At 41.7% G+C, this 115,343-nt stretch carries 84 protein-coding genes, 15 tRNA genes, 16 rRNA genes and 3 pseudogenes (2 of these 118 cut by a window edge); 42 read left to right on the top strand and 76 right to left on the bottom strand.

The window, feature by feature from the left end; genetic code table 11:
* The 5 genes from VSAL_RS00950 to VSAL_RS00930 all read right to left on the bottom strand — a co-directional run.
* A protein-coding gene (locus VSAL_RS00950; RefSeq protein ID WP_012549027.1) for a GNAT family N-acetyltransferase crosses the window boundary here: on the bottom strand, window positions 1-212 show its 5' end (the start). Its footprint begins 2,248 nt before the window's first position; only the first 212 of its 2,460 coding nucleotides appear in the window; its start codon is at window positions 210-212; the stop codon falls past the left edge of the window.
* Window positions 213-222: 10 nt separating this feature from the next.
* Window positions 223-1,551: a lysine N(6)-hydroxylase/L-ornithine N(5)-oxygenase family protein gene (locus VSAL_RS00945; RefSeq protein ID WP_012549026.1), complete on the bottom strand. Its 1,329-nt coding sequence runs from the start codon at window positions 1,549-1,551 to the stop codon at window positions 223-225.
* 16 nt (window positions 1,552-1,567) lie between these two features.
* Window positions 1,568-3,115: a pyridoxal phosphate-dependent decarboxylase family protein gene (locus VSAL_RS00940; RefSeq protein ID WP_012549025.1), complete on the bottom strand. Its 1,548-nt coding sequence runs from the start codon at window positions 3,113-3,115 to the stop codon at window positions 1,568-1,570.
* Between the two features lie 571 nt (window positions 3,116-3,686).
* A complete protein-coding gene (locus tag VSAL_RS00935) occupies window positions 3,687-5,138 on the bottom strand; it encodes a hypothetical protein (RefSeq protein WP_012549024.1) in 1,452 nt (483 codons plus the stop codon).
* A 16-nt stretch (window positions 5,139-5,154) separates the two neighbouring features.
* Window positions 5,155-5,745 carry a hypothetical protein gene (locus VSAL_RS00930; RefSeq protein ID WP_012549023.1) on the bottom strand — a complete coding sequence of 197 codons (591 nt, stop codon included), beginning with the start codon at window positions 5,743-5,745 and terminating at the stop codon, window positions 5,155-5,157.
* A 354-nt stretch (window positions 5,746-6,099) separates the two neighbouring features.
* Here VSAL_RS00930 and VSAL_RS00925 point away from each other — a divergent pair, with 354 nt between their 5' ends.
* The gene (locus VSAL_RS00925) at window positions 6,100-7,290 is read left to right on the top strand and encodes an IS91-like element ISVsa9 family transposase (protein WP_012549022.1); all 1,191 of its coding nucleotides are present in this window, start codon (window positions 6,100-6,102) and stop codon (window positions 7,288-7,290) included.
* An 88-nt stretch (window positions 7,291-7,378) separates the two neighbouring features.
* On the opposite strand, the gene tnpB (VSAL_RS23330) is transcribed toward VSAL_RS00925, so the two are convergent.
* The 7 genes from tnpB (VSAL_RS23330) to lptM all read right to left on the bottom strand — a co-directional run bounded on the left by tnpB (VSAL_RS23330) (window position 7,379) and on the right by lptM (window position 12,096).
* Window positions 7,379-7,654, bottom strand: a complete 276-nt coding sequence (gene tnpB, locus VSAL_RS23330) for an IS66 family insertion sequence element accessory protein TnpB (RefSeq protein ID WP_049940314.1) — start codon at window positions 7,652-7,654, stop codon at window positions 7,379-7,381.
* On the bottom strand, window positions 7,651-7,965 hold the full coding sequence (gene tnpA, locus VSAL_RS00915; protein WP_012548925.1) for an IS66 family insertion sequence element accessory protein TnpA: 315 nt from the start codon (window positions 7,963-7,965) through the stop codon (window positions 7,651-7,653). Before tnpA (VSAL_RS00915) ends, tnpB (VSAL_RS23330) begins: the two co-directional genes overlap by 4 nt.
* A gap of 168 nt (window positions 7,966-8,133) precedes the next feature.
* Entirely contained in the window at window positions 8,134-9,045 is a 912-nt protein-coding gene (gene xerC / locus VSAL_RS00910) for a tyrosine recombinase XerC (protein WP_012549021.1), read from the bottom strand.
* The gene (locus tag VSAL_RS00905) at window positions 9,038-9,739 is read right to left on the bottom strand and encodes a DUF484 family protein (protein ID WP_012549020.1); all 702 of its coding nucleotides are present in this window, start codon (window positions 9,737-9,739) and stop codon (window positions 9,038-9,040) included. Before VSAL_RS00905 ends, xerC begins: the two co-directional genes overlap by 8 nt.
* Window positions 9,736-10,566: a diaminopimelate epimerase gene (gene dapF / locus VSAL_RS00900; protein ID WP_012549019.1), complete on the bottom strand. Its 831-nt coding sequence runs from the start codon at window positions 10,564-10,566 to the stop codon at window positions 9,736-9,738. Before dapF ends, VSAL_RS00905 begins: the two co-directional genes overlap by 4 nt.
* 81 nt (window positions 10,567-10,647) lie before the next feature.
* Window positions 10,648-11,901: a diaminopimelate decarboxylase gene (gene lysA, locus VSAL_RS00895; RefSeq protein ID WP_012549018.1), complete on the bottom strand. Its 1,254-nt coding sequence runs from the start codon at window positions 11,899-11,901 to the stop codon at window positions 10,648-10,650.
* Window positions 11,902-11,976: 75 nt separating this feature from the next.
* Window positions 11,977-12,096, bottom strand: coding sequence for an LPS translocon maturation chaperone LptM (gene lptM, locus VSAL_RS22625; RefSeq protein WP_083199069.1), 120 nt, complete (start codon window positions 12,094-12,096; stop codon window positions 11,977-11,979).
* A gap of 81 nt (window positions 12,097-12,177) precedes the next feature.
* Here lptM and cyaY point away from each other — a divergent pair, with 81 nt between their 5' ends.
* Together cyaY and VSAL_RS00885 are read left to right on the top strand one after the other, a co-directional pair.
* On the top strand, window positions 12,178-12,492 hold the full coding sequence (gene cyaY, locus VSAL_RS00890) for an iron donor protein CyaY (protein WP_012549017.1): 315 nt from the start codon (window positions 12,178-12,180) through the stop codon (window positions 12,490-12,492).
* 127 nt (window positions 12,493-12,619) lie between these two features.
* The gene (locus VSAL_RS00885; protein ID WP_148234216.1) at window positions 12,620-14,053 is read left to right on the top strand and encodes a M48 family metallopeptidase; all 1,434 of its coding nucleotides are present in this window, start codon (window positions 12,620-12,622) and stop codon (window positions 14,051-14,053) included.
* Between the two features lie 73 nt (window positions 14,054-14,126).
* On the opposite strand, the gene prlC is transcribed toward VSAL_RS00885, so the two are convergent.
* Entirely contained in the window at window positions 14,127-16,169 is a 2,043-nt protein-coding gene (gene prlC, locus VSAL_RS00880) for an oligopeptidase A (protein WP_012549015.1), read from the bottom strand.
* Between the two features lie 152 nt (window positions 16,170-16,321).
* On the opposite strand from prlC, the gene VSAL_RS00875 reads away from it, so the two are divergent.
* Together VSAL_RS00875 and gorA are read left to right on the top strand one after the other, a co-directional pair.
* The gene (locus VSAL_RS00875; protein ID WP_012549014.1) at window positions 16,322-17,161 is read left to right on the top strand and encodes a 23S rRNA (adenine(2030)-N(6))-methyltransferase RlmJ; all 840 of its coding nucleotides are present in this window, start codon (window positions 16,322-16,324) and stop codon (window positions 17,159-17,161) included.
* A gap of 212 nt (window positions 17,162-17,373) precedes the next feature.
* Window positions 17,374-18,729 carry a glutathione-disulfide reductase gene (gorA, locus tag VSAL_RS00870; protein ID WP_012549013.1) on the top strand — a complete coding sequence of 452 codons (1,356 nt, stop codon included), beginning with the start codon at window positions 17,374-17,376 and terminating at the stop codon, window positions 18,727-18,729.
* A gap of 86 nt (window positions 18,730-18,815) precedes the next feature.
* Here the strand turns inward: gorA and VSAL_RS00865 are convergent, their stop codons facing one another.
* Window positions 18,816-19,406, bottom strand: coding sequence for a hypothetical protein (locus VSAL_RS00865; RefSeq protein WP_012549012.1), 591 nt, complete (start codon window positions 19,404-19,406; stop codon window positions 18,816-18,818).
* Window positions 19,407-19,714: 308 nt separating this feature from the next.
* Between VSAL_RS00865 and VSAL_RS00860 the strand changes: the two genes are divergently transcribed.
* The 3 genes from VSAL_RS00860 (at window position 19,715) to VSAL_RS00850 (ending at window position 23,703) form a co-directional block, all read left to right on the top strand.
* Window positions 19,715-21,055: a serine/threonine-protein kinase gene (locus VSAL_RS00860; RefSeq protein ID WP_012549011.1), complete on the top strand. Its 1,341-nt coding sequence runs from the start codon at window positions 19,715-19,717 to the stop codon at window positions 21,053-21,055.
* 103 nt (window positions 21,056-21,158) lie between these two features.
* Window positions 21,159-21,728: an ECF-type sigma factor gene (locus VSAL_RS00855; RefSeq protein WP_012549010.1), complete on the top strand. Its 570-nt coding sequence runs from the start codon at window positions 21,159-21,161 to the stop codon at window positions 21,726-21,728.
* A gap of 208 nt (window positions 21,729-21,936) precedes the next feature.
* A complete protein-coding gene (locus tag VSAL_RS00850; protein WP_044583154.1) occupies window positions 21,937-23,703 on the top strand; it encodes a hypothetical protein in 1,767 nt (588 codons plus the stop codon).
* Between the two features lie 190 nt (window positions 23,704-23,893).
* Here VSAL_RS00850 and VSAL_RS00845 read toward each other — a convergent pair whose 3' ends face one another.
* The 4 genes from VSAL_RS00845 to VSAL_RS00830 form a co-directional block, all read right to left on the bottom strand.
* Window positions 23,894-25,381, bottom strand: a complete 1,488-nt coding sequence (locus VSAL_RS00845) for an IS66-like element ISVsa2 family transposase (protein WP_012549008.1) — start codon at window positions 25,379-25,381, stop codon at window positions 23,894-23,896.
* Between the two features lie 71 nt (window positions 25,382-25,452).
* Window positions 25,453-25,800, bottom strand: a complete 348-nt coding sequence (gene tnpB, locus VSAL_RS00840; protein ID WP_012548924.1) for an IS66 family insertion sequence element accessory protein TnpB — start codon at window positions 25,798-25,800, stop codon at window positions 25,453-25,455.
* Window positions 25,797-26,111 carry an IS66 family insertion sequence element accessory protein TnpA gene (tnpA, locus tag VSAL_RS00835; protein WP_012548925.1) on the bottom strand — a complete coding sequence of 105 codons (315 nt, stop codon included), beginning with the start codon at window positions 26,109-26,111 and terminating at the stop codon, window positions 25,797-25,799. Before tnpA (VSAL_RS00835) ends, tnpB (VSAL_RS00840) begins: the two co-directional genes overlap by 4 nt.
* 120 nt (window positions 26,112-26,231) lie before the next feature.
* Window positions 26,232-27,113 (bottom strand): IS982-like element ISVsa6 family transposase, encoded by an 882-nt coding sequence (locus tag VSAL_RS00830; RefSeq protein WP_012549007.1) that lies wholly within the window; start codon window positions 27,111-27,113, stop codon window positions 26,232-26,234.
* A gap of 264 nt (window positions 27,114-27,377) precedes the next feature.
* On the opposite strand from VSAL_RS00830, the gene VSAL_RS00825 reads away from it, so the two are divergent.
* The 9 genes from VSAL_RS00825 to VSAL_RS00785 all read left to right on the top strand — a co-directional run bounded on the left by VSAL_RS00825 (window position 27,378) and on the right by VSAL_RS00785 (window position 35,045).
* Complete coding sequence (locus VSAL_RS00825; RefSeq protein ID WP_012549006.1) at window positions 27,378-27,725, top strand: transcriptional regulator; 348 nt, start codon at window positions 27,378-27,380, stop codon at window positions 27,723-27,725.
* Between the two features lies 1 nt (window position 27,726).
* The gene (locus tag VSAL_RS00820) at window positions 27,727-28,089 is read left to right on the top strand and encodes a glycine-rich SFCGS family protein (protein ID WP_012549005.1); all 363 of its coding nucleotides are present in this window, start codon (window positions 27,727-27,729) and stop codon (window positions 28,087-28,089) included.
* Between the two features lie 2 nt (window positions 28,090-28,091).
* Window positions 28,092-28,388: a DUF4312 family protein gene (locus VSAL_RS00815; RefSeq protein WP_012549004.1), complete on the top strand. Its 297-nt coding sequence runs from the start codon at window positions 28,092-28,094 to the stop codon at window positions 28,386-28,388.
* Window positions 28,389-28,448: 60 nt separating this feature from the next.
* Window positions 28,449-29,228: a DUF4311 domain-containing protein gene (locus VSAL_RS00810; RefSeq protein WP_012549003.1), complete on the top strand. Its 780-nt coding sequence runs from the start codon at window positions 28,449-28,451 to the stop codon at window positions 29,226-29,228.
* A gap of 14 nt (window positions 29,229-29,242) precedes the next feature.
* Entirely contained in the window at window positions 29,243-29,893 is a 651-nt protein-coding gene (locus VSAL_RS00805; RefSeq protein WP_012549002.1) for a DUF4310 family protein, read from the top strand.
* 58 nt (window positions 29,894-29,951) lie between these two features.
* Window positions 29,952-31,088, top strand: coding sequence for an amidohydrolase/deacetylase family metallohydrolase (locus VSAL_RS00800; protein ID WP_012549001.1), 1,137 nt, complete (start codon window positions 29,952-29,954; stop codon window positions 31,086-31,088).
* Window positions 31,072-32,175, top strand: a complete 1,104-nt coding sequence (locus VSAL_RS00795; RefSeq protein WP_044583153.1) for a DgaE family pyridoxal phosphate-dependent ammonia lyase — start codon at window positions 31,072-31,074, stop codon at window positions 32,173-32,175. The genes VSAL_RS00800 and VSAL_RS00795 overlap by 17 nt, the downstream gene beginning before the upstream one ends.
* A 12-nt stretch (window positions 32,176-32,187) precedes the next feature.
* Complete coding sequence (dagF, locus tag VSAL_RS00790) at window positions 32,188-32,928, top strand: 2-dehydro-3-deoxy-phosphogluconate aldolase (protein ID WP_012548999.1); 741 nt, start codon at window positions 32,188-32,190, stop codon at window positions 32,926-32,928.
* A 194-nt stretch (window positions 32,929-33,122) separates the two neighbouring features.
* A complete protein-coding gene (locus tag VSAL_RS00785; RefSeq protein WP_044583152.1) occupies window positions 33,123-35,045 on the top strand; it encodes a BglG family transcription antiterminator in 1,923 nt (640 codons plus the stop codon).
* A 50-nt stretch (window positions 35,046-35,095) separates the two neighbouring features.
* Here VSAL_RS00785 and VSAL_RS00780 read toward each other — a convergent pair whose 3' ends face one another.
* Together VSAL_RS00780 and VSAL_RS00775 are read right to left on the bottom strand one after the other, a co-directional pair.
* Complete coding sequence (locus tag VSAL_RS00780) at window positions 35,096-35,368, bottom strand: hypothetical protein (protein WP_085941776.1); 273 nt, start codon at window positions 35,366-35,368, stop codon at window positions 35,096-35,098.
* Entirely contained in the window at window positions 35,343-36,221 is an 879-nt protein-coding gene (locus tag VSAL_RS00775) for a hypothetical protein (protein WP_012548996.1), read from the bottom strand. Before VSAL_RS00775 ends, VSAL_RS00780 begins: the two co-directional genes overlap by 26 nt.
* A gap of 175 nt (window positions 36,222-36,396) precedes the next feature.
* On the opposite strand from VSAL_RS00775, the gene VSAL_RS00770 reads away from it, so the two are divergent.
* The gene (locus tag VSAL_RS00770) at window positions 36,397-38,277 is read left to right on the top strand and encodes a DUF294 nucleotidyltransferase-like domain-containing protein (protein ID WP_012548995.1); all 1,881 of its coding nucleotides are present in this window, start codon (window positions 36,397-36,399) and stop codon (window positions 38,275-38,277) included.
* 9 nt (window positions 38,278-38,286) lie between these two features.
* Window positions 38,287-39,003, top strand: coding sequence for a 3'-5' exonuclease (locus VSAL_RS00765; RefSeq protein ID WP_012548994.1), 717 nt, complete (start codon window positions 38,287-38,289; stop codon window positions 39,001-39,003).
* 84 nt (window positions 39,004-39,087) lie between these two features.
* Here the strand turns inward: VSAL_RS00765 and VSAL_RS00760 are convergent, their stop codons facing one another.
* The 10 genes and pseudogenes from VSAL_RS00760 to VSAL_RS00715 form a co-directional block, all read right to left on the bottom strand.
* The gene (locus tag VSAL_RS00760) at window positions 39,088-40,668 is read right to left on the bottom strand and encodes a BCCT family transporter (RefSeq protein ID WP_012548993.1); all 1,581 of its coding nucleotides are present in this window, start codon (window positions 40,666-40,668) and stop codon (window positions 39,088-39,090) included.
* A gap of 237 nt (window positions 40,669-40,905) precedes the next feature.
* Entirely contained in the window at window positions 40,906-41,847 is a 942-nt protein-coding gene (locus VSAL_RS00755; RefSeq protein ID WP_012548992.1) for an ABC transporter permease, read from the bottom strand.
* A gap of 2 nt (window positions 41,848-41,849) precedes the next feature.
* Entirely contained in the window at window positions 41,850-42,827 is a 978-nt protein-coding gene (locus VSAL_RS00750) for an ABC transporter permease (RefSeq protein ID WP_012548991.1), read from the bottom strand.
* A 136-nt stretch (window positions 42,828-42,963) separates the two neighbouring features.
* Complete coding sequence (locus VSAL_RS00745) at window positions 42,964-44,517, bottom strand: ABC transporter substrate-binding protein (RefSeq protein WP_012548990.1); 1,554 nt, start codon at window positions 44,515-44,517, stop codon at window positions 42,964-42,966.
* A 74-nt stretch (window positions 44,518-44,591) separates the two neighbouring features.
* Window positions 44,592-46,296, bottom strand: a pseudogene (locus VSAL_RS00740) (dipeptide ABC transporter ATP-binding protein).
* A 558-nt stretch (window positions 46,297-46,854) separates the two neighbouring features.
* A tRNA-Pro gene (locus tag VSAL_RS00735) sits at window positions 46,855-46,931 on the bottom strand.
* Between the two features lie 84 nt (window positions 46,932-47,015).
* Window positions 47,016-47,091, bottom strand: a tRNA-His gene (locus VSAL_RS00730).
* Window positions 47,092-47,133: 42 nt separating this feature from the next.
* Window positions 47,134-47,210 (bottom strand) — tRNA-Pro (locus tag VSAL_RS00725).
* 85 nt (window positions 47,211-47,295) lie between these two features.
* Window positions 47,296-47,371 (bottom strand) — tRNA-His (locus VSAL_RS00720).
* Window positions 47,372-47,415: 44 nt separating this feature from the next.
* Window positions 47,416-47,492: transfer RNA gene (locus VSAL_RS00715), tRNA-Arg, on the bottom strand.
* 282 nt (window positions 47,493-47,774) lie between these two features.
* On the opposite strand from VSAL_RS00715, the gene VSAL_RS00710 reads away from it, so the two are divergent.
* Complete coding sequence (locus tag VSAL_RS00710; RefSeq protein WP_012548989.1) at window positions 47,775-48,182, top strand: c-type cytochrome; 408 nt, start codon at window positions 47,775-47,777, stop codon at window positions 48,180-48,182.
* Between the two features lie 100 nt (window positions 48,183-48,282).
* On the opposite strand, the gene rep is transcribed toward VSAL_RS00710, so the two are convergent.
* Window positions 48,283-50,298: a DNA helicase Rep gene (gene rep / locus VSAL_RS00705; protein ID WP_012548988.1), complete on the bottom strand. Its 2,016-nt coding sequence runs from the start codon at window positions 50,296-50,298 to the stop codon at window positions 48,283-48,285.
* Window positions 50,299-50,485: 187 nt separating this feature from the next.
* Between rep and VSAL_RS00700 the strand changes: the two genes are divergently transcribed.
* The 4 genes from VSAL_RS00700 (at window position 50,486) to ubiK (ending at window position 55,618) form a co-directional block, all read left to right on the top strand.
* Entirely contained in the window at window positions 50,486-51,052 is a 567-nt protein-coding gene (locus VSAL_RS00700; protein ID WP_085941775.1) for a TetR/AcrR family transcriptional regulator, read from the top strand.
* Between the two features lie 18 nt (window positions 51,053-51,070).
* The gene (locus VSAL_RS00695) at window positions 51,071-52,177 is read left to right on the top strand and encodes an efflux RND transporter periplasmic adaptor subunit (protein WP_012548986.1); all 1,107 of its coding nucleotides are present in this window, start codon (window positions 51,071-51,073) and stop codon (window positions 52,175-52,177) included.
* Window positions 52,178-52,188: 11 nt separating this feature from the next.
* Window positions 52,189-55,257: a multidrug efflux RND transporter permease subunit gene (locus VSAL_RS00690; protein ID WP_012548985.1), complete on the top strand. Its 3,069-nt coding sequence runs from the start codon at window positions 52,189-52,191 to the stop codon at window positions 55,255-55,257.
* 109 nt (window positions 55,258-55,366) lie between these two features.
* Complete coding sequence (gene ubiK / locus VSAL_RS00685; protein ID WP_012548984.1) at window positions 55,367-55,618, top strand: ubiquinone biosynthesis accessory factor UbiK; 252 nt, start codon at window positions 55,367-55,369, stop codon at window positions 55,616-55,618.
* 87 nt (window positions 55,619-55,705) lie between these two features.
* On the opposite strand, the gene ilvC is transcribed toward ubiK, so the two are convergent.
* Entirely contained in the window at window positions 55,706-57,190 is a 1,485-nt protein-coding gene (ilvC, locus tag VSAL_RS00680; protein WP_012548983.1) for a ketol-acid reductoisomerase, read from the bottom strand.
* A 128-nt stretch (window positions 57,191-57,318) separates the two neighbouring features.
* Between ilvC and ilvY the strand changes: the two genes are divergently transcribed.
* A complete protein-coding gene (ilvY, locus tag VSAL_RS00675; RefSeq protein WP_012548982.1) occupies window positions 57,319-58,203 on the top strand; it encodes an HTH-type transcriptional activator IlvY in 885 nt (294 codons plus the stop codon).
* A gap of 49 nt (window positions 58,204-58,252) precedes the next feature.
* On the opposite strand, the gene rrf (VSAL_RS00670) is transcribed toward ilvY, so the two are convergent.
* The 26 genes from rrf (VSAL_RS00670) to VSAL_RS00545 form a co-directional block, all read right to left on the bottom strand.
* Window positions 58,253-58,368, bottom strand: a 5S ribosomal RNA gene (gene rrf / locus VSAL_RS00670).
* Window positions 58,369-58,385: 17 nt separating this feature from the next.
* A tRNA-Thr gene (locus VSAL_RS00665) sits at window positions 58,386-58,462 on the bottom strand.
* 60 nt (window positions 58,463-58,522) lie between these two features.
* Window positions 58,523-58,638 (bottom strand): 5S ribosomal RNA (gene rrf, locus VSAL_RS00660).
* Between the two features lie 95 nt (window positions 58,639-58,733).
* Window positions 58,734-61,624, bottom strand: a 23S ribosomal RNA gene (locus VSAL_RS00655).
* 329 nt (window positions 61,625-61,953) lie between these two features.
* Window positions 61,954-63,498 (bottom strand): 16S ribosomal RNA (locus tag VSAL_RS00650).
* Between the two features lie 401 nt (window positions 63,499-63,899).
* A 5S ribosomal RNA gene (gene rrf / locus VSAL_RS00645) occupies window positions 63,900-64,015 on the bottom strand.
* A 95-nt stretch (window positions 64,016-64,110) separates the two neighbouring features.
* Window positions 64,111-67,001: ribosomal RNA gene (locus VSAL_RS00640) — 23S ribosomal RNA — on the bottom strand.
* Between the two features lie 269 nt (window positions 67,002-67,270).
* Window positions 67,271-67,346, bottom strand: a tRNA-Val gene (locus VSAL_RS00635).
* A gap of 31 nt (window positions 67,347-67,377) precedes the next feature.
* Window positions 67,378-67,453 (bottom strand) — tRNA-Ala (locus VSAL_RS00630).
* Window positions 67,454-67,477: 24 nt separating this feature from the next.
* A tRNA-Lys gene (locus tag VSAL_RS00625) sits at window positions 67,478-67,553 on the bottom strand.
* 2 nt (window positions 67,554-67,555) lie between these two features.
* A tRNA-Glu gene (locus tag VSAL_RS00620) sits at window positions 67,556-67,631 on the bottom strand.
* A 95-nt stretch (window positions 67,632-67,726) separates the two neighbouring features.
* A 16S ribosomal RNA gene (locus VSAL_RS00615) occupies window positions 67,727-69,271 on the bottom strand.
* 401 nt (window positions 69,272-69,672) lie between these two features.
* Window positions 69,673-69,788, bottom strand: a 5S ribosomal RNA gene (gene rrf, locus VSAL_RS00610).
* A 95-nt stretch (window positions 69,789-69,883) separates the two neighbouring features.
* Window positions 69,884-72,774: ribosomal RNA gene (locus tag VSAL_RS00605) — 23S ribosomal RNA — on the bottom strand.
* Between the two features lie 269 nt (window positions 72,775-73,043).
* A tRNA-Val gene (locus VSAL_RS00600) sits at window positions 73,044-73,119 on the bottom strand.
* Between the two features lie 31 nt (window positions 73,120-73,150).
* Window positions 73,151-73,226, bottom strand: a tRNA-Lys gene (locus tag VSAL_RS00595).
* A 2-nt stretch (window positions 73,227-73,228) separates the two neighbouring features.
* A tRNA-Glu gene (locus VSAL_RS00590) sits at window positions 73,229-73,304 on the bottom strand.
* A gap of 95 nt (window positions 73,305-73,399) precedes the next feature.
* Window positions 73,400-74,944, bottom strand: a 16S ribosomal RNA gene (locus VSAL_RS00585).
* Window positions 74,945-75,345: 401 nt separating this feature from the next.
* Window positions 75,346-75,461: ribosomal RNA gene (rrf, locus tag VSAL_RS00580) — 5S ribosomal RNA — on the bottom strand.
* A gap of 95 nt (window positions 75,462-75,556) precedes the next feature.
* Window positions 75,557-78,444 (bottom strand): 23S ribosomal RNA (locus VSAL_RS00575).
* A 269-nt stretch (window positions 78,445-78,713) separates the two neighbouring features.
* Window positions 78,714-78,789, bottom strand: a tRNA-Ala gene (locus tag VSAL_RS00570).
* 39 nt (window positions 78,790-78,828) lie between these two features.
* Window positions 78,829-78,905, bottom strand: a tRNA-Ile gene (locus VSAL_RS00565).
* Window positions 78,906-78,975: 70 nt separating this feature from the next.
* A 16S ribosomal RNA gene (locus VSAL_RS00560) occupies window positions 78,976-80,520 on the bottom strand.
* Window positions 80,521-80,921: 401 nt separating this feature from the next.
* Window positions 80,922-81,037 (bottom strand): 5S ribosomal RNA (gene rrf / locus VSAL_RS00555).
* Window positions 81,038-81,132: 95 nt separating this feature from the next.
* Window positions 81,133-84,023, bottom strand: a 23S ribosomal RNA gene (locus VSAL_RS00550).
* A 329-nt stretch (window positions 84,024-84,352) separates the two neighbouring features.
* Window positions 84,353-85,897 (bottom strand): 16S ribosomal RNA (locus tag VSAL_RS00545).
* Together the 16S, 23S and 5S rRNA genes with 10 tRNA genes alongside form the textbook arrangement of a ribosomal RNA operon.
* A 515-nt stretch (window positions 85,898-86,412) precedes the next feature.
* Here VSAL_RS00545 and VSAL_RS00540 point away from each other — a divergent pair.
* The gene (locus tag VSAL_RS00540) at window positions 86,413-86,958 is read left to right on the top strand and encodes a gamma carbonic anhydrase family protein (protein WP_012548981.1); all 546 of its coding nucleotides are present in this window, start codon (window positions 86,413-86,415) and stop codon (window positions 86,956-86,958) included.
* Here the strand turns inward: VSAL_RS00540 and VSAL_RS00535 are convergent.
* From VSAL_RS00535 to VSAL_RS00525, 3 genes are all read right to left on the bottom strand, one after another.
* Complete coding sequence (locus VSAL_RS00535) at window positions 86,951-87,202, bottom strand: DUF1488 family protein (protein WP_049940313.1); 252 nt, start codon at window positions 87,200-87,202, stop codon at window positions 86,951-86,953. The two genes, VSAL_RS00540 and VSAL_RS00535, sit on opposite strands and share 8 nt — an antisense overlap.
* 7 nt (window positions 87,203-87,209) lie before the next feature.
* Entirely contained in the window at window positions 87,210-88,031 is an 822-nt protein-coding gene (gene aroE / locus VSAL_RS00530) for a shikimate dehydrogenase (protein WP_012548979.1), read from the bottom strand.
* Window positions 88,032-88,097: 66 nt separating this feature from the next.
* A complete protein-coding gene (locus tag VSAL_RS00525; RefSeq protein ID WP_012548978.1) occupies window positions 88,098-88,655 on the bottom strand; it encodes a Sua5/YciO/YrdC/YwlC family protein in 558 nt (185 codons plus the stop codon).
* A gap of 201 nt (window positions 88,656-88,856) precedes the next feature.
* Between VSAL_RS00525 and purE the strand changes: the two genes are divergently transcribed.
* The gene (gene purE / locus VSAL_RS00520; RefSeq protein WP_044583150.1) at window positions 88,857-89,342 is read left to right on the top strand and encodes a 5-(carboxyamino)imidazole ribonucleotide mutase; all 486 of its coding nucleotides are present in this window, start codon (window positions 88,857-88,859) and stop codon (window positions 89,340-89,342) included.
* A 2-nt stretch (window positions 89,343-89,344) separates the two neighbouring features.
* Window positions 89,345-90,460, top strand: a complete 1,116-nt coding sequence (locus VSAL_RS00515) for a 5-(carboxyamino)imidazole ribonucleotide synthase (protein ID WP_085941829.1) — start codon at window positions 89,345-89,347, stop codon at window positions 90,458-90,460.
* A gap of 39 nt (window positions 90,461-90,499) precedes the next feature.
* Here VSAL_RS00515 and VSAL_RS00510 read toward each other — a convergent pair whose 3' ends face one another.
* Genes VSAL_RS00510 through VSAL_RS00495 form a run of 4 tightly spaced genes read right to left on the bottom strand, consistent with a single transcriptional unit; the run spans window position 90,500 to window position 93,734 of the window.
* Entirely contained in the window at window positions 90,500-91,069 is a 570-nt protein-coding gene (locus VSAL_RS00510) for a DNA topoisomerase family protein (RefSeq protein WP_012548975.1), read from the bottom strand.
* Window positions 91,070-91,078: 9 nt separating this feature from the next.
* Window positions 91,079-91,552 carry a DUF494 family protein gene (locus tag VSAL_RS00505; protein WP_012548974.1) on the bottom strand — a complete coding sequence of 158 codons (474 nt, stop codon included), beginning with the start codon at window positions 91,550-91,552 and terminating at the stop codon, window positions 91,079-91,081.
* 2 nt (window positions 91,553-91,554) lie between these two features.
* On the bottom strand, window positions 91,555-92,664 hold the full coding sequence (gene dprA / locus VSAL_RS00500) for a DNA-processing protein DprA (RefSeq protein WP_012548973.1): 1,110 nt from the start codon (window positions 92,662-92,664) through the stop codon (window positions 91,555-91,557).
* Window positions 92,665-92,672: 8 nt separating this feature from the next.
* The gene (locus VSAL_RS00495; protein ID WP_012548972.1) at window positions 92,673-93,734 is read right to left on the bottom strand and encodes a LysM peptidoglycan-binding domain-containing protein; all 1,062 of its coding nucleotides are present in this window, start codon (window positions 93,732-93,734) and stop codon (window positions 92,673-92,675) included.
* A 117-nt stretch (window positions 93,735-93,851) separates the two neighbouring features.
* Here VSAL_RS00495 and def point away from each other — a divergent pair, with 117 nt between their 5' ends.
* The 8 genes and pseudogenes from def (at window position 93,852) to VSAL_RS00455 (ending at window position 101,860) form a co-directional block, all read left to right on the top strand.
* A complete protein-coding gene (def, locus tag VSAL_RS00490; RefSeq protein WP_012548971.1) occupies window positions 93,852-94,361 on the top strand; it encodes a peptide deformylase in 510 nt (169 codons plus the stop codon).
* A 20-nt stretch (window positions 94,362-94,381) separates the two neighbouring features.
* On the top strand, window positions 94,382-95,329 hold the full coding sequence (gene fmt / locus VSAL_RS00485; RefSeq protein ID WP_023604459.1) for a methionyl-tRNA formyltransferase: 948 nt from the start codon (window positions 94,382-94,384) through the stop codon (window positions 95,327-95,329).
* A gap of 102 nt (window positions 95,330-95,431) precedes the next feature.
* Entirely contained in the window at window positions 95,432-96,712 is a 1,281-nt protein-coding gene (gene rsmB, locus VSAL_RS23155) for a 16S rRNA (cytosine(967)-C(5))-methyltransferase RsmB (RefSeq protein WP_044583361.1), read from the top strand.
* A gap of 24 nt (window positions 96,713-96,736) precedes the next feature.
* Window positions 96,737-98,113, top strand: a complete 1,377-nt coding sequence (trkA, locus tag VSAL_RS23150) for a Trk system potassium transporter TrkA (RefSeq protein WP_012548968.1) — start codon at window positions 96,737-96,739, stop codon at window positions 98,111-98,113.
* Between the two features lie 2 nt (window positions 98,114-98,115).
* Window positions 98,116-99,585, top strand: a complete 1,470-nt coding sequence (locus tag VSAL_RS00470) for a TrkH family potassium uptake protein (protein ID WP_044583149.1) — start codon at window positions 98,116-98,118, stop codon at window positions 99,583-99,585.
* A 55-nt stretch (window positions 99,586-99,640) separates the two neighbouring features.
* Entirely contained in the window at window positions 99,641-99,955 is a 315-nt protein-coding gene (gene tnpA, locus VSAL_RS00465) for an IS66 family insertion sequence element accessory protein TnpA (RefSeq protein ID WP_012548925.1), read from the top strand.
* Window positions 99,952-100,299 carry an IS66 family insertion sequence element accessory protein TnpB gene (gene tnpB, locus VSAL_RS00460; RefSeq protein WP_012548924.1) on the top strand — a complete coding sequence of 116 codons (348 nt, stop codon included), beginning with the start codon at window positions 99,952-99,954 and terminating at the stop codon, window positions 100,297-100,299. Before tnpA (VSAL_RS00465) ends, tnpB (VSAL_RS00460) begins: the two co-directional genes overlap by 4 nt.
* Window positions 100,300-100,370: 71 nt before the next feature.
* Window positions 100,371-101,860, top strand: a pseudogene (locus tag VSAL_RS00455) (IS66-like element ISVsa2 family transposase).
* Window positions 101,861-101,872: 12 nt separating this feature from the next.
* Here the strand turns inward: VSAL_RS00455 and VSAL_RS00450 are convergent.
* The 4 genes from VSAL_RS00450 to VSAL_RS00435 all read right to left on the bottom strand — a co-directional run bounded on the left by VSAL_RS00450 (window position 101,873) and on the right by VSAL_RS00435 (window position 104,144).
* Complete coding sequence (locus tag VSAL_RS00450) at window positions 101,873-103,210, bottom strand: hypothetical protein (RefSeq protein WP_044583148.1); 1,338 nt, start codon at window positions 103,208-103,210, stop codon at window positions 101,873-101,875.
* Window positions 103,211-103,224: 14 nt separating this feature from the next.
* On the bottom strand, window positions 103,225-103,521 hold the full coding sequence (locus VSAL_RS00445) for a hypothetical protein (protein WP_012548967.1): 297 nt from the start codon (window positions 103,519-103,521) through the stop codon (window positions 103,225-103,227).
* A gap of 75 nt (window positions 103,522-103,596) precedes the next feature.
* Complete coding sequence (gene tnpB / locus VSAL_RS00440; RefSeq protein WP_012548966.1) at window positions 103,597-103,953, bottom strand: IS66 family insertion sequence element accessory protein TnpB; 357 nt, start codon at window positions 103,951-103,953, stop codon at window positions 103,597-103,599.
* Entirely contained in the window at window positions 103,950-104,144 is a 195-nt protein-coding gene (locus tag VSAL_RS00435; protein WP_044583147.1) for a hypothetical protein, read from the bottom strand. Before VSAL_RS00435 ends, tnpB (VSAL_RS00440) begins: the two co-directional genes overlap by 4 nt.
* 358 nt (window positions 104,145-104,502) lie before the next feature.
* Here VSAL_RS00435 and VSAL_RS00430 point away from each other — a divergent pair, with 358 nt between their 5' ends.
* The 3 genes from VSAL_RS00430 to VSAL_RS00425 all read left to right on the top strand — a co-directional run bounded on the left by VSAL_RS00430 (window position 104,503) and on the right by VSAL_RS00425 (window position 107,164).
* Entirely contained in the window at window positions 104,503-105,501 is a 999-nt protein-coding gene (locus VSAL_RS00430) for a DEAD/DEAH box helicase (protein WP_231850864.1), read from the top strand.
* A 16-nt stretch (window positions 105,502-105,517) separates the two neighbouring features.
* The gene (locus VSAL_RS23730) at window positions 105,518-105,877 is read left to right on the top strand and encodes an AAA domain-containing protein (protein ID WP_231850863.1); all 360 of its coding nucleotides are present in this window, start codon (window positions 105,518-105,520) and stop codon (window positions 105,875-105,877) included.
* Window positions 105,878-106,570: 693 nt separating this feature from the next.
* Entirely contained in the window at window positions 106,571-107,164 is a 594-nt protein-coding gene (locus tag VSAL_RS00425; protein WP_012548965.1) for a DUF2913 family protein, read from the top strand.
* Here VSAL_RS00425 and VSAL_RS00420 read toward each other — a convergent pair.
* The 7 genes from VSAL_RS00420 to VSAL_RS00390 form a co-directional block, all read right to left on the bottom strand.
* Window positions 107,161-107,352 carry a hypothetical protein gene (locus VSAL_RS00420; protein ID WP_044583146.1) on the bottom strand — a complete coding sequence of 64 codons (192 nt, stop codon included), beginning with the start codon at window positions 107,350-107,352 and terminating at the stop codon, window positions 107,161-107,163. The two genes, VSAL_RS00425 and VSAL_RS00420, sit on opposite strands and share 4 nt — an antisense overlap.
* A 502-nt stretch (window positions 107,353-107,854) precedes the next feature.
* Window positions 107,855-108,226 (bottom strand): hypothetical protein, encoded by a 372-nt coding sequence (locus tag VSAL_RS00415; RefSeq protein ID WP_012548964.1) that lies wholly within the window; start codon window positions 108,224-108,226, stop codon window positions 107,855-107,857.
* Between the two features lie 184 nt (window positions 108,227-108,410).
* Window positions 108,411-108,815, bottom strand: a complete 405-nt coding sequence (locus VSAL_RS00410) for a hypothetical protein (protein WP_012548963.1) — start codon at window positions 108,813-108,815, stop codon at window positions 108,411-108,413.
* On the bottom strand, window positions 108,805-109,779 hold the full coding sequence (locus tag VSAL_RS00405; protein WP_012548962.1) for a ParB/RepB/Spo0J family partition protein: 975 nt from the start codon (window positions 109,777-109,779) through the stop codon (window positions 108,805-108,807). Before VSAL_RS00405 ends, VSAL_RS00410 begins: the two co-directional genes overlap by 11 nt.
* A complete protein-coding gene (locus tag VSAL_RS00400) occupies window positions 109,776-110,573 on the bottom strand; it encodes a ParA family protein (protein WP_012548961.1) in 798 nt (265 codons plus the stop codon). The genes VSAL_RS00405 and VSAL_RS00400 overlap by 4 nt, the downstream gene beginning before the upstream one ends.
* 282 nt (window positions 110,574-110,855) lie before the next feature.
* Window positions 110,856-111,383, bottom strand: coding sequence for a hypothetical protein (locus VSAL_RS00395; RefSeq protein WP_012548960.1), 528 nt, complete (start codon window positions 111,381-111,383; stop codon window positions 110,856-110,858).
* Between the two features lie 591 nt (window positions 111,384-111,974).
* Window positions 111,975-113,168 carry an IS91-like element ISVsa9 family transposase gene (locus VSAL_RS00390; protein ID WP_012548955.1) on the bottom strand — a complete coding sequence of 398 codons (1,194 nt, stop codon included), beginning with the start codon at window positions 113,166-113,168 and terminating at the stop codon, window positions 111,975-111,977.
* A gap of 80 nt (window positions 113,169-113,248) precedes the next feature.
* Here VSAL_RS00390 and VSAL_RS00385 point away from each other — a divergent pair.
* The 3 genes and pseudogenes from VSAL_RS00385 to VSAL_RS00375 all read left to right on the top strand — a co-directional run.
* Window positions 113,249-114,529 (top strand): annotated as a pseudogene (locus tag VSAL_RS00385) (thiamine pyrophosphate-dependent enzyme); the annotation flags it as partial.
* A gap of 3 nt (window positions 114,530-114,532) precedes the next feature.
* Complete coding sequence (gene ilvM, locus VSAL_RS00380; protein WP_012548959.1) at window positions 114,533-114,781, top strand: acetolactate synthase 2 small subunit; 249 nt, start codon at window positions 114,533-114,535, stop codon at window positions 114,779-114,781.
* Between the two features lie 26 nt (window positions 114,782-114,807).
* On the top strand, window positions 114,808-115,343 hold the beginning of the coding sequence (locus VSAL_RS00375) for a dihydroxy-acid dehydratase domain-containing protein (protein ID WP_012548958.1). 937 nt of this gene lie beyond the right edge of the window; 536 of the gene's 1,473 nt are visible here — the first part of the coding sequence; the start codon lies at window positions 114,808-114,810; its stop codon lies off the right edge, out of view.

Below are 115,343 nucleotides of genomic sequence, written 5' to 3'. Positions count from 1 at the left end.
TTTTTTAGCTCAAGGTTGCGCTGATCTTCGGTAAGTTCATTCATTCCCCAATACGATGAATAACTCTGAGATAACCATTGATTAATAACGCTAAAATCGGTGTCTTCGTTGTAATTTCTGAACTCAAATTCAGAGATATTGATTAATTGGTCTTTTTTTGGCGCGTAACGATCCGTAAAGCTACATTGAGCTTTGGCTGTGAAATCTGTCATCGTTATCTCTTTATTCGAGTGAGTGTTCAGTGGTTGCGTTATATAAATGACTTTCGCAATTTGGAGGAGAGAATTGCTGAAAGGCGATGGATTTTTCTACTTTGTAGTGGGTTCTGCCAAGTACCTGATTCAAAATGGTCGCGTTTCTATAGCACACCATTCCAAGATCTGGGGAAGTCAGCCCATGAGTATGTAAGCCAACGTTTTGTACGAAGATTTTGTTGTTTCTATCAACGCTGTAGTTTCGCTGAACATCAAGTTCTCCATGTGAATCAAAGCGTAAATGCGCGCAAATGCCATCTAGAAATTGAGGTAATTGATATTCATAACCCGTTGCCATCACAATGTGTTGAGTCTGTAGTTCGAAATTATGTTGAGTTTCAGTGTGCAGACAATGAAGCGTTACCTGTGATTGTTCGCTTGATAAAGAGTGAACAGAAACGTTCGTCATCATTTCAACAGTAAAGTCATGTGATAACTGTTTAATGTATAAAAGATCATAAATATCATTAATCAAATCGGCGTTAATGCCTTTATATAGGTGCTTTTGTTTCTGGATTAATACTCGGCGTTGCTCTGGTTCAAGTTGATGGAAATAGTCGATGTATTCTGGTGACGTCATTTCCAATGTGAGTTTTGTATACTCCAATGAGAAGAATCGAGGAGAACGCGTTAGCCAGCGAAGACGGTACTTTTCTACGTCGATGTCGGTTAATAAATCATAGAAAATCTCAGCCGCACTTTGACCACTACCAACAACAGTGATGCAGGTAGACGCTTTTAATTCTGCTTTATTCATTAGGTAGTGAGCAGAGTGGGTCACTTTCGGTTCCTTTTTACTGCAAAAGTCAGGCAGGTAAGGCTGTGTCCCAGTGCCGAGAACTAAATGATGGCAGTAATAGGTTTCTTCACGATCCAGTAACGTGTTTTGTGTTTTTACGCAATATATCGCCTCATTTTCATCATAATCAATATGGGTGACGCAGCTATTAAACGTTAGGTTTGATAGGCGGTTACAAGCCCATTGGCAATAGTGGTTGTATTCTTCTCTGGCTAAAAAGAAGTTTTCTCTTATATAAAAAGGGTACAGACGATCATTTAATTTTGCGTAGTTAAGAAAACTGTATTCATTGGTTGGATCAGCCATTGTGACAAGGTCAGACATAAAAGGTGTCTGTAATCTTGTGCCCTCTAACATCATCCCTGGGTGCCAATCGAAGTGGCTACGAGCATCAAGAAAAATGCTTTTACAGTCAGGAACAGAGGAAGAAAGGGCGGCAAGGCTAAGATTAAATGGACCAATACCGACACCTAAAATATCGTATATATTTTTATTCACTGGATATCCTTTTTTATTAGGCGCTTTGTTTTACATTGGTAAGCAGTTGCTCGGTGATTGAATGACCACACGTATTAATGGCTTCAAATACGGCAACGATGCTGTTCACGGGGGTTTGAGGGTTTAACATCGTTATTTTGAGATATTGACGACCTTTAACCACGGTTGCTGCGATTAACGCTCTTCTTGATTTAGAAAGTGCCTCTCTAATTGCCCTGTTGCAGGTGTCCTGTTCTGTCGGGGTAAGGCGTTGGTCGACGAATCTAAATACCAATGTGGTCAGTTGTGGCTCTTGAACAAACTTAATATCGGTTAGGTGCTGACTGCGTTGATAGACTTCTTGAGTATTAAGGATTAAGTCATCAAATAACTTACCGATGGCTTCTGGCCCGCAAGCTCGTAAAGTAAGCCAAATCTTTAAAGCGTCGAATCGTCGTGATGTTTGAAGACTTTTGTTGGCAAGGTCAGGAATACCATTATCGGCTTGGTGTTTTGGGTTTAGGTAATCGGCATGATAGGTAAGATGAGAAAGAGATTGACCATTACTCACCATAAGGGCTGAGCAGCATAAAGGTTGGAAAAATGATTTATGAAAATCGATGCTAACAGAATCGGCTTGTTCAATACTTTTCAATAAGTGAGGAAATTTATTCGAAATCAGTAATACGCCACCGTATGCCGCGTCTACATGCAACCAACATTGATATTGCTGACAAAGAGAAGCTATCTCTTCGATAGGATCGATAGAACCAAAATCGGTGGTGCCAGCGGTAGCAACCACCGCCATTGGAATTAATCCTTGCTCTACCAGTGATGCCAATGTTGATGAAAGCGCAGTCGGATCCATTTGTCGCTGAGCGTTAGCAGGAACACTAATTACCGCCTCTTGACCTAAGCCTAAAACGAATGCCGCTTTTTGAATACTATAATGGCTGTATTCAGAACAAAGAATACGGAATTTACTGGTATTGGTAGGTAATGATGCTTTCTTGGTGTCATCAAGTTTAGTGCTGCATTGCTCTCTGGCCAGTAACAGTGCCATTAGATTAGATTGTGTACCTCCAGTGGTAAATACACCATCGGCAGACTTTAGATAACCTATACGGTATGCAAGCCAATCTATTACTTTCTGTTCAATGAATGTACCACCGGCACTTTGATCCCAGGTTTCAACCGCGGTATTAATCGCACAGCTAATTTGCTCAGCTAATAATGAGGTTAATAATACAGGGCAATTTAAATGCGCTAAGTAATCTTTATGATGGAAATAGACAGCATGCTTAAGGTAAAGCTCATCCAATTCATCTACAACATCATTAATATCAATTAAAGGAGAATCTAAATCTATATTTTTGAAGGCGTTCTTTAATTCTTCTGGCGAGATCCCAGAATTAGGGTGTGATGTTTCTTTTACTGTTTTAATAAGCGTGTTGAGCCCTAACTCTGTGATTTCTTTATAATGATCTAAAGAACTTGAATCAAAAAAATCCACATTACTTAAGAGACTACTTTGGTTAAAGAGAGTATCGTTATTGGCGTTTTTTTCAAAATATTTAGTATCCATATTTTTCTCTGTGCATTTATCAATGTTGAATGAAATCCCATGTAATTAACTGAGATGTATTATTTATCTTTGTTTTTGAGAGTGTATGGAATCTATCATGATAAAACTCAAATGAAAATGATTATCATTCCCATGGTTGTTTTGTGGTTTTTGTTAATTTTAACTTCTACCTAGTTAGAGTAAGGCTTGAGCGGGAATTGATGAGTGAAATTTAATCTGAAAATATTTTTTTGTATTAAAAAAATGAGGTGAATTTAAGAGTTAATACCTTTTTAAATTTACGATAATAATTACTAACCCTCCGTTAAAAGAGGATGAATTACTTTTATTTTCAAATTAAACGGAAACAAATGGACTATTAATTTTATTTTTTAGTGACGATCAATATACTGTCCTTTATATCAATAAGTTTAATATAAAAACATGTGATTATGATCTAGGTATAACGTAATTTTAAAAATAACAATGAATGTAATTAAATAAGAAGAAAAGTGAATAAATAGGAAAGTTAATTATTGTTACGTAATAACGGCCCACTTAACTAAAGTTGACCATACAAAATGAGGAGAGATTAAGATGAGATAGAAAATAGAATTGAGTCTGAATAAAGTTCGTATTTAGTCTCTAGCTTTTGTTGTTTTATAAATGCTTTTTCTTCTTTTGTGTAAGGGTTAATTGCGTTTAGATCAATAAAAATCCCCTGATAAGTATGTCCTCTAGGACGAAGTTCATTGATAGATACTTCGTCATTTTGTAACTTCACACCATATCTATCTCTGACCGTAACCGATACCTTCGTATTTGGTGGCACCTTATCCCATGCGTATCTTATGGTTTCGTTAGATTGCTCTCCCAATATGAAGGGGTCATTGTTTGGTATGTCAGAGCATTGATCTATGCTTATTACTTGACTCTCTCTGTCCTTCTTATTATGTATGAATGAAAGTGGTTCAAAATCTTTGGCGGGATTCAGCTCATATTTATTTTCGTTTGGATCTGCTCTTTGTAAGTAAGAGATCTCTGAATAAATGTCCGTTCTCTTTACCCAATTGTTATTATTATCAACAAATTCAATTTCTGGTGAAGCATGGCTTTCAGAAAAAGTGGGGGTGTAATTATAATCAATTGAAAACAGTACATCCTCCATGTCTGGTTTGGTGAGTGATGCGAATGCTTTATCCGTAGCGGATTTTATTTTTTGTATCGATTTAGGGTGAGTTAAATAAACCTCAATTAAACCATGTCCTGCAATGTCAGAAGAACTAGGTGCAATTATTGTGTTAAATGGAGGCACTGAGCCCACCCCTGTAAAATTTAATCCGTTAATGACAAGGTCTGAGCTAGATAAAATGTAATCGCTATTAGGACTTAATGTTGGAGAGGCTGGCGCGATATGAACGACATGAATATTACTTGCATCATAACCTAATTGAGACACAACATAGTTGTACGATTTATTTACCCATAAGTTTCCTTGAGAATGGGCAATATAAATCAGCTTTTTCCCTTGCCATGTATTGGAATCATTGATGAGCTTATGCTGCATCTGAGTCTTTGCTGTATCTGGAGAATCAACCGATAGGGTTAATAATTCTAGAAATTCGCGGATGATGATATTGGAACGTTGACTGTTGAAGTCAGTAAAAAACCCCCCAAACCAAGAAAATGCAGCACTGATTTTTTTGATGATAGAGCTATCTTGCTTGCCGTTAACGATATCCCAAAACGCTTCCCATCGGTCAAATTGTTTTTGCTCTAGCTCTTGAGTTCTTTGGTCAAAGGTTTCGGCGAAATCAGCCAGTACGTTAAAGCCATTACTTTCAATGTAAGAATCGTTATAGAAAAGTTGGTACTCCACTTTTTCACCGTTGTATTGAGTGATATCAAGAGTAGATTTGATTTTATCTCGCCCACGTTCAGCATCTTTCTTCGTCGTCGCAACCCCATTAAAAAAGCCGATGGTGTAACCTTCGATTTTGCATGAGTTGGCATTTACATTTAATGGAAGTAAGGCGCCTATCATGAGCGATACGGTTAGTTTATTCACAGTATTGTGCCTCTGCATTCAGAGAGGTACTTACTGCGCCATCTTGTAAATGATTATAAGCAAGGTAGGCCATGGTGCGGGCTTTGGTGTTGTAGGTGAGTGCATCGATAGTTCTTCCTGTGTTTATGTTATCATCAATAAGAATGCCTCTGAATTCTTTACAGGCCAGAACTTTGTTGTATTTAGCCCCCATTGTCATGGCTTTATTGATGTTGGCGTCTGTTTTTTCGGTAAAGTCATAATAGAGGTTTTCTTGAGCATAACGTGCCTCTTGTTTTAATGCGTTGCGGACAGGCTCTTCCACTTCTAATGCCTCTATAAACGCTTCTATATCATCTCTGATGCCATCATTATTGACATCAACCCCTGTCAATGAATCACTGCGATCTAACAAAGGCTCAAATTGTTCATAAAGCACACTAAATTGGTCATTAATGGTCTCTTGTGATTGCAGTAACCCAATGAGTTCTGGCGTTTTTTCTATTACAGACTGAACGTCATCATCCGTATTGTTATTCGCATTGATATCATCGTCATCACAACCTACAAGTAATAACGGAAGAATGAATAGGTACTTTTTCATGACTAGCTCTTATTTTATAAAAAAGGCATGCTCACATGGTATTTTTTGTTAATCAATGGCTTGTGATGCAAAATTTTAATTGTGAGATAACGATGACAAATTACGTGTAGAGTTGGTCACATTTATGGCAATTAAAATTTCACACACACGAATAGCATTGGATAGAGTTATCTAATTAAAAAGACTATTGTGGCTACAGGTCGTTTTAAATTAAGAAAGGGGCTTGAGCAATCATTCAATAATTTACAAATGATGTTACGGGAAAAGGGTGTAATGAACAATAGGCGCCTACGGCGCAAATCAAAAGGACTCAACCTCTTCCATTGTTGCCAATAAATCGTTTATCCTATCGCCATGCACGCATATAAACCCCTGAAACAATTATTTAATAGTCAAAATAACTGGCTTAAATTTCTTCATAATAACAAAGCTAACCTAAGAGCGGTCGTGATTGAAAATGTCACAAAGATGCTGTCCTGTGGGACAGCGGCTTTTGGCTCTCGCGAATATCATTGTTGCAACCCTGACTGTACCCATATCAAATATATTCACCAAACCTGTAAATCTCGAGCGTGCAGTAGCTGTGGCATGAAAGCCACAGAGCGATGGATACAAAAGCAACAACATGTCTTCCCTGAATGCGAATATCAACACATCACCTTTACCCTTCCAAACACGCTATGGCCTATCTTTCGTCATAACCGTTTGTTAAATAAATTATTCAAATGTGCTGCAAACATTCTGCTGGGATGGGCAAAAGATAAAGGAATAGATGTCGGTATCTTTTGTGCTCTTCATACTTACGGTCGAAAACTGAATTGGAATACGCACTTACATTTATCGGTCACTCGTGGGGGAATTTGTGAACGTACCGGTTTATGGAAACCCATTTACTTCCAAATGAAAACGACAGAGCCTTGTTGGAGAGCGGCTATCGTCAGTTTATTGGGTAAGGCTTATGATGAGCTTGATTTATCAAGCGAAGAATGCCCCTATATCCATAATAAAACGGATTGGTCACGCTTTTTAAGCAGTCAATATAATCGTCGTTGGAAGCTTCATTTTGCTAAAAAGACAAATAATGTAAAACCGACGATGAACTATCTTGGTCGGTATTTAAAACGGCCCCCGATTTCAGCGTCACGTTTAAGTCATTACGCCAAAGGCGGAATGATAACGTTTAATTATTTAGACCATCGAACAGGAACAACAGACAGCCTAACATTATCACCAGAAGAGATGATAAGACGGATAGTAGAGCACTATCCTGATAAACATTTCAAGATGATCCGATACTACGGTTTTTTATCAATGCGTCGTCGTGGAGAAGCTCTGCCTAGAGTTTATGCAGCTTTAGGTATGACAATAGAAGCTGAGCCGAAAATGCCAGGGTATGCCGCAATGTTAAAAGGATATGTAAAAGTAGATCCGTACGAATGTATTTTATGTGAAAGTCGTCTGGTGTTTACGAATTTCCGAGTCGGAAATTCGGTCAATGATTTAGTCACCCATGCGATAGTTCAGTCAGAATTGAGGGCAGCATAATAAGGTTTGTAGGATAAGTGTATCTAAAACTCATGAAATAGGGCTAAAACAGTTATAAAATCCCCGATAATTATATTTTCGATACCTTTTAAAAAAACAGCGATGGTGAAATTGGCTTTTTTAGACGGGCCAATGCTAACTCAGCAACATTCAAATTCCTTACCTTTAAAGCGAATCCTGTTTTATCCCAATACAATATTTTGAGTTTATCACGAGGCTTATTGCAAAATATAAATAGAGCATCACTAAACGGTGATAGTTGCATTTCTTGCTCAACAATCACGACAAGGCCATTAATGGCCTTGCGAAAATCGACAAAATCACGATGAAGATAAATGGTGGAAACATCAGTAAATACATTCATGATTGATACCCTTTTAATAAGAGTCCTATCCAGTGAGGTTCAGTATTAGCTGGCAATGTTAATCGCAATTTTCCGATAGAAAGTTGAATATCTGGTAATTGTGGAGTGGCGATGATAGTTGATGTTAACGCTTCTACTTTCAAGAAAGTAGAAGCGTTAATCTTTTGTTTCCATCGTGCTTTACGTGCACTAAATGTCTTTGGCAGAATATTATGGTTACGACAAAATTCAGCGGCACTAAGCTTGCTAGATTGCTGAGATTCAAATAGAGCGTGCCATTGCTCTGGTGTTCTCTTTTTATCTTTTTGCATAATTACGTTCTCGTTAAATGAAAGATCGTAAGATACGCATAATGAATTTTATTTGTTAGGTGTAGTTCCCCGCACGCTTACTATTAAGAAACTAAAAAAGCCAATGGAACAATCATATGCTCTCACTGGCTTTTTATTATCAATAAGTAAAATTACGATACTTTATCTCTATTTTTTCTTCGCTCTTGGATGCGCTTGATCGTACGCTTGAGCAAGATGTTGAAAATCTAAATGGGTATAGATTTGCGTAGTAGAAATATTTTCGTGTCCTAATAATTCTTGTACTGCACGTAAGTTACCGCTCGATTCAAGCATATGCGTAGCAAATGAGTGACGTAGTTTGTGTGGACTAATGTGGCTATTCACCCCTTGCTTCATTCCCCACTCAGCCATACGTTTTTGCACATTTCGATGAGAAATTCGAACGCCTAATTTAGAAACAAACAACCCTTTCTCTTCTGGGTTCGCTAATTGGTTTCGCACTTGCAGCCAGTGTCCTAACCATTCTTTCGCTTTCCCAGAAAAAGGGACTTTACGCTCTTTATCCCCCTTACCAATAACTCGTAATTCACCTTGGCGTAATTGAATGTCTCGAACATCAATTCCGACTAATTCAGCCAAACGTAAACCCGCGCCGTACATTAGCTCCATCATCGCTCGGTCTCGAATCGATAATGGATCATCTTCATTCACTTCCAGTAACTGCCCCATCTCATCCACATCAATATTTTTTGGTAATGGTCGAGATTTACGAGGCGCAGAAACACCTTTCGCGGGGTTTGCTTGCAATACATTACGTAAGACTAAGAAATCAAAAAAACTGCGTAATGAAGACAGTCGAGTCGATAAGCTGCTCGCTTTCAATCCCGAACGCATGCCTTTACTAGTGATTTGTCGAACCCACCCAGCATCAACGTCTTGCCAAGAATCAACACCAAGCTCAATTAACTGCTCAGCAATGGTTGTTAACTGGCGCTTATAGTTACGTTGAGTATAAATACTCAATCCCTTTTCATTACGCAAGAACTCGTAAAATGCAGTTAGGTGTTTTTCATATTGCGGAGGTAATGATTCACTCATTATGTGCTTTAGACCACTGAGTTAGTAAGTAATGGAACACACTCACAAGTTGTTCCAAAAATAACGTATCCATATTCGGTTGAAAATGGCCACCATCACGGCTAGCAAAAGCCATGATCCCCATAGGGGTTGACTGTCCTAATGGTAAAACAGAGAATGACCCCAATTCTGAACTTGAGGTATTTAGCCCACCATAGGCCAATAAGCTATCACGCTCAGTTTGACGCAAGCGCCCTAAGTATGCAGAACGACCATTCAAGAATTTTTTCATGAAATTATCGAGGGCTGTTTTATCTACATTATATTTAGGATGAGCATGATCAATTATTTTTATATAAGCCGTTAAATTCAGCACGACGGCTTTCTGCTCTATAATTTTAGCGGCTTGATCAAATGACTCACACATCAATAATTGTTTTTGAACATCAGCAAAGTCATGAAATAAGCGATCATTTTTTGCCGCGAGTGACATTAACTGAGTAATTTCTTCTTCTAAATCACCAATACGATTACGTAGCTTACTGACTTGTACTTCAACTAAAGAAACCACGCCTCGCTCAGGAGTATCGACTTTAATTCGCCCAAGAAGCTCGGGATGCTGTTGAAAAAAATCAGGGTGATCCATTAAAAATTGAGCCACAACGTCTTCCGTTAATTGAGTCGGCTGTGGCTCTATTGGTGTTACTTCATTCATATTGATAATTGACCGTCATAAACGTGTGTCGCAGGCCCTGTCATGAATAACGGTTTACCCGGGCCTTGCCAAACAATACGTAAATCACCACCAGGCAAAGACACTTTAACGTCTTCTTCTAGGAGTTCTTGCATTATACCTACAGCAACCGCTGCACAAGCACCGCTTCCACACGCTTGAGTTTCACCCGCACCACGTTCATAAACACGTAATTTAATTTCGCTCGGAGAAACTATCTCCATAAAGCCTGCGTTTACTCTCTCAGGGAAGCGTTCATGCCCTTCCACTAATGGGCCGTATTTATCAACATCGTAATTATCGACATCATCCACCACCGTCACGCAGTGTGGATTGCCCATACTCACCGCACCACAAAATAATGTTTTATCTTCCGCACGCAATAAATAGGTTTTTTCAGCTTGAGTCGCTTTAAATGGAATTTTGTTTGGTTCAAATTGAGGTTCACCCATGTTCACCGTAATTTGATCATCATCTTCCACCTTTAAACTCATTTTTCCTTTTTTCGTGCTGACCAAAATAGTCGTTCGATTCGTTAAGCCTTTCATTCGGACAAAACGAGCAAAACAACGAGCGCCATTGCCGCATTGCTCTACTTCTGTGCCATCAGAATTAAAAATTCGGTAATGGAAATCAGTTTCAGGATCATAGGGAGCTTCAACCACCAATAACTGATCGAAACCGATACCACGATTACGGTCAGCCAGACGACGGATCAAATCTGGTGAAAAGAAAATATTTTGAGTTAAGCAATCAACCACCATAAAGTCATTGCCTAGCCCGTGCATTTTAGAAAAATGAAAGTGCATAGTTGTTCTTCTTTTTATTTTATCTTCTAGGTTGAATACCAAAAGAGCAAGCAGCCTAAGCCTCTTGCTCTTTATTCTAAGTTAGTTTGGTAAAATAGATTCCAGCTCCCATAAAGAGCTTAATTCTTCTCGCTTACGAACAAGATGTACTTGATCGCCATCGACCATTATTTCTGCCGCACGAGTACGTGTATTGTAGTTTGATGACATAACAAAGCCATACGCACCTGATGAACGAACAGCCAATAAATCATTCGCTTCAAGAACTAAATCACGATCTTTACCCAAGAAATCACCCGTTTCACAAATAGGGCCAACTAAGTCATAACTTTGAGCTTCGCCTTCACGCGGAACAACAGGCACAATGTCTTGCCATGCTTGATACAGTGCTGGACGCATTAAATCATTCATTGCGGCATCAATGATCGCAAAGTTTTTGTGTTCCGTATGTTTTAGGAACTCAACTTTAGTCACTAATATCCCCGCATTTGCTGCAATCGCACGACCCGGCTCAAAAATAAGCTCTAAGTCCTCACGACCCGTTAAGCGACTTAATAATGCCGTAGCGTATTCTGACGGTTGAGGCGGTAATTCATCACGATAAACCACGCCTAAACCACCACCAACATCAAGGTGGCGAATATTCACACCTTGTGCTTTTAAGTCATCAATCAACGCTAACAAGCGATCCGTTGCATCAATGAATGGCGTAATGTCCGTTAATTGAGAACCGATATGGCAATCAATGCCTTGGATATTTAAGTTCGGTAACGTTTGTGCAAATTTGTACACTTCTGGTGCGCGATCAAACGCGATACCAAATTTATTGTCACGCAAACCAGTAGAAATATACGGGTGTGTTTTTGCATCAACATCAGGATTAATTCGCAATGAAATTGGCGCAATCACACCCATCTCTTCAGCGACCGCATTTAAGCGCTCAAGCTCTGGTTCCGATTCTACGTTGAAACATTTAATGTTTAATTCTAATGCGCGGCGCATTTCTTTTGCTGTTTTACCAACACCAGAAAACACGACTTTCGTAGGATCACCACCAGCAGCAACCACACGCTCAAGTTCACCTTGAGAAACGATATCAAAACCTGAACCTAGACAGGCAAGCGCATTCAATACACCAATGTTTGAGTTTGCTTTAACGGCATAGCACACAAGATGAGGTTGCTCACCGACCGAGCTATCAAATGCATTCCAATGACGCTCTAATGTCGCACGAGAATACACATACAATGGCGTACCATATTGCTCAGCCAATTGTGTAATTGGTCGTTCTTCAGCCCAAAGCTGTCCATCGTCCTTATAATTGAAATAATCCAATGTCATCTTCCTTGTCTAGTTTTCAGTTATTCTATTAATAGATTTCAGTGCATGAATACATTTATTACAAATACACTATTCTGCGGCTTCTGTTTTTGGTGCATCATCCGTTGGCATGTATAACCCACCAGTTTGACCGCAGCCCGCCAATGCTAAGACACTCAGTAGCATTAACGCCATCACTCTTTTTTGCATAAGATTTTACCATTAGTGTTAATATCTGGTTATGCTCTCTATAATCGCACCACAGCCAAGAAAAGCAATAGGATAAACAAGATGAATAATACTGAATTTCACGAATTAGTTGATGCGAAACTGCAATTACTTGAAGATATGATTGATGATTCTGGCGCAGACATTGAGCCAATAATCACAGGAAACGTATTGACCTTAGAATTTGAAAACCGCAGCCAAATCGTGATCAATAAACAAGAACCAATGCACGAGATCTGGTTAGCGTCTAAATCTGGCGGTTTTCACTTTGCTTATACTGATGAAAAATGGACATGCTCTAAAACAGGGGTTGAATTCATTGAAATGGTAAAAGAAGAGTGCCAGAAACACGCAGATGAAGTGATTCAATGGGCTTAATGCCATCTTTATGAATCATCGTAAGCTCTTTTGATCTACTCGGAAGGGCTTAATTTATTATTTTTCCCCACCCCAACTCTGTCACCTTCGAATACAAGTTAACTCAACATAAGGCCAAGGAATGCCTATGAAAAGCATATCGAACATCACAAAAATCACAGGGATGACTCTGATCTCTTTATCTATCTCTGCTTGCTCAATAAGTCCAAACTACGATAAATCCGTCGGAGAAAAAAACTCACTCGTTATTGAGCAACAAATGGGGATATATCAAAATGAATCACTCGATCAATACGTCAAACAAGTGGGTGCTCGCTTAGTCTCTCATCTTGATTCACCACAGTTTGATTTTAAATTTGAAATTGTTGATGACCCAATCCCAAATGCGTTTGCCCTCCCTGGTGGTTATATTTATATTTCTCGGGGTTTGTTAACTCTAATGAACAATGAAGACGAGCTCGCCTGTGTATTGGCTCATGAAATTATTCATGTCACAGAAAGGCATTCAATTCAGCAAATGAAGCGAAGTATTCTGCCTGGCATAACTCAATTACCCGGCAACATTGTTGGCAGCGTAATAAATGAAGACTTAGGTAATCTAATTAATACCCCGTTTACCTTTAGCAACGATTTATTAATGGCAAACTACAGTCGTTCTCATGAAACAGAATCAGATGAACTTGGTGTAAATTTAGCGGCAAAATCTGGCTATAATCCCATGGCGATGGGCGTTATTTTAGCTCGTATAAATGATGCGATTGAATTTAAAACGCAGACGGAAACTGAAAAAAGCTACTTTGATAGCCACCCTTACACACCAGAACGTGTTAAGCATGTCGATCTATCAGCAAGTGCATTAAGAGTGATACCTCAAAAACCAATTAAGCCTAATTTTCTCTATAACCTCAATGAGTTAGTCGTCGGTGACAATCCAGAAAATGGCGTTTTTTCTGAATCGACATTCATTCAGCCTACGATGGGCTTTACCATAATATTCCCTAAAGAGTGGCAAACAGTAAACCAACCTCAAGTTGTTGCGGCGATCAATGAGACACACGATGGCTTTGTCGCTCTCTCCGTTTCCGATCCTCAATACACTGCTGAGCAAACAGCGCATCGCTTTAGTCAGTACCTTGAACTTAAATATCATTACTTAGCGCCAGTAAATACGGTTGAGTTAACATGGGGAGCAACCATGTATAACGTGCAATTAACGGATAAAGAAGGAAAACAAGACACGTTTATCACCCAATATTGGCTCGATTTGAACGACATCACTTATCAAGTACTCACCCTAAGTACCGCGAAAAACAAAAGTGAAGTCAGCATTTCAGCCCTCTCTTTACAACCAATCACAGATGCACAAATTGCAGCAATAACTCAAAAAGAGATCGCGATTACTACGGTAATAAAAGGCGAAAGTGTCAATGAGCTAACCAAGCGTAATCATTCTGATTTATCGGCAGAAGAGACAGCGATATGGAATGGATTAGAAGAAAATACGCCACTACACCAAGGTGATGAGGTAAAAATAGTCGTGACTAAGCCCTATAAGAAATAAACGCTTTAAAACAAAAAACGCCTCAATATAATGATTGAGGCGTTTTATTTATGGCACTTACTTGCTTAGTTTATTACGCACCAATGCCCGCATGACGTAACATGGCATCCACTTGTGGTTCACGACCACGGAAGCGTTTAAACAATTCCATAGGTTCTTCACTGCCGCCCATTTCAAGAATATTATTCAAGAAGCTTTGGCCTGTTTCCGTGTTGAAAATTCCTTCTTCTTCAAAACGCGAGAACGCATCGGCTGATAATACTTCTGCCCATAGATAGCTGTAATAACCCGCACCGTAACCACCCGCGAAAATATGACTAAAGCTGTGAGAAAAACGGTTCCACTCGACACTAGGTAATACCGCTACCTTTGCTTTTACTTCTGCTAGGGTTTCTAATACTTTTGCACCTAGATCTGGATCGTAATTTGTGTGCAGTGTGAAATCGAACATCCCGAATTCTAACTGACGCAAAATAAACATCGCTGATTGGAAGTTTTTCGCCGCCAGCATTTTATCTAACATTTCTTTTGGTAATGGCTCACCCGTTTCATAGTGACCAGAAATAAACGCGAGTGCTTCTTCTTCATAACACCAGTTTTCTAAGAATTGACTTGGTAGCTCAACCGCATCCCAAGGCACACCATTAATACCCGACACTGACGCTACATCAATTTGCGTTAGCATGTGGTGGATACCATGACCAAATTCGTGAAATAACGTCACTACTTCATCATGAGTAAATAATGCAGGCTTACCACCAACAGGCTTACTGAAGTTACACGTTAAATACGCGACAGGCGTTTGCAGTTCACCATTTTCAGTTAAACGACGAACACGACATTCATCCATCCATGCACCACCACGTTTGTGTTCACGCGCGTATAAATCTAAATAGAAGCTGCCACGTAAGGTGTTGGTTGAATCGAAGATATCAAAGAAACGCACTGATTCGTGCCATACATCAACGCCTTCACGCTCTACCACTGTCATACCAAACACACGGTTTAGCACTTCAAATAGGCCAGAGACGGCTTTTGATTCAGGGAAGTAAGGACGTAATTCTTCATCTGAAATCTGATATAGCTTTTGCTTTAATTTTTCAGAGTAATAAGTCACATCCCATAGATCCAACTCATCAATATCAAACTCTTCTTTTACAAACGCTTTTAGCTCTGCAACTTCGCGCTCACCTTGTGGTTTAGCCTTCGCTGCTAAGTCATTTAAAAAACCAAGGACTTGCGTTGGGCTCTCGGCCATTTTTGTTGCTAACGATTTTTCACTGTACGAAGAGAAACCCAATAGGCGCGAGACTTCATGACGAAGATTAAGCTCTTCTGAAATAAGATCGGTGTTATCCCACTTACCGGCATTTGGACCACGATCCGATGCACGAGTCACAAACGCTTCGTAAATTTCACGGCGCAGTGGTTTATTGTCACTGTACGTCATGACTGGAATGTACGATGGCATCTCTAATGTCAGTAACCAACCGTCTAATTCTTTTGCTTCTGCCGCCGCTTTCGCCGCTGACATCGCCGATTCAGGTAACCCTGATAATTCGGCTTCATCCGTAATATGCTTTGACCAACCCATGGTTGCATCAAGCACATTGTTGCTGAAATTTGAGCTTAATTCTGACGTGCGCTTACTGATATCACCGTAACGCTTTTGTTGATCAGCGGGTAAACCAATGCCTGATAATTCAAAATCACGCAATTCATCAATAATGGTTTTTTGTTGAGCTTGAGAAAGTGCAGAAAAATCGGCACTCGCTTTGATTTCTTTATAGGCGTGATAGAGCGCTTTGTTCTGCCCAACCCAAGTTCCGTACTCGGAAAGGATAGGTAAGCACGCTTCATACGCTTCACGCAGGGCTTCACTGTTTTGCACTGAATTCAAATGACTCACTGGTGACCAAATGCGGCTTAGACGATCATCCGTTTCAGCAAGGGGAACAATAATGCTGTTCCAACTTGGTACGGCATCAGACGCCAATACGTCTTCTATTTTAGCTCGGCAATCTGCAATCGCTTGTTCTACTGCAGGTTGAATGTGTTCTGGCTTAATTTGAGAAAAAAGAGGCAAGTCAGTAAAGGTAAGTAACGGATTAGACATATTCATTCCTTTTTATTTCTTATTCGATTTGATGTCGCTATCTACTTAAGATGGTGCTTAATGGATTAAATTTCAATGGGTGATGCAAGAGTGTGCACATTGCGTTATAAACTTGGGTATAATATTCCCATTCAAATAGTGAGAGTTCATTCATGCTAAGTTATCGTCACAGTTTTCATGCTGGCAACCATGCCGACGTAGTTAAACACATTGTTCAAAGCCTTATCCTTAATTCATTAACGCTAAAAGATAAGCCATTTGTTTATCACGACACCCATTCAGGGGTTGGCCGTTACGATTTAACGCATGAATGGTCTGAAAAAACAGGTGAATACAAACAAGGTATTGAACGTATTTGGGATAAAACAGACATCCCAGAAGAAATCACAAGTTACCTTGATGCCGTAAAAGCATTAAATGAAGACGGTGAATTACGTTATTACCCAGGGTCTCCTTGTGTTGGTCGTGCGCATATACGCTGTTATGACCGCATGGTATTAACCGAACTTCACCCTTCTGATTACCCATTGCTTGAACAAGAATTTCACAGTGATCGCCAAGTATCTATCTATAAAGAAGACGGTTTTGCTCGATTAAAAGCAAGCTTGCCGCCACCAGAGCGCAGAGGCTTGGTATTAATCGACCCACCTTATGAGCTTGCAAAAGAATATTACGATGTGGTTAACGCGATTGGCCAAAGCCATAAACGTTGGGCTACAGGTATTTATGCGATTTGGTACCCAGTGGTTAATCGTTGTGATATCGACGACATGATCAATGGCCTTAAAAAACTAAATATCCGTAACATTCTTCAAATTGAATTAGGGGTATCCCCTGATACAAACGAGCGTGGCATGACGGCATCAGGAATGATCGTTATCAATCCACCGTGGAAATTAGAAAGCCAAATGAATACGATTTTGCCTTTCTTAAAAGAAGCAATTGCACCAGCAACAGGTCACTGTAAAGTGGAATGGATTGTTCCTGAATAAAAAATAAGGGTTCAGGCCGGTCGCAAGCTCCCTCAAAGGATTCAGGAAAAGCAGATAGCATTGCTCAGTTTTATCTCTTTCCTGAAACCTGCAAGCGAAGCAACCTGAAACCTAGTAGACCTTGAAGCTCGTACACCTTGAAAAAGAAAAATTTGGTCGCATTTCATACATAGTATGTAAAAAAGAATTAAAAACTTATTGGAGAGAAAGTAATGGCTACTCATTTTGATTATATCTGTATCGGCGGTGGTTCTGGCGGTATCGCATCAGCAAACCGTGCGGCTATGCACGGCGCAAAAGTTGCTCTTATTGAAGCGCAAGAACTTGGCGGTACGTGTGTAAACGTGGGCTGTGTTCCTAAAAAAGTAATGTGGCACGGTGCTCAAGTTGCTGAAGCCATTAATTTATACGCTGAAGATTACGGCTTTGATGTTGAACTGAAAAAATTCAATTGGAGCAAGATGGTTGAAAACCGCCAAGCGTACATTGGTCGTATTCACGAATCTTACGATCGCGTTCTTGGTAACAATAAAATAAACGTAATTAAAGGCTTCGCTAAGTTTGTAGACGCTAATACTGTTGAAGTAAATGGCGAACATTACACAGCGGATCATATCCTTATTGCTGTTGGTGGTCGTCCAACAATCCCTAATATCCCAGGCGCAGAGCACGGTATTGATTCAAATGGTTTCTTTGACATCACAGAACAGCCAAAACGCGTTGCGATTATTGGTGCAGGTTACATTGCGGTAGAAATTGCTGGTGTACTTCATTCTCTAGGCACAGAAACTCATTTATTTGTTCGTAAAGAATCTCCACTTCGTAGCTTTGATCCAATGATCATCGATACGCTAGTTGAAGTGATGAACACAGAAGGCCCAACCCTTCATACTCACTCTGTACCAAAAGAAGTGGTTAAAGAAGCCGATGGCAGCCTAACACTTCATCTAGAAAATGGTGAAACACAAAACGTTGATACTCTAATTTGGGCAATTGGTCGTCACCCTGCGACTGACGCTATCAATCTAGAAAAAACAGGCGTTGCTATTAACGATCGCGGTTACATCAAAGTTGATGAATACCAATCAACAAACGTAAAAGGCATCTACTGTGTTGGCGACATCATGGAAGGCGGCATCGAGCTAACTCCTATCGCAGTTAAAGCCGGTCGTTTACTGTCTGAGCGTTTATTCAACGGTCAAACAAACGCAAAAATGGACTACACACTAGTTCCTACTGTTGTGTTTAGCCACCCACCGATTGGGACGATTGGTCTTACAGAACAAGAAGCTGACGAACAATACGGCAAAGATAACGTAAAAGTGTACACATCAGGCTTCACAGCTATGTACACCGCCGTTACTAAGCACCGTCAACCTTGTAAAATGAAACTGGTTTGTGCTGGCGAAAACGAAAAAGTGGTTGGCCTACACGGTATCGGTTTCACGGTTGATGAAATGATCCAAGGTTTTGCAGTAGCAATGAAGATGGGCGCAACTAAGGCTGATTTCGATGCCGTTGTTGCTATTCATCCAACAGGTTCTGAAGAATTTGTAACGATGAGATAGTCTATTTTTAGACTATTTTAAATAAAAAACGCCGCTAAGGTTAACCCTGGCGGCATTTTTGTTTGTTCTCTAATTCGTATTAAAACTTAATGTGAGTGATCATGATTATGGTGATGACCACAACCACAAGTCGGTGCTGCAACTACACTTTGTAGTGGTTCAAGTGTTATTTTCTCATTTAATTCTTCAGTCGTTAGCGTATTTAACAGCATTTCATTTACGCGATTAACTACGTTCACATCATTAATTTTGCGTTGAATCTGCATAACTTCAACAAACTGACGACTCAATTCTTCTGACAACGTAAATTCGCGAATAGCTTGCAGTGTGTTGGTAGCACTATCAATCGCTAACATAGAAAAAGACAACTTCCCTGATTCTGGTGATTGAAAATACTCTTCAGGAATAACAGCAGCATTAAACTGCATTTCAAACGTCAACTCACCCAATGAAAACACAGTTAAACACGCCCCTTCATTTGTCATTGTCATTCCTAGTTGAGCACTTTCTTGTCCCAACACGGCTTGTTCGTCAGCCGTAATATTACCAAGACCAACATAAAGAATATTAGGTAAGTCATTACGAAACATCTCAAGCATCGCGCCATCACCTTGTCTAAATGGGTGATCTTCAATCGTTTGTCCAACTTGAAAATGAGGGTGATGATGTGCAGTCATAATGGCTTACCTTATGTAATGTTAATATGAGATTAGTTTAATCTGATTAAATTAAATAACAATTACCATAAAAAGCAATTCACTATTACGTATGTGTAAAAGTAACGTTAATCGTGAGTTCTATTTTTATTATCCATATAAATACAAAGTTAAAAAAAAATAAATTAGGGAAATTTACCACGGTTTTTTAACCAATAATTTCGCATTAAATAAATTCACGACTATTTTCTTAAATACGAGAAAAAACATTCTAATTACGCCACTAACCCCATATAGTACGGTTAAACAAATTCATATAAATTAGTCCCTTGCAGTTAATTACCTCACCAACTCAAATTTTCTATGATTTAATGGATCTTGATAACATTCAAAAACAAAAAGTATTGGATGCACTGCAAAACAGTCACCCAAATATCTATCAAGACCTCATTCCATTACTGAATAACACCACATCAGAACCATTCTTCGATTTATTTGGTTTTGGTGCTCAGCAAACTTTTAATACTGAATGGGATTTTAGCCATCACATGGTAGATAAATACCAAATTACAAAAGAGCTGGGTCGCGGTGGGATGGGAGTAGTCTATTCAGCATATCGTGCTAATGGTACTTTCGAACAAGAGCTTGCCATTAAATTTATTCAACCTGATTTAAAGAATTTATTAAACAAACACGCCCTATTTGAAGAGGCGCAATTATTAGCACGTTTAAATCATCCATATATAGCAAAAGTCTTTGATGGTGGAGAGTACGAAGGGGCTGTTTATGTGGTGATGGAGAAAATTATCGGTACAACACTCAATGATTTTTTAAAGCATAATTTGTTGTCTCGACAACAAAAATTACAATTATTTAGTCAGATTTGCCAAGCACTTGAACATGCACACCAACACGATGTACTACATGCAGATCTAAAACCTGAAAACATTTTAATTGATAAACGGAATTGCCCAAAGCTAATCGATTTTAACTTAACTCAACAAGTAAAAAAAAATGGGCATCATAATACTCAAGGGCTTGTCGCCTACAGTGAGCATTTTGCTAGCCCAGAACAAAAAGAAGGCAATTATTTAACTCCTTTGAGTGATGTTTATTCTTTAGGTAAGATTTTATTGCTTCTTTTTCCTAATCTTCATAAGAAGGAAGACATTACTTACATCCAAGAAAAAACGACCCAAGAGACACTATCTAAACGCTACTGTTCTGTTGAGGCTCTACGCAAAGATATCGAGTGTGTGTTGGCATCTAGGCCAATTACATTAAAACAACACACCCCTTTATATACTTTTCGTTGTTTATTAAAACGAAAACCAATTTCCGCATTTATTTTGGTTTTATTAACTTTATCAACATTAATCTTATCTAGTGTATTAATCATTAAAAACAACAATTTAAAACATGATAAAATTGTATCAGAAAAAATAATGTTTGAGATAACACACTTATTGTTTAATTCAAAAGGAAAAGACATATCAAAGGCATCCATTAACTCAATGCTCGAATTAACACGATGTAAAATTTTATCTAACCCTGAACTTCCAGCATACATAAAACAAAAAATGCAACTCGCAATGATGATGCCAATACAAACAAAACAAAAATCATTACCAGAAGAACAAAGAAGGGAAATTAAAATACAGTTCAAGTGAGCCTATTCAATATCCAAGTATGAGAGATTATTTAAAATTCCACCCTATAAAATAAGTACGTTAATGGATTCTACGTTTAGAAAAATATAGCGATATACCAATCATGATAACGATAACTAAATTAACTCGAACTATTCAATACTGGCAATCTGGAGATAAAGTCGCAGAAAATCATGTGTACCAATTTGCATATTTACAACTGCATAATATTGCCCAAAAAGAACGTAAGCGTAATGCAAAAAAATATGGTCCAGATAACGATATGTTCGCAGATAGTGTGAACAACACAACCTCACTCATCCATGATGCTTATATTAAACTATCAAATTCAAAACTAACCGACATAAAAACCAAGCGTGATTTTTTTCTGATGATAACAAGAGTTATGCGCCAAATATTAATTGATAACGCTCGGTCATTACAAGCAAAAAAACGCCAACCACTTGCTCCCATAAACAGAGATATTGATAAATTTGAACAATTAATCACAATGGATAAAGCATTAGATAATTTTGCTATTCGATACCCTCGTCAATCTAACGTCTTAAAATTAAAATACCTAATGGGAATGAAAAACACCGAGATTTGCCAACTATTAGAATGTAGCTCAAGTCTCGTTGAAAAAGATTTAAAATTCTCACGCTGCTGGCTTCACAGTTACATAATGAAATAATTTCATTATGTACATTTAGGTAAAATAAGCCCTTCAAACCAAAAATAGAATCACATTGTTGAAAAATAAATTTTAACTTTACGGTTTTTATCTTATTTCCCGTGCCTTGAATTAGCTTAAAAGGAAGAGTACAAATGGCTCGATTTTATATTTTATAAATAACATATGAAGGTTAGGCTACCCGATATGACAAAGGATTAAAATAAGAATGAAAAAGGTAAGTTTATTAGCAGCGTCAGTAACATTGGCATTAACTTTAGTGGGCTGTGGTAGTTCCGATGATGATTCAAATGATCCATCTACCAATATCGATACAGCAAAAACACAAAAACCAAGTATTGCAATTCCAACGGCAGGGAAATTTATTGATGCAAAAGTAATTGGATTGGATTACATTTCTGGTTCACTAGAAGAGAAAAAAACAGATATAAATGGTACTTACACCATCGATACAAATAACCCTGAAATTTCGTTCTATTTAGGAGGGAAAGACGGCCTATTCATTGGGTCTATTTCTGGTCGTCACATCACTACGCCATTTGAAGCGGCAGGTACATACCAACGTGCTGTAAATTTGGCAAGGCTATTACTGACTGTTGGTGAAGGAACAAGTACACTAATTAAAACAGGACAGGCAGTCCTAATAAAGGAAATCACTTTACCCCAAGATTTATCAGTTGCGGCTACTGAATTAAAAGAAGCCACGCTTGATGATGAAGCATCTTTACTTGCCGTTGCAACAGCACTTAATCCTGCCATAACAGCATTAGTATCACAAGATGATGCAACAACACACATGCAATCATCTTTAGCAAACATTCCACGCGGCTCTGATGTAAATCTATCCCATTGGTCTCGCGGTTCAAATTGGACATTTGTATCAAGGGATTCAACGCAACGTATACGTAATAGTGCAAATCAAGAGTTCGACCTTGTTATCAATGTTGATCGTACTTTAACTGATTCTCAAGGAAATCCACGTAATTTATTTGAAAAAACATCGAGCATGATTTTTACCTTAGCCGATAATAATCTGATTGTCCGTAAAGGCAGTAATGATTCATCAATTAGTGGTCACTATGTTGCTGACTATCTAACTTGTTTAGATAACGATGGTATTTTCAACACAGTAGAAACGGATGATAATGAATATAATACATGCGATGGTAATCGCATTACGGTCACTGACGAAAGATATAATTATTTTTATAACTTGGATAATAAATACCAATATTCATTCATAAGTCCAAACAAAGAACAAATTTCAGACATAAATGAACCATGGATTGAAATTTCTGAAATGGGTGATGCTTTTGAGTGTATGAATGCTAAAAACTGTACAGAACAAGCTCTAAGTAAATTTGAAGTTTTAGAGCGTGATGATTCTGATGAGCAAGATGGTAGCTATATGCTCGAAGAAACCATTTCTGGTACCTATGATCCAATTACGGATGTTTATATTAATACGACAAGTAAAAAATACTTAGATAACAGCCCATATCCCGGTCGTATCAGTGAACGAATTTCTTTCTTATACCCTGTTGAAGCATTAGGGCAAGATCGTTACGTTGACTTCATCGGCACATGGGAAAGTCGTGAATTATGTGCAAATAAAAGTATTGCCGTTGCTAAAATGACATTCACTGAAACCGGTTTAACAATGACAGGTGAAGAGTGTGGTACTTTAGGTTTTATCAATAAAACCCACACATACGCGCAACTATCACCTAAAGACTTATGGTGGTTTGGCACGAATGACGCTGGCGACTCAAAAGCAACACTCGATCAATTAAACAGTACTGTTCGTTGGAATGATAAAAATTCTACCGATGATCCTAATAATATTAAAATCAATCGCTTTACTTACATCCCTGCTGGAAAAAACTGGGATCAAGGCTTATTAATTCGTGATACGTTAAATTTAGATGGTACAAAAAAATCAACGATTACAATGAAGAAAATTAAGTCACTCTAATTTGAATAAAATTTAAAGACCCAACAAAACCCCGGTACTTGTCGGGGTTTATTATATCTGCCTTTTCATTCCTCTTCCGCTTCCAACTAAAATATAAAACGGAACCTAAATCACAAAACTCACCACACCTTTTTTTACTTCCCTTTCTTATTTCCACAACCACTCATTTGTAACGTAAGCGTGCGGGGAACTACACCTTGTCTTTTACATTCCAAGGTAAAAGTGAATCGATATCTGGCGATCCAACACATAAACGATCTAGACAATACCTAATATAATCGTAAGGGATTAATCCGTTTGCCTTTGCTGTTTCTACAATGCTGTAAAGCATTGCACTTGAATCTGCACCAGCCGTTGAACCCGAAAATAACCAGTTTTTCCGGCCGATAACAAACGGTTTAACCGCTCGCTCTGCTCGATTGTTATCAATAGATAACAATCCATCATCAATATAACGAACTAATTTATCCCATTGATTTAATGTATAGCTAATCGCCTCACCTAATTTTGTTTTAGGTGATACTCGACTAACTGCGCTATCAAGCCAATCACGGAGCTCTTTAAGTAAATCGCGGGCTTCTGTCTGCCTAGCAACATACTTGGCTTCAGGGGAAGCCTCTTTTAATAACGATTCGATCCGGTATAGCTTTTGGATTTTACTCAATACCCAATCTGCACTCCCTGTTTTCCCTTTTACTTGAACACGTTGAGCCTCAATAAATCGTCGACGTGCGTGTGCCCAACAGCCAACTAAAATCGCTTCAGTTTGTTCATAACCTTGGTAACCATCGGTATGTAAATACCCGTTATAACCTTTTAAAAAGTTAACTGGATGGTAGCCATGCCTGCTAGATTGATAATCATAAAGTACAATTCCAGGCAAAACACCAGAGCCTGGAGAATCATAGCCAGAGCAGTAGACCCACATATAACATTTTGCTTTTTCAACATCCAACACATTTACCGTTGTTTCATCACAATGCAGAGTGGGTTGTTCAAGCAAAATACGATGTAACTCGTTATTAAGAGGGGTAAATAGTACCGAGCATTTTATTAACCAATCCGCCATCGTTCGCCGTCCAATAATGATACCCCATTGCTGAAATAACGTTTCTTGACGATAAAGTGGAAGACTGTATTGAAATTTAGCCGTAATAATTTGAGCAAGTAAACTTGCGGTCGCAATCCCTTTAGGGATTGGTGACGCTGGCATTGGGGCTTGTTTAATGTCTACTGAAGTATTGTTTTTTTCACAATTTCGGCAAGCATATTTAGGACGAACATGTTGAATAACTTCCACTTTAGCTGGTACAAATTCCAACTTTTCACTGATGTCTTTACCCATCGCATGCATCTCTAGACCGCAACACTTACAAGTTTTATCTTTTATGTCGTGGATAATAACAGTACGCGGTAAGTCTTCAGGTAAGCGTTGGCGTTTTGGCTTTTGACGAGTGTAGGTAATCGTTTGTGTGTCATCATTTTCAATGATGATTTCTTCTTCTGTTTCATTGAATAAATCAAATTGAGTCGAGTCAGATTCACTGCTTTTACCAAAGCGCTGATGTTGAGCCAGCCGAAATTGCTCTAGAAGACGGTTATATTTATTTTCAAGCTGAAGCACAAGTGCTTTCAGCTCGTCAATGGTATCAGGAAGTGGTTTTATTTTATCAGTCATGTAGATGACTATATAACGATAATACAGGTAATCAATCGGTTGCCTCCTATTCTTGACTGAGAATCAACTATTTAAAGGGTTGTTTGATAATGTACCGGTTGATGTCCTAAGATATCAAAACCTTGTAATAGCAGTGTCAGTTGCTGCTCTGATAATGCTAACGTATCGTTATTTATATTTCGTGGCCATTTGAAGCGGTCTTCATCTAATCGCTTGTACCATAAAGCGAATCCTGTTTTATCCCAATACAATATTTTGAGTTTATCACGAGGCTTATTGCAAAATATAAATAGAGCATCACTAAACGGTGATAGTTGCATTTCTTGCTCAACAATCACGACAAGGCCATTAATGGCCTTGCGAAAATCGACAAAATCACGATGAAGATAAATGGTGGAAACATCAGTAAATACATTCATGATTGATACCCTTTTAATAAGAGTCCTATCCAGTGAGGTTCAGTATTAGCTGGCAATGTTAATCGCAATTTTCCGATAGAAAGTTGAATATCTGGTAATTGTGGAGTGGCGATGATAGTTGATGTTAACGCTTCTACTTTCAAGAAAGTAGAAGCGTTAATCTTTTGTTTCCATCGTGCTTTACGTGCACTAAATGTCTTTGGCAGAATATTATGGTTACGACAAAATTCAGCGGCACTAAGCTTGCTAGATTGCTGAGATTCAAATAGAGCGTGCCATTGCTCTGGTGTTCTCTTTTTATCTTTTTGCATAATTACGTTCTCGTTAAATGAAAGATCGTAAGATACGCATAATGAATTTTATTTGTTAGGTGTAGTTCCCCGCACGCTTACTTTGTAACTAATTAACCTGAATTCTGGATAAAACATGCTTTAAGCGAGGATTAGTTCAAATTCACATTCTGATAGCTTAATTCGTGGCTTTTGTTTTTTTAAACAATAAGCCACAACGCCTGAAATTACATTTAGCATGAAACCAGTCACGCTACGATGACGGCTATGTTCAATTTGAGAGATATTCTTCAATTGGTCATTTATCGTTTCGATAATGTATCTCTTTGATAACATAGCCTTATCAAAAGCACTTATCTCTTTTGCTTTCATGTTTTTTCGCGAGGTAGTCACTAAATCGACATCAGAGTTCTTTAAGCTCTCACTCAACTTTTTACCTATGTACCCTTTATCAGCGTACAATTTCCCCGAGAGTTCTTTGCATAAATCAGGTACAGGAGTCCTATCATTTACATTGCCAGCTGTGATTTTCAGCGAAATAATTTCTCCAAGATGGTTAATCAATAAATGAAGTTTGAAGCCGAAAAACCATCCCATGGTACCTTTTCCTCTTTTCGCAACACCATCAAAGACTTTATGGCGAGGAATTCGAATGTTATGGCATACTTTAAGACTCGTGGAGTCAACAAAAGCAATGCCAGTCGGCTTACCTTTGATAGATTGAAAATAGGCACACATTGGGGCGATTAGGCTAGGCATTTTGCTCACAAATCGAGTGTGGCTAAGTAAATTTGGAAAGTATCCTTTCCAATATTGATGAACTAACCCGATATAGAAGTTCTTGAAATCTCTATGATTTGATTGATGAAAAGCGATGACAATAGTCATACATTCACTAGTAGACATTACTGACTGACGTTTTCTTTTTCTCTCACTAGCCTCAACAAGGTATTTTTCCCATTGAGATAAGAATTGATAACAAAAATCATCGACATCACAAAATATATCAACTAATTTATTCATCTTGCCCACCTTTTAAAATACGTTCAAATAATTCTTGGTCGAAAGATCTGATCGTTAGGTGGGCAATTAGTTCAGCCTTATCCAGAATTCAGGTTAATTAATATTTAAGTACATAAAATAAAAAGTTTGACCTGTATCCGCACTCCATTACTCATTTCCTCTTCAAAGTGGAAAATCTCTCCCTGTTCACTTTCCTCTTCCACTTATATTCTTCAATCATCAAGTTTGGATAGCAAAGTTTATTATTTAAAGGAAATATAAAACGTGGATAGTAATACTCTAGACATTAATGAAGAGTTATTCACTGAAGAAGTAGATTCAACGTTCAATAAAGTAATTTCTATTTTAAGAGCTGAGAATATATTTCCAGACAGTGTTCAGAAACAAATGCTTTTTTCTCATTTAAAAGCAATGGTAATTAGATCTCATACTCATGAATCGTTACCCGAAGTTGAAATTGAAATGTTTGATGAAATATCAAAATCATCACATAAATTAGCCGAAGATGTCGTGAGTCTGTTTCCGACATTAGCATACGAAGAATCATATTTATTATCTGTTCACTTTGAAGTGGCAAAAGAAAACGAATTAACTGAAGAATTAGGAGCATAACATGACGAATATAAAAGTAGTGATCGGCGACCGTTTAGGTAAAGGACAAAAAGTAGGTTTAGGCGTAGAAGCCGCAGGTGGTTCTGTTACTGTGATCCCTGGTATGGCTGCCGACATGAAGCTTGGTGATGTTATGAACGAAGAGCAAGCGGACTTCGGTATCTCTTTTTGTGGCAGTGGCGGTGCAGGTGCAATCACGGCGCAAAACAAATACGGCTACAAAGCAAAATATGGTATGCGCTCTGTTGAAGAAGGCGTAACCGCAATCAATGAAGGCTTTAACGTACTTGGTTTTGGCTTCATGGATAAAGAAGAGCTAGGCCAACGATTGGTCGAAGCATTCGTTAAAAAATACAGAAGCTAAATATGAAAGAATCGATTACAACAACCGTTACGGTTAGTGGTAATGGAAATACAAAACAAGCCGCTTTCAGTTCCGCATTAAATAATATTCAAAAAACAATTCTAAAAGATAACGAGCAAGTTATTTTACGTATAGAACCTGTTGATGTGAAATTAATTAATGCGGAGAAAAAAGAAAGAATAGAAAAGTTTATGTTTTTCTTTTTACCTCGAAATAAAACTTCTTATTCAGTTACTTTAGATGTCACCGTTAATGTCACCATAATTAATATTGACCAACTGGATTTTAAATCAATATAAACACCTATTTACTTTAAATAGAAAAACTTATTTAAGTATACAAATGGAAGGTATATATAGATGTTCTTAATTATATTAATGAAGTCTCTAATTATAGGGGCTTTAGTGGGCGTTGGCGTCGGTGTTGGTGCCGCACGTATGTTCCACGCTCCAACGGTTCAAGGTATGGGCGCGTTCCGTACTCTTGGCGAACTTAACTCTTGTGAAGGCGATCCTGCATCTCACTTTTCTTTTGGCCTTGGCTTCTTCTTTAACGCATGGGCGTCTTCTGTTGCAGCGGGTGCTTTCACTCAAGATGTTGACCACCGAATTATTCCTCATTGGGGTGCAGCTGCCCTGATGTTCAAAAACAAAAATGTCGCTGAGACAATGCACGACCCGAAAAAGATGGGCATTGCGTGTGGCATCATCGGCATGGTTGTTGTTGCATTCTTAAACTCGACGGCATCCGCCGTTCCTGAAAGTCTACAAATTACCGCGGTAAAAGTACTCGTTCCTGCGGCGAACTTACTCGTCAATATTGCGATGCCAGTTATCTTCTGGTTAGCCGCTATTGACGCCGGTCGTCGCTCTGGTTTTTGGGCAACTATCTTTGGTGGTTTGGCTCAAATGATCATGGGTAATGCCGTACCTGGCCTTGTTCTTGGTATCTTGATTGGTAAAGGCGTTGAAGATGGTGGTTGGAATAAAGTAACCAAAATCATGCTTGCAGCGGTTATCACTCTATTTGTTATGAGTGCCTTCTTCCGTGGATTTGACCTTGAACTTATCGAGTCTTTCAGGCTCACCGTTCCTACTTGGTTAGAGAGCGTACACACCACCCTTAGCGGTAATCAGTAAGTCAGGAGTTTAAAATGGACGATAAATTAAAGAATAACTTTTGGTACGCAGATTGGTCTTTCCCTTTCTTCGTCGGTCTGCTGTCTTCTGGCGTGTTTGCCGGTACACACATGTACTACTTATACGGCATTGGCGCATTCAATGAAGTCGCGTTTGTATCAATGTTACGTGCAGGAATGGACACGGGTGTTTATGGCGCCGTCGCCGCTTTTGGTGCGAGTTTCTTATTTGCTCGAATCATTGAAGGGTCACTCGTCGGTATTTTAGACATTGGTGGCGCAATTCAAACAGGAGTTGGCTTAGGCGTTCCGGCTCTTTTACTGGGCGCGGGTATTGTTTACCCATTAGAAAACTTTATTGCTTCATTGATTGTTGGTTTTCTATTAGGTGTGGCAATTGGTTACATCATCATTCTAGCTCGTAAATACACCGTTGGGCAAAGTAACTCAACCTACGGCGCTGATGTCATGATGGGCGCAGGTAATTCATCAGGTCGCTTCTTGGGTCCTCTGATTGTTCTGTCTGCGATTGCGGCTTCAATTCCAATTGGTATTGGTTCGTTGATTGGTGCGCTTGCGTTCTACCAATGGAAAAAACCAATCACTGGTGGGGCAATTATTGGTGCGATGGTGTTCGGTTCTCTATTCCCAGTCGCTATTGGTTAATCCATCTCGATAATGCTCTTTCAATTAGAGAGAGCATTACGTCACACAGGTAAGAGTTATGTATGACTTACTGATAAAAAACGGAAAATTAGTGAATGGCGGCCTTGTTGATGTCGCAATTCTAAATGAAAAAATAGCGCGGGTTGAATCTGATATTAACGACGCTGCGATAAGAACCGTTGATTTAAAAGGGTTACATTTCCTTAGCGCGGGTTGGATTGATTCACACACGCATTGTTACCCATCGTCGCCAATTTATAACGATGAACCCGATTTAATCGGTGTCACTCATGGAGTGACTACCGTGGTTGATGCCGGCAGTGTCGGTGCTGATGATGTCGATGATTTTTATCGATTAACTCAACAAAGTGCCACTAACGTATACAGTATTTTAAATATCTCTCGCATTGGTTTATTGCGACAAGATGAACTCGCTGACATGAGTGACATTAGTTTAGACGCTGCAAAAACCGCCATCACTAAACATTCAGACTTTGTCGTTGGCATAAAAGCAAGAATGAGCGGCAGCGTTGTAAAAAATAACGGATTGGCACCACTGATCAGAGCCAAAGAAATGCAGGCTCAAAATAACAACCTACCTTTGATGGTACACGTTGGAAATAATCCACCAAATTTAGATGATATTGCCGAGTTACTAACAAAAGGCGACATCATTACACACTGCTATAACGGAAAGCCAAATCGAATTCTAACCCCTGAGGGTGAATTAAAAGAATCGATGAAAAAAGCCATCAAACGTGGCGTTATTTTGGATGTTGGCCATGGCGGTGCTAGCTTTAGTTTTGATGTTGCAGAGCAAGCAATTAAAAAAGGCATTTATCCAGACACGATCAGTTCTGATATTTATTGTAAAAACCGAATTTCAGGACCGGTACGCAGTCTATCTCATATCATGTCGAAATTTTTAAGTATCGGTTTGCCCATGGATCGGGTGATTGATTGTGTCACTATCAATGCCGCCAATGCACTAAAAATGGAAACCAAAGGCACGTTAGAAATAGGCCAAGACGCCGATATCACGATTTTTAATATCCACCATGAAGCCTGTACTTTTGAAGACTCAGAACAAGGTACTCGCCAAGGTGAAGAATCCTTTTTACCTTTAGCCAGCATTGTTGCAGGCAAACTTATTACGACACAACACGGAGAACAAACCAATGTCTTCAATTCATGATAAATACGGTCTTACGGAAGTAATTAATGCGTCAGGTCGCATGACTGCATTAGGGGTTTCAACGCCAAATGAAGACGTTGTAAATGCAGTTACAGAAGGGCTTGGTCAATATTTTGATATGAAAGACTTAGTGATCAAAACCGGAGAATACATTGCAAATCTTCTTAATGTTGATGCCGCTGTCGTTGTCTCTTGTGCTTCTGCTGGCATCGCTCAATCCGTTGCTGCTGTGATTGTAAAAGACAGCCAATATCGATTAGAAAATTTACACGCCCACGCCCATGATGTGCCTTCTGAAATTGTACTACCAAAAGGCCATAACGTGAACTTTGGTGCGCCAGTTGGCACCATGGTTACTCTGGGTGGCGGTACGATCAAAGAGGCAGGTTATGCCAATGAATGTTCAGCAGAACAGCTAGAAGCGGCAATCACAAAAAACACCGCCGCTATCTTATACATTAAGTCTCATCATTGTGTTCAAAAAAGTATTTTAACGGTTGAACAAGCCGTCGCTGTCGCCCAAAAGCATGACTTACCCTTAATTGTGGATGCGGCTGCCGAAGAAGATCTACAAGGTTATTTTGCAATGGGTGCAGATCTTGTTATCTACAGTGGAACTAAAGCCATTGAAGGCCCAACAAGTGGATTAGTGGTCGGTAAAACACACTATATCAACTGGGTAAGAAAACAATCTCAAGGCATTGGCCGAGCAATGAAAGTCGGTAAAGAAGGCATATTAGGCTTAACTCACGCAATTACCGATTATCTCACGGTAGAAAAAGAATCAGGCCAAGAAATGGTCGCAAAAATGGAAACATTCATTAGCGACATCAATTCGATTAATGGGGTGAAATCTCGCGTGGTTTGGGACAGTGCTGGTCGTGATATTGCGCGAGCAGAAATCGCGTTTGATCATGATGAGCTTCAAACCACCACCACTGACATTGTAAAACAACTTCAAAATGGTAACCCTGCGGTGTATTGCCGTGGTTACAAAGCCAACGAAGGCATTATCGAAATTGATGTTCGCAGCGTTAACTCAACGCAACTGAATACTATTTTCCTAAAAATTAACGCATTATTTTAAGAGAGACACTCCATGACTTTAAAAGCTAATTTCTACAAAAATCGTGTATGCCTGAATGTATTAGCAGGATCGGTTGATAATGCGGGGGAAATTTATAACGCCGCAGAAGGCCATGTTTTGGTTGGTGTTTTATCTAAAAACTACCCAGATGTTGATACTGCCGTTACTGACATGAAAAAATACAGCGAAGTAACCAACAATGCGGTCTCTGTCGGCTTAGGTGCAGGTGACCCAAATCAATCAATGATGGTTTCCCTTATTTCTCAGCATGTACAACCACAACACATCAACCAAGTATTTACGGGTGTCGCAACAAGCCGCGCATTAGTTGGACAAGATAAAAGTATTGTTAACGGCTTAATTTCACCCACCGGTACGGTGGGAATGGTTAAAATCTCAACCGGGCCATTAAGCTCTCGCTCTGAAGATGCCATTGTTCCTGTAGAAACGGCAATTGCGATGCTAAAAGACATGGGCGGAAGCTCTGTTAAATACTTCCCAATGGGTGGCCTAGAAAGTCGTGAAGAATTTGCGTATGTCGCTAAAGCCTGTGCAGAACAAGACTTTTGGTTGGAACCAACGGGTGGCATTGATCTAGAAAACTACGAAGAAATCATGCAAATCGCACTCGATGCGGGCGTAAGTAAAATCATTCCTCACATCTATAGCTCTATTATTGATAAAGCGACAGGGAATTCACGCCCAACAGACGTAACAACCCTATTAGAAATGACTAAAAAACTGCTTAACTAAGTTTGCTCCTCCAAGCCAGATCGCTGCCCCCAGAGATCTGGCTTTTTTATTTTACTCATACACAGACTTATTTTTAGTCGAAAAAAATAACTCAAGATAAGAATCACACATTCAATAAATATTGATATCTAGTTACTTAAAACTGGTTGATATTATTATTAATACGCATCAATTCACTTAACTTCGGTTCTCTTATGATTCAATTGCCTTATCCACGCCTTAATACCATATTCGAAGCACTTAGACATGAACCGCTTCCTCAACAAGAACTGGCACAGCGTTGTGATATTTCGACTCGAACCATACGTACTGATATCTCTGCATTAAACGATATTTTGGCCTCATATGGCGCTCAAATTCAGCATCAACGTGGAACGGGTTATCATTTCGATATTTACGATGAAGCTCGATTTTCTGATATTGAGAAACAGACTCAAAAAATGAAAACCTCTCCTCGTAACGCCAAAGATCGCGTTGTGTATTTAATCATGCGCCTTCTCTCTCAAGAGGAAGAATGTAAGTTAGACGATTTAGCCAATCAGTGGTTTGTTAGTCGTACCTCTTTACAGGCCGACATGACAGAAATCAGAGAGATCTTAGAGCAATACAATTTAGAGATAGTAAGTAAAGCCCATCATGGCCTGAAACTTTTTGGGGAAGAGCAAGCGATACGAGCCTGTATCGCTCATGTTTTATTTCAGTTTAAACCCAGTGATCGCACTTTTATTAATGTCTGTGACCACTTCTTTCCTGAGATTAATTTACCCTCATTAAAAGAAGATTTGCTGACGTTAATTAATCAAAACCACATCCGATTAACCGATGAAGGGTTGCATCATTTATTGGTGTATTGCGGCATCACTCTGCATCGAGTCAAGTTAAATTCAGTGATTCATCACGTACATCAACCAAAAATCAGTAATGAAGCGCAAAACGCTGCCCTTGATCTAAGTAAAACGATTGAAGTATTACTTAGTGCTCCTCTTCCTCAATCTGAAATTGATTACTTGAGTATTCAAATTGCGGCTCGCCGAGTAACGGGGGTCACGATTGTCGATACAGAAAAGCACACCGAACAATTAGAGTTAACACATTTTTTATTAGATTATGTAAACGAACACTACAATTATGATTTACGTAATGATGAGCTATTAAAGCGTGATTTACTGTGCCATATCACCACCATGATATTGCGCGTAAAATACCAAATTACGATACCTAATCCGTTAGTGGATCATATCAAGCGCTATTATCCTTTGGCCTACGATATGACGGTTGCGGCTATTTCTCATTGGGGTAAACATTTGATCCCAGATGGCGAGGTTGGTTATCTCGTGATGCATATCGGCGTTGGCCTAGAGCGTAACTTTGCTTTAGAAGAACAACAGCCGCCAAAAGCACTGTTAGTGTGTGATTCTGGCACTTCGATTATGCGGTTATTAGAATCACAATTACTTCGCTCCCTACCTCAATTAGATATTCAAAAAATTGATTCAGTAAGAGAGTATGAATCGCTAACCAAAGTGGATGCCGATTTTGTTATTTCTACAGAAAAAGTCTCTCAAAAAAACAGACCGACCATTACTATTTCGCCGTTACCAACAAGCTTTCAATTAGAGCAGGTTAATAAACTCATATTAATGAATCGCTCCCACCCTTACATGTTGGATAAATTTTTTGATCAACGTTATTTTTCAGTCCTATCAGAACCAACGACACAAGCTGAGCTGTTAAAAAAATTCACCGCACATTTCACAGAAGACAATATCACCCCTATTGAGTTTTATGACTCGGTGATTGAACGTGAAAACATCACCTCAACCATATTAGGTGAAGGAATTGCCATTCCACACTCATTGGGGCTATTGGCTAATGAGACGAAGGTATACACCATTATTTCTCCTCATGGCATCGATTGGGGAAACGGAAAGATTGCACACGTGATCTTTCTTTTTGCTATCAATAAAGACGATTATGAAGAAGCCATGAGCTTGTATGATTTATTTGTCACCTTCATGAATGGCAAGGCGGTGGATACGATCTTAGAATGTTTATCGTATGAAGAATTTCAATACGTCGCTAAAGAGTGCTGGTTTAATAGAAGAAAAGATTGGTAGAAACAAAAATCCCAGCAACGACTGGGATTTTTTATGTCGGTATAAAAGTATTAGCTCCGAGGTTTAAACTCAAGAACTGGCGCTTTCTCACCGTCATTCACATCACGAGGATTATTAATAACGATTAACTCTAACGCTCGTCCTGTTGGACTTAATAATGCTAACTCTTCTTTGTGCTCATCTTCTAAGCAAATACTCAACGTAATATCTGATAACGCTTTTACGCCAAACTCTTCTTCCAGTGTTTCTAATGCTTCTTGTAGATTTTCCGCCAGAGACTTACTGTCCCAACGACCTTTAAATTGGATTTCCAACAACGTCACCTTCTGTCTTTTTAGTACACACCACATTCAACATGGACGTGTTCTTTAATTTTTTGGTCGAACCGTCTTTAAAGAGGCCTAAATCATTAGCTCCCCAGTAAGGCAATTGCATTGGCCATTTATCTTTTTTCATTATCGTAGAATCAGCCAATATTTTCCATTGCTCTTTAGTAACTAAATTCATATCTATCCGTTGGCAGATCTCTTGGGCGTGCTGTTCCGTTGCTCGTAGCCATGGCATTTTACCTTCCATGTAAAAACCTTCCGTGGTGTCATGACTGAATGGCACAACAAAATGCGTTTGATTGATCATCACAGCTTTGCGAATCGTGATCGGAGCAGGTTCCGGCTCTGCAACCACTTCAGGGATGATCTCCGGTTTTGGTATGGTAGAAAGATCCACTTCTCTCAACGTAGCAAGCTTAAATAAACGATCACGCTGTAAAGCTGCTAATGATTTACTGGCGATGGTGTAATCTAGGTAAGGTCCAATCAAACAGCGATTTAAATCGCCTTCTTTTTTCATATTAATGGGCGCATTCACCGCCTCACTAAGTCGAGAAATAACCGCATCATCGATTGTCTTACGAAAAAGACCGCATTGAATCCAAAATTCACTGTCACCCTCGTCATGCTTTGCTGACTGGTTTCCCCATAACCCTTCACCAATCGGGCAAGATTCCGACAATTCGTTCATTGCCGTAGACGCTTTAGGCACACACACCGACATTAAGGCACTTTTTTTTGTCGTTAAATAATCGGTTAAATTTATATTCGCATACGCGCTTGTCACTACGACGACATTACTTAGCACAATAAATGAGAGTGCTGTTTTGTTTATTAATTTAGTCATCTGACTTCCCCAAGCAGCGTTAACAATATTATCAGCATAGCAAAAGTTGTGTTTCAGATCCGAGATCCTATTTCCAATGCTTTCATATCGCGTAATTTAATAGAATAAAATGGCTATCCATAAGGCGATAAACTAAAATTATAGCCTATCCTCCTTTATTTATGTCGAGTGGCACATGGAAGTTGAACTGTTAGAGATCCAACATTTTTTATCTCAATACCCTCCATTCAGTTTATTACCTGAAGAGGCGATAAAAGAAGCCGCCCAAAGCGTTGAAATTTCTTATTACCGTGCAGAGAGTATGGTAATTGGCTTTGGTGATGAGATCAAAGACCTCTACATGGTTCGCAGTGGGATTATAGAAGTCTATCGTCGTAACGGGGAGCTCTATAACCGACTGGATCAAGGCAGTATTTTTGGTCAAATGGGCTTATTAATGAATAATAAAGTTCGTTTCCCAGCCAAAGCACTTAAAGATTCTCTTCTTTATTGTATACCTGAATCTGTATTTGATGATTATTGTGAACGTTATGATGAATTCTCAGATTTCGTTGAAGTGGAAGATGCCACTCGTCTAAAGCAAGCCGTTGAAAGTAATCATGATGACGCCAATGATTTAACGACATCAAAAGTAAAAACATTGCTGACTCGTGAAGCAGTCATGATCACCAAATATGAAACCATTCAATCTGCCGCAAAAACCATGGCAGAAGAGAATGTCTCAGCGGTTTTAATTACCGATCCAGAAATCAATACCGATGAAGAAGATAACGACTTTGTTGGCATTATTACTGACCGTGATTTATGCACCAAAGTCCTCGCCTGCGGACTAGATTTTGATACTCCGGTTTCAGAAGTCATGTCGACAGAGCTGATTTCACTCGATCACAACGCTTATGTATTTGAAGCGATGTTGATGATGTTGCGCTACAACGTTCATCATCTTCCTGTACTTCGTAATAAGCAGCCTATTGGCGTACTTGAAGTCTCTGATATCGTGCGTTATGAATCTCAAAATAGCCTGTTATTTGTGAGCAGTATCTTCCAACAACAAACCATCGAAGATCTCGTTATTCTTTCTGCTCAACTTAAAGATTGTTTTGTACGAATGGTAAACGAAGATGCCAACTCACACATGGTGGGTAGCGCGATGTCTGAAATTGGTCGCAGCTTCAAACAACGTTTATTAGAGCTCGCTGAAGAAGAATTAGGTCACCCACCTGTGCCTTATTGTTTCTTAGCATTAGGATCAATGGCTCGCGATGAACAACTGATTGTAACTGACCAAGATAACGCAATTATTTTAGACAATGACTACAATGAAGCCGAACACGGTGACTATTTTAAAGCCTTATCGGCTTTTGTTTGTGATGGTTTAGCGGCATGTGGTTATACCTATTGTACTGGCGATATCATGGCAACCAATCCTGAATGGCGTAAAACTCAATCGGAATGGGAAGAATGCTTTGCTGACTGGATTGATAACCCAGATCCTCAGGCATTATTAAACAGCTCTATCTTCTTCGATTTAAATGGCGTTTATGGCCGTACTAAATGGGCTGAGCAGTTAAATGGCTTTATTGTTCGTCGTGCGAAAAAGAACAATCGTTTCCTTGCTTGTCTTGCTCGAAACGGCTTACGCCGAACGCCACCACTGGGGTTCTTTAAAGACTTCGTGATGGAGAAAGATGGTCGCCATAATAACTCGATCAACTTAAAACGTCGCGGAACCGCCCCCCTTGCTGATCTTATTCGTGTTCATGCTTTGGCTATTGGCTCTCAAGCCCAAAACTCCTTTGAACGTTTAGATGACATTATTGAAGCCGGTATTCTGCCAAAATCAAAAGGCGGAGATTTACATCATGCGATGGAATTGATTTCTTTGGTTCGTTTACGTCACCAAGCGTTAGATGTCGAAGCAAACATTGAACCGGATAATAATATTGAGCCTGAAAACATGTCTGATTTTGAACGCCGAAATTTAAAGGATGCGTTCCAAGTACTCAGCAATGCACAAAACTTCCTTAAATTTCGCTATAGCGCCAGCAAATTCTAGGAGTGAATAATGATTTCTAACACTCATCAAGAAATTTTAAACTGGACCGCTTTCTTTACTCATAAATACGAAGCAAGTAAAGATCAGCGCCTTAAAAATTTCTACCAAACAGGGACTTATGAAGAAGAAACACCACTCAAAGAAATTGAGTTTGTTGCTTTAGATTTTGAAACCACAGGGTTAGATGCAAACCAAAACAGCATCATTAGTATCGGATTAGTTCCGTTTACCTTAGAGCGTATTCGTTGTCGTGAATCGCAACATTGGTTTGTTAAAGCACAAGATAGCCTAGAAGAAAACTCGGTCGTTATTCATGGTATCACTCACTCAGATTTACAAGGTGCCCCTGATTTACGCCGTATTTTAGAGAAAGTATTGGATGCATTGGCAGGCAAAGTGGTCGTGGTTCATTATCGTAAAATCGAACGTGACTTCTTTGATATCAACTTACGTAATCTTATTGGCGAAGGCATCGTTTTTCCTATCGTCGATACGATGCAAATTGAAGGGGACTTTCAACAAGAACAAGCGAAAGGATTAATTAATTGGATTAAAGGAAAGCGCCCTGAATCCATTCGGTTAGCCAATAGCCGCTCACGCTATGGTTTACCAGCATATGCCCCGCATCATGCGTTAACCGATGCCATAGCAACCGCTGAACTGTTTCAAGCTCAAATCCGCTACCATTTCTCTGAAAATGACCCGATCAGAAAAATCTGGCAATAATTAAGCAATAGAAACCGCAAGAAATAAAAAAGCCGATGAAGATAATAATCTTCATCGGCTTTTTATTTATCAGTTACTCAAACATTAAGAACGATTATGTTTCTCTGTTCTCATGCCCATAAGCAAACTGACACACATCACTAATAGAATAATGGTAAACGGCAGTGCGGTAGAAATCGCACCTGCTTGAAGCGCTTCAACCGCTTGTGTTCCACCTACCCATAATAGAGCAACGGCAATTGCCCCTTCCATGAACGCCCAAAAAACACGTTGTGGAATTGGCGCATCAACTTTACCACCAGCGGTAATACTATCGATAACCAATGAGCCTGAATCCGATGAGGTAATAAAGAAGACCAACACCAGAACAACAGCAATCATAGATAAAACATTACCCATAGGCAGAGCATCAAACATTTGGAACATCGCCAGAGAGACGTCGGTTAATCCATCAGTCCCCAATGTACCCACATTATTCATCACTTGATCAATCGCAACGCCACCAAAAGTAGACATCCACAGCACAGTAAAGACAGTTGGAACCACTAATACCGCAATCAAGAACTCACGAACCGTACGACCACGAGATACTCGAGCGATAAACATACCAACAAATGGAGACCATGAAATCCACCACGCCCAGTAAGTCACTGTCCAACCGTGCATCCACGCTTCATCATCACGACCACTTGGATTACTCAATGGAATAATATTTTCAATATAACCCATGATCGTTGTTGGGATCGCCCCCATAGAAACCGCAAAGGTAACTAAAGCAACAAAAACAACAAACACTATCGCAATGATCATATTGATATTACTGATAATTTTTACGCCACCATCAATACCGCGCATTACCGACACAACGGCAAGTAACGTAACAATGAAAATAATCGCAACTTGTAAACCTAAGCCACCTTCAATACCAAACACATGCTGGAAGCCACTTGCTGCTTGTTGTGCACCAAGACCTAGAGAAGTCGCAAGACCAAATAAGGTAGCAAGAACGGCAAGAATATCAACAATGTGACCAGGCCACCCCCATGTACGATCCCCTAAAATTGGATAGAAGATTGAACGCATAGAAAGCGGTAAGCCTTTATTGTAAGAAAAGAAGGCCAGTGATAAAGCAACGACACCATAAATAGCCCACGGGTGAATACCCCAGTGGAACATGGTCGCACCAAGCGCGAGTTGCCTTGCTTCTGGAGTATAAGCTTCAACACCTAACGGCGTTCCAAACCAACCGGTAAAGTAAGCAACAGGTTCAGCAACCCCCCAGAACATAAGACCGATGCCCATGCCCGCAGCAAATAACATCGCAATCCAAGAGATCATCGAATAATCGGGTTTCGCTTTATCACCACCAAGGCGGATCTTACCGAATGGAGACACAATTAATGCTAAGCAGAAAACCACAAAGATATTCGCAGACCACATAAACAAACCATCAAATGCATTGATAATTTGTGATTTTAAACCATTTAGAACCGTCTTAGCGGTTTCTGGATCAGTCACTGCAACCGCAATTAAGAAGAGTGCAATTAAACCAGCACTAATGCCGAAGACGGTATTATGAATATCCAATCCCCATTTTTGAACGTTATCCTGTCCAACAGTATAATCCGTGTTATCTATACTGTACTTATCCTTATTTCTACTCATTATTCCTCACTTCGAGCCTTAGCTCTCTGTTTTGGTTTAATTCAAATACTCGCTTTAAAATATTTAAACACACAGGATGATCCTAACAACTAAGCTAACTATTGCCAGTAAAAGCGACAAATTAGTCAATAAAACAACAAAATAAGACGGTAATCTTAGTTTGTAAGACAATATTCACGTTATACACAACAAAAAAAAGCGATGATTCAATCACCGCTTTCTATATGCTTTCTTCTATTAACCCTTATAAATTTTAGGATTAAACACGTCTCTCAGCCAATCGCCCAGTAAATTAATCACAAGAACGAGGGCCACTAATACTAATCCAGGGAAAGCGGTAATCCACCACGACCCAGAGAAGATATAGTTAAAACCAATACTGATTAATGAGCCTAATGAAGGTTGGTCTACCGGTAGGCCTAAACCTAAGAAGGACAGAGCCGCCTCAGACATAATCGCATTTGCAATCTGTACCGTAGAAATAACCAAAATGGGAGACAAACAGTTCGGCAGAATATGACGAAACATGATTCTTGGCGAACGGAACCCCATCACTTTAGCCGCTTCAACGTATTCTTTTTGTTTCTCGGCCAATACAGAGGCGCGAATAGTACGTGCATATTGTGGCCATTCAGCAATACCAATAATCACAACCAACATGATCACCGCGTACTGACTAAAGAATTCGGTTCCAAAACTGGCTTTAAAGATAGCTGAAACGATAATCGCAACCATCATGGTTGAGAATGATAACTGCACATCCGCAAAGCGCATTAAGAAGCTATCAATTCGTCCACCGAAATAGCCCGCAGAAAGACCAATAACGATACCGAGAGTCAGTTGTACTGCTACCGCTAGAAAACCAATCGTCAGTGATAAACGTGAACCATAAAGAATCGTTGAAAGTACATCTCGACCTTGGTCATCGGTTCCGAGAAGAAAACGTTCATCTCCTTCCTCCATCCAAGAAGGTGGCAATTCTGAATCCATGATGTCGATAGAACTTAGATCGTATGGATTACTTGGTGCTAGAACGGGTGAAAGTAGCGCCCCTAATACAAACACAACAAAAACAGCAAAGCTAAACATTGCTACTTTGTCACGTAAGAAATAGTACAAAAAATCCGATGATTTAAATCGTTCCCAACGCGTTGGAACGCGGTTAGTTGTCGTGTTCATGATTACGCTCCTTTCCCTGTAATATCTACCGTTGGGTTAATTAATCCATATAACAAATCGACAATCGTATTGGTTACGACGAAGATCAAACCTACAAAGATAACGTAAGCCGTAATCAATGGAGTATCGACACGGTTAATCGCTTCTAAAAATAAGAAACCAGTACCCGGCCATTGGAATACCGTTTCAGTAAGAATGGTATAAGCCACCATCGTACCGATTTGAACACCACCCACAGTAAGTACCGGTAACATGGTATTTTTAAGCGCATGTTGATAATAAATTTTGTTTGTTGCGATGCCTTTTGCTTTTGCAAACTTGATGTATTCAGAACTCAGTACTTCGATCATTTCTGAGCGAACCAAACGAATAAATAAAGGCAGCATAATTGAGGCAAGAGACACACATGGCAATACTAAATGTGCCAAGCCATCAATAGTAAAGAATCCAGATTCCCAACCGAGTAAATTATAAGTCTCTCCTCGCCCATAAGACGGTAACCAATTTAACTCAATAGAAAACACATACATCAGCATGATTGCCGTTAAGAAGACCGGTATCGAAATACCAATACTACTGAACGCCATGATCGCTTTGGTAAAAAAGCTTTTGGGATGAATCGCAGAATACACACCAAGAGGTATCGATAAACAGATAATGATTAACGCCGATCCCAACACCAATTCAAGAGTGGCAACGAGCTTATCAAGAATGACTTCAACCGCTGGTTTTTTAAAGAAGTAAGACGTGCCCAAGTCACCTTGAACCGCATTAGTAATAAAACGAGTATACTTTGTGACGAATGGGTCATTTAACCCAAGATCATCTCTCAGAGCTTGACGCTCGGATTCTGAAACTGATTGTCCAACCAATTCACGTAACGGGTCACCCAAGTTATCTTGAATGGAAAACGCAACCAGACTGATCACAAACATCACTATCAGAGCCTGAAACAGGCGCTTGACCAGAAACGTAAACATTCCTTGTCCCCTTAATCTATCCTAAGAATGACATGATAAAATTTCATGCCTAACATATTGTTGGTCTTGCTTTTTATTATAAACAAAGGTTGCTTTGACTCATTCAAAGCAACCTAATTGATTATATAGTTAGTACTTACTTAACAACTAAGTCACCAAAGTATGGGTATTCCATCGAGTTAACAATTGGTTGAATATCAATATTTGATTTTGCACCCCACGCAAGATTTTGCCAATGCAGAGGAACAAACGCCGCGTCGTTATACAACGTGTCTTCCACTGTTTTCAGCATCTCACTGCGTTTCGCTGGATCCGTTTCTACGTTTGCCGCTTCAATTAGACGATCAACTTCAGGGTTTGAATAATGGCCACAGTTATACTGACCTTTACCCGTTTCTTCGTTACGAGTCATCGTTAAGAATTCAGTAAGGTTCGCTGAATCTTCTGTATCTGAGTGCCAACCGATCATCATCATGTCCGCAGAACAAACATCAAATTCAGGCCAGTATTGTGCTTTTGGCAACGTTTTAAGATCCACTTTGATTCCGATCTTAGACAGCATTGCTGCCGCAGCTTGAGCGATTTTTGCATCATTCACATAACGGTTATTTGGCGCCATCATGCTAAGTTTGAAGCCATTCTCGTAACCCGCTTCTTTCATCAACTCTTTTGCTTTTTTAAGATCATAACGTGGAACCAAATCAGCATCATAGCCAGAATAACCTGGAGGAGATTGCTGACCGGCCGCTGTCGCAAAGCCTTTCATGATTTTCTTAACGATACCTTCGTTATTGATTGCATGAACGATAGCTTGACGAACACGTACATCTTTTAATGCTTCGTTGCTTGTTTGATTCATTTGGAATGAAATTAGACGAGTACCAGGTAATGTAACTAAATCGATACCCTTCGTATTTTTCACTCGCTTGTGATCATTCGGTGCCACAGGGGCGATAACGTCTACGTCACCAGAAAGAAGCGCAGCAACACGTGTTGCATTTTCTTTAATTGGAACCAAAGTCAGCTCATCGACGTTACCTGGAGAATTTTTATCCCAGTAACCGTCAAAACGATCAAACACGACTTTCACGCCTTGTTCACGAGACTTAACAACAAATGGGCCAGTACCAGAGATGTGCGTTGAAGTAAATGAATTACCGTGTTTTACGATTTCATCTTTATCTTTACCATCTTCAGTTTTTCCTGAGTAGAACTTGCTATCCATAGGGAAAAGGTAAGTCGCGGTTTGAAGAACCAACGGATAAGCGCCTTTAGAAATAAGTTCTACGGTGTAATCATCAATTTTTACTAATTTTTCATACGGTGCGAAAATCGCTTTAAAATCCGCAGAGTCTTTAAGACGATTAAATGTCCATACCACATCATCTGCAGTCATTGTATTGCCAGAATGGAACTTCACACCTTTACGTAACGTAAAACGGAACGTTTTGTCATCGACACGTTCCCATTTTTCAGCCAAACGAGGTTCAAAGTCGAACTCTTGCGTATAACGAACTAGGGGATCAAACACCATGTGAGACAGTTGCAGTGTACCGCCTGATAGTTGCTCATGTGGGTCAAGAGATACTGGATCAGCATCATAAGCTACCGTAATATCTGCCGCAGCAGCACTAAAGCTTAAGCCTGCAGCCATAATCGCGATCGCTAATTTAGTCTTAATGGTTTTCATTGCATAACGCCTTATGCGGGAATCAATCCCTAGTTTGTTGTATTTTATTTATTATTAGACGGTTTTCACCGTTGTTACCCTTCTCTTAACCCTTTAAATTCAGGCATAAGAGAAATTAATTTTTTGCTGTATTCGTGTTGTGGGTTCGTATATAGGTTTTCTGTTGGGGCAACTTCAAGCAATTTCCCCATTTGCATTACACCCACACGATCACACATCTGACGAATAACGGGTAAATCGTGGCTGATAAACAACATGGTTAAATTTAACTCATCTTGTAAATCTTTTAATAAGTTGAGGATTTGTGCCTGAACCGATACATCCAAAGCAGACGTTGGCTCATCACAAATTAATAAACGAGGGCGAGTAGCAAGTGCACGCGCAATAGAAATACGTTGACGCTGACCACCAGAAAACTCATGCGGGTACTTCAATGCAGCCATTCGGCCTAGACCCACATGATCCAAAAGATCATTAACGATCTGTTGCGTTTCTGATTCTGAACGCGTTAATTTATGGAAGCGAATCGGTTCTGCAATGATATCGAAGATTTTCATGCGTGGATTCATTGAGGTATATGGGTTTTGAAATACCATCTGCATTTGACGACGCATTGGGCGACGCTCTTTTTCAGATTTAAGCGCAGTAAGATCAACCCCTTCAAAGGTAACCGATCCTGAATTTGGCGGATATAAACCGGTAATAACCCGAGCAATGGTCGATTTACCAGAGCCTGATTCTCCAACGAGACCGAAGGTTTCACCTTCATGAATTTCAAAACTGACATTATCTGAAGCTTGAACGTATTCTCGACGACTTTCAAACATAGAGTCTTTCGTCACAAAGCGAAGACTGACATTATCCACTTTTAACAATGGGCCAGAACATTCACGTTGATCTTGGCTTTGTCCTAACCAATGTGTTTTTACATCGATACATTCATGCTTAACCGCTTCTTCTATAATAACTTACCAAAGGAAAGCGGTCTAATTTTATATCAGAACGAGGAACCGCAGATATCAAGCTACGTGTGTATGAATGATCAGGATTACCCAATACTTTTTCTGTTTTACCAAACTCAACCAAATCCCCACGAAACATTACAGCGACTTTATCGGTAACGTTAGAAACTACGCCCATATCATGAGTAACCAACATGCAACCTACGTTTTTCTTAACGCAGAGATCTCGGATAAGACTTAGGATTTGATCCTGAATAGAGACATCAAGCGCCGTTGTTGGCTCATCTGCAATAATTAAATCTGGCTCACCAGCTAACGCTATCGCAATCACAACACGCTGACGCATACCACCAGAGAACTGGTGTGGATACTGTTTAAGGCGGTTTTCAGGTTGTGGTATACCAACTTGGTTCATCAGAGACAAAGCACGCTCATAGGCCTCTTCTGATGATACTTTCAAATTAGCATGAATGGTTTCTATAATTTGCTGTTCAACAGTAAATAGAGGATTTAGAGATGTCATCGGATCTTGGAAAATAAATCCTATTTTAGAACCTCTCACTTTTCGCATCTCTTCTGTTGATAGACCAGAGATCTTCTCACCATCTAAAAACACCTCTCCGCTGGCGATAACGCCTGGAGGGCTCAATAAATCAATGACAGCATTACCTACTGTTGATTTCCCCGCACCTGACTCACCAACAACGCCAACAATCTCGCCACGCTCTATTGAAAGCGACAATGATTTTACTGCGGCATGAACACCATGACGAGATGGGTATTCGATACGTAAATTTTTAACTTCTAAAAGTGACATTATCAGACTCCGACTACTCGGCAGCATCCTGCCCTGTCTGTATATTGATTCCATTCATAACTGTGATGAACAGCAGTTACTTGATAAGAACATCAATGTAGTCAATTATTCACAAAAAAGCAACAATCAAAGAGCATAAATCTACTATATGCCTTTTTACTGCATAAATAATCATTACCATTCGCTTTAATCGATATCTATCGCTATTGAGATAAGCACAAAATCAATAATAAACAACCAGTTACTAATAATTAAATAAATAGGAAGTAAAACTGCTTACGTTCTAATTTAGATAACTTTACATAAATAGTCGTAACATTTATAAGCAAACGTTTAATTGGTTTAAGCGGGTTATTTAGGATTTAATATCTAAAAACCCTTTATAACTTAGTGGATATAATCAAAATAAAGGTAAAATCAAGCGATAGAAACTTAGAAAGAGAAGAAGAAAAAGAAGAGTAAAAGCACAACTTAAAATAATGATTTTGTGATGAAGGTTAGAATAATATAACGCAGAAATGAAAAAAGCCTCGTCATTTCTGACGAGGCTTTTAAATGTGGTCGGTGAAGAGGGATTCGAACCCCCGACCCTCTGGTCCCAAACCAGATGCGCTACCAAGCTGCGCTATTCACCGATTTTTTATTTGATTCTTGGGATGTTACTTGAATCAAAATAGGGAACATCATTTACGGAGTAAACTTAGTTACCTTAAAATTAATGGGGTGGCTAACGAGATTCGAACTCGCGACCACCGGAATCACAATCCAGGGCTCTACCAACTGAGCTATAGCCACCACAAATTTTTTATATAACCGCTACTGCGATTATTGAAATAGTGGTCGGTGAAGAGGGATTCGAACCCCCGACCCTCTGGTCCCAAACCAGATGCGCTACCAAGCTGCGCTATTCACCGACAAATTTCGTTTCGATTCTTGGGATGTTACTTGAATCAAAACTGGAAACGTTCATTTACTAAGTAAACTTGGTTACCAAAATAATGGGGTGGCTAACGAGATTCGAACTCGCGACCACCGGAATCACAATCCAGGGCTCTACCAACTGAGCTATAGCCACCACTACTTTGTTACGTTTTCTGTGCCTTTAATTTCTATTCCGGATGGCACGCCCGAAAGGATTCGAACCTTCGACCTTTGGCTCCGGAGGCCAACGCTCTATCCAACTGAGCTACGGGCGTATACCCTATCGGCGGAGAGGAATAATACGGATATGGGTGTCCTTCGTCTAGTGTTTTTTTTGCTTTTTTGTCGTTTGGTCTCTTTTTAAACAATTCCTTTGTATTTATACTCATTTTCTTGGGGTTCAGTGGTTTATTGCAACAATTTAAGCAGATATAATCACTCAATGTTTACACAAGCTTAACGCGGCGATTTTTTCTTATGCTGCTAATTACTTAGTAAATGAAATAAAAAGATGGCGCTAAGCCAATAATAATAACTGGGAGTGTAAAGTGAGCTTAATGGATAAATCAATTCGTAACACCATCGTCGCAATAGTTGCTGCATTAACTTTTTCAACAGCCTCTTTTGCTGCAAACAATGCTGACGATGCAATTGCTGAGCGAATTAAACCAGTAGGCCAAGTCTATTTGGCAAGTGATGTACCCGTTGTTGAAGAACCAACCGGTCCTCGTACGGGTGATCAGGTATACAACACCTTTTGTATTGCATGTCACTCAACTGGCGCAGCTGGCGCACCAAAAACTCAAAATGCAGCAGATTGGGCTCCTCGTATCGCAAAAGGTATGGATGTTCTAAAAGATCATGCGATTAACGGTTTTAATGCAATGCCAGCACGTGGAACCTGTATGAATTGTTCTGATGATGAGCTGGTTGCTGCAATCGACCATTTAATCAAAGGACTGTAAGATACCGCAGATTAGGTACCGCTTATTTAACTGGTACAAAAATGCCCACAATACCAAATCAGGTATGTGGGCATTTTTATTTATTCTTTAAATTAAGAGGCTATTTTTTCAACATAGCACGCAGATGAGCAATATTACTTTTCCCTTTTTCCATTCTCTCTTCTTGAGTCGGCTTAGGTTTTTTCATTTCCCAATCTAAATCATCTTGCGGAAGCTCTTCTAAAAAACGGCTTGGTGTGGGACGAATTAGCTCACCATACTGACGACGCTCTTTACACAATGTAAAAGTCAGCTCTTTTTTTGCTCGCGTAATACCCACATACGCCAAACGACGTTCTTCTTCTACGTTGTCTTCATCAACACTGGTTTGATGCGGTAAAATACCTTCTTCTGCCCCAATCAAATACACATAAGGGAATTCTAAGCCTTTTGATGCATGCAATGTCATTAACTGCACTTGGTCAGCACCATCTTCATCTTCTCCACGCTCCATCATATCTCGCAGTGTTAAGCGCAATACGACTTCTTTTAATGTTTTCTCTTCTTTATCATAATTATCACCTTCTAAATCAGCCACAATCCAAGAATATAAATCAGATACATTTTTCATGCGCATTTCTGCAGCTTTCGCGCTAGGTGATGTTTCGTACAACCAATCTTCGTAGTGAATGTCTTTTACTAGTGATCGCACCGCCTCTACGGTATTACCTCGCTCAGCATTTTCTGATATAGAAACAACCCAATGACCAAATCGACGCAGTGACTCAAGCCCTCGACCAGATAAGGTTTGTTCTAACCCCATTTCAAAACAAGCTTCAAACAAACTTTTTCCACGCATGTTGGCATACGTACCTAGCTTCTCTAAAGTAACAGGGCCAATTTCACGTCGAGGTGTGTTTACGACACGCAAAAACGCATTATCGTCATCAGGGTTAGTCAGAAGACGAAGATAAGCCATGATGTCTTTGATTTCTGAACGAGAGAAAAAGGAAGTCCCCCCAGAAATCTTATAAGGCACGCGGTTTTGCATTAGTGATTTTTCAATAAGTCGAGACTGATGATTCCCACGATAAAGTACTGCGTAATCTTTATAATCGGTTCGATTAAGGAAACGATGAGCAATGATCTCACCGACAACTCGTTCGGCTTCGTGCGCATCATCTTTCGCTGTCAGAATCTTTATCTGCTCACCATCAGGGATTTCAGAAAATAACCGTTTTTCAAATGCATGAGGATTATTAGCAATCAGTATGTTGGCTGCACGTAAAATTCGACTCGTTGAACGATAATTCTGCTCTAATTTAATGACTTTCAAATTAGGGTAGTCTTCACTCAATAAAATAAGGTTTTGAGGTTTTGCTCCACGCCACGAATAAATAGATTGATCATCATCTCCTACTACGGTCAATCGACCTCTTTCACCAACAAGCAATTTTACTAATTCATATTGGCTAGTATTGGTATCTTGATATTCATCCACTAATAAATAGCGAAGTTTCATCTGCCAACGCTCACGTACATCCTGATTATTTCTCAACAATAACACCGGCAATGAGATTAAATCATCAAAATCTAATGCGTTATACGCTTTCATTTGCGTTAAATACATCTCATAACAGAAAGCAAATAATTGCTCCTGCTCTGAGCGAACAATGCCTTTAACTTGATCTGGGGTAAGCATGTCAGTCTTCCACTTAGAAATACAACTAAGCAGTTGACGTAGTAGATCCTTGTCTCCATCAATTTGTTTTTCAGTCAGTTCTTTTAATAAGGCTAATTGGTCTTGATCATCAAAAAGAGAAAAACCTGCCTTTAGGCCTAATATTTTATATTCACGACGAATAATGTCTAATCCAAGAGAATGGAATGTTGATACTAATAACCCTCGTGATTCTTGTTTGTTCAGCGTTTGCCCAACACGCTCTTTCATCTCTCTCGCCGCTTTATTAGTAAAGGTAACCGCAGCAATATTGCGAGCTTTATACCCGCATTGTTGTACTAGATAGGCTATTTTATTCGTAATTACACGAGTTTTACCTGAGCCTGCGCCTGCCAATACTAAACATGGCCCAGAAACAAACTTAACGGCTTCATCTTGCTGTGGGTTAAGTCTCATGAATCACCTATAAAATCGATAATGGAATATTTGCGTCTATAATAAAGCTGTCTATGTATGAATACCATGTAAACCATAGAAGAAAACTCTCGACCTTTACGTTTCTTGACACAAAAACGGATTACTTTATGGACATTCTCACTTAAAATAATAAATGAACGTTCATTCATTTCATAAGGATTCATTTATGAAGGAGAAACGTAGACTCATTCTTGAGTCAGCAGAACAATTACTTGCAACTGACGGGTTCCGTGGTCTATCAATGCAAAAAGTGGCAAATCAAGCTGGCGTTGCTGCTGGTACCATTTATCGCTATTTCGATGATAAAGAAGCCCTGATCCAAGAGATTAAGTTGAATATTCTTCAACGTGTCGCTTGTGCTATTCAAGAAAATGTATGCAATACCGACCCTTTAAAAGTTCGCTTTCGTACAATGTGGTTAAACATTTGGTATTTTGCTATTTCAGAAAAAAACACTTTTTTAAATCGCAATCAATATGAATCATTACCTACAACAGATTTAGTAAAATTTAGGGAACTAGAAAAAGAAATGTTTGCCCAAGTAAATCAACTCTTTGTCGATGGACTTGAGCAAGGCGTTTTTAAACCTTTCAATGTGGAAATACTTACAGGCCTTAGCTTAGAGACAAGTGTTTGCTTAGCTCGCAGATATGCTCAAGGTACTTTTACACTAACAGACGATGATCTCGACTCGGCAATTGAAGCCAGTTGGGATGCAATTATTAAACACTAATTTGGAGTTCTAATTAGAATGAAAAAGTGGACTTTCTTTATGTTGCTTCTTGCACTACTTATTTTTGGTAGTGTTATTGGCTTTAACATGTTTAAACAGCAAAAAATTGCTGAATTTATGGCAAACCGCCCTGAACCTGAATTTCCTGTCACGATAGAAACAGTCAAAGCGTCAACCTGGACTCCAACTATCGAGGCGATTGGTTTTATTGAACCAAACCAAGGTGTAACACTAACCACTGAATCAAACGGTGTGATCGATAAAATTTCATTTGATTCTGGTAGCCAAGTAAAAGATGACCAATTGCTTATTTCTCTTGATTCTAAAGTAGAAAAAGCAAACTTAAGAAGCTCTCAAGCACGCCTACCTGCTGCTGAAGCAAAATATAAACGCTATAAAGGTTTATTTAAAAAAGGGTCTATCTCTAAAGAAGCTTACGATGAAGCAGAAGCAAATTTCTTCTCTCTTGCTGCTGATATTGAAGGCCTAAAAGCGACTATTGAGCGTCGTGAAATCAAAGCACCATTTGCTGGTGTCATTGGTATCCGTAATGTTTATCTTGGTCAATACTTACAACCAGGTACTGATATTGTCCGTCTAGAAGACACTAGCATTATGCGTTTACGCTTTACGGTGCCTCAAACTGATATTTCTCGCATTAATATCGGACAAGACATCGATATATACATCGACTCTTATCCAACTGAGACTTTCAAAGGGTCGATCAGTGCAATTGAACCAGCGGTAAATATTCAAAGTGGGTTAATTCAGGTTCAAGCTGATATTCCAAATAATGGTGGTAAGCTACGTAGTGGTATGTTTGCTCGCGCTGAAATCATTCTCCCAGCATTTGAAAACCAAGTGGTTATTCCTCAAACCTCAATTACATTCACGCTATATGGTGACAATGTCTACATCGTTTCTGATGTTGACGGTGTTAAACGTGTTAAACAAGCGGTTGTAAAAGTAGGTGAACGAACTAAAGCTGTTGCTCATATTCTTGATGGTGTTAAACCTGGAGATATGGTCGTGACATCAGGACAAGTTCGTCTAAGTAACGATGCAAAAGTGCGTGTTGTCGAAAGTGACGCAACAACGCCGCCTGCTGAAACACCAATGTTGTAACCGGAGGAATTATGCGCTTTACTGATGTTTTCATTAAACGTCCAGTTTTAGCGGTATCGATCAGCTTTTTGATTGCTTTGCTTGGTATCCAAGCTATTTTCAAAATGCAGGTTCGTGAATACCCTGAAATGACCAATACCGTTGTAACGGTAACAACAAGCTATTACGGCGCGAGTGCTGACCTTATTCAAGGTTTCATAACTCAACCCTTAGAGCAAGCGGTAGCACAAGCCGATAATATTGATTTCATGACCTCTCAATCAGTAATGGGGCAATCGACCATTACTGTTACTATGAAATTAAATACGGACCCGAATGCTGCCCTCTCCGATATATTAGCCAAGACTAACTCGGTGCGTTCTCAGCTTCCAAAAGAAGCGGAAGATCCAACGGTTACTATGTCGACAGGTTCAACTACCGCGGTGTTATATATCGGCTTTACCAGTGATGAACTTGCCTCAAGTCAAATCACCGATTATTTAGAACGCGTTGTGAACCCGCAACTATTCACCGTTAATGGCGTATCTAAAATCGACCTATACGGCGGTATTAGATATGCATTACGTATCTGGTTAGAACCAGCACGTATGGCTGCAGTAAATATGACAGCAACAGATGTTATGAGCGTATTAAATGCCAATAACTTTCAGTCAGCAGCAGGCCAAGCAACCGGTGAATTCGTTCTTTATAATGGTAGCGCAAATACTCAAGTCTCGAATGTAGAGGAGCTTGAGCGTTTAGTTATTAAAACAGACGATGGTGAAGTGGTTCGCCTAAGTGATATTGCTAAGGTATCTTTAGAAAAGAGTCATGATATATACCGTGCAAGTGCAAACGGCAAAGAAGCCGTAGTTACTGCAATCAATGCCGCACCAAGTGCCAACCCAATTAACATTGCGGCTGATGTATTGAAGCTTTTACCTCAATTAGAGAAAAACCTTCCAACAAACATCAAAATGAACATCATGTACGATTCAACGATTGCGATTAATGAATCTATCCATGAAGTTATTAAGACTATTGTTGAAGCTGCGGTCATCGTACTTATCGTTATTACCTTATTCTTAGGCTCATTCCGAGCGGTTATCATTCCTATTGTCACCATTCCTCTATCACTTGTTGGTGTTGCAATGGTAATGCAAGTCATGGGCTTCTCATGGAACCTAATGACTCTTCTCGCTATGGTATTGGCCATCGGGCTTGTTGTTGATGATGCCATCGTTGTATTAGAAAACGTAGATAGGCACGTTAAGCTTGGAGAAACCCCGTTTAGGGCCGCTATTATTGGTACGCGTGAAATCGCAATTCCGGTAATTGCAATGACTCTAACGCTGGGCGCGGTATATGCTCCTATCGCGATGATGGGTGGTATTACGGGTTCATTGTTTAAAGAGTTTGCTTTAACGCTCGCAGGTTCAGTATTTGTTTCAGGGATAGTCGCGTTAACATTATCTCCAATGATGTGTTCTAAAATGCTGAAAGCAAATGAAGTACCAAGCAAATTTGAAAGCACAGTTCATCATTTCCTTGATGGTATGACGAATAAATATGAACGTATTCTTGGCTCGGTAATGCAGCATCGACCAGTAATCATTGCATTTGCTGTCATCGTTTTTGCAAGCTTGCCATTACTATTTAAGTTCATACCAAGTGAACTTGCTCCTTCAGAAGATAAAGGAGTGGTAATGCTTATGGGTACAGGTACATCTAACGCTAACTTAGATTACTTACAAAACACAATGAATGATGTAAATAAGATTCTTTCAGATCAACCTGAAATAGCCTTTGCTCAAGTATTCACCGGTGTTCCAAACTCGAACCAAGCCTTTGGTATTGCATCAATGGTTCCTTGGAGCCAACGAGAAGCAAGCCAAGCAGAAGTAACAGATCGTGTTGGTAAATTAGTACAAAATGTCCCAGGAATGGCTGTTACAGCATTCCAAATGCCAGAATTGCCTGGCGCAGGTTCAGGTTTACCAATTCAATTCGTAATAACGACACCAAACAGCTTTGAGAGTCTATTCCAAATAGCAACGGAAGTATTAACTGAAGTGAAAGGAAGCCCTCTATTTGTTTATTCTGATATCGATTTGAATTTTGATTCTGCAACAATGAAAATCAATATCGATAAAGATAAAGCGGGTGCTTACGGTGTGACAATGCAAGACATTGGTATTACGCTAAGTACGATGATGGCTGATGGCTATGTAAACCGTATCGATCTCAATGGTCGTTCTTACGAGGTAATTCCACAAGTAGAACGTAAATTCCGCTTAAACCCTGAATCAATGAATAATTATTACGTTCGTTCAGCAAGCGGGGAAGCAGTTCCATTAGGAAGCTTAATTGCGATTGATGTTATTGCAGAGCCGAGATCTCTACCTCACTTCAATCAGCTAAATTCAGCTACCGTAGGTGCTGTACCATCACCAGGTGTGGCAATGGGTGATGCTATTTCTTGGTTCGAAAATATTGCAAATAGCAAATTGCCAAGTGGGTACAACCATGATTATATGGGCGAAGCTCGACAATATGTGACAGAAGGTAGCGCATTATACGCTACATTTGGTTTAGCATTGGCTATCATCTTCCTAGTACTTGCGATTCAATTTGAATCAATTCGAGATCCATTAGTTATCATGGTTTCTGTACCTCTTGCTATTTGTGGTGCTTTGATTGCCCTCGCATGGGGCGCTGCTACAATGAACATCTACTCACAAGTAGGGTTAATCACTCTCGTTGGCTTGATTACCAAACATGGTATTTTGATTTGTGAAGTAGCAAAAGAAGAACAATTGCATAATCTAAAAAATCGCGTTGAAGCGGTAACAGAAGCTGCAAAAGTTCGTCTTCGTCCAATCCTAATGACAACAGCGGCAATGATTGCGGGTTTAATCCCGTTAATGTATGCCACTGGTGCAGGTGCTGCACAGCGCTTTAGTATTGGTATTGTTATTGTTGCAGGTTTAGCTATTGGTACTCTATTTACGTTATTCGTATTACCCGTAATTTATAGTTACCTAGCAAGTGAGCATAAACCTTTACCAGAGTTTGAAGAAGGGAAAGAAATTCAAGAGTAACTTCTTTAAAATAAAGAATAGGCTACTTCGGTAGCCTTTTTTTTATTTGTCTAGCGACAAGTCGTTGCTCTTTGCTTAAAATATAAAAAATATTTAACAAGGGTAGATAATGTTTAATCCAAAAAAATTAGAGCAAGTTGCCAAGCAAATTCATGATTCAATGCCGCAACCAGTAAAAGAATTAGGAACTGATGTTGAACAGAAAGTTCGCCAGGTCATTCAAGGTCAATTAAATAAGCTAGATATCGTAGCACGCGAAGAATTTGATGTTCAAACTCAAGTTCTATTGCGCACTAGGAAAAAGCTAACAGAAATGGAACAAAAATTAGCTTTATTAGAAGAAAAACTATCTGAAAAATAAACATAATTTTGTTCTTAAGATTAGAACAATTCCTTTAGATACAAAAAAGCCCGATATAATATCGGGCTTTTTTATTAATTATGTAAGTTAACCACCAACAGCAATTGTTTTCATATCAGTCATATAACCGCGTAGTTCTTCACCAATATACTCAACTGGGTGATTACGAATAGTCTCATTCACTTCGATCAATTTAGCATTATCCACTTGATTAGATATTGCCCCTAAACCACGACCAATAACATCAGTATCAACTAAAGGCATGAATTTTTCACGCAGCAATGGTGTTGCAACATTTGCGAATAGATAATTACCATATTCAGCCGTATCTGAAATAACGACATTCATTTCATATAAGCGTTTACGTGCAACAGTGTTAGCGATTAATGGTAGCTCATGCAATGATTCGTAATAAGCAGATTCATCTACAATACCTGAAGCAGTCATCGCTTCAAATGCTAATTCAACACCAGCACGAACCATAGCAACCATTAAAATACCATTATCAAAATATTCTTGTTCTGGAATTTCCAGACTAGAATCAGGGTAGTTTTCAAAAGCAGTTTCACCCGTCTCTTCACGCCACCCTAGCAAGTTAACATCATCATTTGCCCAGTCAGCCATCATCGTACTTGAAAAATGTCCCGAGATAATATCATCCATATGCTTATTATAAAGTGGGCGCATTAGATCTTTTAATTCTTCAGATAAATCAAAGGCTTTAATTTTAGCTGGGTTTGATAGACGATCCATCATATGCGTCACACCACCAAACTTCAGTGCTTCTGTAACTGTTTCCCAGCCAAATTGTAGAAGTTTGCCTGCATAGCTAGCATCGATACCATCAGCGATCATTTTTTCATAACAAACAATAGAGCCGGCTTGCAGCATTCCACAAAGAATTGTTTGTTCACCCATTAAGTCAGATTTAACTTCAGCAACGAATGAAGACTCTAAACAACCGGCACGATGACCACCAGTCCCAGCCGCCCATGCTTTCGCTATATCCCAACCTTCGCCTTTAGGATCATTTTCAGGATGAACAGCAATAAGAGTAGGAACACCAAAACCACGCTTATATTCTTCTCGAACTTCTGTACCTGGACATTTAGGAGCAACCATAACAACCGTTAAATCTTTACGGATTTTCATACCTTCTTCAACGATATTAAAGCCATGCGAGTAACCAAGCGTTGCACCTTCCTTCATTAAAGGCATAACAGTTTCAACAACATTCGTATGCTGTTTATCAGGAGTAAGGTTAATAACCAAATCGGCTTGAGGGATCAATTTTTCGTAGCTAGCAACTTCAAAACCATTTTCGCTTGCATTCTTAAATGATTGACGTTGCTCATCAATAGCAGCCTGACGTAAAGCATAAGCAACATTCAAACCTGAATCTCGCATATTTAAACCTTGATTTAGGCCTTGAGCTCCACAGCCAACAATAACCACCCTTTTACCTTTAAGGTAATCCGCTTCTGTAGAAAATTCTTCGCGGTCCATAAAACGACAACGACCTAGTTGATCTAATTGTTCACGTAAATTTAGCGTATCAAAGTAGTTAGACATTGTGAAACTCCATAAATATCATTTAATCCATTAGGATAATTCTGTGCATACAAAGATAATAACCAAAGATTAACATTGTAAGAAGTGATATATTAACAATACATGATTGCAAAATTAACAACTACGATATGAATATAAAACTACTTCAAACTTTCCTTCATTTATGTGAAAGCCATAGCTTTACCAACACGTCAAAAGCTATGCACTTAAGTTTATCTGCATTAAGCCGGCAAATACAAAAATTAGAAGATGAAATTGGTCACCCATTATTTGTCCGTGATAATAGAAGCGTTGAACTAACAAGCTCAGCAAAGAAATTAATGCCTATCGCTTTAAATATTTGTAGTGAATGGAGTAGTTACAAATCTAGCTCCAATACTGTAAATAATAGTTTAAAGGGGGAATTGAAATTATTTTGTTCAGTAACCGCAAGCTATAGTCACTTACCTCAACTCCTAAATAATTTCAAAGTGAATTATCCTCACATTGAAATAAAGCTTTCAACAGGAGATCCAGCTCAAGCAATTAAGAAAGTAGAAAGTTCAGAGGTTGATATTGCAATATCAGCCATACCAGAAAAAAGATCGAATAAATTAGCTTTTGAAATAATAAGTGAAATACCATTATCGATTATTGCTCCCATTGGGAACAACACATTTAGCGGTGATATAAATAAAGAAAATACAAATTGGGATACGCTTCCTTTTATTTTACCAAAGGAAGGCACGGCGAGAGAAAGAGCAAATTTATGGTTCAAGGAACAAAAAATCAAACCAACAATTTATGCTCAAGTCTCTGGACATGAGGCGATAGTAAGTATGGTTGCTTTAGGGTGTGGTATAGGAATAGCACCTGACGTTGTAATCAATAACAGCCCAGTAAAAGATAAAATTCAAAGGTTAAATACAACACCTATTGCACCATTTAAATTAGGCTTGTGCTGTAAACAATCAAAATTAAATGATTCGGTTATACAAGCTCTTTGGCGGGTAGCTGAAAATACATTTATTTAAATCTATAAACGAAAAAAGGCCTCCCATTGGGAAGCCTTTTAAAATTAGAGCCTAGCGATGTCCTACTCTCACATGGGGAGACCCCACACTACCATCGGCGCTATTGCGTTTCACTTCTGAGTTCGGCATGGGATCAGGTGGGTCCACAACGCTATGGTCGCTAAACAAAATCTATCAGTAAATGGTGCTGATACCCAGACTCGAACTGGGGACCTCACCCTTACCAAGGGTGCGCTCTACCGGGCTGAGCTATATCAGCAAACGACTTACTTATTTAATCGAAGAAACCATCCTAAATAAGGATGGTTTTCAAATTTAAGCCTGGCGATGTCCTACTCTCACATGGGGAGACCCCACACTACCATCGGCGCTATTACGTTTCACTTCTGAGTTCGGCATGGGATCAGGTGGGTCCATAACGCTATGGTCGCCAAGCAAATTCTTTAATTCGGAAAGCTGTATTGTGTTCTTAATCACATTCAATCTGTTTCTTGCTATCTTAAATCCGTTCAAAACCCCTTGGGTGTTGTATGGTTAAGCCTCACGGGCAATTAGTACAGGTTAGCTCAATGCCTCGCAGCACTTACACACCCTGCCTATCAACGTCGTAGTCTTCAACAACCCTTTAGGATACTTAAAGTATCAGGGATGACTCATCTCAAGGCTCGCTTCACGCTTAGATGCTTTCAGCGTTTATCGATCCCGAACTTAGCTACCGGGCAATGCTACTGGCGTAACAACCCGAACACCAGAGGTTCGTCCACTCCGGTCCTCTCGTACTAGGAGCAGCCCCTTTCAATCATCCAACGCCCACGGCAGATAGGGACCGAACTGTCTCACGACGTTCTAAACCCAGCTCGCGTACCACTTTAAATGGCGAACAGCCATACCCTTGGGACCGACTTCAGCCCCAGGATGTGATGAGCCGACATCGAGGTGCCAAACACCGCCGTCGATATGAACTCTTGGGCGGTATCAGCCTGTTATCCCCGGAGTACCTTTTATCCGTTGAGCGATGGCCCTTCCATTCAGAACCACCGGATCACTATGACCTGCTTTCGCACCTGCTCGAATTGTCATTCTCGCAGTCAAGCGGGCTTATGCCATTGCACTAACCACACGATGTCCAACCGTGTTTAGCCCACCTTCGTGCTCCTCCGTTACTCTTTGGGAGGAGACCGCCCCAGTCAAACTACCCACCAGGCACTGTCCGCAACCCCGATAAGGGGCCAACGTTAGAACATCAAGCATACAAGGGTGGTATTTCAAGATTGCCTCCACAAATACTAGCGTACTTGCTTCAAAGGCTCCCACCTATCCTACACATGTAGGGTCAATGTTCAGTGCCAAGCTGTAGTAAAGGTTCACGGGGTCTTTCCGTCTAGCCGCGGGTACACTGCATCTTCACAGCGATTTCAATTTCACTGAGTCTCGGGTGGAGACAGCGTGGCCATCATTACGCCATTCGTGCAGGTCGGAACTTACCCGACAAGGAATTTCGCTACCTTAGGACCGTTATAGTTACGGCCGCCGTTTACTTGGGCTTCGATCAAGAGCTTCGACCGAAGTCTAACCCCATCAATTAACCTTCAAGCACCGGGCAGGCGTCACACCGTATACGTCATCTTACGATTTAGCACAGTGCTATGTTTTTAATAAACAGTTGCAGCCACCTGGTATCTGCGACTCCCGGCAGCTTAGAGAGCAAGTCTCATCACCGCTAGGAGCGTACCTTCTCCCGAAGTTACGGTACCATTTTGCCTAGTTCCTTCACCCGAGTTCTCTCAAGCGCCTTAGTATTCTCTACTCGACCACCTGTGTCGGTTTGGGGTACGATTTCTTATAACCTGAAGCTTAGAGGCTTTTCCTGGAAGCATGGCATCAATAGCTTCACACCCGTAGGTGCTCGACATCGTGTCTCAGCCTAACAAGAGTCCGGATTTACCTAAACTCTTAGCCTACGCACTTGAACTTGGACGACCGTCGCCAAGCCTACCTAGCCTTCTCCGTCCCCCCATCGCAATTATAAGAAGTACGGGAATATTAACCCGTTTCCCATCGACTACGCCTTTCGGCCTCGCCTTAGGGGTCGACTTACCCTGCCCCGATTAACGTTGGACAGGAACCCTTGGTCTTCCGGCGAGGGGGTTTTTCACCCCCTTTATCGTTACTCATGTCAGCATTCGCACTTCTGATACCTCCAGCATGCCTTACAGCACACCTTCAACGGCTTACAGAACGCTCCCCTACCCAGCACAATAAATTGCACTGCCGCAGCTTCGGTGTATAGCTTAGCCCCGTTACATCTTCCGCGCAGGCCGACTCGACCAGTGAGCTATTACGCTTTCTTTAAATGATGGCTGCTTCTAAGCCAACATCCTGGCTGTCTGAGCCTTCCCACATCGTTTCCCACTTAGCTATAACTTTGGGACCTTAGCTGGCGGTCTGGGTTGTTTCCCTCTCCACGACGGACGTTAGCACCCGCCGTGTGTCTCCCGGATATTACTTACTGGTATTCGGAGTTTGCAAAGGGTTGGTAAGTCGGGATGACCCCCTAGCCTTAACAGTGCTCTACCCCCAGTAGTATTCGTCCGAGGCTCTACCTAAATAGATTTCGGGGAGAACCAGCTATCTCCAAGTTTGATTGGCCTTTCACCCCTAGCCACAAGTCATCCGCTAATTTTTCAACATTAGTCGGTTCGGTCCTCCAGTTGATGTTACTCAACCTTCAACCTGCCCATGGCTAGATCACTTGGTTTCGGGTCTATATCCAGAGACTGAACGCCCAGTTAAGACTCGGTTTCCCTACGGCTCCCCTAAACGGTTAACCTTGCCACTGAATATAAGTCGCTGACCCATTATACAAAAGGTACGCAGTCACATAACAAGTATGCTCCTACTGCTTGTACGTACACGGTTTCAGGTTCTATTTCACTCCCCTCACAGGGGTTCTTTTCGCCTTTCCCTCACGGTACTGGTTCACTATCGGTCAGTCAGTAGTATTTAGCCTTGGAGGATGGTCCCCCCATATTCAGACAGGATATCACGTGTCCCGCCTTACTCGTTTTCACTGATGATGAGATGTCGGTTACAGGGCTATCACCTTGTATCGCGCCACTTTCCAGAGGCTTCACCTGTCTCATTAACAACTTAAGGGCTAACCCAATTTCGCTCACCGCTACTTTCGGGATCTCGGTTGATTTCTCTTCCTCGGGGTACTTAGATGTTTCAGTTCTCCCGGTTTGCTTCGCTGCGCTATGTATTCACGCAGCGATACTAGCTTATGCTAGTGGGTTTCCCCATTCAGAAATCCCAGACTCAAAAGGTTTTTACTACCTAATCTGGGCTTATCGCAAGTTAATACGTCTTTCATCGCCTCTGACTGCCAAGGCATCCACCGTGTACGCTTAGTCACTTAACCATACAACCCCAAGAGGTTTCGTATGGCATAAACAACCAAGGTTGAACTCTTCATTGAGAGTTCTGGTTTTTCGCCGGATTCAAAATACAAGAACACTTGAATGTGTTTTTAATTTGTTTATCTAAAGATAAACAAAAGATATTAAGAACTTTTAAATTTTGATTTATCTAACTCGTAAGTTAGTTAAATCAGTCAGCTTTCCAAATTGTTAAAGAGCTTAAAGCAAAAAGCTTTAATCAATAATCGAAATCATTAATTAAAGCTCTGTCACTTCAACTTATTAAAACCTAATCAATCTGTGTGAACACTCATAAATCGCAATCTATCGTTAAGGAGGTGATCCAGCCCCAGGTTCCCCTAGGGCTACCTTGTTACGACTTCACCCCAGTCATGAACCACAAAGTGGTGAGCGTCCTCCCCGAAAGGTTAAACTACCCACTTCTTTTGCAGCCCACTCCCATGGTGTGACGGGCGGTGTGTACAAGGCCCGGGAACGTATTCACCGTGACATTCTGATTCACGATTACTAGCGATTCCGACTTCACGGAGTCGAGTTGCAGACTCCGATCCGGACTACGACGCACTTTTTGGGATTCGCTCACTATCGCTAGCTTGCAGCCCTCTGTATGCGCCATTGTAGCACGTGTGTAGCCCTACTCGTAAGGGCCATGATGACTTGACGTCGTCCCCACCTTCCTCCGGTTTATCACCGGCAGTCTCCCTGGAGTTCCCACCATTACGTGCTGGCAAACAAGGATAAGGGTTGCGCTCGTTGCGGGACTTAACCCAACATTTCACAACACGAGCTGACGACAGCCATGCAGCACCTGTCTTACAGTTCCCGAAGGCACTAAGCTATCTCTAGCGAATTCTGTAGATGTCAAGAGTAGGTAAGGTTCTTCGCGTTGCATCGAATTAAACCACATGCTCCACCGCTTGTGCGGGCCCCCGTCAATTCATTTGAGTTTTAATCTTGCGACCGTACTCCCCAGGCGGTCTACTTAACGCGTTAGCTCCGAAAGCCACGGCTCAAGGCCACAACCTCCAAGTAGACATCGTTTACGGCGTGGACTACCAGGGTATCTAATCCTGTTTGCTCCCCACGCTTTCGCATCTGAGTGTCAGTGTCTGTCCAGGGGGCCGCCTTCGCCACTGGTATTCCTTCAGATCTCTACGCATTTCACCGCTACACCTGAAATTCTACCCCCCTCTACAGCACTCTAGTTCACCAGTTTCAAATGCGGTTCCGAGGTTGAGCCCCGGGCTTTCACATCTGACTTAATGAACCACCTGCATGCGCTTTACGCCCAGTAATTCCGATTAACGCTCGCACCCTCCGTATTACCGCGGCTGCTGGCACGGAGTTAGCCGGTGCTTCTTCTGTCGCTAACGTCAAGATGTACAGCTATTAACTGCACACCCTTCCTCACGACTGAAAGTACTTTACAACCCGAAGGCCTTCTTCATACACGCGGCATGGCTGCATCAGGCTTTCGCCCATTGTGCAATATTCCCCACTGCTGCCTCCCGTAGGAGTCTGGACCGTGTCTCAGTTCCAGTGTGGCTGATCATCCTCTCAGACCAGCTAGAGATCGTCGCCTTGGTGAGCTCTTACCCCACCAACTAGCTAATCTCACCTGGGCTAATCTTGACGCGAGAGGTCCGAAGATCCCCCTCTTTGGTCCGAAGACATTATGCGGTATTAGCTATCGTTTCCAATAGTTATCCCCCACATCAAGGCATATTCCCAGGCATTACTCACCCGTCCGCCGCTCGTCAGCGAATTAGCAAGCTAATTCCTGTTACCGCTCGACTTGCATGTGTTAGGCCTGCCGCCAGCGTTCAATCTGAGCCATGATCAAACTCTTCAATTAAAGTTTTTTGGTTTGTTTCAGCAGAAACAAAACCGGCTCAATGATTTATACTGATTTCTTACATAAAAGTAATTTTGTGTAGTCACTCAGTTCATTGATTATTTTTGTTTGAATTCACTTCGAAAAGTAAATGCAAACTAGTGATTATCAACTCACAAGTGCCCACACAGATTGATTTGGTTAAATTGTTAAAGAGCGTTGTCTTTCAACCACTTAGCCTTTCAGCTTCGTCGTTTCAGGCTGCATATATTACGCTTTCTGATTTGAAAGTCAAGGTAATATTCTCAATCTTTTCATTTATTTATGAAAGACTTAAAAATGTTAACTTGACTTGCCTCCAGTGACAAACTGGGAGCGAAATAAAAGCCCGTTCTATTGAACGGGCACTTATTCAAATTCAAGCCTGGCGATGTCCTACTCTCACATGGGGAGACCCCACACTACCATCGGCGCTATTACGTTTCACTTCTGAGTTCGGCATGGGATCAGGTGGGTCCATAACGCTATGGTCGCCAAGCAAATTCTTTAATTCGGAAAGCTGTATTGTGTTCTTAATCACATTCAATCTGTTTCTTGCTATCTTAAATCCGTTCAAAACCCCTTGGGTGTTGTATGGTTAAGCCTCACGGGCAATTAGTACAGGTTAGCTCAATGCCTCGCAGCACTTACACACCCTGCCTATCAACGTCGTAGTCTTCAACAACCCTTTAGGATACTTAAAGTATCAGGGATGACTCATCTCAAGGCTCGCTTCACGCTTAGATGCTTTCAGCGTTTATCGATCCCGAACTTAGCTACCGGGCAATGCTACTGGCGTAACAACCCGAACACCAGAGGTTCGTCCACTCCGGTCCTCTCGTACTAGGAGCAGCCCCTTTCAATCATCCAACGCCCACGGCAGATAGGGACCGAACTGTCTCACGACGTTCTAAACCCAGCTCGCGTACCACTTTAAATGGCGAACAGCCATACCCTTGGGACCGACTTCAGCCCCAGGATGTGATGAGCCGACATCGAGGTGCCAAACACCGCCGTCGATATGAACTCTTGGGCGGTATCAGCCTGTTATCCCCGGAGTACCTTTTATCCGTTGAGCGATGGCCCTTCCATTCAGAACCACCGGATCACTATGACCTGCTTTCGCACCTGCTCGAATTGTCATTCTCGCAGTCAAGCGGGCTTATGCCATTGCACTAACCACACGATGTCCAACCGTGTTTAGCCCACCTTCGTGCTCCTCCGTTACTCTTTGGGAGGAGACCGCCCCAGTCAAACTACCCACCAGGCACTGTCCGCAACCCCGATAAGGGGCCAACGTTAGAACATCAAGCATACAAGGGTGGTATTTCAAGATTGCCTCCACAAATACTAGCGTACTTGCTTCAAAGGCTCCCACCTATCCTACACATGTAGGGTCAATGTTCAGTGCCAAGCTGTAGTAAAGGTTCACGGGGTCTTTCCGTCTAGCCGCGGGTACACTGCATCTTCACAGCGATTTCAATTTCACTGAGTCTCGGGTGGAGACAGCGTGGCCATCATTACGCCATTCGTGCAGGTCGGAACTTACCCGACAAGGAATTTCGCTACCTTAGGACCGTTATAGTTACGGCCGCCGTTTACTTGGGCTTCGATCAAGAGCTTCGACCGAAGTCTAACCCCATCAATTAACCTTCAAGCACCGGGCAGGCGTCACACCGTATACGTCATCTTACGATTTAGCACAGTGCTATGTTTTTAATAAACAGTTGCAGCCACCTGGTATCTGCGACTCCCGGCAGCTTAGAGAGCAAGTCTCATCACCGCTAGGAGCGTACCTTCTCCCGAAGTTACGGTACCATTTTGCCTAGTTCCTTCACCCGAGTTCTCTCAAGCGCCTTAGTATTCTCTACTCGACCACCTGTGTCGGTTTGGGGTACGATTTCTTATAACCTGAAGCTTAGAGGCTTTTCCTGGAAGCATGGCATCAATAGCTTCACACCCGTAGGTGCTCGACATCGTGTCTCAGCCTAACAAGAGTCCGGATTTACCTAAACTCTTAGCCTACGCACTTGAACTTGGACGACCGTCGCCAAGCCTACCTAGCCTTCTCCGTCCCCCCATCGCAATTATAAGAAGTACGGGAATATTAACCCGTTTCCCATCGACTACGCCTTTCGGCCTCGCCTTAGGGGTCGACTTACCCTGCCCCGATTAACGTTGGACAGGAACCCTTGGTCTTCCGGCGAGGGGGTTTTTCACCCCCTTTATCGTTACTCATGTCAGCATTCGCACTTCTGATACCTCCAGCATGCCTTACAGCACACCTTCAACGGCTTACAGAACGCTCCCCTACCCAGCACAATAAATTGCACTGCCGCAGCTTCGGTGTATAGCTTAGCCCCGTTACATCTTCCGCGCAGGCCGACTCGACCAGTGAGCTATTACGCTTTCTTTAAATGATGGCTGCTTCTAAGCCAACATCCTGGCTGTCTGAGCCTTCCCACATCGTTTCCCACTTAGCTATAACTTTGGGACCTTAGCTGGCGGTCTGGGTTGTTTCCCTCTCCACGACGGACGTTAGCACCCGCCGTGTGTCTCCCGGATATTACTTACTGGTATTCGGAGTTTGCAAAGGGTTGGTAAGTCGGGATGACCCCCTAGCCTTAACAGTGCTCTACCCCCAGTAGTATTCGTCCGAGGCTCTACCTAAATAGATTTCGGGGAGAACCAGCTATCTCCAAGTTTGATTGGCCTTTCACCCCTAGCCACAAGTCATCCGCTAATTTTTCAACATTAGTCGGTTCGGTCCTCCAGTTGATGTTACTCAACCTTCAACCTGCCCATGGCTAGATCACTTGGTTTCGGGTCTATATCCAGAGACTGAACGCCCAGTTAAGACTCGGTTTCCCTACGGCTCCCCTAAACGGTTAACCTTGCCACTGAATATAAGTCGCTGACCCATTATACAAAAGGTACGCAGTCACATAACAAGTATGCTCCTACTGCTTGTACGTACACGGTTTCAGGTTCTATTTCACTCCCCTCACAGGGGTTCTTTTCGCCTTTCCCTCACGGTACTGGTTCACTATCGGTCAGTCAGTAGTATTTAGCCTTGGAGGATGGTCCCCCCATATTCAGACAGGATATCACGTGTCCCGCCTTACTCGTTTTCACTGATGATGAGATGTCGGTTACAGGGCTATCACCTTGTATCGCGCCACTTTCCAGAGGCTTCACCTGTCTCATTAACAACTTAAGGGCTAACCCAATTTCGCTCGCCGCTACTTTCGGGATCTCGGTTGATTTCTCTTCCTCGGGGTACTTAGATGTTTCAGTTCTCCCGGTTTGCTTCGCTGCGCTATGTATTCACGCAGCGATACTAGCTTATGCTAGTGGGTTTCCCCATTCAGAAATCCCAGACTCAAAAGGTTTTTACTACCTAATCTGGGCTTATCGCAAGTTAATACGTCTTTCATCGCCTCTGACTGCCAAGGCATCCACCGTGTACGCTTAGTCACTTAACCATACAACCCCAAGAGGTTTCGTATGGCATAAACAACCAAGGTTGAACTCTTCATTGAGAGTTCTGGTTTTTCGCCGGATTCAAAATACAAGAACACTTGAATGTGTTTTTAATTTGTTTATCTAAAGATAAACAAAAGATATTAAGAACTTTTAAATTTTGATTTATCTAACTCGTAAGTTAGTTAAATCAGTCAGCTTTCCAAATTGTTAAAGAGCAATGTTTCTTTCGAAACCATTTTTAAAGACTCTCAAAGAGAATACTTAAAGATGGTGGGCGATACCGGGCTCGAACCAGTGACCCCCTCCTTGTAAGGGAGGTGCTCTCCCAACTGAGCTAATCGCCCACGAAAGTTTTAATTCCTTCGCGAGAAAGAATGGTGGAGCTATGCGGGATCGAACCGCAGACCTCCTGCGTGCAAGGCAGGCGCTCTCCCAGCTGAGCTATAGCCCCAAATTTTATTTCCTTGGGAGGAAATGGTGGGTCGTGCAGGATTCGAACCTGCGACCAATTGATTAAAAGTCAACTGCTCTACCAACTGAGCTAACGACCCAATGGTATCCCGTAGGGGAGTCGAACCCCTGTTACCGCCGTGAAAGGGCGGTGTCCTAGGCCTCTAGACGAACGGGACACTGGATATTTTGAAGGTGTTGGGCACCTTCCATTGCTTTTTACTTTTTTAACCTAATCAATCTGTGTGAACACTCATAAATCGTAATCTATCGTTAAGGAGGTGATCCAGCCCCAGGTTCCCCTAGGGCTACCTTGTTACGACTTCACCCCAGTCATGAACCACAAAGTGGTGAGCGTCCTCCCCGAAAGGTTAAACTACCCACTTCTTTTGCAGCCCACTCCCATGGTGTGACGGGCGGTGTGTACAAGGCCCGGGAACGTATTCACCGTGACATTCTGATTCACGATTACTAGCGATTCCGACTTCACGGAGTCGAGTTGCAGACTCCGATCCGGACTACGACGCACTTTTTGGGATTCGCTCACTATCGCTAGCTTGCAGCCCTCTGTATGCGCCATTGTAGCACGTGTGTAGCCCTACTCGTAAGGGCCATGATGACTTGACGTCGTCCCCACCTTCCTCCGGTTTATCACCGGCAGTCTCCCTGGAGTTCCCACCATTACGTGCTGGCAAACAAGGATAAGGGTTGCGCTCGTTGCGGGACTTAACCCAACATTTCACAACACGAGCTGACGACAGCCATGCAGCACCTGTCTTACAGTTCCCGAAGGCACTAAGCTATCTCTAGCGAATTCTGTAGATGTCAAGAGTAGGTAAGGTTCTTCGCGTTGCATCGAATTAAACCACATGCTCCACCGCTTGTGCGGGCCCCCGTCAATTCATTTGAGTTTTAATCTTGCGACCGTACTCCCCAGGCGGTCTACTTAACGCGTTAGCTCCGAAAGCCACGGCTCAAGGCCACAACCTCCAAGTAGACATCGTTTACGGCGTGGACTACCAGGGTATCTAATCCTGTTTGCTCCCCACGCTTTCGCATCTGAGTGTCAGTGTCTGTCCAGGGGGCCGCCTTCGCCACTGGTATTCCTTCAGATCTCTACGCATTTCACCGCTACACCTGAAATTCTACCCCCCTCTACAGCACTCTAGTTCACCAGTTTCAAATGCGGTTCCGAGGTTGAGCCCCGGGCTTTCACATCTGACTTAATGAACCACCTGCATGCGCTTTACGCCCAGTAATTCCGATTAACGCTCGCACCCTCCGTATTACCGCGGCTGCTGGCACGGAGTTAGCCGGTGCTTCTTCTGTCGCTAACGTCAAGATGTACAGCTATTAACTGCACACCCTTCCTCACGACTGAAAGTACTTTACAACCCGAAGGCCTTCTTCATACACGCGGCATGGCTGCATCAGGCTTTCGCCCATTGTGCAATATTCCCCACTGCTGCCTCCCGTAGGAGTCTGGACCGTGTCTCAGTTCCAGTGTGGCTGATCATCCTCTCAGACCAGCTAGAGATCGTCGCCTTGGTGAGCTCTTACCCCACCAACTAGCTAATCTCACCTGGGCTAATCTTGACGCGAGAGGTCCGAAGATCCCCCTCTTTGGTCCGAAGACATTATGCGGTATTAGCTATCGTTTCCAATAGTTATCCCCCACATCAAGGCATATTCCCAGGCATTACTCACCCGTCCGCCGCTCGTCAGCGAATTAGCAAGCTAATTCCTGTTACCGCTCGACTTGCATGTGTTAGGCCTGCCGCCAGCGTTCAATCTGAGCCATGATCAAACTCTTCAATTAAAGTTTTTTGGTTTGTTTCAGCAGAAACAAAACCGGCTCAATGATTTATACTGATTTCTTACATAAAAGTAATTTTGTGTAGTCACTCAGTTCATTGATTATTTTTGTTTGTATTCACTCCGAAAAGTAAATGCAAACTAGTGATTATCAACTCACAAGTGCCCACACAGATTGATTTGGTTAAATTGTTAAAGAGCGTTATCTTTCAACCACTTAGCCTTTCAGCTTCGTCGTTTCAGGCTGCGTATATTACGCTTTCTGATTTGAAAGTCAAGGTAATATTCTCAATCTTTTCATTTATTTATGAAAGACTTAAAAATGTTAACTTGACTTGCCTCCAGTGACAAACTGGGAGCGAAATAAAAGCCCGTTCTATTGAACGGGCACTTATTCAAATTTAAGCCTGGCGATGTCCTACTCTCACATGGGGAGACCCCACACTACCATCGGCGCTATTACGTTTCACTTCTGAGTTCGGCATGGGATCAGGTGGGTCCATAACGCTATGGTCGCCAAGCAAATTCTTTAATTCGGAAAGCTGTATTGTGTTCTTAATCACATTCAATCTGTTTCTTGCTATCTTAAATCCGTTCAAAACCCCTTGGGTGTTGTATGGTTAAGCCTCACGGGCAATTAGTACAGGTTAGCTCAATGCCTCGCAGCACTTACACACCCTGCCTATCAACGTCGTAGTCTTCAACAACCCTTTAGGATACTTAAAGTATCAGGGATGACTCATCTCAAGGCTCGCTTCACGCTTAGATGCTTTCAGCGTTTATCGATCCCGAACTTAGCTACCGGGCAATGCTACTGGCGTAACAACCCGAACACCAGAGGTTCGTCCACTCCGGTCCTCTCGTACTAGGAGCAGCCCCTTTCAATCATCCAACGCCCACGGCAGATAGGGACCGAACTGTCTCACGACGTTCTAAACCCAGCTCGCGTACCACTTTAAATGGCGAACAGCCATACCCTTGGGACCGACTTCAGCCCCAGGATGTGATGAGCCGACATCGAGGTGCCAAACACCGCCGTCGATATGAACTCTTGGGCGGTATCAGCCTGTTATCCCCGGAGTACCTTTTATCCGTTGAGCGATGGCCCTTCCATTCAGAACCACCGGATCACTATGACCTGCTTTCGCACCTGCTCGAATTGTCATTCTCGCAGTCAAGCGGGCTTATGCCATTGCACTAACCACACGATGTCCAACCGTGTTTAGCCCACCTTCGTGCTCCTCCGTTACTCTTTGGGAGGAGACCGCCCCAGTCAAACTACCCACCAGGCACTGTCCGCAACCCCGATAAGGGGCCAACGTTAGAACATCAAGCATACAAGGGTGGTATTTCAAGATTGCCTCCACAAATACTAGCGTACTTGCTTCAAAGGCTCCCACCTATCCTACACATGTAGGGTCAATGTTCAGTGCCAAGCTGTAGTAAAGGTTCACGGGGTCTTTCCGTCTAGCCGCGGGTACACTGCATCTTCACAGCGATTTCAATTTCACTGAGTCTCGGGTGGAGACAGCGTGGCCATCATTACGCCATTCGTGCAGGTCGGAACTTACCCGACAAGGAATTTCGCTACCTTAGGACCGTTATAGTTACGGCCGCCGTTTACTTGGGCTTCGATCAAGAGCTTCGACCGAAGTCTAACCCCATCAATTAACCTTCAAGCACCGGGCAGGCGTCACACCGTATACGTCATCTTACGATTTAGCACAGTGCTATGTTTTTAATAAACAGTTGCAGCCACCTGGTATCTGCGACTCCCGGCAGCTTAGAGAGCAAGTCTCATCACCGCTAGGAGCGTACCTTCTCCCGAAGTTACGGTACCATTTTGCCTAGTTCCTTCACCCGAGTTCTCTCAAGCGCCTTAGTATTCTCTACTCGACCACCTGTGTCGGTTTGGGGTACGATTTCTTATAACCTGAAGCTTAGAGGCTTTTCCTGGAAGCATGGCATCAATAGCTTCACACCCGTAGGTGCTCGACATCGTGTCTCAGCCTAACAAGAGTCCGGATTTACCTAAACTCTTAGCCTACGCACTTGAACTTGGACGACCGTCGCCAAGCCTACCTAGCCTTCTCCGTCCCCCCATCGCAATTATAAGAAGTACGGGAATATTAACCCGTTTCCCATCGACTACGCCTTTCGGCCTCGCCTTAGGGGTCGACTTACCCTGCCCCGATTAACGTTGGACAGGAACCCTTGGTCTTCCGGCGAGGGGGTTTTTCACCCCCTTTATCGTTACTCATGTCAGCATTCGCACTTCTGATACCTCCAGCATGCCTTACAGCACACCTTCAACGGCTTACAGAACGCTCCCCTACCCAGCACAATAAATTGGACTGCCGCAGCTTCGGTGTATAGCTTAGCCCCGTTACATCTTCCGCGCAGGCCGACTCGACCAGTGAGCTATTACGCTTTCTTTAAATGATGGCTGCTTCTAAGCCAACATCCTGGCTGTCTGAGCCTTCCCACATCGTTTCCCACTTAGCTATAACTTTGGGACCTTAGCTGGCGGTCTGGGTTGTTTCCCTCTCCACGACGGACGTTAGCACCCGCCGTGTGTCTCCCGGATATTACTTACTGGTATTCGGAGTTTGCAAAGGGTTGGTAAGTCGGGATGACCCCCTAGCCTTAACAGTGCTCTACCCCCAGTAGTATTCGTCCGAGGCTCTACCTAAATAGATTTCGGGGAGAACCAGCTATCTCCAAGTTTGATTGGCCTTTCACCCCTAGCCACAAGTCATCCGCTAATTTTTCAACATTAGTCGGTTCGGTCCTCCAGTTGATGTTACTCAACCTTCAACCTGCCCATGGCTAGATCACTTGGTTTCGGGTCTATATCCAGAGACTGAACGCCCAGTTAAGACTCGGTTTCCCTACGGCTCCCCTAAACGGTTAACCTTGCCACTGAATATAAGTCGCTGACCCATTATACAAAAGGTACGCAGTCACATAACAAGTATGCTCCTACTGCTTGTACGTACACGGTTTCAGGTTCTATTTCACTCCCCTCACAGGGGTTCTTTTCGCCTTTCCCTCACGGTACTGGTTCACTATCGGTCAGTCAGTAGTATTTAGCCTTGGAGGATGGTCCCCCCATATTCAGACAGGATATCACGTGTCCCGCCTTACTCGTTTTCACTGATGATGAGATGTCGGTTACAGGGCTATCACCTTGTATCGCGCCACTTTCCAGAGGCTTCACCTGTCTCATTAACAACTTAAGGGCTAACCCAATTTCGCTCGCCGCTACTTTCGGGATCTCGGTTGATTTCTCTTCCTCGGGGTACTTAGATGTTTCAGTTCTCCCGGTTTGCTTCGCTGCGCTATGTATTCACGCAGCGATACTAGCTTATGCTAGTGGGTTTCCCCATTCAGAAATCCCAGACTCAAAAGGTTTTTACTACCTAATCTGGGCTTATCGCAAGTTAATACGTCTTTCATCGCCTCTGACTGCCAAGGCATCCACCGTGTACGCTTAGTCACTTAACCATACAACCCCAAGAGGTTTCGTATGGCATAAACAACCAAGGTTGAACTCTTCATTGAGAGTTCTGGTTTTTCGCCGGATTCAAAATACAAGAACACTTGAATGTGTTTTTAATTTGTTTATCTAAAGATAAACAAAAGATATTAAGAACTTTTAAATTTTGATTTATCTAACTCGTAAGTTAGTTAAATCAGTCAGCTTTCCAAATTGTTAAAGAGCAATGTTTCTTTCGAAACCATTTTTAAAGACTCTCAAAGAGAATACTTAAAGATGGTGGGCGATACCGGGCTCGAACCAGTGACCCCCTCCTTGTAAGGGAGGTGCTCTCCCAACTGAGCTAATCGCCCACGAAAGTTTTAATTCCTTCGTGAAAAAGAATGGTGGGTCGTGCAGGATTCGAACCTGCGACCAATTGATTAAAAGTCAACTGCTCTACCAACTGAGCTAACGACCCAATGGTATCCCGTAGGGGAGTCGAACCCCTGTTACCGCCGTGAAAGGGCGGTGTCCTAGGCCTCTAGACGAACGGGACACTGGATATTTTGAAGGTGTTGGGCACCTTCCATTGCTTTTTACTTTTTTAACCTAATCAATCTGTGTGAACACTCATAAATCGTAATCTATCGTTAAGGAGGTGATCCAGCCCCAGGTTCCCCTAGGGCTACCTTGTTACGACTTCACCCCAGTCATGAACCACAAAGTGGTGAGCGTCCTCCCCGAAAGGTTAAACTACCCACTTCTTTTGCAGCCCACTCCCATGGTGTGACGGGCGGTGTGTACAAGGCCCGGGAACGTATTCACCGTGACATTCTGATTCACGATTACTAGCGATTCCGACTTCACGGAGTCGAGTTGCAGACTCCGATCCGGACTACGACGCACTTTTTGGGATTCGCTCACTATCGCTAGCTTGCAGCCCTCTGTATGCGCCATTGTAGCACGTGTGTAGCCCTACTCGTAAGGGCCATGATGACTTGACGTCGTCCCCACCTTCCTCCGGTTTATCACCGGCAGTCTCCCTGGAGTTCCCACCATTACGTGCTGGCAAACAAGGATAAGGGTTGCGCTCGTTGCGGGACTTAACCCAACATTTCACAACACGAGCTGACGACAGCCATGCAGCACCTGTCTTACAGTTCCCGAAGGTACTAAGCTATCTCTAGCGAATTCTGTAGATGTCAAGAGTAGGTAAGGTTCTTCGCGTTGCATCGAATTAAACCACATGCTCCACCGCTTGTGCGGGCCCCCGTCAATTCATTTGAGTTTTAATCTTGCGACCGTACTCCCCAGGCGGTCTACTTAACGCGTTAGCTCCGAAAGCCACGGCTCAAGGCCACAACCTCCAAGTAGACATCGTTTACGGCGTGGACTACCAGGGTATCTAATCCTGTTTGCTCCCCACGCTTTCGCATCTGAGTGTCAGTGTCTGTCCAGGGGGCCGCCTTCGCCACTGGTATTCCTTCAGATCTCTACGCATTTCACCGCTACACCTGAAATTCTACCCCCCTCTACAGCACTCTAGTTCACCAGTTTCAAATGCGGTTCCGAGGTTGAGCCCCGGGCTTTCACATCTGACTTAATGAACCACCTGCATGCGCTTTACGCCCAGTAATTCCGATTAACGCTCGCACCCTCCGTATTACCGCGGCTGCTGGCACGGAGTTAGCCGGTGCTTCTTCTGTCGCTAACGTCAAGATGTACAGCTATTAACTGCACACCCTTCCTCACGACTGAAAGTACTTTACAACCCGAAGGCCTTCTTCATACACGCGGCATGGCTGCATCAGGCTTTCGCCCATTGTGCAATATTCCCCACTGCTGCCTCCCGTAGGAGTCTGGACCGTGTCTCAGTTCCAGTGTGGCTGATCATCCTCTCAGACCAGCTAGAGATCGTCGCCTTGGTGAGCTCTTACCCCACCAACTAGCTAATCTCACCTGGGCTAATCTTGACGCGAGAGGTCCGAAGATCCCCCTCTTTGGTCCGAAGACATTATGCGGTATTAGCTATCGTTTCCAATAGTTATCCCCCACATCAAGGCATATTCCCAGGCATTACTCACCCGTCCGCCGCTCGTCAGCGAATTAGCAAGCTAATTCCTGTTACCGCTCGACTTGCATGTGTTAGGCCTGCCGCCAGCGTTCAATCTGAGCCATGATCAAACTCTTCAATTAAAGTTTTTTGGTTTGTTTCAGCAGAAACAAAACCGGCTCAATGATTTATACTGATTTCTTACATAAAAGTAATTTTGTGTAGTCACTCAGTTCATTGATTATTTTTGTTTGTATTCACTCCGAAAAGTAAATGCAAACTAGTGATTATCAACTCACAAGTGCCCACACAGATTGATTTGGTTAAATTGTTAAAGAGCGTTATCTTTCAACCACTTAGCCTTTCAGCTTCGTCGTTTCAGGCTGCGTATATTACGCTTTCTGATTTGAAAGTCAAGGTAATATTCTCAATCTTTTCATTTATTTATGAAAGACTTAAAAATGTTAACTTGACTTGCCTCCAGTGACAAACTGGGAGCGAAATAAAAGCCCGTTCTATTGAACGGGTACTTATTCAAATTTAAGCCTGGCGATGTCCTACTCTCACATGGGGAGACCCCACACCACCATCGGCGCTATTACGTTTCACTTCTGAGTTCGGCATGGGATCAGGTGGGTCCATAACGCTATGGTCGCCAAGCAAATTCTTTAATTCGGAAAGCTGTATTGTGTTCTTAATCACATTCAATCTGTTTCTTGCTATCTTAAATCCGTTCAAAACCCCTTGGGTGTTGTATGGTTAAGCCTCACGGGCAATTAGTACAGGTTAGCTCAATGCCTCGCAGCACTTACACACCCTGCCTATCAACGTCGTAGTCTTCAACAACCCTTTAGGATACTTAAAGTATCAGGGATGACTCATCTCAAGGCTCGCTTCACGCTTAGATGCTTTCAGCGTTTATCGATCCCGAACTTAGCTACCGGGCAATGCTACTGGCGTAACAACCCGAACACCAGAGGTTCGTCCACTCCGGTCCTCTCGTACTAGGAGCAGCCCCTTTCAATCATCCAACGCCCACGGCAGATAGGGACCGAACTGTCTCACGACGTTCTAAACCCAGCTCGCGTACCACTTTAAATGGCGAACAGCCATACCCTTGGGACCGACTTCAGCCCCAGGATGTGATGAGCCGACATCGAGGTGCCAAACACCGCCGTCGATATGAACTCTTGGGCGGTATCAGCCTGTTATCCCCGGAGTACCTTTTATCCGTTGAGCGATGGCCCTTCCATTCAGAACCACCGGATCACTATGACCTACTTTCGTACCTGCTCGAATTGTCATTCTCGCAGTCAAGCGGGCTTATGCCATTGCACTAACCACACGATGTCCAACCGTGTTTAGCCCACCTTCGTGCTCCTCCGTTACTCTTTGGGAGGAGACCGCCCCAGTCAAACTACCCACCAGGCACTGTCCGCAACCCCGATAAGGGGCCAACGTTAGAACATCAAGCATACAAGGGTGGTATTTCAAGATTGCCTCCACAAATACTAGCGTACTTGCTTCAAAGGCTCCCACCTATCCTACACATGTAGGGTCAATGTTCAGTGCCAAGCTGTAGTAAAGGTTCACGGGGTCTTTCCGTCTAGCCGCGGGTACACTGCATCTTCACAGCGATTTCAATTTCACTGAGTCTCGGGTGGAGACAGCGTGGCCATCATTACGCCATTCGTGCAGGTCGGAACTTACCCGACAAGGAATTTCGCTACCTTAGGACCGTTATAGTTACGGCCGCCGTTTACTTGGGCTTCGATCAAGAGCTTCGACCGAAGTCTAACCCCATCAATTAACCTTCAAGCACCGGGCAGGCGTCACACCGTATACGTCATCTTACGATTTAGCACAGTGCTATGTTTTTAATAAACAGTTGCAGCCACCTGGTATCTGCGACTCCCGGCAGCTTAGAGAGCAAGTCTCATCACCGCTAGGAGCGTACCTTCTCCCGAAGTTACGGTACCATTTTGCCTAGTTCCTTCACCCGAGTTCTCTCAAGCGCCTTAGTATTCTCTACTCGACCACCTGTGTCGGTTTGGGGTACGATTTCTTATAACCTGAAGCTTAGAGGCTTTTCCTGGAAGCATGGCATCAATAGCTTCACACCCGTAGGTGCTCGACATCGTGTCTCAGCCTAACAAGAGTCCGGATTTACCTAAACTCTTACCTACGCACTTGAACTTGGACGACCGTCGCCAAGCCTACCTAGCCTTCTCCGTCCCCCCATCGCAATTATAAGAAGTACGGGAATATTAACCCGTTTCCCATCGACTACGCCTTTCGGCCTCGCCTTAGGGGTCGACTTACCCTGCCCCGATTAACGTTGGACAGGAACCCTTGGTCTTCCGGCGAGGGGGTTTTTCACCCCCTTTATCTTACTCATGTCAGCATTCGCACTTCTGATACCTCCAGCATGCCTTACAGCACACCTTCAACGGCTTACAGAACGCTCCCCTACCCAGCACAATAAATTGCACTGCCGCAGCTTCGGTGTATAGCTTAGCCCCGTTACATCTTCCGCGCAGGCCGACTCGACCAGTGAGCTATTACGCTTTTTTAAATGATGGCTGCTTCTAAGCCAACATCCTGGCTGTCTGAGCCTTCCCACATCGTTTCCCACTTAGCTATAACTTTGGGACCTTAGCTGGCGGTCTGGGTTGTTTCCCTCTCCACGACGGACGTTAGCACCCGCCGTGTGTCTCCCGGATATTACTTACTGGTATTCGGAGTTTGCAAAGGGTTGGTAAGTCGGGATGACCCCCTAGCCTTAACAGTGCTCTACCCCCAGTAGTATTCGTCCGAGGCTCTACCTAAATAGATTTCGGGGAGAACCAGCTATCTCCAAGTTTGATTGGCCTTTCACCCCTAGCCACAAGTCATCCGCTAATTTTTCAACATTAGTCGGTTCGGTCCTCCAGTTGATGTTACTCAACCTTCAACCTGCCCATGGCTAGATCACTTGGTTTCGGGTCTATATCCAGAGACTGAACGCCCAGTTAAGACTCGGTTTCCCTACGGCTCCCCTAAACGGTTAACCTTGCCACTGAATATAAGTCGCTGACCCATTATACAAAAGGTACGCAGTCACATAACAAGTATGCTCCTACTGCTTGTACGTACACGGTTTCAGGTTCTATTTCACTCCCCTCACAGGGGTTCTTTTCGCCTTTCCCTCACGGTACTGGTTCACTATCGGTCAGTCAGTAGTATTTAGCCTTGGAGGATGGTCCCCCCATATTCAGACAGGATATCACGTGTCCCGCCTTACTCGTTTTCACTGATGATGAGATGTCGGTTACAGGGCTATCACCTTGTATCGCGCCACTTTCCAGAGGCTTCACCTGTCTCATTAACAACTTAAGGGCTAACCCAATTTCGCTCGCCGCTACTTTCGGGATCTCGGTTGATTTCTCTTCCTCGGGGTACTTAGATGTTTCAGTTCTCCCGGTTTGCTTCGCTGCGCTATGTATTCACGCAGCGATACTAGCTTATGCTAGTGGGTTTCCCCATTCAGAAATCCCAGACTCAAAAGGTTTTTACTACCTAATCTGGGCTTATCGCAAGTTAATACGTCTTTCATCGCCTCTGACTGCCAAGGCATCCACCGTGTACGCTTAGTCACTTAACCATACAACCCCAAGAGGTTTCGTATGGCATAAACAACCAAGGTTGAACTCTTCATTGAGAGTTCTGGTTTTTCGCCGGATTCAAAATACAAGAACACTTGAATGTGTTTTTAATTTGTTTATCTAAAGATAAACAAAAGATATTAAGAACTTTTAAATTTTGATTTATCTAACTCGTAAGTTAGTTAAATCAGTCAGCTTTCCAAATTGTTAAAGAGCAATGTTTCTTTCGAAACCATTTTTAAAGACTCTCAAAGAGAATACTTAAAGATGGTGGAGCTATGCGGGATCGAACCGCAGACCTCCTGCGTGCAAGGCAGGCGCTCTCCCAGCTGAGCTATAGCCCCAAAATATAATGTTATCACCAATACTTACTGGAAAAGTATTGGTGGGTCTGAGTGGATTTGAACCACCGACCTCACCCTTATCAGGGGTGCGCTCTAACCAACTGAGCTACAGACCCAACATTATGTCTCTTTTACTTTTTTAACCTAATCAATCTGTGTGAACACTCATAAATCGTAATCTATCGTTAAGGAGGTGATCCAGCCCCAGGTTCCCCTAGGGCTACCTTGTTACGACTTCACCCCAGTCATGAACCACAAAGTGGTGAGCGTCCTCCCCGAAAGGTTAAACTACCCACTTCTTTTGCAGCCCACTCCCATGGTGTGACGGGCGGTGTGTACAAGGCCCGGGAACGTATTCACCGTGACATTCTGATTCACGATTACTAGCGATTCCGACTTCACGGAGTCGAGTTGCAGACTCCGATCCGGACTACGACGCACTTTTTGGGATTCGCTCACTATCGCTAGCTTGCAGCCCTCTGTATGCGCCATTGTAGCACGTGTGTAGCCCTACTCGTAAGGGCCATGATGACTTGACGTCGTCCCCACCTTCCTCCGGTTTATCACCGGCAGTCTCCCTGGAGTTCCCACCATTACGTGCTGGCAAACAAGGATAAGGGTTGCGCTCGTTGCGGGACTTAACCCAACATTTCACAACACGAGCTGACGACAGCCATGCAGCACCTGTCTTACAGTTCCCGAAGGCACTAAGCTATCTCTAGCGAATTCTGTAGATGTCAAGAGTAGGTAAGGTTCTTCGCGTTGCATCGAATTAAACCACATGCTCCACCGCTTGTGCGGGCCCCCGTCAATTCATTTGAGTTTTAATCTTGCGACCGTACTCCCCAGGCGGTCTACTTAACGCGTTAGCTCCGAAAGCCACGGCTCAAGGCCACAACCTCCAAGTAGACATCGTTTACGGCGTGGACTACCAGGGTATCTAATCCTGTTTGCTCCCCACGCTTTCGCATCTGAGTGTCAGTGCCTGTCCAGGGGGCCGCCTTCGCCACTGGTATTCCTTCAGATCTCTACGCATTTCACCGCTACACCTGAAATTCTACCCCCCTCTACAGCACTCTAGTTCACCAGTTTCAAATGCGGTTCCGAGGTTGAGCCCCGGGCTTTCACATCTGACTTAATGAACCACCTGCATGCGCTTTACGCCCAGTAATTCCGATTAACGCTCGCACCCTCCGTATTACCGCGGCTGCTGGCACGGAGTTAGCCGGTGCTTCTTCTGTCGCTAACGTCAAGATGTACAGCTATTAACTGCACACCCTTCCTCACGACTGAAAGTACTTTACAACCCGAAGGCCTTCTTCATACACGCGGCATGGCTGCATCAGGCTTTCGCCCATTGTGCAATATTCCCCACTGCTGCCTCCCGTAGGAGTCTGGACCGTGTCTCAGTTCCAGTGTGGCTGATCATCCTCTCAGACCAGCTAGAGATCGTCGCCTTGGTGAGCTCTTACCCCACCAACTAGCTAATCTCACCTGGGCTAATCTTGACGCGAGAGGTCCGAAGATCCCCCTCTTTGGTCCGAAGACATTATGCGGTATTAGCTATCGTTTCCAATAGTTATCCCCCACATCAAGGCATATTCCCAGGCATTACTCACCCGTCCGCCGCTCGTCAGCGAATTAGCAAGCTAATTCCTGTTACCGCTCGACTTGCATGTGTTAGGCCTGCCGCCAGCGTTCAATCTGAGCCATGATCAAACTCTTCAATTAAAGTTTTTTGGTTTGTTTCAGCAGAAACAAAACCGGCTCAATGATTTATACTGATTTCTTACATAAAAGTAATTTTGTGTAGTCACTCAGTTCATTGATTATTTTTGTTTGTATTCACTCCGAAAAGTAAATGCAAACTAGTGATTATCAACTCACAAGTGCCCACACAGATTGATTTGGTTAAATTGTTAAAGAGCGTTGTCTTTCAACCACTTAGCCTTTCAGCTTCGTCGTTTCAGGCTGCGTATATTACGCTTTCTGATTTGAAAGTCAAGGTAATATTCTCAATCTTTTCATTTATTTATGAAAGACTTAAAAATGTTAACTTGACTTGCCTCCAGTGACAAACTGGGAGCGAAATAAAAGCCCGTTCTATTGAACGGGCACTTATTCAAATTTAAGCCTGGCGATGTCCTACTCTCACATGGGGAGACCCCACACTACCATCGGCGCTATTACGTTTCACTTCTGAGTTCGGCATGGGATCAGGTGGGTCCATAACGCTATGGTCGCCAAGCAAATTCTTTAATTCGGAAAGCTGTATTGTGTTCTTAATCACATTCAATCTGTTTCTTGCTATCTTAAATCCGTTCAAAACCCCTTGGGTGTTGTATGGTTAAGCCTCACGGGCAATTAGTACAGGTTAGCTCAATGCCTCGCAGCACTTACACACCCTGCCTATCAACGTCGTAGTCTTCAACAACCCTTTAGGATACTTAAAGTATCAGGGATGACTCATCTCAAGGCTCGCTTCACGCTTAGATGCTTTCAGCGTTTATCGATCCCGAACTTAGCTACCGGGCAATGCTACTGGCGTAACAACCCGAACACCAGAGGTTCGTCCACTCCGGTCCTCTCGTACTAGGAGCAGCCCCTTTCAATCATCCAACGCCCACGGCAGATAGGGACCGAACTGTCTCACGACGTTCTAAACCCAGCTCGCGTACCACTTTAAATGGCGAACAGCCATACCCTTGGGACCGACTTCAGCCCCAGGATGTGATGAGCCGACATCGAGGTGCCAAACACCGCCGTCGATATGAACTCTTGGGCGGTATCAGCCTGTTATCCCCGGAGTACCTTTTATCCGTTGAGCGATGGCCCTTCCATTCAGAACCACCGGATCACTATGACCTACTTTCGTACCTGCTCGAATTGTCATTCTCGCAGTCAAGCGGGCTTATGCCATTGCACTAACCACACGATGTCCAACCGTGTTTAGCCCACCTTCGTGCTCCTCCGTTACTCTTTGGGAGGAGACCGCCCCAGTCAAACTACCCACCAGGCACTGTCCGCAACCCCGATAAGGGGCCAACGTTAGAACATCAAGCATACAAGGGTGGTATTTCAAGATTGCCTCCACAAATACTAGCGTACTTGCTTCAAAGGCTCCCACCTATCCTACACATGTAGGGTCAATGTTCAGTGCCAAGCTGTAGTAAAGGTTCACGGGGTCTTTCCGTCTAGCCGCGGGTACACTGCATCTTCACAGCGATTTCAATTTCACTGAGTCTCGGGTGGAGACAGCGTGGCCATCATTACGCCATTCGTGCAGGTCGGAACTTACCCGACAAGGAATTTCGCTACCTTAGGACCGTTATAGTTACGGCCGCCGTTTACTTGGGCTTCGATCAAGAGCTTCGACCGAAGTCTAACCCCATCAATTAACCTTCAAGCACCGGGCAGGCGTCACACCGTATACGTCATCTTACGATTTAGCACAGTGCTATGTTTTTAATAAACAGTTGCAGCCACCTGGTATCTGCGACTCCCGGCAGCTTAGAGAGCAAGTCTCATCACCGCTAGGAGCGTACCTTCTCCCGAAGTTACGGTACCATTTTGCCTAGTTCCTTCACCCGAGTTCTCTCAAGCGCCTTAGTATTCTCTACTCGACCACCTGTGTCGGTTTGGGGTACGATTTCTTATAACCTGAAGCTTAGAGGCTTTTCCTGGAAGCATGGCATCAATAGCTTCACACCCGTAGGTGCTCGACATCGTGTCTCAGCCTAACAAGAGTCCGGATTTACCTAAACTCTTAGCCTACGTACTTGAACTTGGACGACCGTCGCCAAGCCTACCTAGCCTTCTCCGTCCCCCCATCGCAATTATAAGAAGTACGGGAATATTAACCCGTTTCCCATCGACTACGCCTTTCGGCCTCGCCTTAGGGGTCGACTTACCCTGCCCCGATTAACGTTGGACAGGAACCCTTGGTCTTCCGGCGAGGGGGTTTTTCACCCCCTTTATCGTTACTCATGTCAGCATTCGCACTTCTGATACCTCCAGCATGCCTTACAGCACACCTTCAACGGCTTACAGAACGCTCCCCTACCCAGCACAATAAATTGCACTGCCGCAGCTTCGGTGTATAGCTTAGCCCCGTTACATCTTCCGCGCAGGCCGACTCGACCAGTGAGCTATTACGCTTTCTTTAAATGATGGCTGCTTCTAAGCCAACATCCTGGCTGTCTGAGCCTTCCCACATCGTTTCCCACTTAGCTATAACTTTGGGACCTTAGCTGGCGGTCTGGGTTGTTTCCCTCTTCACGACGGACGTTAGCACCCGCCGTGTGTCTCCCGGATATTACTTACTGGTATTCGGAGTTTGCAAAGGGTTGGTAAGTCGGGATGACCCCCTAGCCTTAACAGTGCTCTACCCCCAGTAGTATTCGTCCGAGGCTCTACCTAAATAGATTTCGGGGAGAACCAGCTATCTCCAAGTTTGATTGGCCTTTCACCCCTAGCCACAAGTCATCCGCTAATTTTTCAACATTAGTCGGTTCGGTCCTCCAGTTGATGTTACTCAACCTTCAACCTGCCCATGGCTAGATCACTTGGTTTCGGGTCTATATCCAGAGACTGAACGCCCAGTTAAGACTCGGTTTCCCTACGGCTCCCCTAAACGGTTAACCTTGCCACTGAATATAAGTCGCTGACCCATTATACAAAAGGTACGCAGTCACATAACAAGTATGCTCCTACTGCTTGTACGTACACGGTTTCAGGTTCTATTTCACTCCCCTCACAGGGGTTCTTTTCGCCTTTCCCTCACGGTACTGGTTCACTATCGGTCAGTCAGTAGTATTTAGCCTTGGAGGATGGTCCCCCCATATTCAGACAGGATATCACGTGTCCCGCCTTACTCGTTTTCACTGATGATGAGATGTCGGTTACAGGGCTATCACCTTGTATCGCGCCACTTTCCAGAGGCTTCACCTGTCTCATTAACAACTTAAGGGCTAACCCAATTTCGCTCACCGCTACTTTCGGGATCTCGGTTGATTTCTCTTCCTCGGGGTACTTAGATGTTTCAGTTCTCCCGGTTTGCTTCGCTGCGCTATGTATTCACGCAGCGATACTAGCTTATGCTAGTGGGTTTCCCCATTCAGAAATCCCAGACTCAAAAGGTTTTTACTACCTAATCTGGGCTTATCGCAAGTTAATACGTCTTTCATCGCCTCTGACTGCCAAGGCATCCACCGTGTACGCTTAGTCACTTAACCATACAACCCCAAGAGGTTTCGTATGGCATAAACAACCAAGGTTGAACTCTTCATTGAGAGTTCTGGTTTTTCGCCGGATTCAAAATACAAGAACACTTGAATGTGTTTTTAATTTGTTTATCTAAAGATAAACAAAAGATATTAAGAACTTTTAAATTTTGATTTATCTAACTCGTAAGTTAGTTAAATCAGTCAGCTTTCCAAATTGTTAAAGAGCTTAAAGCAAAAAGCTTTAATCAATAATCGAAATCATTAATTAAAGCTCTGTCACTTCAACTTATTAAAACCTAATCAATCTGTGTGAACACTCATAAATCGCAATCTATCGTTAAGGAGGTGATCCAGCCCCAGGTTCCCCTAGGGCTACCTTGTTACGACTTCACCCCAGTCATGAACCACAAAGTGGTGAGCGTCCTCCCCGAAAGGTTAAACTACCCACTTCTTTTGCAGCCCACTCCCATGGTGTGACGGGCGGTGTGTACAAGGCCCGGGAACGTATTCACCGTGACATTCTGATTCACGATTACTAGCGATTCCGACTTCACGGAGTCGAGTTGCAGACTCCGATCCGGACTACGACGCACTTTTTGGGATTCGCTCACTATCGCTAGCTTGCAGCCCTCTGTATGCGCCATTGTAGCACGTGTGTAGCCCTACTCGTAAGGGCCATGATGACTTGACGTCGTCCCCACCTTCCTCCGGTTTATCACCGGCAGTCTCCCTGGAGTTCCCACCATTACGTGCTGGCAAACAAGGATAAGGGTTGCGCTCGTTGCGGGACTTAACCCAACATTTCACAACACGAGCTGACGACAGCCATGCAGCACCTGTCTTACAGTTCCCGAAGGCACTAAGCTATCTCTAGCGAATTCTGTAGATGTCAAGAGTAGGTAAGGTTCTTCGCGTTGCATCGAATTAAACCACATGCTCCACCGCTTGTGCGGGCCCCCGTCAATTCATTTGAGTTTTAATCTTGCGACCGTACTCCCCAGGCGGTCTACTTAACGCGTTAGCTCCGAAAGCCACGGCTCAAGGCCACAACCTCCAAGTAGACATCGTTTACGGCGTGGACTACCAGGGTATCTAATCCTGTTTGCTCCCCACGCTTTCGCATCTGAGTGTCAGTGTCTGTCCAGGGGGCCGCCTTCGCCACTGGTATTCCTTCAGATCTCTACGCATTTCACCGCTACACCTGAAATTCTACCCCCCTCTACAGCACTCTAGTTCACCAGTTTCAAATGCGGTTCCGAGGTTGAGCCCCGGGCTTTCACATCTGACTTAATGAACCACCTGCATGCGCTTTACGCCCAGTAATTCCGATTAACGCTCGCACCCTCCGTATTACCGCGGCTGCTGGCACGGAGTTAGCCGGTGCTTCTTCTGTCGCTAACGTCAAGATGTACAGCTATTAACTGCACACCCTTCCTCACGACTGAAAGTACTTTACAACCCGAAGGCCTTCTTCATACACGCGGCATGGCTGCATCAGGCTTTCGCCCATTGTGCAATATTCCCCACTGCTGCCTCCCGTAGGAGTCTGGACCGTGTCTCAGTTCCAGTGTGGCTGATCATCCTCTCAGACCAGCTAGAGATCGTCGCCTTGGTGAGCTCTTACCCCACCAACTAGCTAATCTCACCTGGGCTAATCTTGACGCGAGAGGTCCGAAGATCCCCCTCTTTGGTCCGAAGACATTATGCGGTATTAGCTATCGTTTCCAATAGTTATCCCCCACATCAAGGCATATTCCCAGGCATTACTCACCCGTCCGCCGCTCGTCAGCGAATTAGCAAGCTAATTCCTGTTACCGCTCGACTTGCATGTGTTAGGCCTGCCGCCAGCGTTCAATCTGAGCCATGATCAAACTCTTCAATTAAAGTTTTTTGGTTTGTTTCAGCAGAAACAAAACCGGCTCAATGATTTATACTGATTTCTTACATAAAAGTAATTTTGTGTAGTCACTCAATTCATTGATTATTTTTGTTTGTATTCACTCCGAAAAGTAAAAGCAAACTAGTGATTATCAACTCACAAGTGCCCACACAGATTAATAGGTTTCAAATTGTTAAAGAGCTTTTCTTCTACTTTCAAAGCGTTTTCGCTTTTCTGTGAAGAGGACGGTCATTTTATCGTTTTAAGCCTCAGTGTCAAGCACTTATTCGAAACTTAATTTCTAAACCATCCTGACTGACCTGATTGCGAATCCCTTATGGGATGGGCTCTCCGTGTCAGTGAGGTCGCATTATAGAGAGTTCGATCACATTGGCAAGTTCTTTTTTACTATTATTTTGATTTTATGTTTTTATGGTTAAAGTCCGTACAAACCAATACTAAATTAGCTTTATCACCCCATTTAATTAACACTAAATTATCATTTTCAAGGGATATCATATGAATTCATCATTACGTAGCTATAAATCAACCTTTCCTACTATTGGCTTACGCTCTTATATAGATTCATCAAGCATTTTAATTGGAGATATCAATATTGGTGATGATTGCAGTGTTTGGCCTTTAGTTGTAGCTCGAGGTGATGTGAATTCAATAGTAATAGGACAACGAACCAATATCCAAGATGGTTCCATCTTACATGTCACACATAAAAATCCAGAAAACCCGAAAGGAGCCCCATTACTTATTGGAGATGACGTAACTATTGGTCACAAAGTTATGCTTCATGGGTGTGAAATAAAGGATCGTGTTCTTGTTGGTATGGGAAGCATCATTTTAGATAATGCTATTATTGAATCGGATGTCATGATTGGAGCTGGTAGCTTAATTCCACCCAATAAAATATTAAAGAGTGGCTACCTTTATATAGGTAGCCCGGTAAAACAAGTAAGATCGTTATCAACTGATGAAATTGGCTTTCTAAAAAAATCAGCGATGAATTACGTTTCATTTAAAAATAGTTATATAAATGAGGAAGCTATTTAATCTCAACTTCCCCAGAAGCATTGAACTCTTCATCTTCAATCAATGCTTCTGCATGTTCCTCTATATCAAAACGATATTCCTCAAAAATACGTAAAGCATCAAGCTCATTTGTTATTGTTTCTCCACTTTCTGACGCAAGCCATGAAACAAAGACAAGACATGGTATTAAATTACCCATTTGTTGAGCATATAAAATAATACATTGCTTTTCAGGGTTCCATTGTTGCCCATCAGAAAAGAGAATTGATTCATTACATACCTTCTAAATTTTTGCGAAGTTCTCGTAGTATTTGTTTGCTGCTAGGACGTAATCCTCTCCATACAGTAAAGCTTTCCGCAGCTTGCCCAACTAACATTCCTAATCCATCATAAGCTTGGTATACATCATTATCTAATGCCCATTGATTAAAGACCGTTTTACCTTTGCCATACATCATGTCATAGCTGATACTGCCTTTAGAAAAAATCACTGGACTAATATTAGGTAACTCTCCAGATAAACTGGCAGACGTTGAATTAATTATCACATCAAACGATCGTGTCACGTCACTCATGCGAACCGCCTCTACAGCACCATACGCTGAAAATATTTCAGCTAGTGCTTCTGCTTTTTCATAAGTGCGATTAACTACGGTAATAGAAGAGGGGTTTTGTTTTAATAAGGGAAGAAGTACACCTCGTGCTGCCCCTCCTGCTCCAATTAATAAGATACGCTTATCTTGAAGTGGTACCTGATATTGCAGTAAGTCTTGAACTAATCCTTCACCGTCCGTGTTATCACCGAGAATAATTCCATCATCCAGCTTTTTTAGCGTATTAACCGCACCAGCCAATTTTGCTCTATCTGTTAATTGATCGGCAAATTGAAATGCTTCTTCTTTAAAGGGTACGGTAATATTACAGCCTTTACCCCCATTAGAAAAAAAATGAGTTACCGAATTAAGAAAGCCATCCACTGGAGCCTCAATAGCAACATATTCCAAAGGTTGTATTGTTTGACGAGCGAATAATGTATGAATAAAAGGAGATTTGCTTTGCTTAATGGGATGACCAAAGACTGCATACTTATCCATGAGTGATTCCTTTCAATGATTAAAGTTAAACTGAACTAACCTTACCTGAAAGAAATAGTAGATGCATTAGCCTTGGCGTAATGTCTCTCCAGTTTTTGCATCACGGATTTCTGTTGGTTGAGTTCGGTTGCCAATTTCGCCTTGAAAAACCACCACGCCTAAATCACCTAGCTGCTCTTCAACTTCTAAAACCGTTCGGCAAGGTTCATAACCTGAAAGATTTGCACTAGTTGACGTAATCGGCTTCCCAAACGCAGAACAAATAGCTTTAACTTGAGGGTGAGCTGAGACTCTAACGGCAATACTATCAAACTGGCCAGTCACTAAAGGTAACGTGTTCTTATTAACAGGGACAATCCAAGTTACGGGACCCGGCCAAGTGAATTTAATCCTATTAATTTGATCATTATTTAATTGCGCTAAATCAATATAAGGAAGCAATTGATCAATAGAGGCCGCAATTAAAATCAACCCTTTTTCTCGCGGGCGTTGTTTCACTTTTAATAATTGATGGAGTGCAAATTCATTATCCGGATCACAGCCAACACCAAAAACCCCCTCCGTAGGATAGGCAATTACACCACCGTTATTTAAGGCTTTTACGACTTGATCTAGATTCTTCACTCTTGCACCATTATTAACTCTATTAATCGCTCTATTCTATTCATAAGACGAAATCAAACAACCGCTTTCCATTTTTCAATTGTGAATAATCGTTAATAACTTGTACTTTTCCTAACGCAAACGTTTTCCTTCCTATTAAATAACCGTATAATGCTGCCAACTTTTTATATATTGCCATTATCTTTATCCAAGGAGTTCACAATGAAAGTCGGTATTATCATGGGTTCGAAATCAGATTGGCCAACAATGAAACTAGCCGCTGAAATGCTTGAGCGTTTTAATGTTCCTTACGAAACCAAAGTGGTCTCTGCTCATAGAACTCCACAATTACTTGCTGATTATGCAACTCAAGCAAAAGATCGCGGTATCAAAGTTATTATTGCAGGTGCTGGTGGTGCCGCTCACCTCCCAGGCATGGCAGCTGCATTTACGAGTATTCCTGTTTTAGGCGTCCCTGTTCAATCAAAAGTATTAAAAGGGATAGACTCTCTACTTTCTATCGTTCAAATGCCAAAGGGGATCGCTGTAGGTACACTCGCGATAGGTGAGGCTGGCGCTGCAAATGCAGGTATCCTCGCAGCTCAAATCATTGGTACGTCAAATGAAGCAGTAATGGCAGCAGTAGAAGCCTTCCGTAAAGAACAAACAGATACTGTCTTAGCAAATCCAGATCCATCAGAGGATTAATGATGAAAGTTCTTGTACTCGGTTCTGGTCAACTCGCTCGCATGATGTCTTTAGCGAGTGCTCCACTAAATATCGACATTATCGCTTATGATGTGAACAACAACAAAATTGTACACCCATTAACGCAACAGGTCATGGATACGACTTTAGAGCAAACAATTAATAGCGTTGATGTTATTACCGCAGAATTTGAACACATTCCTTACGACATCTTAGATATTTGCAGTCAAAGTGGTAAGTTTCAGCCAAACCCCGAAGCCATTAAAGCTGGCGGCGATCGTCGTATTGAGAAAACACTACTTGATAATGCCAATGTGGCCAATGCAACACACCATATAATTACAACTAAGCAAGAGTTCTTAGACTCAATTAGTAGCGTAGGTCTTCCTATGGTGTTAAAAAGTGCTCTAGGTGGGTACGACGGAAAAGGGCAATGGCGCTTAAAGGAAGCTTCTCAAATTGATCATATTTGGGAAGAAATGAATGAACTAATTCAGAGCACACCAAATCAAGCCATCGTTGCTGAGCAATTTATTCCGTTTAATCGCGAAGTTTCTTTAATTGGTGCCCGTAATAAGAATGGCGATATAGTGACATACCCATTAACAGAGAACGTTCATGTTAATGGTGTATTAGCGTTATCTACCGCATTAGAAGGAACAAGCTTATTACAGCAACAAGCTGATGACATGTTCTCTGCAATCGTGAATGAACTCGATTATATTGGCGTACTTGCTATTGAGTTTTTTGATGTAGATGGTCAACTGCTCGTTAATGAAATTGCACCTAGAGTACATAACTCTGGTCATTGGACCCAACAGGGAACCGATGTATGTCAATTTGAAATGCATATTCGTGCAGTATGTAATTTACCATTAGTCGGAGCAGAATTGATTCGTTCAACCGCCATGATTAATATCTTAGGTGAAGACTCTTTACCGAAAGAACTCCTCACTATGCCTCATTGCCATATTCACTGGTATGGCAAAGAAAAACGTGTTGGTAGGAAGATGGGACATATAAATGTATGTGCATCATCACCAGAGGCTTTAGAAAAAGAATTAATGGCACTCTCTGAATTATTAGATAAAAATGCATTTCAAGTATTATCAAAATAAACAGATACACCTCAATAGAATAGAGCATTCATCAATGCTCTATTTTTTTATATCTTGTACCACACTGCACTTTTTATCTGCACAAACCAATTTTAAACCTGTTGCTATTTCTTTTCTTAGCAACAACTCAAAACCACACTGCTGACATATGCCTTTTTCTGGCGCAAAATTAACAACAAAACGACAAACAGGATAAGCATCACAAGCATAGAAAGTCTTACCAAAACGAGACTGTTTCTCATGTAAAGATCCAGAATGACAACTAGGGCAAGCCAATAGCTCTTTAGGTTCTTCTTTTTTCTGTTCTAACGATTCAATATGAGAACACTCTGGGTATGAAGAACACCCTATAAACATTCCATATCGGCCTTGTCGTAAAACAAGTTCACTGTCACATTCAGGGCAGGGAATACCAAGCTCTTTAACTACATGACCGTCATTACTTTTAAGAGGGCGAATATAATCGCACTCAGGGTAATTACCACAACCTAAAAACGGACCACGCTTACCATAACGAATGGCAAGTTCACCACTGCATTGTGGGCAAGATTCATGATCTAATGCATGTTCATGCGCTTGAAACAGTTGCTTGTTTATTTTACCTGACATTCATTAACCTTAATGAGTCATACCTGTATCTGAAGTATAAAGTAACTCTTCCATCTGGGTATACGCACTTTCTTGTCCTGGTACATTAAATAGCACCATTAAGATAACCCACTTCAGATCATCAAGAGAAAGATCTTCCGTTTCTAACGTCATGACTTGTTCAATGACCATTTCACGAGTTTCACACGTTAATACTTTAATTTGCTCAAGGAACAATAAGAACCCACGGCAAACCGTATCAATACCATCAATTTCTTGCTGAGTATAAATTCGCATGGCCGTCGACGTACTCTTAGCAATATGCTCATGAGAGTCAGTTTCTTGTAAATGAGCAAGGTCTTCTAACCAATCAAGCGCTTTATATATCGCCTCTTGGTGAAACCCTGCTTTTAGTAATTCGTCTTCTAGTTTTTCTTGATCTACTGTTAATTCGATATCGCTATGGATATACGTTTCAAATAGATACATCAGAACATCCATCATGATTAGCCCCTCCGCTTTTTAATGTAACCCCCTGGGACTGCAGTGATGAAACCTTGCAACTCTAATTCAAGTAATTGCATCATGATTTCATGTACAGGCGTCTGACATCGCTCTGCTATTATATCAACAGGCGTCGCCTCTATGCCTACGGTAGCGAACACTTTGGGAAATGGCAATTGTTCTGTGACAACTTCTTGCTCAAAAAGCGAAGGTTGATGAGAGATTGCACAATAGGTTAATGCTCCGATCTCTTCAAAAATGTCTTCCGGTGACGAAACCAGCTTTGCACCGGCTTTAATTAAAGAATTAGAACCTTGAGCTGTAGGGTTATGTATTGATCCCGGTAAAGCAAACACTTCTCGCCCTTGCTCATTCGCATACCTTGCAGTAATCAAAGAACCAGAACGTTCAGCCGCTTCCACAACGAGTACCCCGGTAGATAACCCACTAATAATGCGATTTCGACGAGGAAAATTGTCCGCTCGTGGGGGAGAATCTGGCCTAAACTCAGAAACTAAAGCCCCATTATGAATCACACGATCAGCCAGCGTTCTGTGTTTTGCTGGATATACCTTGTTTAACCCAGAACCAAGTACTGCAATAGTTTGTCCTTTCGCTTCAATCGCCCCATGATGGGCGTATCCATCAACCCCTAGAGCTAAACCACTAGTAACGACATAATTATGCTGCACAATGGAAGCCGCAAATTGCTTCGCACATTCTAAACCTTCTAGGCTAGCATTACGGCTACCGACAATAGCCACTTGAGGTTCAGATAGCGCCAAAACATCACCTTTAACAAATAATACTGGCGGCGGGGCGCTTATTTCAGATAATAACTTCGGATAGCGAGGATCAGATAACGTTAAAATGGTATTAAGAGAATCTCCATCTTCCCACAATAAGCATTTATCTACTTCTTCATGATTCACAGCCTGGATGTAAGCAATTTGCGCACAAGAAAGCCCTATCGATTGCAATTTATCCTTATCGTACTTTACAATATTTTCAACAGAATCAATGGCAAGTAGGCGAGACATTACCTTCCCACCAATTCGAGGACAAAAGCACAGAGTTAACCATGCAGATAAGTGTTTATCTGAGTTAAACATCAATCCCTCTATTTTGTCTGTGGTGAGGTCACAATCATTCGCTTATGAATAGGCGTTTCACTGCGAGTTATTAACGCTAAACTAAATGATTCATAAGGACGAATCACTATCAGCTCTCCAACCACCGTTTCTGGTAACTGAATACTCTTTTTATTGTTTTCGTCATCATAATGATATTCACCTTTATCTCCTTTTACTGCGTACCCTTTTTCTTTTAATGCGAACATACTTCCTTGTTGTAACCCGTCATTTGTCCCTTTATCTATCACCGCCACTTGATTAACCGCCAAATAGTCTCCGCCATCAATAGAACCCAATAATGAAGCCTTACTATTTGTTGGTGCGGGCAACGGATAAAACGTAGTGGTTAGTGATAAGTTACTCTTACCGTCTAACGGTAAAACAATGTCATTTATCGTGATTTCTTGTTGTTGTTTAAGGACTCTCAATCCACTAAATTCTTCCGTGCTGTCTACCAATTCTGCAGTACCTATCGATTTCAGTGCGTACGCTTTTTCTTTATTATCTCTACGTTTAAATTCATTAATTACGCGATAAATACCCCATTCCTTATGTGAAAGTTCACCATCAACATAGACTCGCTCATTTGAACTAAGAAACTTACGTCCGTCACTCGTACCCAACACTCGATAAGCCGCTCGATAATTAACATCATCAATTAAACGATCTGATTTTAAATAGGGAACAACTAAACTCGGCGCTAACGTCGGAACCGCTTCTTTTTCTATGATCCGAGTTTTGGGTGATAATTTTTGCAACGGCTTAAGACTTAAAACAGGGTTTCCGTTATGCCAACTTAAGCTCAACTTATCTCCGGGATAAATTAAATGAGGATTATTGATATCAGGGTTAATTTTCCATAGCTTTGGCCAAAACCAAGGGTTATCAAGAAAGAGAGCGGATATATCCCATAACGTATCCCCTTTTTCTACGGTATACGTGTCAGGGTAATCCTTTTTTAACATCAACTTATCTTCGTTAGAAAAAGACAGTGGAGATAGCGTTATAGTGGTGAATAGTGAGGTTAATATCAGCATTTTTTTAAACATGATCCGCTTTCCTTGTCAGACATTCGAACCGATGCTGTCATTTGCTTAATAAAATGTCTAGAATTGGAGCTATTAGGTTTATGCCGTTTTCGGCGCAGTTCAATATTTAGAGTAATTATGGCCGTATTAGAAGTATTAACGTTCCCGGACGACCGTCTACGCACCGTAGCAAAACCGGTAAAAACAGTAACACCTGAAATCCAAACATTCATCGATGATATGATTGAAACCATGTATGACGAAGAAGGCATTGGCCTTGCTGCAACGCAAGTCGATTTCCATCAACGTATCGTGGTTATCGATGTATCAGAGACACGCGATGAACCAATGGTATTAATCAATCCTGTTATTACACAAAAAAGTGGTGATGACGGTATAGAAGAAGGTTGTTTATCTGTTCCTGGCGCAAAAGGAATGGTTCCTCGTTCTGCTGAAGTGTCAGTAACGGCATTGGATCGTGATGGAAATGAATTTAGCTTTGATGCTGATGATTTACTAGCAATCTGCGTGCAACACGAATTAGATCACCTTGAAGGTAAATTATTCGTTGATTACTTGTCGCCATTAAAGCGCAAACGCATCAAAGAGAAGCTAGAAAAAATCAAAAAATTCAACGAAAAAAATTAGTCATGATGACCGAGGTTAACTTGAACAAACCCTTACGCATTATATTTGCAGGTACGCCTGATTTCGCGGCTCGCCATTTAGCCGCTCTACTTGATTCTCATCACGAGATTATTGGTGTTTATACACAGCCAGATCGCCCTGCGGGTCGAGGGAAGAAACTCACGGCAAGTCCTGTGAAAGAATTGGCACTAAAACATGCGATTCCAGTTTTCCAACCAGAGAACTTTAAAAGCGATGACGCGAAACAAGAATTAGCTGACCAAAATGCAGATTTAATGGTTGTGGTTGCTTATGGTTTATTATTACCACAAGCAGTGCTTGATACACCAAAACTCGGTTGTATTAATGTTCACGGTTCTATTTTACCTCGCTGGCGTGGTGCCGCTCCTATCCAACGTTCAATTTGGGCTGGCGACGCAGAAACTGGCGTGACAATTATGCAAATGGACATCGGTTTAGATACTGGTGACATGCTAAATATCACCACACTGCCAATAGAAGCGACCGATACAAGCGCATCGATGTACAACAAACTTGCAGAGCTTGGTCCTATTGCTTTAGTTAATTGCTTATCAGATATTGCAAACGGCAATGCCCTTGCAGAAAAACAAAATGATGAAAAAGCCAACTACGCAAAAAAATTAAGTAAAGAAGAAGCTAAAATCGATTGGACAATGGATGCAGAGACGATTGAACGTTGTGTTCGAGCGTTTAATCCTTGGCCGATGAGTCACTTCTCTGTGGACGATAAAGCCATCAAAGTATGGCAGTCCCGTGTTGAAACCTACGAAGGTGATGCAACGCCAGGTACGATCATTCAGGCAGATAAAACGGGTATTTATGTAGCAACAAGCTCAAATGCGATCGTATTTGAACAACTGCAAGTACCCGGAAAGAAAGCAATGGGCGTTCAAGATATTTTGAATTCTCGTAAAGAATGGTTCGAAGTGGGTAATACACTGAACTAACTCTTCAAAACATAAAAAAGGTGGCATAATCGCCACCTTACTTTTTAAATGGCAAATATCGTATTTGCCATTTTATTTTGCCAATCATATTTAGGTGATGACATGAACGTTCGTGCTGCGGCAGCCAAAGTTATTTATCAAGTTGTCGATCAGGGTCATTCTCTCTCTTCAGCGCTTCCAAAGGCTCAATCTGAGATCAAGCCTCGTGACCAAGCCTTATTGCAAGAAATTTGCTACGGCGTACTGCGCTTTCTTCCTCGTTTAGAGTCGGTTGCTCAATCCTTAATGGATAAACCATTAAAAGGAAAGCAACGTGTTTTCCATCATCTGATCCTAGTTGGTATTTATCAACTTAGTTTCATGCGTATTCCTGCACACGCTGCGGTAGGCGAAACCGTTGAAGGCACTAAAAACCTAAAAGGTCCAAAACTGCGTGGTTTGATCAACGGTGTACTTCGAAGCTACCAACGTAGCCAAGAAGAATTAGATGCAAAATCAATCAGTCACGATTCAGGTAAATACGGTCACCCTGGTTGGTTGCTAAAAATGCTAAAAGAAGCGTACCCAACACAATGGGAATCGATTGTTGAAGCAAACAACAGCAAAGCACCTATGTGGTTACGAGTTAATAGCCAACACCACACTCGTGATGAATACATTGCATTACTTGAAAAAGAAGAGATTGCAGTAACCCCTCACAGCCAAGCAACAGACGCTTTGTTATTAGATAAAGCGCGTGATGTATTTACATTGCCAGGCTTCGAAAAAGGGTGGGTATCCGTACAAGATGCCGCTGCACAGCTATCTGTTGAGTATCTACAACCACAAGATGGTGAGCTGATTTTAGATTGCTGTGCCGCTCCAGGTGGTAAAACGGCGCACATTCTAGAGCGCACTAAAAACACCAACGTTGTCGCTATTGATTGTGATGAAACTCGCTTAACCCGTGTTTACGAAAATCTAGAACGTTTAAATCTTGAAGCTAAAGTGATTTGTGGCGATGCTCGTCACCCTGAAGAATGGTGGCAAGGTGAACAATTTGATCGCATTTTATTAGATGCGCCTTGTTCTGCAACCGGAGTTATCCGCCGCCACCCAGATATTAAATGGCTACGTCGTTCAGAAGACATCAAGGCACTTGCAGAATTACAAAGTGAAATCTTTGATGCAATGTGGCTACAACTAAAATCAGGCGGCACCATGGTGTATGCAACTTGCTCAATCACACCACAAGAAAACGGTGATCAAGTAAAAGCCTTTTTAGAACGTACTGAAAACGCGTCTCTGGTGGATAATACAGACCCAGCAAAACCTGGACGTCAAATTCTTCCTGGTGAAGAAAATATGGATGGCTTCTATTACGCCGTTCTACAAAAAGCATAATCGACTCACGAGCGAGCAATCGGTATGAAAATTATAATCTTAGGTGCAGGGCAGGTTGGCGGCACATTAGCTGAAAACTTGGTGGGCGAAAACAACGATATTACCGTTGTAGATAAAAGCTCAGAGCGATTACGTGAGCTGCAAGATAAGTATGACTTACGCGTTGTTCAAGGGTTTGCTAGCCATCCTGATACTTTGAGAGAAGCAGGGGCACAAGATGCGGACATGTTGGTTGCTGTCACCAACTCTGACGAAACGAATATGATCGCTTGTCAGATCGCATTTACCTTATTTAATACACCAAACCGTATTGCTCGTATTCGTTCACCAGAATACTTAAAAGAAAAAGAACGTTTATTCCAATCTGATGCAATTCCAGTGGATCACTTAATTGCTCCTGAAGAATTGGTTACCGGTTATATTGAACGTTTGATTGAATACCCAGGGGCACTGCAAGTGGCTAGCTTTGCTGAAAAGAAGGTCAGCTTAGTTGCGGTAAAAGCCTACTATGGAGGCCCATTGGTTGGTAATGCGTTATCAGCGCTTCGCGACCACATGCCTCACATTGATACACGTGTTGCAGCTATTTTCCGTCAAGGACGTCCTATTCGTCCGCAAGGAACAACCGTTATTGAAGCGGATGATGAAGTTTTCTTTGTTGCGGCAAGTAATCATATTCGTTCTGTAATGAGTGAATTACAACGCCTTGAACGACCATATAAACGCATAATGATCGTTGGTGGCGGTAATATTGGTGCCGGTTTAGCAAAACGTTTAGAACAGAATTACAGCGTAAAACTGATCGAACGTAATTTAAAACGTGCAGAGCAATTATCCGAATTACTCGAAGAAAGTATCGTTTTTTGTGGCGACGCGGCAGATCAAGAGTTGCTCAGTGAAGAACACATCGACCAAGTGGATGTCTTCATCGCCGTAACCAATGAAGATGAAGCGAATATTATGTCTGCCATGCTCGCCAAGCGCATGGGAGCCAAAAAAGTAATGGTACTGATCCAACGCAGTGCTTACGTCGATTTAGTTCAAGGTGGAGTGATCGATGTTGCTATTTCTCCACAACAAGCAACCATCTCAGCCTTACTAACCCATGTTCGTCGTGCTGATATCGTCAATGTATCCTCTCTTCGTCGTGGTGCTGCAGAAGCGATAGAAGCCATTGCGCATGGTGACGAAACAACCTCTAAGGTCGTCGGGAAAGAAGTACAAAATATTAAACTTCCCCCGGGTACCACCATTGGTGCCATCGTTCGTGGCGAAGAAGTTCTCATCGCACACGATAAAACCGTGATAGAACAAGATGATCACGTTGTTATGTTCCTAGTGGATAAAAAATACGTTCAGGATGTTGAACGCCTATTCCAACCGAGCCCGTTCTTTCTGTAATTATGGTCAATTATAAACCGATCTTATTTGTTATAGGGCTTGTGCTGTCTAAGCTAGCCCTATTCATGTATATCCCAACTCTTGTTGCTCTTTTTACTGGTACAGCTGGCTTTATTGAGTTTGCACAAGCGGTTGCTATTACTCACATAGTAGCATTTGCTTGTTTAACTTTTGGTCGCAGTAAACAGTTTAAAATGAGCGTTCGGGATATGTTCCTTATCACGACACTAGTCTGGACAATTGCCAGTGCCTTTGCTGCTCTGCCTTTTGTCTTCATCAACCACATCAGTTTTACTGACGCGTACTTTGAAACAATGTCAGGTATTACAACGACAGGTTCGACTGTTCTCAGTGGTCTTGATGAGATGGCTCCAAGCATTCTATTGTGGCGATCGACGTTGCAGTGGTTAGGTGGCGTTGGCTTTATCGTAATGGCAGTGGCCGTACTTCCAATGCTGAATGTCGGTGGTATGAGGCTTTTCCAAACGGAGTCCTCCGACTGGTCAGATAAAAGTGCTCCTCGAACTAAATATGTCGCAAAATACATTGTAAACGTGTACTTAACCTTAACTTTACTTTGTTTTCTAAGTTATCTCGTTACTGGTATGACACCGTTCGAAGCCATAAACCATGCCTTCACTACGCTATCGACAGGAGGGTACTCTACCTCTGATAGCTCAATGAATCGCTTCTCCAATAGCACCCATTGGGTTGCAGCCTTCTTTATGTTTACCGGCGGTTTACCATTTTTACTTTTTATCCAAGTATTGAAAAAACGAGATCCAAAAGTCCTATTTAAAGATGCCCAAGTTATTGGTTATCTCAAACTCATATTAATCACTAGCTTATCGGTAGCCGCGTGGTTGGTTTATCATAATGACTATGAAATTATGGATGCCTTGCGAGTGTCCGTATTTAACATCATTTCAGTGATTACGACGACGGGATTTGGTTTAGATGACTTTACCGCTTGGGGCGCATTCCCAGCAATTATCTTTGCTTTTGTTATGATGGCGGGCGCATGTTCAGGATCAACGGCTGGTGGGATAAAAATATTCCGTTTTCAAATAGCAGCAACCATGTTGAAAAAACAAATGATGAAGCTAATTCATCCATCCGGTATTTTTGTTCAACGTTATAACGGACGACAAGTTACTGACGATATCGCACGCTCTGTCGTTGCTTTGGTTTTTACTTTTTTCTTAACCATCATCGTTATCTCTGCATTGTTAGGCAGTTTAGGGCTTGATCCAATAACGAGCATAACAAGTGCCGTCACGGCAGTTGCCAACGTAGGTCCCGGGATGGGGCATATTGTCGGGCCAACAGGTAACTTTTCGACCTTACCTGATACGGCTAAATGGATATTAAGTATTGGAATGCTAATGGGCCGACTAGAAATATTAACGGTATTGGTTCTTTTCTTCCCTGCTTTTTGGAAAGGGTGTAAGCGTGCGGGGAACTACACCTAACAAATAAAATTCATTATGCGTATCTTACGATCTTTCATTTAACGAGAACGTAATTATGCAAAAAGATAAAAAGAGAACACCAGAGCAATGGCACGCTCTATTTGAATCTCAGCAATCTAGCAAGCTTAGTGCCGCTGAATTTTGTCGTAACCATAATATTCTGCCAAAGACATTTAGTGCACGTAAAGCACGATGGAAACAAAAGATTAACGCTTCTACTTTCTTGAAAGTAGAAGCGTTAACATCAACTATCATCGCCACTCCACAATTACCAGATATTCAACTTTCTATCGGAAAATTGCGATTAACATTGCCAGCTAATACTGAACCTCACTGGATAGGACTCTTATTAAAAGGGTATCAATCATGAATGTATTTACTGATGTTTCCACCATTTATCTTCATCGTGATTTTGTCGATTTTCGCAAGGCCATTAATGGCCTTGTCGTGATTGTTGAGCAAGAAATGCAACTATCACCGTTTAGTGATGCTCTATTTATATTTTGCAATAAGCCTCGTGATAAACTCAAAATATTGTATTGGGATAAAACAGGATTCGCTTTATGGTACAAGCGATTAGATGAAGACCGCTTCAAATGGCCACGAAATATAAATAACGATACGTTAGCATTATCAGAGCAGCAACTGACACTGCTATTACAAGGTTTTGATATCTTAGGACATCAACCGGTACATTATCAAACAACCCTTTAAATAGTTGATTCTCAGTCAAGAATAGGAGGCAACCGATTGATTACCTGTATTATCGTTATATAGTCATCTACATGACTGATAAAATAAAACCACTTCCTGATACCATTGACGAGCTGAAAGCACTTGTGCTTCAGCTTGAAAATAAATATAACCGTCTTCTAGAGCAATTTCGGCTGGCTCAACATCAGCGCTTTGGTAAAAGCAGTGAATCTGACTCGACTCAATTTGATTTATTCAATGAAACAGAAGAAGAAATCATCATTGAAAATGATGACACACAAACGATTACCTACACTCGTCAAAAGCCAAAACGCCAACGCTTACCTGAAGACTTACCGCGTACTGTTATTATATCCACGACATAAAAGATAAAACTTGTAAGTGTTGCGGTCTAGAGATGCATGCGATGGGTAAAGACATCAGTGAAAAGTTGGAATTTGTACCAGCTAAAGTGGAAGTTATTCAACATGTTCGTCCTAAATATGCTTGCCGAAATTGTGAAAAAAACAATACTTCAGTAGACATTAAACAAGCCCCAATGCCAGCGTCACCAATCCCTAAAGGGATTGCGACCGCAAGTTTACTTGCTCAAATTATTACGGCTAAATTTCAATACAGTCTTCCACTTTATCGTCAAGAAACGTTATTTCAGCAATGGGGTATCATTATTGGACGGCGAACGATGGCGGATTGGTTAATAAAATGCTCGGTACTATTTACCCCTCTTAATAACGAGTTACATCGTATTTTGCTTGAACAACCCACTCTGCATTGTGATGAAACAACGGTAAATGTGTTGGATGTTGAAAAAGCAAAATGTTATATGTGGGTCTACTGCTCTGGCTATGATTCTCCAGGCTCTGGTGTTTTGCCTGGAATTGTACTTTATGATTATCAATCTAGCAGGCATGGCTACCATCCAGTTAACTTTTTAAAAGGTTATAACGGGTATTTACATACCGATGGTTACCAAGGTTATGAACAAACTGAAGCGATGTTAGTTGGCTGTTGGGCACACGCACGTCGACGATTTATTGAGGCTCAACGTGTTCAAGTAAAAGGGAAAACAGGGAGTGCAGATTGGGTATTGAGTAAAATCCAAAAGCTATACCGGATCGAATCGTTATTAAAAGAGGCTTCCCCTGAAGCCAAGTATGTTGCTAGGCAGACAGAAGCCCGCGATTTACTTAAAGAGCTCCGTGATTGGCTTGATAGCGCAGTTAGTCGAGTATCACCTAAAACAAAATTAGGTGAGGCGATTAGCTATACATTAAATCAATGGGATAAATTAGTTCGTTATATTGATGATGGATTGTTATCTATTGATAACAATCGAGCAGAGCGAGCGGTTAAACCGTTTGTTATCGGCCGGAAAAACTGGTTATTTTCGGGTTCAACGGCTGGTGCAGATTCAAGTGCAATGCTTTACAGCATTGTAGAAACAGCAAAGGCAAACGGATTAATCCCTTACGATTATATTAGGTATTGTCTAGATCGTTTATGTGTTGGATCGCCAGATATCGATTCACTTTTACCTTGGAATGTAAAAGACAAGGTGTAGTTCCCCGCACGCTTACGTCTCAATAAAATACTTACCTTTAGGATCCGGTGAAAGAATAAATAGTCCATTTGGCGCACTAGGGAGCGTAAACTCAGGAAAGGCGATGTCATTAATGTTTGCAAACGTGATAGTCGGGTTAGCCACAGATGCCGATGACGTCGCCTGTACTTGTGCTGCGGATGTTGTCGACTTTACTGCCGTTGCATTCGCTTTTAATGTCGAGTTATTGACCGTATTAACAACATTGAGAGTTAACTTGTTGCTTGCTGTGATGGAAGAGTTTATCTGTCCCGATACGCCCGTTTTCACTCGTCGACTTGCCGTTCGTGTGTAGGGGAGGTAATCAGGACCCCACGAATCATTCAGCGTATAGTCGAAATACGTCGTATACTCATCAAGTTGATACCCTCTGTTTGTCAAGGTATTTGCAGTAATGGTTACCTTGTTTCCTGCTATTTGACTGGCATCATTTAAGACGGTCCCAGCGCCAATGGTTAGATCTTTTTTCGCAATAATACGCCCAGTAAAAGAAGCAGACTTTAATCGAGAGCCTTCTTTCAATGCGATAACAGTAAAATCACGATAACTTGGTTCTATATTATAATGGGTTGTGCAATGTTTTCCAGAGCTTGCATCATTACCTGAGTCTCTACAAGTTTGAGATTGATAAACTTTAGGCTCATGCTCTGTGCCTTTCGTATTATAGACGCCAGTGTACTGAGCACGCTTATCCTCAGCCGTCGTGTTTTCTACTTCCAGAGTAGTGCGTTTATTTGTGAGAGTATGAGTGTAAATATCAATATTCCCCCCTAAAGACTCAATAGTTCCAGAGCTGTTCGTCACACTGTTATTTTGGTGTTTAGCCACATTTTTTGCAATCAGCAAATCATGACCAACCACAATATCAGACGTATTGTGCAACGTGTTGGAGTACAGATTTGCATTATTGCCCGCGTATATTAGCCCTTGGTTATTGATATCACTTGCTACTGTCGTGGTTAGATCACCAAGCGCAATCAATCCCCCTTTATTTACAATTGAATTTACAGAGAGACCTAAATTATCCAGCGCTTGAAGCGTACCTAAGTTCTCGAACTGCATCGCCGAGAGACTGACATTTTGCCCTGATATCGTGCCTGATGAGTTATGAGTGAAATTATTGGTTAAAGATACGGTAGTATCACCACTTGCGGTCAATGTTCCACTGTTCGATAAACTTTCGGCAGATAAACTCAAGTCTTGCCCAGCAATGACTTCTGCATTATTGGTGACGGATGATGCCGATATATTGAGATTACCTTGCGTTTCTATATTGCTTTGAATATCTAATGCATTCGTGTTGAGCTGCAACTCACCAACACTCGTTAGTGCTCCTTGATGCTCAAGAGAATCCGCATCAATAGGGTGTCTGAGCTTACTTCTTCAGCTTCATTGAAAACACAATCTTCCTTAGGTAAAGATTCACTGCTCGCGCCAAATTGTCGGTGACGAGCAAGCTGCATTTTTTCCAAAAGAGATTGATAACGAGCTTCACTTTCTTTCAAAGCGTCATTAAGTTTATCAACGGTGAGTTGAAGTTCATTATTTTGAGCTTCTTTTTCTGCAAATAACGCTCGAAGTAAAACAAGCTCATTACTTTTATGGGATAATTTTTTATTCATAGTGTGAACAAAAATATCAGCATAATACGTTTGGCGCTCTTAGTTTATTGCCATTTACGAAGCAATATCTACTCCTTAATTTAGACTTTGATAGTGAATAGACTTATGAGGTTGCATTTTGTCAATGTCGAGTCCGTTAAGAAGCCAGTGCCATTGCTCTTCAGTCAAAGAAACGGTTGCTCCGGTCATTTTTTTAGGCCAGGTGAATTTATCTTCCTCAAGGCGTTTTTGCCATAGACAAAATCCATTCCGGTCCCAATACAACACCTTTATTTTATCATTCTGTCGATTGCAAAAAACAAAGAGTGCATCAGAAAATGGAGAGATGACCATCTGTTGTTCAACAATCATGCTAAGACCATTAATTCCTTTTCTAAAGTCCACGGGCGCTTTATGAAGGTAAATCATTGAGATATCGACAAACATTTTCATTTGATGACCTCTTTTATCAACATGGCAAGCCATTGTGGTGATGTCGAAGCAGGTAAAGAAAGTTGCAACGCCCCAGCTTGAATATTTAATACTTGATGATTTTCAGGAGGAAAGAAGACATTGTCTTCTTCATCAATTTCATCGCGTTTAACTAAAGCAAAAGGAGATAGGAGCTCCTCTTCTTCTTCCATTAGCGGTCTAAGTGAGCGTTTATATTGGCAAAAAGTGTTGGGGTTAATATTATTCATACCGCAAAACTGCTCAAGAGGAATATTACTCGCGTAATATTAACTAGATGCTGCCATTCGGAGTGAGTGCGATGTTTTCCCATAATATCTTCAATAAAAAATAACAATGAGAGGAGGGTAACGAAGTTGAGAGTCAGTTAGTAGGCGTCGATTTAAAGACGCTTACGAAAAAAAGCTTGCCAGCTTGGATTATCGATGTCTTAAACTTAATATTTTTGTTGCTCGTTTAAAGCAAAAACAGCTGTCATTTTTATTGTTTTTTCTGCCAAAATATTGGTTCTTACGACAGTTATTCTCCAAAATGAAAGCACGCTATGAACTCCTCTGTAAAGAAAAAGCGCTGATGGTTCGAAAAGTCGGTAACTTTAAGTCCGAGTTGGATAAAGAGATTGAAAAGTGTAGCGTATTTCAAGCTAAGTATACGGATGTATGTTTTGATGATGGAATGACTGATTTAGAGTGTGCAAACTTACAACGTTCAGCTTTTGCTCATGGGATTGAGTTAAATCAGAAGCGGGTGAATTTAACTTCTAAAGCGATGGAGTTACATCAAGCGTGGGTAGTTGCTGTTTATAAGTACTTTAACTTAGGTAACAATAGTGTGGTGTTCTATTTGTCTAGTGCAATGTCTAATAGCATCAAAGATCAGAAAGCGAATAAAGTGCTTTGGCAGTGGCTCTTTATGTTTATTCCTGTGGTGTCATCAACATTTGCTTCGGTTTCTCGTCAGTTTTCAAGCTTCGGGAAAGACGATATTGGCTGGTTGTTTATTGATGAAGCGGGACAAGCTTCGCCTCAACAAGCTGTAGGTGCTTTATATCGTTCAAAGCGACCAGTTGTTGTCGGTGACCCTTTACAAATTGAGCCAGTTTTTACTATTCCGCCAGAATTTGTTGAAGGGTTTGCAAAAGAAATTTTAGGTGAAGAACAATGGCGCGTATGGTCGCCAACTAAAACATCGGTACAAAAGTTAGCGGATAGAGTTAATCGATACGGGACTGAAATGATTGCACAGGGAGAGTGGTTAGGTAGTCCTCTTCGTGTACATCGTCGTTGTGATGAACCAATGTTTAGTATTTCAAACAAGATCGCGTATAACGAAAAAATGTTTCATGGTAGCGAGTTACCAGAAGGTCGCACACATGATATTTGGGGGCATAGTGCTTGGATTGATATTGTAGGCGAGGTGGAGGGGAAACATTATGTGCCTAATCAAGGGAAATATGTTGCGGCAATGGTACTAGAACACGTTAGAAAAACACAATGTTTGCCAGACGTATATTATTATTTCGCCTTTTAGAAAAGTAGCTCACGGTGTGCGTGAGGAGCTGCTTAGCCATCTAGTTGATAATGGGATCCCTCAGAAGCAAGCAGACAAATGGGTTAAGGGTCGAATAGGAACCGTACATACCTTCCAAGGGAAAGAAGAGAAAGTGGTGATATTTGTTTTGGGTGTTTCTGAAGTAACTAAAGGGTCTGCTTATTGGGCATCGAGTAAAGCTAATATTTTAAATGTAGCGGTGACTCGTGCTAAAAAACAAGTGTATATCATTGGCTCTCAGAAAGTATGGGCAGGTTTGAGTTACTTTTGTTATGCGAATGAACTGCTAGAGACTAAAGTAGATGAAAGTGATTATATCTCAAGCAATATGGAGGCAACGCTAGAATTAGTTTAGCAGGGGCTAACAGTCATTGGTTACATTCGAACATAATCATAAATCGGTTCAAAGCTGCTTTTAGTGAAGAATCACCCCCACAAGAAGCGTATGTAACTGATCTACACCATCAATACAAGCTGCGTTTTTATATTGAGAGTCATTCATTTATTGTTAAATTAGAAATAAATGAATGACTCGTTTTTGTTTAAATATGCATTAGAAATTAGTCTAAACGGGGTTGTTGCAAATAATCTGAGTTGGTAAATTTGGATATCGAAAATTATTGTACGGTAGGGATTTTGATGTGACCTATCTCGTTTGGGTGTACCCCAATGAGATAGGGCGTTGTAGTACAAATATCATCAATACATTAACTTAAATGCGATAGGCAATTGTAGTAATCAATAGGTTAGCATCATGAACTAAACAAATTTCGCTCTTAACGTACAATAATTTTCGATATCCAAACTGCCCCCCCTATCGCTTTACATAATTTCATTCTTTATTTCCTTTGATGTTCGGTTTGTTATGTTGGATTAGTGTATTCCTATAACGTAAAGTAAGCATATACATTTAGATGACTTAAATCAGTGAGTTGAGGAATTGCTCACGAACTGAGTTATACTAGGATAAAGATTCATTTTCTTTATTATGGGTTTTGTATGTTCGCTACCTTGTTAATGAGATACATCCTTTTTTACGGATAAAAATATGCCTCATAAAGAATACGACAAATTATTACTTGAAACTGTTGATAACGCCCTACTTCATTTATACATGGCCGTGGCAAAGGCTACGCAGTTTATGCCTAAAAAAACACGTAATGAACGTGTCGTTAAATGGTTAAAACCAAAGCTAACACATTCAAAATATAAATTGATAAAGAAAGAAATTAAGTCTTTTATTCAGATTGGGCGACATGCGAAAGGGGATTTAGAGCGTCGTTTAATTGAACTTAAATCACTGTCAGAGCGTGTTCATCATGAAATGGATGACGTATCTCGCATCTATGATCTGTTGAATTGTTTATATGATAAGCATGGTATTCATTCCTATCTTATAGATGACCATGATACGAAAAAGAATGAAACTCTTTATTTATCAAAGCAGGACATTATAGAGTGCTTTTCTGATGATAATAAGCAGATAGCACCTCTGTCCGCTTTTATTGTGACATTAAAAGTGGATGAGATTGCGAAGATGATTAATGATACGGGATTGATGAAAGCAAGCATCAAAGAGTTCAATGACGAAACGATGATTGCTCACTTTCAATTAAATACTATTCATTGCCCTGAGGCTTAATTTAATTGCTCTGTATTAGGGGAGTTATTGTATATATCTGCCAGTGCTTTTCTTTTTTGCTTATCGTTACAATCTATAGACATGTTTTGAATTGCCTTTTCATGTTCTATGGCAGATCGTAAAAACATAGGATCAGAAAGTGCTTTTTGGCGAAGTTTATTGACTCTGTCAATGGTGTCTACAAGCATAAATACCTCCAAAGAAATTAAGATAGTAACACTGGTTTAATACACAGTATTATTGTGTATTGCCTTAGTCAATACTTTTTGGTTTTTATTTCGTTTAGCAAAGTCACTGGCACATAAATCCGCGCGGTTAAAAAGAGAAGTAAATGAAACGCTAGGATTAACGAAAGTGTTCAGAGTAGAATAGCTGTGGGTGCTTTGGCTATCAATCGAAAGCATGACATTAGTTTTGTAGACGGTAGATAACAAAAAAAACGAAAATTAATTTTCATTAACTAACGAGGTTTAAGTGATGTATCTTATCTATCAGAGGGAACGATAATAACAGCAACGCTTGCTTACGAATCAAGATAGAAGCTGAACAGGTGGCTAAGTAAAGCAATCACCTGATTCCAGATTGTTAAGTACAGGCCACTAGCACCTATGTTTCACTTTTTTTGTCTATTTTGGAAAAATAGACTTCAATTAACGTAAACCCTAACTATTTAGTCCCTAGAGTATTTAATTAGCCGAATACGCTTAGCCCTTTGTCGGATATACGCCAATATATTTTGGCGGTGTTTCTTTGGTAGCTATCACCAATAACGACTTGGCCATCTTTATCAAGCACTCGACGTTCAATAAATCCAGCATCTAGCAGCAGATATAGCACCTTATGAGAGTTACTAAGACTCGGCACATCGAGTAGCTGTTCTTTCAGAGAATTAGCCTCATAGAAATAGGTTTCATCATCTGATTTCAATCGTTCAACCTTGCCACTATCCAAGTCGTGATGACAAAGATTCATGATCATTAAAAGCTGAAAGCAAAGCGATTGTCTAGGCAATTGAGAAAGCTCATGTAAGTGCTTAATTCTTTGTTCATATGAAAAATTCATGACGGGTTATCTTGCTTGTGTTTTTTGATGTCACAAACCATTCCTGTTTTTAGTGAGAGTCCAGTATCTAGCCATCTCAAAGAGCATCCGTGCGCTAAGTTCGCGGTCTTCGCGTTGCTCTTCTACGGTATTAAAAAACGCCAAAACTGATGTGCGGTATTCATCTTTAAGAGTTTCATTGTAGTTATTCGTATTCATCCGAGTTCTCATTTTGTGCTTGCTTGGCAAGTTCTAACCACTCGCCTAATAACGCTTTCCAACTTTCAGTGATTGGGTAGTCATTCAAAAAAAGAAAGCGAGCCGCAATAGCTTTTTCAATATCAGTATTTGGCAACCAATCAAGCTCAATCAACAGGTCAAAGGTAGCCCTACAAGCCCATTGGGGCGCGCGATTTTCAATAACCCAAGCTTTCATTACTTCACCAGGGGGTGGGGGCCTATAAGCAACATAGGTCCGATTAATCGCTCTAATGGTTATTTGTTCAATGGCTTGAGTGGCACTGTCTTCAAAATGCAATGAGTACAACTTAATTAGGCTGGCTCGATTAGTATTCACCACTCGAGACAACTTCTTTTTATTAGTGGACATGCTCTAACGAGTGATACCCAATCACTGAAACTTCGCAGGCAGGAACGGTCAATTTGCCTGAACTAGCGTCAAGCACAATCACTATTTTGCCACTTTCGGCTTGGCCATTGAGATCTATGAAACCTTGGTTACCCTCAAATGATATTCTTATCCCGTTATTTTGTGAGGTAGGGATAACACCTGACACTTTAGTTTGATCTGCTTTATTTGAAGGGTTTTCATTAGCTACTTCTTGATGTTCAAGGGAAGACTGTTCTTCATCAACTTGAGCTGATTTAAGCTCTTTCTGAGAAGCCTTTAAGCTTTTCACAAGATCTTTAGCTTCTTTACGTGAAACAGGGGATTCAAGAAGTTTCTTTGTTTCGACTTCGCTTAGTTCTCCCGCAATACGTAGAGAGTTGACCGTATCAACATCACGGATAATACCATTGTGATAGGCAAGTTCAATGTAAGGAGGGCATTGAGCTGCCTTTCGAAAAGCGCTAATACGAGGTTCAGATAAACTCACAACATTGGCTAGATCTTTGTTTTCAACGATCCCTTGCTCTTCCATTAGTAACTCTAAAGCACGACCTGTTTCAAAAGGAGTAAGATCGTTTCGATGAAGGTTTTCTGATAGTTGCGCTAACACTGTTCCCGCATCACGCACCAAACATTCTACATGAGTGATTTTGTCACTCAGATTTGCCGCTCTCCAACGACACTCACCCACTTGTATTTTGTAACCTCGAATGTCGTTATGAGTCACAACAATTGGTTGAATCTGACCAATATCGTCCATATTTTTAGATAACTCTAAAATGTACTCTTCATCAAAGAATTTACGTATTTGTTCAGACGAATAGATATCCTCTTTAGGAATGAGAACAACGCTTTCACCTGGCTTTACCTCGTTGATTTCTTCATCGAGTAGTGATTTAGATTTGTTGTTCATTAGAGATTTAAAGTCTTTTTTCTTACTCATGACAACGCCTCCGATTTCAATTCAAACTCTTGCATTAAAGCATCGATATTGATGTATTTAGCTTTTTTCGCATCATACTCAAGGATGCTTTTCTTAAACGCTGATGCTTCTGAAACTCTAGTTGTATGGATAACCTGAGTATTGAATACGAGGTCGCCATAATCCTCAGACAACTTGGTGGCGAAGTGATCTTGTAATTGAGTAGGAATCTTTTTCACCATGTTTAAGTACATGCCTAATACAGATACATCTAAACCATAAGTGCTTTTAATACGCGCTACAGATTTGAGGATCTTCGACACACCTTGAAAGCTGTCTTCTTCTGCTGTCGTTGGTATCCACAGACCATCACATGCGATAAGAGCCGAGTATTGCAAGTTTCCAACAGAAGGGGCAGTGTCAATAAATACGTAGTCGTATTGTTCAGCCAATGTATTCAGGTTGTCGGCAAAGAAACCAATTTCGTCATTTGTGCAGTTGTTAAGGCTACTGATATTGAAAGTGGCACCAAAGATATGAAGATTAGGGTTGAGTTCAACAGGCTTACCATAGAACTCTTCATCAAAGAAAGAAATGACATTCGCCTCACCTACTTTACGAGTGATAGAGGCAGGTTTAGCTTTGCTCTCATCATTTTGGTCAAAATACTTATCCGTCAAATTACATTGCGGGTCCATATCTACAACCAACACTTTTTTATTGCGCATATGAGAAAAGTAGTAAGCCAAATTAACAACAGAAGTCGTTTTACCGACTCCACCCTTTTCATTACCGATTGCGATGATTTTACCCATTGTATTACTCCTTTGAGACTGGCGTTAACGCCTGATTACATGTGAATACTACGGGTAAAACATAAAAAGTCAATAGGAAAAAACAGGATTTTGCATGCAAAATTGAACGGTCATTATTAGAGGATGGTAAAGTCACTATATAGATAGGGTGTCACGTGTCATTTAAGTAATGATCTAATACTACATGACAAAAAGGTAATGACAAAGGAGTTCTAAGGTTAAAATTCAAGCCATGACATTAGGGTAGACCCTAATGTCACTAGTGGTATTTATAGCTGAAATTTAAGTACAAGGAGCTTGATAAGCAATATTTCGGTCTTTTACAAATAGCGTGTCGCTGAATATGGCACACCTTAAATAATCCGAATTATCAATGTCTAAATTCTCAGGGCAGGATGAGTACACCACTTTTTGCTTGTTAAATGTCATCTGTTTTAGTTGTCCATCGGTGCTTATTGCTAATCCACTATCGATAAACATCAAATCATCTTGAATTGCTATTGGATATGAATTTGCAGGAGCTGCCCATTGAGTAATTATTTTTCCACTAAGATCATATTCAAAAATTTGTTCAGTGCCATATATATAATCAGGGCTATTTGGCGGTGGTAATATTGAAATCTTCGTACTTAACGTCCAACCACAAGCACCATCGTAATATCCTTTTTTATTCCAGTAATTAATGTCTTTCTCTGTTGTTATTTTTGGTGATTGGTTTTCAGGAACCCATGTATATATATCAATAGTATGGCTATGGCTACAACCTGAAATAATAGTAATTAAACTAATTTTTAATATATTTTTTTTCATACATTTATCTTAATTATAGAGTTTAAACAACATGATATGAGGGTGATTTTTGCCGCTATTAAGTACTAACGGGAAAGTTAAGTACTAACGGAAAAGTTATCCACACTTAAGTGATTGATATAATGTAAAATTATAGAACTTAAACTCCCGACAACTTCTTTGTAGGTACTTAGACGACAATATGAGCGATAGCATACTCGATAGTGCCAGGAATAAGTTGCTCATCAATCATGATAGGCACAAACATGTTTTATTTGGAGTTATCTCTTTTGTAATTTTCCATGTAGTTGATTTTAATTGTGATAATAGTAATTAGATCATGGTTGCAGATTGGTATCAAGCAATAGTGATATAATCTTGAAAAGAATAATTATGCGAGGGTTGGAGTAATTCTACAGCCTCGTTAAGCGCTAAGGCTCAAATTTAAGGTAAGGAATTTGAATGTTGCTGAGTTAGCATTGGCCCGTCTAAAAAAGCCAATTTCACCATCGCTGTTTTTTTAAAAGGTATCGAAAATATAATTATCGGGGATTTTATAACTGTTTTAGCCCTATTTCATGAGTTTTAGATACACTTATCCTACAAACCTTATTATGCTGCCCTCAATTCTGACTGAACTATCGCATGGGTGACTAAATCATTGACCGAATTTCCGACTCGGAAATTCGTAAACACCAGACGACTTTCACATAAAATACATTCGTACGGATCTACTTTTACATATCCTTTTAACATTGCGGCATACCCTGGCATTTTCGGCTCAGCTTCTATTGTCATACCTAAAGCTGCATAAACTCTAGGCAGAGCTTCTCCACGACGACGCATTGATAAAAAACCGTAGTATCGGATCATCTTGAAATGTTTATCAGGATAGTGCTCTACTATCCGTCTTATCATCTCTTCTGGTGATAATGTTAGGCTGTCTGTTGTTCCTGTTCGATGGTCTAAATAATTAAACGTTATCATTCCGCCTTTGGCGTAATGACTTAAACGTGACGCTGAAATTGGGGGCCGTTTTAAATACCGACCAAGATAGTTCATCGTCGGTTTTACATTATTTGTCTTTTTAGCAAAATGAAGCTTCCAACGACGATTATATTGACTGCTTAAAAAGCGTGACCAATCCGTTTTATTACGGATATAGGGGCATTCTTCGCTTGATAAATCAAGCTCATAATAAGCCTTACCCAATAAACTGACGATAGCCGCTCTCCAACAAGGCTCTGTCGTTTTCATTTGGAAGTAAATGGGTTTCCATAAACCGGTACGTTCACAAATTCCCCCACGAGTGACCGATAAATGTAAGTGCGTATTCCAATTCAGTTTTCGACCGTAAGTATGAAGAGCACAAAAGATACCGACATCTATTCCTTTATCTTTTGCCCATCCCAGCAGAATGTTTGCAGCACATTTGAATAATTTATTTAACAGCCAACGGTTATGACGAAAGATAGGCCATAGCGTGTTTGGAAGGGTAAAGGTGATGTGTTGATATTCGCATTCAGGGAAGACATGTTGTTGCTTTTGTATCCATCGCTCTGTGGCTTTCATGCCACAGCTACTGCACGCTCGAGATTTACAGGTTTGGTGAATATATTTGATATGGGTACAGTCAGGGTTGCAACAATGATATTCGCGAGAGCCAAAAGCCGCTGTCCCACAGGACAGCATCTTTGTGACATTTTCAATCACGACCGCTCTTAGGTTAGCTTTGTTATTATGAAGAAATTTAAGCCAGTTATTTTGACTATTAAATAATTGTTTCAGGGGTTTATATGCGTGCATGGCGATAGGATAAACGATTTATTGGCAACAATGGAAGAGGTTGAGTCCTTTTGATTTGCGCCGTAGGCGCCTATTGTTCTACGAAACACAGCTACCTAGTGACTGATATTAATGATCTCGCTCCTGTTATTGCAGAGGCATTTGAAGTCGCTAAATCAGGTCGTCCCGGGCCTGTTCTGATTGATATAGCCAAAGATGTGCAAGTCGCTGAAGCGCCAGTGACGGTATTGCCTCATTTTGAGCCACCAAAAATCCCAGTAGCAAGCCAAGCAAGTCTCGATGCCGCGATTGCATTACTACAAGAAAGCCAGAAACCAGTACTATACGTCGGTGGTGGTGTTCAATTAGGCCATGCGACAGATGCCGTTCGTGATTTCTTAATCTCCAATCCAATGCCTTCCGTTAGTACATTAAAAGGACTTGGCTCCATTGAGCGCCACGACCCTCATTATTTAGGGATGGTTGGGATGCATGGAACAAAAGCCGCAAACTTAATCGTTCAAGAATCGGATTTACTGGTGGTAGTCGGCGCTCGTTTTGATGACAGAGTAACTGGAAAACTAGAAAGCTTTGCACCTCACGCAAAAGTCATTCATATTGATATTGATGCGGCTGAATTTAATAAACTGCGTCATGCCCATGCAACATTACGTGGTGATATCAATGTGATTTTGCCACAACTTCATGCTAATCAAGATTTATCATCGTGGCTCGCTCATGTATCAGAGCTCCGCAGTGAGTTTAAGTGGTGCTACGATCATCCTGGTGATCTTATCTACGCCCCATTATTGCTTAAACAATTATCAGACATGATGCCTGACAGCTCTATTGTTGCTACCGATGTTGGTCAACATCAAATGTGGGCTGCACAACACATTCAACCAAGAGCTCCTGAAAATTACCTAACATCAGCAGGCCTTGGCACCATGGGTTTTGGCTTACCTGCTGCCATGGGTGCGAAAGTCGCTCGCCCTAATGATGAGTCCATTCTTATCACTGGTGATGGTTCGTTCATGATGAACGTTCAAGAATTAGGCACATTAAAACGTAAACAAATTCCTGTAAAAATGGTTCTACTAAACAACCAACGTTTAGGCATGGTTCGCCAATGGCAATCACTGTTCTTCGATGGCCGCCATAGTGAAACAATTCTTGATGATAACCCTGACTTTGTCGCATTAGCCGCCGCCTTCAACATTCCAGGTAAAACGATCACACGTAAAGAAGAAGTGGAACCAGCATTAAAAGAGATGTTAGAAAGTAAAACAGCTTATATGTTGCATGTACTTATCTCTGAAGAAGAGAACGTATGGCCACTTGTTCCACCGGGTGCAGCAAACCAAGACATGGTAGAGGGATAGAGCATGCAACAACGTTATATTTTAGAGATAAAAGCGACTGATAAGCCCGTTCTATTAGAGCGAGTATTACGCGTCATTCGTCACCGTGGCTTTGCCATTAAACAAGTGCTTGCGACTCAAAATCAATCAGATGGTGTCGCCGCTATCGAAATTATTGTTGAAAGCGATCGTCCCATTAGCCTTCTAACAAATCAAATAGAGAAGCTTTGGGACATAACCACCGTTAATGTCGCTACATTACATCGAACATAAGATAAAAATTTAAAGGATTAAACGATATGTCTACCACTCCTAAAAACAGATACCGTTCAGCTACCACCACTCATGGCCGTAATATGGCTGGCGCACGCGCACTATGGCGTGCAACTGGCGTAAAAGAAGAAGACTTTGGCAAGCCAATTATTGCCGTAGTGAATTCATTCACCCAATTTGTACCCGGTCATGTTCATCTTAAAGATATGGGGCAATTAGTGGCAGGCGAGATTGAGAAAGCAGGTGGTATCGCCAAAGAATTCAATACCATTGCTGTCGATGATGGCATCGCAATGGGACACGGAGGCATGTTGTACTCATTGCCATCTCGTGAACTGATCGCAGATTCCGTTGAATACATGGTGAATGCACACTGTGCTGATGCCATGGTATGTATTTCAAACTGTGACAAGATTACTCCAGGAATGATGATGGCGGCAATGCGTCTAAATATCCCAGTAATTTTCGTCTCTGGCGGCCCAATGGAAGCAGGCAAAACTAAACTTTCAGATCAAATCATTAAACTTGATTTAGTTGATGCCATGATCCAAGGCGCTGATCC

Origin of the sequence: Aliivibrio salmonicida LFI1238 (assembly GCF_000196495.1) — a bacterium.
GTDB lineage: Bacteria > Pseudomonadota > Gammaproteobacteria > Enterobacterales > Vibrionaceae > Aliivibrio > Aliivibrio salmonicida.
Note: the sequence above shows the minus strand (reverse complement) of the source record. Positions and strands in the feature narration are given on the sequence as shown.

What these genes read in the sequence shown, in the direction of transcription:
- xerC (WP_012549021.1), bottom strand. Translation starts at nt 9,045, where the DNA reads ATGAGTGAATCATTACCTCCGCAATATGAAAAACACCTAACTGCATTT.
- VSAL_RS00470 (WP_044583149.1), top strand. Translation starts at nt 98,116, where the DNA reads ATGGTCAATTATAAACCGATCTTATTTGTTATAGGGCTTGTGCTGTCT.
- VSAL_RS00395 (WP_012548960.1), bottom strand. Translation starts at nt 111,383, where the DNA reads ATGAAAAAAAATATATTAAAAATTAGTTTAATTACTATTATTTCAGGT.
- VSAL_RS00515 (WP_085941829.1), top strand. Translation starts at nt 89,345, where the DNA reads ATGAAAGTTCTTGTACTCGGTTCTGGTCAACTCGCTCGCATGATGTCT.
- lptM (WP_083199069.1), bottom strand. Translation starts at nt 12,096, where the DNA reads ATGCAAAAAAGAGTGATGGCGTTAATGCTACTGAGTGTCTTAGCATTG.
- VSAL_RS00805 (WP_012549002.1), top strand. Translation starts at nt 29,243, where the DNA reads ATGGACGATAAATTAAAGAATAACTTTTGGTACGCAGATTGGTCTTTC.
- VSAL_RS00865 (WP_012549012.1), bottom strand. Translation starts at nt 19,406, where the DNA reads ATGACTGCACATCATCACCCTCATTTTCAAGTTGGACAAACGATTGAA.
- VSAL_RS00425 (WP_012548965.1), top strand. Translation starts at nt 106,571, where the DNA reads ATGCCTCATAAAGAATACGACAAATTATTACTTGAAACTGTTGATAAC.
- VSAL_RS00540 (WP_012548981.1), top strand. Translation starts at nt 86,413, where the DNA reads ATGAATTCATCATTACGTAGCTATAAATCAACCTTTCCTACTATTGGC.
- VSAL_RS00410 (WP_012548963.1), bottom strand. Translation starts at nt 108,815, where the DNA reads ATGTCCACTAATAAAAAGAAGTTGTCTCGAGTGGTGAATACTAATCGA.
- rsmB (WP_044583361.1), top strand. Translation starts at nt 95,432, where the DNA reads ATGAACGTTCGTGCTGCGGCAGCCAAAGTTATTTATCAAGTTGTCGAT.
- VSAL_RS00935 (WP_012549024.1), bottom strand. Translation starts at nt 5,138, where the DNA reads ATGATAGGCGCCTTACTTCCATTAAATGTAAATGCCAACTCATGCAAA.
- VSAL_RS00875 (WP_012549014.1), top strand. Translation starts at nt 16,322, where the DNA reads ATGCTAAGTTATCGTCACAGTTTTCATGCTGGCAACCATGCCGACGTA.
- VSAL_RS00810 (WP_012549003.1), top strand. Translation starts at nt 28,449, where the DNA reads ATGTTCTTAATTATATTAATGAAGTCTCTAATTATAGGGGCTTTAGTG.
- VSAL_RS00505 (WP_012548974.1), bottom strand. Translation starts at nt 91,552, where the DNA reads ATGATGGATGTTCTGATGTATCTATTTGAAACGTATATCCATAGCGAT.
- ilvY (WP_012548982.1), top strand. Translation starts at nt 57,319, where the DNA reads ATGAATATAAAACTACTTCAAACTTTCCTTCATTTATGTGAAAGCCAT.
- tnpB (WP_049940314.1), bottom strand. Translation starts at nt 7,654, where the DNA reads ATGAATGTATTTACTGATGTTTCCACCATTTATCTTCATCGTGATTTT.
- ubiK (WP_012548984.1), top strand. Translation starts at nt 55,367, where the DNA reads ATGTTTAATCCAAAAAAATTAGAGCAAGTTGCCAAGCAAATTCATGAT.
- ilvM (WP_012548959.1), top strand. Translation starts at nt 114,533, where the DNA reads ATGCAACAACGTTATATTTTAGAGATAAAAGCGACTGATAAGCCCGTT.
- VSAL_RS00445 (WP_012548967.1), bottom strand. Translation starts at nt 103,521, where the DNA reads ATGAATAAAAAATTATCCCATAAAAGTAATGAGCTTGTTTTACTTCGA.
- VSAL_RS00400 (WP_012548961.1), bottom strand. Translation starts at nt 110,573, where the DNA reads ATGGGTAAAATCATCGCAATCGGTAATGAAAAGGGTGGAGTCGGTAAA.
- VSAL_RS00755 (WP_012548992.1), bottom strand. Translation starts at nt 41,847, where the DNA reads ATGAACACGACAACTAACCGCGTTCCAACGCGTTGGGAACGATTTAAA.
- VSAL_RS00830 (WP_012549007.1), bottom strand. Translation starts at nt 27,113, where the DNA reads ATGAATAAATTAGTTGATATATTTTGTGATGTCGATGATTTTTGTTAT.
- VSAL_RS00885 (WP_148234216.1), top strand. Translation starts at nt 12,620, where the DNA reads ATGAAAAGCATATCGAACATCACAAAAATCACAGGGATGACTCTGATC.
- VSAL_RS00800 (WP_012549001.1), top strand. Translation starts at nt 29,952, where the DNA reads ATGTATGACTTACTGATAAAAAACGGAAAATTAGTGAATGGCGGCCTT.
- VSAL_RS00930 (WP_012549023.1), bottom strand. Translation starts at nt 5,745, where the DNA reads ATGAAAAAGTACCTATTCATTCTTCCGTTATTACTTGTAGGTTGTGAT.
- gorA (WP_012549013.1), top strand. Translation starts at nt 17,374, where the DNA reads ATGGCTACTCATTTTGATTATATCTGTATCGGCGGTGGTTCTGGCGGT.
- VSAL_RS00745 (WP_012548990.1), bottom strand. Translation starts at nt 44,517, where the DNA reads ATGAAAACCATTAAGACTAAATTAGCGATCGCGATTATGGCTGCAGGC.
- VSAL_RS00415 (WP_012548964.1), bottom strand. Translation starts at nt 108,226, where the DNA reads ATGAATTTTTCATATGAACAAAGAATTAAGCACTTACATGAGCTTTCT.
- VSAL_RS00495 (WP_012548972.1), bottom strand. Translation starts at nt 93,734, where the DNA reads ATGTTTAAAAAAATGCTGATATTAACCTCACTATTCACCACTATAACG.
- VSAL_RS00850 (WP_044583154.1), top strand. Translation starts at nt 21,937, where the DNA reads ATGAAAAAGGTAAGTTTATTAGCAGCGTCAGTAACATTGGCATTAACT.
- dapF (WP_012549019.1), bottom strand. Translation starts at nt 10,566, where the DNA reads ATGCACTTTCATTTTTCTAAAATGCACGGGCTAGGCAATGACTTTATG.
- VSAL_RS00820 (WP_012549005.1), top strand. Translation starts at nt 27,727, where the DNA reads ATGACGAATATAAAAGTAGTGATCGGCGACCGTTTAGGTAAAGGACAA.
- VSAL_RS00815 (WP_012549004.1), top strand. Translation starts at nt 28,092, where the DNA reads ATGAAAGAATCGATTACAACAACCGTTACGGTTAGTGGTAATGGAAAT.
- VSAL_RS00765 (WP_012548994.1), top strand. Translation starts at nt 38,287, where the DNA reads ATGATTTCTAACACTCATCAAGAAATTTTAAACTGGACCGCTTTCTTT.
- VSAL_RS00795 (WP_044583153.1), top strand. Translation starts at nt 31,072, where the DNA reads ATGTCTTCAATTCATGATAAATACGGTCTTACGGAAGTAATTAATGCG.
- tnpB (WP_012548966.1), bottom strand. Translation starts at nt 103,953, where the DNA reads ATGAAAATGTTTGTCGATATCTCAATGATTTACCTTCATAAAGCGCCC.
- VSAL_RS00760 (WP_012548993.1), bottom strand. Translation starts at nt 40,668, where the DNA reads ATGAGTAGAAATAAGGATAAGTACAGTATAGATAACACGGATTATACT.
- VSAL_RS00940 (WP_012549025.1), bottom strand. Translation starts at nt 3,115, where the DNA reads ATGGATACTAAATATTTTGAAAAAAACGCCAATAACGATACTCTCTTT.
- VSAL_RS00430 (WP_231850864.1), top strand. Translation starts at nt 104,503, where the DNA reads ATGAAAGCACGCTATGAACTCCTCTGTAAAGAAAAAGCGCTGATGGTT.
- VSAL_RS00905 (WP_012549020.1), bottom strand. Translation starts at nt 9,739, where the DNA reads ATGAATGAAGTAACACCAATAGAGCCACAGCCGACTCAATTAACGGAA.
- VSAL_RS00435 (WP_044583147.1), bottom strand. Translation starts at nt 104,144, where the DNA reads ATGGAAGAAGAAGAGGAGCTCCTATCTCCTTTTGCTTTAGTTAAACGC.
- VSAL_RS00420 (WP_044583146.1), bottom strand. Translation starts at nt 107,352, where the DNA reads ATGCTTGTAGACACCATTGACAGAGTCAATAAACTTCGCCAAAAAGCA.
- VSAL_RS00405 (WP_012548962.1), bottom strand. Translation starts at nt 109,779, where the DNA reads ATGAGTAAGAAAAAAGACTTTAAATCTCTAATGAACAACAAATCTAAA.
- rep (WP_012548988.1), bottom strand. Translation starts at nt 50,298, where the DNA reads ATGAGACTTAACCCACAGCAAGATGAAGCCGTTAAGTTTGTTTCTGGG.
- VSAL_RS00770 (WP_012548995.1), top strand. Translation starts at nt 36,397, where the DNA reads ATGGAAGTTGAACTGTTAGAGATCCAACATTTTTTATCTCAATACCCT.
- prlC (WP_012549015.1), bottom strand. Translation starts at nt 16,169, where the DNA reads ATGTCTAATCCGTTACTTACCTTTACTGACTTGCCTCTTTTTTCTCAA.
- trkA (WP_012548968.1), top strand. Translation starts at nt 96,737, where the DNA reads ATGAAAATTATAATCTTAGGTGCAGGGCAGGTTGGCGGCACATTAGCT.
- dagF (WP_012548999.1), top strand. Translation starts at nt 32,188, where the DNA reads ATGACTTTAAAAGCTAATTTCTACAAAAATCGTGTATGCCTGAATGTA.
- VSAL_RS00700 (WP_085941775.1), top strand. Translation starts at nt 50,486, where the DNA reads ATGAAGGAGAAACGTAGACTCATTCTTGAGTCAGCAGAACAATTACTT.
- aroE (WP_012548979.1), bottom strand. Translation starts at nt 88,031, where the DNA reads ATGGATAAGTATGCAGTCTTTGGTCATCCCATTAAGCAAAGCAAATCT.
- tnpA (WP_012548925.1), top strand. Translation starts at nt 99,641, where the DNA reads ATGCAAAAAGATAAAAAGAGAACACCAGAGCAATGGCACGCTCTATTT.
- purE (WP_044583150.1), top strand. Translation starts at nt 88,857, where the DNA reads ATGAAAGTCGGTATTATCATGGGTTCGAAATCAGATTGGCCAACAATG.
- VSAL_RS00710 (WP_012548989.1), top strand. Translation starts at nt 47,775, where the DNA reads ATGGATAAATCAATTCGTAACACCATCGTCGCAATAGTTGCTGCATTA.
- VSAL_RS00750 (WP_012548991.1), bottom strand. Translation starts at nt 42,827, where the DNA reads ATGTTTACGTTTCTGGTCAAGCGCCTGTTTCAGGCTCTGATAGTGATG.
- dprA (WP_012548973.1), bottom strand. Translation starts at nt 92,664, where the DNA reads ATGTTTAACTCAGATAAACACTTATCTGCATGGTTAACTCTGTGCTTT.
- ilvC (WP_012548983.1), bottom strand. Translation starts at nt 57,190, where the DNA reads ATGTCTAACTACTTTGATACGCTAAATTTACGTGAACAATTAGATCAA.
- VSAL_RS00695 (WP_012548986.1), top strand. Translation starts at nt 51,071, where the DNA reads ATGAAAAAGTGGACTTTCTTTATGTTGCTTCTTGCACTACTTATTTTT.
- tnpA (WP_012548925.1), bottom strand. Translation starts at nt 7,965, where the DNA reads ATGCAAAAAGATAAAAAGAGAACACCAGAGCAATGGCACGCTCTATTT.
- def (WP_012548971.1), top strand. Translation starts at nt 93,852, where the DNA reads ATGGCCGTATTAGAAGTATTAACGTTCCCGGACGACCGTCTACGCACC.
- tnpB (WP_012548924.1), top strand. Translation starts at nt 99,952, where the DNA reads ATGAATGTATTTACTGATGTTTCCACCATTTATCTTCATCGTGATTTT.
- VSAL_RS00925 (WP_012549022.1), top strand. Translation starts at nt 6,100, where the DNA reads ATGCACGCATATAAACCCCTGAAACAATTATTTAATAGTCAAAATAAC.
- VSAL_RS00775 (WP_012548996.1), bottom strand. Translation starts at nt 36,221, where the DNA reads ATGACTAAATTAATAAACAAAACAGCACTCTCATTTATTGTGCTAAGT.
- VSAL_RS00845 (WP_012549008.1), bottom strand. Translation starts at nt 25,381, where the DNA reads ATGACTGATAAAATAAAACCACTTCCTGATACCATTGACGAGCTGAAA.
- VSAL_RS00390 (WP_012548955.1), bottom strand. Translation starts at nt 113,168, where the DNA reads ATGCACGCATATAAACCCCTGAAACAATTATTTAATAGTCAAAATAAC.
- VSAL_RS00690 (WP_012548985.1), top strand. Translation starts at nt 52,189, where the DNA reads ATGCGCTTTACTGATGTTTTCATTAAACGTCCAGTTTTAGCGGTATCG.
- tnpB (WP_012548924.1), bottom strand. Translation starts at nt 25,800, where the DNA reads ATGAATGTATTTACTGATGTTTCCACCATTTATCTTCATCGTGATTTT.
- cyaY (WP_012549017.1), top strand. Translation starts at nt 12,178, where the DNA reads ATGAATAATACTGAATTTCACGAATTAGTTGATGCGAAACTGCAATTA.
- tnpA (WP_012548925.1), bottom strand. Translation starts at nt 26,111, where the DNA reads ATGCAAAAAGATAAAAAGAGAACACCAGAGCAATGGCACGCTCTATTT.
- VSAL_RS00785 (WP_044583152.1), top strand. Translation starts at nt 33,123, where the DNA reads ATGATTCAATTGCCTTATCCACGCCTTAATACCATATTCGAAGCACTT.
- VSAL_RS00510 (WP_012548975.1), bottom strand. Translation starts at nt 91,069, where the DNA reads ATGTCAGGTAAAATAAACAAGCAACTGTTTCAAGCGCATGAACATGCA.
- VSAL_RS00855 (WP_012549010.1), top strand. Translation starts at nt 21,159, where the DNA reads ATGATAACGATAACTAAATTAACTCGAACTATTCAATACTGGCAATCT.